General features: G+C 71.4%; 95 protein-coding genes, 2 tRNA genes and 4 pseudogenes (2 of these 101 running past the window's edge). 52 read left to right on the top strand and 49 right to left on the bottom strand.

Translation table 11 applies throughout. The features are described 5' to 3' along the window. The 3 genes in view from OG446_RS34315 to OG446_RS34305 are tightly spaced (at most 52 nt apart) and all read left to right on the top strand, a layout consistent with a single transcriptional unit that may run on beyond the window. Positions 1–263 carry the 3' portion of a LacI family DNA-binding transcriptional regulator gene (locus OG446_RS34315; RefSeq protein ID WP_328897686.1) on the top strand. 781 nt of this gene lie to the left of the window's left edge, so only the last 263 of its 1044 coding nucleotides appear in the window; its start codon lies off the left edge, out of view; the stop codon is at positions 261–263. Positions 264–292: 29 nt separating this feature from the next. Further along, entirely contained in the window at positions 293–514 is a 222-nt protein-coding gene (locus tag OG446_RS34310) for a hypothetical protein (RefSeq protein ID WP_328898544.1), read from the top strand. Positions 515–566: 52 nt separating this feature from the next. Continuing rightward, on the top strand, positions 567–1664 hold the full coding sequence (locus OG446_RS34305) for a MerR family transcriptional regulator (protein ID WP_328898506.1): 1098 nt from the start codon (positions 567–569) through the stop codon (positions 1662–1664). Positions 1665–1708: 44 nt separating this feature from the next. On the opposite strand, the gene OG446_RS34300 is transcribed toward OG446_RS34305, so the two are convergent. Further along, a complete protein-coding gene (locus OG446_RS34300; protein WP_328897685.1) occupies positions 1709–2134 on the bottom strand; it encodes a DUF3592 domain-containing protein in 426 nt (141 codons plus the stop codon). A gap of 342 nt (positions 2135–2476) precedes the next feature. Here OG446_RS34300 and OG446_RS34295 point away from each other — a divergent pair, with 342 nt between their 5' ends. After that, positions 2477–3391: an AurF N-oxygenase family protein gene (locus OG446_RS34295; RefSeq protein ID WP_328897684.1), complete on the top strand. Its 915-nt coding sequence runs from the start codon at positions 2477–2479 to the stop codon at positions 3389–3391. A 92-nt stretch (positions 3392–3483) separates the two neighbouring features. After that, positions 3484–5130 carry an FAD-dependent oxidoreductase gene (locus OG446_RS34290; RefSeq protein WP_328897683.1) on the top strand — a complete coding sequence of 549 codons (1647 nt, stop codon included), beginning with the start codon at positions 3484–3486 and terminating at the stop codon, positions 5128–5130. 34 nt (positions 5131–5164) lie between these two features. On the opposite strand, the gene OG446_RS34285 is transcribed toward OG446_RS34290, so the two are convergent. Then, entirely contained in the window at positions 5165–5689 is a 525-nt protein-coding gene (locus tag OG446_RS34285; protein ID WP_148017109.1) for a DoxX family protein, read from the bottom strand. Positions 5690–5924: 235 nt separating this feature from the next. Between OG446_RS34285 and OG446_RS34280 the strand changes: the two genes are divergently transcribed. Together OG446_RS34280 and OG446_RS34275 are read left to right on the top strand one after the other, a co-directional pair. Next, entirely contained in the window at positions 5925–7940 is a 2016-nt protein-coding gene (locus tag OG446_RS34280; protein WP_328897682.1) for an NADPH-dependent 2,4-dienoyl-CoA reductase, read from the top strand. A 114-nt stretch (positions 7941–8054) separates the two neighbouring features. Then, entirely contained in the window at positions 8055–8606 is a 552-nt protein-coding gene (locus OG446_RS34275; protein WP_328897681.1) for a PadR family transcriptional regulator, read from the top strand. Between the two features lie 19 nt (positions 8607–8625). Here the strand turns inward: OG446_RS34275 and OG446_RS34270 are convergent, their stop codons facing one another. Continuing rightward, the gene (locus OG446_RS34270) at positions 8626–9585 is read right to left on the bottom strand and encodes a hypothetical protein (protein WP_328897680.1); all 960 of its coding nucleotides are present in this window, start codon (positions 9583–9585) and stop codon (positions 8626–8628) included. Next, a complete protein-coding gene (locus tag OG446_RS34265) occupies positions 9582–10421 on the bottom strand; it encodes a phosphatase PAP2 family protein (RefSeq protein ID WP_328897679.1) in 840 nt (279 codons plus the stop codon). The genes OG446_RS34270 and OG446_RS34265 overlap by 4 nt, the downstream gene beginning before the upstream one ends. A gap of 162 nt (positions 10422–10583) precedes the next feature. Between OG446_RS34265 and OG446_RS34260 the strand changes: the two genes are divergently transcribed. From OG446_RS34260 to OG446_RS34240, 5 genes are all read left to right on the top strand, one after another. After that, entirely contained in the window at positions 10584–11213 is a 630-nt protein-coding gene (locus tag OG446_RS34260; protein ID WP_328897678.1) for a TetR/AcrR family transcriptional regulator, read from the top strand. Positions 11214–11428: 215 nt separating this feature from the next. Next, the gene (locus tag OG446_RS34255) at positions 11429–12442 is read left to right on the top strand and encodes an SPFH domain-containing protein (RefSeq protein WP_328897677.1); all 1014 of its coding nucleotides are present in this window, start codon (positions 11429–11431) and stop codon (positions 12440–12442) included. Next, entirely contained in the window at positions 12439–13338 is a 900-nt protein-coding gene (locus tag OG446_RS34250) for a hypothetical protein (protein ID WP_328897676.1), read from the top strand. Before OG446_RS34255 ends, OG446_RS34250 begins: the two co-directional genes overlap by 4 nt. 67 nt (positions 13339–13405) lie before the next feature. Continuing rightward, positions 13406–13903 carry a nucleotide triphosphate diphosphatase NUDT15 gene (locus tag OG446_RS34245; RefSeq protein WP_328897675.1) on the top strand — a complete coding sequence of 166 codons (498 nt, stop codon included), beginning with the start codon at positions 13406–13408 and terminating at the stop codon, positions 13901–13903. Positions 13904–13959: 56 nt separating this feature from the next. Next, a complete protein-coding gene (locus tag OG446_RS34240) occupies positions 13960–14454 on the top strand; it encodes an FBP domain-containing protein (RefSeq protein ID WP_328897674.1) in 495 nt (164 codons plus the stop codon). A gap of 68 nt (positions 14455–14522) precedes the next feature. On the opposite strand, the gene OG446_RS34235 is transcribed toward OG446_RS34240, so the two are convergent. From OG446_RS34235 to OG446_RS34210, 6 genes are all read right to left on the bottom strand, one after another. Next, on the bottom strand, positions 14523–17999 hold the full coding sequence (locus OG446_RS34235) for a beta-galactosidase (RefSeq protein ID WP_328897673.1): 3477 nt from the start codon (positions 17997–17999) through the stop codon (positions 14523–14525). 90 nt (positions 18000–18089) lie between these two features. Then, positions 18090–20342 (bottom strand): DUF4838 domain-containing protein, encoded by a 2253-nt coding sequence (locus tag OG446_RS34230; protein WP_328897672.1) that lies wholly within the window; start codon positions 20340–20342, stop codon positions 18090–18092. Further along, positions 20339–21364, bottom strand: a complete 1026-nt coding sequence (locus OG446_RS34225; protein WP_328897671.1) for an aliphatic sulfonate ABC transporter substrate-binding protein — start codon at positions 21362–21364, stop codon at positions 20339–20341. The genes OG446_RS34230 and OG446_RS34225 overlap by 4 nt, the downstream gene beginning before the upstream one ends. Then, positions 21361–22143 carry an ABC transporter ATP-binding protein gene (locus tag OG446_RS34220; protein WP_328897670.1) on the bottom strand — a complete coding sequence of 261 codons (783 nt, stop codon included), beginning with the start codon at positions 22141–22143 and terminating at the stop codon, positions 21361–21363. The genes OG446_RS34225 and OG446_RS34220 overlap by 4 nt, the downstream gene beginning before the upstream one ends. A 2-nt stretch (positions 22144–22145) precedes the next feature. Further along, the gene (locus tag OG446_RS34215) at positions 22146–23003 is read right to left on the bottom strand and encodes an ABC transporter permease (protein ID WP_328897669.1); all 858 of its coding nucleotides are present in this window, start codon (positions 23001–23003) and stop codon (positions 22146–22148) included. Continuing rightward, complete coding sequence (locus OG446_RS34210; RefSeq protein WP_328897668.1) at positions 23000–24487, bottom strand: sulfatase-like hydrolase/transferase; 1488 nt, start codon at positions 24485–24487, stop codon at positions 23000–23002. Before OG446_RS34210 ends, OG446_RS34215 begins: the two co-directional genes overlap by 4 nt. A 206-nt stretch (positions 24488–24693) precedes the next feature. Here OG446_RS34210 and OG446_RS34205 point away from each other — a divergent pair, with 206 nt between their 5' ends. Both OG446_RS34205 and OG446_RS34200 read left to right on the top strand, forming a co-directional pair. Further along, positions 24694–25893: an ROK family transcriptional regulator gene (locus OG446_RS34205; protein ID WP_328897667.1), complete on the top strand. Its 1200-nt coding sequence runs from the start codon at positions 24694–24696 to the stop codon at positions 25891–25893. Beyond that, entirely contained in the window at positions 25890–26885 is a 996-nt protein-coding gene (locus tag OG446_RS34200) for a formylglycine-generating enzyme family protein (RefSeq protein ID WP_328897666.1), read from the top strand. Before OG446_RS34205 ends, OG446_RS34200 begins: the two co-directional genes overlap by 4 nt. Here the strand turns inward: OG446_RS34200 and OG446_RS34195 are convergent. Then, positions 26854–27558: a CocE/NonD family hydrolase C-terminal non-catalytic domain-containing protein gene (locus OG446_RS34195; RefSeq protein WP_328897665.1), complete on the bottom strand. Its 705-nt coding sequence runs from the start codon at positions 27556–27558 to the stop codon at positions 26854–26856. The genes OG446_RS34200 and OG446_RS34195 overlap by 32 nt on opposite strands. On the opposite strand from OG446_RS34195, the gene OG446_RS34190 reads away from it, so the two are divergent. After that, positions 27557–27733: a hypothetical protein gene (locus tag OG446_RS34190; protein WP_328897664.1), complete on the top strand. Its 177-nt coding sequence runs from the start codon at positions 27557–27559 to the stop codon at positions 27731–27733. The two genes, OG446_RS34195 and OG446_RS34190, sit on opposite strands and share 2 nt — an antisense overlap. Before the next feature lie 39 nt (positions 27734–27772). Here the strand turns inward: OG446_RS34190 and OG446_RS34185 are convergent. Next, positions 27773–27898, bottom strand: a pseudogene (locus OG446_RS34185) (MBL fold metallo-hydrolase); the annotation flags it as partial. A gap of 186 nt (positions 27899–28084) precedes the next feature. Here OG446_RS34185 and OG446_RS34180 point away from each other — a divergent pair. From OG446_RS34180 to OG446_RS34160, 5 genes are all read left to right on the top strand, one after another. After that, positions 28085–28588: an Lrp/AsnC family transcriptional regulator gene (locus OG446_RS34180; RefSeq protein WP_328898505.1), complete on the top strand. Its 504-nt coding sequence runs from the start codon at positions 28085–28087 to the stop codon at positions 28586–28588. A gap of 72 nt (positions 28589–28660) precedes the next feature. Further along, positions 28661–29638 carry a hypothetical protein gene (locus OG446_RS34175; protein ID WP_328897663.1) on the top strand — a complete coding sequence of 326 codons (978 nt, stop codon included), beginning with the start codon at positions 28661–28663 and terminating at the stop codon, positions 29636–29638. Further along, a complete protein-coding gene (locus OG446_RS34170; RefSeq protein WP_328897662.1) occupies positions 29635–31698 on the top strand; it encodes a hypothetical protein in 2064 nt (687 codons plus the stop codon). Before OG446_RS34175 ends, OG446_RS34170 begins: the two co-directional genes overlap by 4 nt. After that, positions 31695–32651 carry an AAA family ATPase gene (locus OG446_RS34165; RefSeq protein WP_328898504.1) on the top strand — a complete coding sequence of 319 codons (957 nt, stop codon included), beginning with the start codon at positions 31695–31697 and terminating at the stop codon, positions 32649–32651. The genes OG446_RS34170 and OG446_RS34165 overlap by 4 nt, the downstream gene beginning before the upstream one ends. Then, positions 32644–37713 (top strand): SAV_2336 N-terminal domain-related protein, encoded by a 5070-nt coding sequence (locus tag OG446_RS34160; RefSeq protein ID WP_328897661.1) that lies wholly within the window; start codon positions 32644–32646, stop codon positions 37711–37713. Before OG446_RS34165 ends, OG446_RS34160 begins: the two co-directional genes overlap by 8 nt. A 96-nt stretch (positions 37714–37809) precedes the next feature. On the opposite strand, the gene OG446_RS34155 is transcribed toward OG446_RS34160, so the two are convergent. Continuing rightward, positions 37810–37883 (bottom strand) — tRNA-Pro (locus OG446_RS34155). Positions 37884–37932: 49 nt separating this feature from the next. Continuing rightward, complete coding sequence (locus tag OG446_RS34150; protein ID WP_328897660.1) at positions 37933–40566, bottom strand: ATP-binding protein; 2634 nt, start codon at positions 40564–40566, stop codon at positions 37933–37935. A 109-nt stretch (positions 40567–40675) separates the two neighbouring features. Between OG446_RS34150 and OG446_RS34145 the strand changes: the two genes are divergently transcribed. Together OG446_RS34145 and OG446_RS34140 are read left to right on the top strand one after the other, a co-directional pair. Further along, positions 40676–41203, top strand: coding sequence for a DUF309 domain-containing protein (locus OG446_RS34145; RefSeq protein ID WP_328897659.1), 528 nt, complete (start codon positions 40676–40678; stop codon positions 41201–41203). Positions 41204–41312: 109 nt separating this feature from the next. Next, positions 41313–41645, top strand: coding sequence for a hypothetical protein (locus OG446_RS34140; RefSeq protein WP_328897658.1), 333 nt, complete (start codon positions 41313–41315; stop codon positions 41643–41645). 78 nt (positions 41646–41723) lie between these two features. On the opposite strand, the gene OG446_RS34135 is transcribed toward OG446_RS34140, so the two are convergent. From OG446_RS34135 to OG446_RS34125, 3 genes are read right to left on the bottom strand one after another with little or no spacing between them, the layout of a single operon-like run. Then, entirely contained in the window at positions 41724–42953 is a 1230-nt protein-coding gene (locus OG446_RS34135) for an FAD-dependent oxidoreductase (RefSeq protein ID WP_328897657.1), read from the bottom strand. Next, entirely contained in the window at positions 42950–44371 is a 1422-nt protein-coding gene (locus OG446_RS34130) for an NAD(P)/FAD-dependent oxidoreductase (RefSeq protein ID WP_328897656.1), read from the bottom strand. Before OG446_RS34130 ends, OG446_RS34135 begins: the two co-directional genes overlap by 4 nt. A 19-nt stretch (positions 44372–44390) precedes the next feature. Continuing rightward, entirely contained in the window at positions 44391–45824 is a 1434-nt protein-coding gene (locus tag OG446_RS34125; protein WP_328897655.1) for an FGGY family carbohydrate kinase, read from the bottom strand. A gap of 319 nt (positions 45825–46143) precedes the next feature. Between OG446_RS34125 and OG446_RS34120 the strand changes: the two genes are divergently transcribed. Both OG446_RS34120 and OG446_RS34115 read left to right on the top strand, forming a co-directional pair. Further along, positions 46144–47151 carry a hypothetical protein gene (locus OG446_RS34120; RefSeq protein WP_328897654.1) on the top strand — a complete coding sequence of 336 codons (1008 nt, stop codon included), beginning with the start codon at positions 46144–46146 and terminating at the stop codon, positions 47149–47151. A 71-nt stretch (positions 47152–47222) separates the two neighbouring features. Continuing rightward, entirely contained in the window at positions 47223–48752 is a 1530-nt protein-coding gene (locus tag OG446_RS34115) for an amino acid permease (RefSeq protein ID WP_328897653.1), read from the top strand. 58 nt (positions 48753–48810) lie between these two features. On the opposite strand, the gene OG446_RS34110 is transcribed toward OG446_RS34115, so the two are convergent. Further along, positions 48811–49581: a sulfite exporter TauE/SafE family protein gene (locus OG446_RS34110; RefSeq protein WP_328897652.1), complete on the bottom strand. Its 771-nt coding sequence runs from the start codon at positions 49579–49581 to the stop codon at positions 48811–48813. A gap of 126 nt (positions 49582–49707) precedes the next feature. Between OG446_RS34110 and OG446_RS34105 the strand changes: the two genes are divergently transcribed. From OG446_RS34105 to OG446_RS34080, 6 genes are all read left to right on the top strand, one after another. Then, on the top strand, positions 49708–50895 hold the full coding sequence (locus OG446_RS34105; protein WP_328897651.1) for a substrate-binding domain-containing protein: 1188 nt from the start codon (positions 49708–49710) through the stop codon (positions 50893–50895). Positions 50896–50997: 102 nt separating this feature from the next. Continuing rightward, positions 50998–52356, top strand: a complete 1359-nt coding sequence (locus OG446_RS34100) for an ABC transporter substrate-binding protein (RefSeq protein ID WP_328897650.1) — start codon at positions 50998–51000, stop codon at positions 52354–52356. Positions 52357–52403: 47 nt separating this feature from the next. Further along, on the top strand, positions 52404–53399 hold the full coding sequence (locus OG446_RS34095) for a carbohydrate ABC transporter permease (RefSeq protein ID WP_328897649.1): 996 nt from the start codon (positions 52404–52406) through the stop codon (positions 53397–53399). Next, on the top strand, positions 53396–54271 hold the full coding sequence (locus tag OG446_RS34090; protein WP_328897648.1) for a carbohydrate ABC transporter permease: 876 nt from the start codon (positions 53396–53398) through the stop codon (positions 54269–54271). Before OG446_RS34095 ends, OG446_RS34090 begins: the two co-directional genes overlap by 4 nt. Positions 54272–54307: 36 nt before the next feature. Further along, a complete protein-coding gene (locus OG446_RS34085) occupies positions 54308–55348 on the top strand; it encodes a hydroxyacid dehydrogenase (protein ID WP_328897647.1) in 1041 nt (346 codons plus the stop codon). Further along, positions 55345–57246, top strand: a complete 1902-nt coding sequence (locus OG446_RS34080) for a DUF2264 domain-containing protein (protein ID WP_328897646.1) — start codon at positions 55345–55347, stop codon at positions 57244–57246. Before OG446_RS34085 ends, OG446_RS34080 begins: the two co-directional genes overlap by 4 nt. A 55-nt stretch (positions 57247–57301) precedes the next feature. On the opposite strand, the gene OG446_RS34075 is transcribed toward OG446_RS34080, so the two are convergent. From OG446_RS34075 to OG446_RS34065, 3 genes are read right to left on the bottom strand one after another with little or no spacing between them, the layout of a single operon-like run. Beyond that, a complete protein-coding gene (locus OG446_RS34075; protein ID WP_328897645.1) occupies positions 57302–57934 on the bottom strand; it encodes a LutC/YkgG family protein in 633 nt (210 codons plus the stop codon). Beyond that, positions 57931–59472, bottom strand: coding sequence for a LutB/LldF family L-lactate oxidation iron-sulfur protein (locus OG446_RS34070; protein WP_328897644.1), 1542 nt, complete (start codon positions 59470–59472; stop codon positions 57931–57933). The genes OG446_RS34075 and OG446_RS34070 overlap by 4 nt, the downstream gene beginning before the upstream one ends. After that, positions 59469–60236 carry a (Fe-S)-binding protein gene (locus OG446_RS34065; protein WP_328897643.1) on the bottom strand — a complete coding sequence of 256 codons (768 nt, stop codon included), beginning with the start codon at positions 60234–60236 and terminating at the stop codon, positions 59469–59471. Before OG446_RS34065 ends, OG446_RS34070 begins: the two co-directional genes overlap by 4 nt. 262 nt (positions 60237–60498) lie before the next feature. Between OG446_RS34065 and OG446_RS34060 the strand changes: the two genes are divergently transcribed. After that, positions 60499–62175, top strand: coding sequence for an L-lactate permease (locus OG446_RS34060; protein WP_328897642.1), 1677 nt, complete (start codon positions 60499–60501; stop codon positions 62173–62175). Positions 62176–62183: 8 nt separating this feature from the next. Here OG446_RS34060 and OG446_RS34055 read toward each other — a convergent pair whose 3' ends face one another. The 10 genes from OG446_RS34055 to OG446_RS34010 form a co-directional block, all read right to left on the bottom strand. Beyond that, positions 62184–62942 carry a FadR/GntR family transcriptional regulator gene (locus OG446_RS34055; protein WP_328897641.1) on the bottom strand — a complete coding sequence of 253 codons (759 nt, stop codon included), beginning with the start codon at positions 62940–62942 and terminating at the stop codon, positions 62184–62186. Between the two features lie 127 nt (positions 62943–63069). Continuing rightward, complete coding sequence (locus OG446_RS34050; protein ID WP_328897640.1) at positions 63070–64113, bottom strand: S66 family peptidase; 1044 nt, start codon at positions 64111–64113, stop codon at positions 63070–63072. Between the two features lie 9 nt (positions 64114–64122). Continuing rightward, on the bottom strand, positions 64123–64545 hold the full coding sequence (locus OG446_RS34045) for a nuclear transport factor 2 family protein (RefSeq protein ID WP_328897639.1): 423 nt from the start codon (positions 64543–64545) through the stop codon (positions 64123–64125). Between the two features lie 99 nt (positions 64546–64644). Beyond that, entirely contained in the window at positions 64645–65424 is a 780-nt protein-coding gene (locus OG446_RS34040; protein WP_328897638.1) for a crotonase/enoyl-CoA hydratase family protein, read from the bottom strand. 206 nt (positions 65425–65630) lie between these two features. Continuing rightward, positions 65631–66737, bottom strand: coding sequence for a cytochrome P450 family protein (locus OG446_RS34035; protein WP_328898503.1), 1107 nt, complete (start codon positions 66735–66737; stop codon positions 65631–65633). After that, positions 66734–68194 (bottom strand): cytochrome P450, encoded by a 1461-nt coding sequence (locus tag OG446_RS34030; protein WP_328897637.1) that lies wholly within the window; start codon positions 68192–68194, stop codon positions 66734–66736. The genes OG446_RS34035 and OG446_RS34030 overlap by 4 nt, the downstream gene beginning before the upstream one ends. Next, complete coding sequence (locus OG446_RS34025; protein ID WP_148017043.1) at positions 68191–68784, bottom strand: GTP-binding protein; 594 nt, start codon at positions 68782–68784, stop codon at positions 68191–68193. The genes OG446_RS34030 and OG446_RS34025 overlap by 4 nt, the downstream gene beginning before the upstream one ends. Then, a complete protein-coding gene (locus tag OG446_RS34020; protein WP_328897636.1) occupies positions 68765–69121 on the bottom strand; it encodes a DUF742 domain-containing protein in 357 nt (118 codons plus the stop codon). The genes OG446_RS34025 and OG446_RS34020 overlap by 20 nt, the downstream gene beginning before the upstream one ends. A gap of 23 nt (positions 69122–69144) precedes the next feature. Next, a complete protein-coding gene (locus tag OG446_RS34015) occupies positions 69145–69549 on the bottom strand; it encodes a roadblock/LC7 domain-containing protein (RefSeq protein ID WP_328897635.1) in 405 nt (134 codons plus the stop codon). Then, a complete protein-coding gene (locus OG446_RS34010; protein ID WP_328897634.1) occupies positions 69546–70925 on the bottom strand; it encodes an ATP-binding protein in 1380 nt (459 codons plus the stop codon). Before OG446_RS34010 ends, OG446_RS34015 begins: the two co-directional genes overlap by 4 nt. A 500-nt stretch (positions 70926–71425) precedes the next feature. Here OG446_RS34010 and OG446_RS34005 point away from each other — a divergent pair, with 500 nt between their 5' ends. Together OG446_RS34005 and OG446_RS34000 are read left to right on the top strand one after the other, a co-directional pair. Next, positions 71426–72319, top strand: a complete 894-nt coding sequence (locus OG446_RS34005) for a DUF2510 domain-containing protein (RefSeq protein WP_328897633.1) — start codon at positions 71426–71428, stop codon at positions 72317–72319. Between the two features lie 105 nt (positions 72320–72424). Next, positions 72425–72727, top strand: a complete 303-nt coding sequence (locus OG446_RS34000) for a hypothetical protein (protein ID WP_328897632.1) — start codon at positions 72425–72427, stop codon at positions 72725–72727. Here OG446_RS34000 and OG446_RS33995 read toward each other — a convergent pair. Then, entirely contained in the window at positions 72712–74352 is a 1641-nt protein-coding gene (locus tag OG446_RS33995) for a hypothetical protein (protein ID WP_328897631.1), read from the bottom strand. The two genes, OG446_RS34000 and OG446_RS33995, sit on opposite strands and share 16 nt — an antisense overlap. A 540-nt stretch (positions 74353–74892) precedes the next feature. Between OG446_RS33995 and fusA the strand changes: the two genes are divergently transcribed. Next, complete coding sequence (fusA, locus tag OG446_RS33990; RefSeq protein WP_328897630.1) at positions 74893–76974, top strand: elongation factor G; 2082 nt, start codon at positions 74893–74895, stop codon at positions 76972–76974. Between the two features lie 72 nt (positions 76975–77046). Here the strand turns inward: fusA and OG446_RS33985 are convergent, their stop codons facing one another. Beyond that, positions 77047–78492, bottom strand: a complete 1446-nt coding sequence (locus tag OG446_RS33985; RefSeq protein WP_328897629.1) for a glyceraldehyde-3-phosphate dehydrogenase — start codon at positions 78490–78492, stop codon at positions 77047–77049. Between the two features lie 206 nt (positions 78493–78698). On the opposite strand from OG446_RS33985, the gene OG446_RS33980 reads away from it, so the two are divergent. After that, entirely contained in the window at positions 78699–79622 is a 924-nt protein-coding gene (locus tag OG446_RS33980) for a TIGR03564 family F420-dependent LLM class oxidoreductase (RefSeq protein WP_328897628.1), read from the top strand. A 174-nt stretch (positions 79623–79796) separates the two neighbouring features. After that, complete coding sequence (locus OG446_RS33975) at positions 79797–81302, top strand: aldehyde dehydrogenase family protein (RefSeq protein ID WP_328897627.1); 1506 nt, start codon at positions 79797–79799, stop codon at positions 81300–81302. Between the two features lie 45 nt (positions 81303–81347). Here OG446_RS33975 and OG446_RS33970 read toward each other — a convergent pair whose 3' ends face one another. Beyond that, complete coding sequence (locus OG446_RS33970) at positions 81348–81974, bottom strand: TetR/AcrR family transcriptional regulator (RefSeq protein WP_328897626.1); 627 nt, start codon at positions 81972–81974, stop codon at positions 81348–81350. Positions 81975–82064: 90 nt separating this feature from the next. Here OG446_RS33970 and OG446_RS33965 point away from each other — a divergent pair, with 90 nt between their 5' ends. Continuing rightward, positions 82065–83204, top strand: a complete 1140-nt coding sequence (locus OG446_RS33965) for an acyl-CoA dehydrogenase family protein (protein ID WP_328897625.1) — start codon at positions 82065–82067, stop codon at positions 83202–83204. Between the two features lie 78 nt (positions 83205–83282). Here the strand turns inward: OG446_RS33965 and OG446_RS33960 are convergent, their stop codons facing one another. The 6 genes from OG446_RS33960 to OG446_RS33935 all read right to left on the bottom strand — a co-directional run bounded on the left by OG446_RS33960 (position 83283) and on the right by OG446_RS33935 (position 92126). After that, the gene (locus OG446_RS33960; RefSeq protein ID WP_328897624.1) at positions 83283–85115 is read right to left on the bottom strand and encodes an AMP-dependent synthetase/ligase; all 1833 of its coding nucleotides are present in this window, start codon (positions 85113–85115) and stop codon (positions 83283–83285) included. 185 nt (positions 85116–85300) lie between these two features. Then, on the bottom strand, positions 85301–87478 hold the full coding sequence (locus OG446_RS33955) for a 3-hydroxyacyl-CoA dehydrogenase NAD-binding domain-containing protein (protein WP_328897623.1): 2178 nt from the start codon (positions 87476–87478) through the stop codon (positions 85301–85303). A gap of 31 nt (positions 87479–87509) precedes the next feature. Next, positions 87510–88724, bottom strand: coding sequence for an acetyl-CoA C-acetyltransferase (locus OG446_RS33950; RefSeq protein ID WP_328897622.1), 1215 nt, complete (start codon positions 88722–88724; stop codon positions 87510–87512). Positions 88725–88801: 77 nt separating this feature from the next. After that, positions 88802–89950, bottom strand: a complete 1149-nt coding sequence (locus tag OG446_RS33945; protein WP_443050248.1) for an acyl-CoA dehydrogenase family protein — start codon at positions 89948–89950, stop codon at positions 88802–88804. Beyond that, positions 89947–90972 (bottom strand): LLM class F420-dependent oxidoreductase, encoded by a 1026-nt coding sequence (locus OG446_RS33940; RefSeq protein ID WP_328897621.1) that lies wholly within the window; start codon positions 90970–90972, stop codon positions 89947–89949. Before OG446_RS33940 ends, OG446_RS33945 begins: the two co-directional genes overlap by 4 nt. After that, entirely contained in the window at positions 90972–92126 is a 1155-nt protein-coding gene (locus OG446_RS33935; protein ID WP_328897620.1) for a CaiB/BaiF CoA transferase family protein, read from the bottom strand. Before OG446_RS33935 ends, OG446_RS33940 begins: the two co-directional genes overlap by 1 nt. A gap of 259 nt (positions 92127–92385) precedes the next feature. Here OG446_RS33935 and OG446_RS33930 point away from each other — a divergent pair, with 259 nt between their 5' ends. From OG446_RS33930 to OG446_RS33915, 4 genes are all read left to right on the top strand, one after another. Beyond that, positions 92386–93105 (top strand): TetR/AcrR family transcriptional regulator, encoded by a 720-nt coding sequence (locus OG446_RS33930; RefSeq protein ID WP_328897619.1) that lies wholly within the window; start codon positions 92386–92388, stop codon positions 93103–93105. Positions 93106–93172: 67 nt separating this feature from the next. Beyond that, positions 93173–93682: a DUF4334 domain-containing protein gene (locus OG446_RS33925; protein WP_328897618.1), complete on the top strand. Its 510-nt coding sequence runs from the start codon at positions 93173–93175 to the stop codon at positions 93680–93682. Next, positions 93679–94767, top strand: a complete 1089-nt coding sequence (locus tag OG446_RS33920; RefSeq protein ID WP_328897617.1) for an NAD(P)-dependent alcohol dehydrogenase — start codon at positions 93679–93681, stop codon at positions 94765–94767. Before OG446_RS33925 ends, OG446_RS33920 begins: the two co-directional genes overlap by 4 nt. A gap of 134 nt (positions 94768–94901) precedes the next feature. Then, complete coding sequence (locus tag OG446_RS33915; RefSeq protein WP_328897616.1) at positions 94902–96098, top strand: TetR/AcrR family transcriptional regulator; 1197 nt, start codon at positions 94902–94904, stop codon at positions 96096–96098. 104 nt (positions 96099–96202) lie between these two features. Here the strand turns inward: OG446_RS33915 and OG446_RS33910 are convergent, their stop codons facing one another. After that, a complete protein-coding gene (locus tag OG446_RS33910) occupies positions 96203–97402 on the bottom strand; it encodes an oxygenase MpaB family protein (RefSeq protein WP_328897615.1) in 1200 nt (399 codons plus the stop codon). 624 nt (positions 97403–98026) lie between these two features. Between OG446_RS33910 and OG446_RS33905 the strand changes: the two genes are divergently transcribed. From OG446_RS33905 to OG446_RS33885, 5 genes are read left to right on the top strand one after another with little or no spacing between them, the layout of a single operon-like run. Then, positions 98027–98203, top strand: a complete 177-nt coding sequence (locus OG446_RS33905) for a hypothetical protein (RefSeq protein ID WP_187285003.1) — start codon at positions 98027–98029, stop codon at positions 98201–98203. 10 nt (positions 98204–98213) lie between these two features. Continuing rightward, positions 98214–98906: a hypothetical protein gene (locus tag OG446_RS33900; RefSeq protein ID WP_328897614.1), complete on the top strand. Its 693-nt coding sequence runs from the start codon at positions 98214–98216 to the stop codon at positions 98904–98906. Further along, on the top strand, positions 98903–99925 hold the full coding sequence (locus OG446_RS33895; RefSeq protein ID WP_328897613.1) for a DUF6895 family protein: 1023 nt from the start codon (positions 98903–98905) through the stop codon (positions 99923–99925). Before OG446_RS33900 ends, OG446_RS33895 begins: the two co-directional genes overlap by 4 nt. Positions 99926–99968: 43 nt before the next feature. Further along, positions 99969–100892, top strand: a complete 924-nt coding sequence (locus tag OG446_RS33890) for a DUF6895 family protein (protein ID WP_328897612.1) — start codon at positions 99969–99971, stop codon at positions 100890–100892. Then, on the top strand, positions 100889–101947 hold the full coding sequence (locus OG446_RS33885; protein ID WP_389260173.1) for a serine hydrolase domain-containing protein: 1059 nt from the start codon (positions 100889–100891) through the stop codon (positions 101945–101947). Before OG446_RS33890 ends, OG446_RS33885 begins: the two co-directional genes overlap by 4 nt. A 72-nt stretch (positions 101948–102019) precedes the next feature. On the opposite strand, the gene OG446_RS33880 is transcribed toward OG446_RS33885, so the two are convergent. The 6 genes from OG446_RS33880 to rsgA all read right to left on the bottom strand — a co-directional run bounded on the left by OG446_RS33880 (position 102020) and on the right by rsgA (position 109893). Further along, complete coding sequence (locus tag OG446_RS33880; protein ID WP_328897611.1) at positions 102020–102496, bottom strand: (2Fe-2S)-binding protein; 477 nt, start codon at positions 102494–102496, stop codon at positions 102020–102022. A 33-nt stretch (positions 102497–102529) separates the two neighbouring features. Then, a complete protein-coding gene (locus OG446_RS33875; protein WP_328897610.1) occupies positions 102530–104860 on the bottom strand; it encodes a molybdopterin cofactor-binding domain-containing protein in 2331 nt (776 codons plus the stop codon). A 224-nt stretch (positions 104861–105084) separates the two neighbouring features. Further along, on the bottom strand, positions 105085–106308 hold the full coding sequence (locus tag OG446_RS33870; RefSeq protein WP_328897609.1) for an oxygenase MpaB family protein: 1224 nt from the start codon (positions 106306–106308) through the stop codon (positions 105085–105087). A 544-nt stretch (positions 106309–106852) separates the two neighbouring features. Continuing rightward, the gene (locus tag OG446_RS33865; RefSeq protein ID WP_328897608.1) at positions 106853–107611 is read right to left on the bottom strand and encodes a MerR family transcriptional regulator; all 759 of its coding nucleotides are present in this window, start codon (positions 107609–107611) and stop codon (positions 106853–106855) included. Between the two features lie 546 nt (positions 107612–108157). Beyond that, the gene (locus tag OG446_RS33860; RefSeq protein WP_328897607.1) at positions 108158–108904 is read right to left on the bottom strand and encodes an SAM-dependent methyltransferase; all 747 of its coding nucleotides are present in this window, start codon (positions 108902–108904) and stop codon (positions 108158–108160) included. Between the two features lie 17 nt (positions 108905–108921). Further along, a complete protein-coding gene (gene rsgA / locus OG446_RS33855; RefSeq protein WP_443050296.1) occupies positions 108922–109893 on the bottom strand; it encodes a ribosome small subunit-dependent GTPase A in 972 nt (323 codons plus the stop codon). Between the two features lie 863 nt (positions 109894–110756). On the opposite strand from rsgA, the gene OG446_RS33850 reads away from it, so the two are divergent. After that, positions 110757–111137: an RNHCP domain-containing protein gene (locus OG446_RS33850; RefSeq protein ID WP_328897606.1), complete on the top strand. Its 381-nt coding sequence runs from the start codon at positions 110757–110759 to the stop codon at positions 111135–111137. Positions 111138–111155: 18 nt separating this feature from the next. After that, positions 111156–111587: an RNHCP domain-containing protein gene (locus OG446_RS33845; RefSeq protein ID WP_328897605.1), complete on the top strand. Its 432-nt coding sequence runs from the start codon at positions 111156–111158 to the stop codon at positions 111585–111587. A 402-nt stretch (positions 111588–111989) separates the two neighbouring features. Here OG446_RS33845 and OG446_RS33840 read toward each other — a convergent pair whose 3' ends face one another. Continuing rightward, a complete protein-coding gene (locus tag OG446_RS33840; protein WP_328897604.1) occupies positions 111990–112817 on the bottom strand; it encodes an alpha/beta fold hydrolase in 828 nt (275 codons plus the stop codon). Positions 112818–113142: 325 nt separating this feature from the next. Here OG446_RS33840 and OG446_RS33835 point away from each other — a divergent pair. From OG446_RS33835 to OG446_RS33830, 3 pseudogenes are all read left to right on the top strand, one after another. Continuing rightward, positions 113143–113616: pseudogene (locus OG446_RS33835) on the top strand (carbon-nitrogen hydrolase family protein); the annotation flags it as partial. A gap of 82 nt (positions 113617–113698) precedes the next feature. Then, a pseudogene (locus OG446_RS37250) lies at positions 113699–113876 on the top strand (IS630 family transposase); the annotation flags it as partial. After that, positions 113842–113994, top strand: a pseudogene (locus tag OG446_RS33830) (site-specific integrase); the annotation flags it as partial. The pseudogenes OG446_RS37250 and OG446_RS33830, both read left to right, overlap by 35 nt. A 108-nt stretch (positions 113995–114102) precedes the next feature. Here the strand turns inward: OG446_RS33830 and OG446_RS33825 are convergent. Next, positions 114103–114176: transfer RNA gene (locus OG446_RS33825), tRNA-Pro, on the bottom strand. A gap of 128 nt (positions 114177–114304) precedes the next feature. Between OG446_RS33825 and OG446_RS33820 the strand changes: the two genes are divergently transcribed. Continuing rightward, positions 114305–114325: the start of a transketolase gene (locus OG446_RS33820; protein ID WP_328897602.1), read on the top strand. 681 nt of this gene lie beyond the right edge of the window; only the first 21 of its 702 coding nucleotides appear in the window; its start codon is at positions 114305–114307; its stop codon lies beyond the right edge, outside the window.

The raw sequence follows: 114325 nt of genomic DNA, 5'->3' as shown, positions 1-114325 counted from the left end.
ACCAGAGGGGTGTACGTGTTCCAGAGGAACTCGTGGTCGTCGGGTTCGACGACATCGAGGACGGCCAGTACGGCCGTCCGACGCTGACCACAGTCGCCCCCGACAAGCGGCAGATCGCTCAGCTCGCCCTGCAATGCCTGGCGGATCGGATCTACAGTCCGGACAATGAGGTCCCTCCCGCTGACCTCACGGCCCCGCACCGCTTGGTGATCCGCGCCAGCACAACGACCCTCGCCTCTCCAGGTGACATGCGTACACCATGAGCCCTGCGCACCATTACCGAGCACTTCAGGTGGCCGCTTCGAATGTCGAAGTCGGTCAAGGACCCCTGCTCTTCGGCGGCTCCGTCATGATGGCGTCTCCGCTGATGGCCGTCCTCATGCTGCGTGACCTCGGTCTGGAGCCGTGGCAGTACGGGCTGGCCCTGGGGCTGCCGTGGCAGGGGGCACGCCCCTCCGCCGGGGCTGTTCCGGCCCCGGCGGCGGAAGCGGCGTCCGAAGCGCATCGCGCTTGACCCTCACGTGGCGTCAGGCCGCATAGTCGGTGCCGTGGAAGATCACTGGACCGTGGGACGCGTGGCCGCGCTGGCCGGCGTGAGCGTCCGCACGCTGCACCACTACGACGCCATCGGGCTCGTCCGGCCGTCGGCACGGACGCCGGCCGGCTACCGGGCCTACGCGGCAGCCGACGTGGAACGTCTGCGCGAGGTACTGGCCTACCGTCGGCTGGGCTTCGGGCTGCGGGAGATCGCGGAACTGGTCGGCGACCCGTCCACCGACGCGGTCGCGCACCTGATCCGGCTGCGCGGCCTGCTGCTGGAGCGGCGTGCTCGCGCCGACGCCATGGTGGCGGCCATCGACGGCGAACTCGAAGCACGGGCGAAGGGACTGAAGGTGACACCGGAGGAACAGCTGGAGATGCTCGGTGCACGGCTCTACGACGCGATCGGCGGCGCCTACACGGCGACGCGGCGTACCGAACCGCGGATCGCCGCACAGATCTGGGACGCGCTCGGGGACGGGCGGACGGTGCTGAACGTCGGGGCCGGCACCGGCTCCTACGAGCCGGCCGACCGTGAGGTGACCGCGGTGGAGCCCTCGGCGGTCATGCGGGAGCAGCGGCCGGCCGGCTCGGCGCCGTGCGTGGCCGGCGCCGCGGAGAGCCTGCCGTTCGAGGACCGGGCCTTCGACGTGGCGATGGCCGTCTCCACGGTTCACCACTGGGTCGACCCGATAGCGGGGTTGCGCGAGATGCGGCGCGTGGCCCGCCGCGTCGTGGTGCTCACGTTCGACACCGACGAGCCCGGATGGCAGGACCGGTTCTGGCTCACGCGCGACTACCTCCCCGAATTCGCCACCGTTCTCGCGGGGTTCCCCTCGCTGGCCGGGATGGCCGGTGCGATCAGCGCCCGCGTGGAGGCCGTGCCCGTCCCGTGGGACTGCGCCGACGGGCTTTTCGAGGCGTACTGGCGCCGGCCGGAGGCGTATCTGGAGGATCACGTGCGGCGTGCGATGTCGGTGTGGACGAGGGTGGGCCCGGAGGCCGAGGAGCGGGCGGTACGCAGCCTCGGCGACGACCTCGACTCCGGACGGTGGGCCGAGCGCAACAGCGGCCTCGCCGGCCTCGACGCGGCGGATCTGGGCCTGCGTCTGCTCGTGGCCTGAGTCCCGGCGCCTCAGCCGAAGCGCCCGGATACGGGCCGGCCGTCTCAGAGCACTCCTGCCAGCACCACGGCCGTCACCAGGGCGATCACGCCCCCCACCGCGGGGGCGAGCACCCTGATGTGGCGCGGCGCGAAGGACGGCGTGCGGGCGGTCGCGGACTCGGGCGCGTCCTCGGCGTAGTACACCGTCACGAACTCGCCCCTCTTCACGTCGAGTCGGGCCTGGCGTTCCTCGAAGGAGACGGTCCGCCCGCCGGTCGTACGGAATTCCAGCATGTGGTGGGACTGGGTCACCGGAACGCCCTCGGGGTCCTGGATCTCCTCCGTACGCACCCCCGTGCACCGCGCCTCGGCGGTGAGGCCGTCCCAGGCGCTCCGCAGTCGCGGGCCCTGGAGCTGCCGGTCCAGGGCCCTGCCGAAGAACACCGCTGCACTCAGGGCGACGAGGAAGTAGACGACAGCGACAGCCATGGCTCTCCAGGGACGGCTCCGGTCCGGCATCCGCCCCTGCGACGGCCGGGCGCCGCGGCGCGATCACGATGATCCCCCGGTGCGGGTACGGCCGACAAGGGCCCGGGCCCCTCTCCGGGCTCCGGAGTACGCCTCGTCGTGGAGAGATCGTACGGATTCCCTACGCGGGGGTAGGCCCGCACGGTCCTCTTGCTATACCTTCCGTCTAACAGCTTGCTAGACGCGACGTCTAACAAGCGAGGGGCGGCGCCCGGCGGCCGTCGCTCTCATCGGGCAGACACGGGATGAGAGACGAGTCCGGGCACCGTCGGGTCGATCTGTCTCGATTCAAGGAGCCGCACCATGGCAAGCAGCACCGTCCGACCGGAGGACCACGACCGGCTCACCGGGGAGGACGTCGCCCGGCGCCTGCTCGACTCGGCCGCGAAGCTCTCGTACGACCCGGCCACCGAGGTGGACTGGGACACCCCCATGGACACCGCGCACCACGGCGCGAGCCCGGAGTGGAGCACCCTCTACGGCACCGCGTACTGGCAGGAGTTGACCGATGAGCAGCGCAAGGCGCTGACGCGCCAGGAGGCGGCTTCCGTCGCCAGCACCGGCATCTGGTTCGAGATGATCCTCCAGCAGATGGTGCTGCGCGACATGTACGCCAAGGACCCCACGGACCCGCGCTTCCAATGGGCGCTCACCGAGGTCGCCGACGAGTGCCGGCACTCCATCATGTTCGCGCGCGGCGCCGCGAAGCTGGGCGCACCCGCCTACCGGCCGCGTCGCCCGGTGGTCGAACTGGGCCGCGCCTTCAAGACACTTGCCTTCGGCGAGGCGGCGTACGCGGCGATCCTCGTGGCGGAGGAGGTGCTCGACGTGATGCAGCGGGACTGGATGCGGGACGAACGGGTCGCACCGTTCGTCCGGACGATCAACAACATCCATGTGGTGGAGGAGTCGCGGCACATGAAGTTCGCCCGCGACGAGACCCGCAGGCGCCTGCGCACCGCGGGACCGCTGCGCCGGCAGATCAACTCGCTCGTGGTCGCCATCGCCTCGTACTACATCGTCACCAGCATGGTGAACGCGGACGTCTACGCGAACGCGGGGCTGGACGGCGCCCGCGCCCGCGCCGAGGCGAAGGCCAACGAGCACCACAAGTCCCTGATGCGTTCCAGCTGTTCGGGCCTGATGGAGTTCCTGGCCTCGGCCCGTCTCCTCACCAGGCCGGCCCTCTTCTTCTACAAGCGCGCCCACCTGATCTGACCCGAGTCCCCCGGGCGCGCCCCTCTCATCCGCCAGGCCCCCGCAAGCGCGCCGCCCCGATCTGATCCGAGCCGAGAGCCCGAGCTGACGCGATGACCTACGCCATCACCCAGACCTGCTGCAGCGACGCCACCTGTGTCGCCGTGTGCCCCGTCAACTGCATCCACCCCACGCCCGAGGAGCAGGCCTTCGGCAGCACGGAGATGCTCTACGTCGACCCGGCGACCTGCATCGACTGCGGCGCCTGCGCGGACGCCTGCCCGGTCGACGCGATCTTCCCGGTGGACAGCCTCTTCGGAGCGCAGAAGGAGTACGCCGGCATCAACGCGGCGTACTACGCGGACCGGACGCCGGAGCCGGCTGCCGGGCCGAACTTCCACGCCTGGGGCAAGCCGTCGTTCCCCCGCAGCCTGCCGTCGGACTTCGCCCCGATCCGGGTGGCCGTCGTCGGCACCGGTCCGGCCGGGATGTACGCCGCCGAGGACCTGCTGCTGCACACCAACGCCGAGGTGACACTGATCGACCGGCTGCCGGTGGCGGGCGGCCTCGTCCGGTACGGCGTGGCGCCGGACCATCCCGCGACGAAGGGTGTCGGCGAGACCTTCGCACGGTTCCACTCCCACCCCCGGGTCCGGATGCACCTGGGGGTCAAGGTCGGCAAGGACCTCACCGTCGAGGAGCTCTCCGCCCATCACGACGCGGTGATCTACGCGGTCGGCGCATCCGACTCCCGCCGGCTCGGCATCCCGGGCGAGGATCTTCCGGCCAGCATCCCGGCCACCTCGTTCGTGTCCTGGTACAACGCCCACCCGGAAGTCCCGCCGGAGGCCTTCGACCTGTCCGCGGAGCGGGTGGTCGTCGCCGGCAACGGCAACGTCGCGCTGGATGTGGCGCGCATCCTCGTCACCGACCCCGCCACGCTGGCGGGCACCGATATCGCCGGGCACGCGCTGGCGGCCCTGCGGGAGTCCCAGGTCCGCGAGGTCGTCCTGCTCGGCAGGCGCGGCCCCGACGACACCGCCTGCACCGCGTCCGAACTGCTCGCCCTCGGGCACCTGCCGGGCGTGGAGCTCGTGGTCGACGACGGGGACCCGCGGACCGCGGCGGCGATCGACGGGGCGGCCACGGTCGACAAGGCGTTCCTGCTGCGGGAGTTGCCCCGGGAGACGGTCGACTGGTCGCAGCCCCCGCCGCCCGGGCGTCGTATCGTCTTCCGCTTCCACTCCTCGCCGGTGGAGGTGCTCGGAGGTGATGGCGTCGAGGCGGTGCGGGTGACGGCCGGCGGCGGTGACCGGGAGATTCCCACCGGCCTGTTCCTGCGGGCGATCGGCTATCGGGGCCTGCCGGTTCCCGGTCTGCCCTTCGACGAGGCGACCGGCACCGTGCCGCACGAGGGCGGCCGGGTGGCGGGCACGCCCGGCAGTTATGTCGTCGGCTGGATCAAGCGCGGGCCCTCGGGCGGCATCGGGGCCAACCGCACCTGCGCCGCCGAGACCGTCGGCACCCTCCTGGCCGACGCCGTCGCGGGCGCGCTGCCCTCGCCCACGTACCCGGCGAAGGCGTTCGGGCGGCTGGCCCGCAACCGTGGACGCCAGGTTGTCGACGCCCGGGGGCTGGCCGCCATCGACCGCGCCGAGCAGGCCCGGGGTCGCGAACAGGGCCGCCCGCGCGTCAAGTTCGAGACGGTCCCCGCGCTGGTCGCCGCGTCGAAGGGCAGCCGCTGGAGGCGGGTGCGCTGAGCTGGACGCCCGGCACCGCCTGCGGGGGCCGGGCTCAGAACTCCTCCGGCTCCGCGACCTGCCCCTTGGCCCGCTTGCCGACGACGGCGACCGCGGCGGCGGCGCTGCCCACGAAGGCCAGGGCCACCATCCAGGGCTGGTTGAACGCATGCCGGGTGGCGTGGTCCACGGAGTAGCGGCCGGGGCCGGTCAGGCCGATCGCGGCAGCGGTGAAGCCGAGGAAGGCGGGGTATTCGTAGCCGCCGCCCTGCGCGAAGAACCCGGCGGGGGCGTGGACGGCCACCGCTCCCGCCATGGCGCCCGCTGCGGCTGCGCCGGCGGCCGGGGTGGCCAGGCCCAGTGCCAGCAGGACGCCGCCGCCGGCCTCGCCGAGGCCTGCGGCGATCGCGCTGTGCTTCGGCGGATGGAAGCCCATGGCCTCCATCGCGGCCGTGGTGCCCTCGATGCCGCCGCCGCCGAACCAGCCGGCGAGTTTCTGGCTGCCGTGCGCGGCCAGCACCGCGCCGGTGCCGACACGAAGGACGAGCAGGCCGAGGTCACGACGGTTGACGCTGCCCATGAGGGCCTCCGGAAGGGTCGGGGGCCCGGCCGGAAGGAGGGGGCCCGGGTGCGGTACGCACTCCACTCTCCGCGCACCGGGCTCCCGACGGGTCACGTTGTTACGCCGTCCGGGCGCTCCCGGAGCGGCGCGTGACCCGTGACACAGTGCGACGTACCTCATTGTGCAACTTGTTGCACAACAGCGATCCGGTGGTCTAGAACTGGCGTAACCACACCGCGCGAGGAGCCCCCGCATGAGCCCGTACCCGCATCTGCTGAGCCCGCTCGACCTCGGGTTCACCACCCTCCCCAACCGGGTGCTGATGGGGTCGATGCACATCGGCCTGGAGGAGGTCGAGAACGGCTTCGAGCGCATGGCCGCCTTCTACGCGGCCCGCGCCCGCGGCGGTGTGGGCCTCATGGTCACCGGTGGCATCGCGCCGAACGAGCGGGCCTGTTCGCTGCCCGGCGGCGCCAAGATGACGACCGAGGCGGAGGCGGCGCAGCATGCAGTGGTCACCTCTGCGGTACACGAGGCGGGCGGCCGGATCGCCATGCAGATCCTGCACTTCGGGCGCTACGCGCACCACCCCGGCCTGGTGGCACCGAGCGCGATCCAGGCGCCGATCAGCGGGTTCGTCCCGCACGCCCTGACCGACGACGAGGTCGAGTCGACCATCGAGGACTTCGTCACGGCCGCGTCGCTGGCCCGGAGCGCGGGGTACGACGGCGTCGAGATCATGGGCTCCGAGGGCTATCTGATCAACGAGTTCATCGCCTCGGCGACCAATCACCGCGAGGACCGCTGGGGCGGCTCGTACGAGAACCGCATCCGCTTCCCCGTCGAGATCGTGCGCCGGGTCCGGGAGCGGGTCGGCAGCGACTTCATCCTGATCTACCGGCTCTCGATGCTGGACCTGGTGCCCGGCGGATCGTCCCTGGAGGAGGTCGTGCAGCTCGCCCGGGAGATCGAGGCGGCCGGGGCGACCATCATCAACACCGGCATCGGCTGGCACGAGGCCCGCATCCCCACCATCGCGACCTCCGTGCCGCGCGGCGCCTTCACCTGGGTCACCGAGAAGGTGCGCGGCGCCGTCTCCGTACCGCTGGTGACGAGCAACCGCATCAACACCCCCGAGGTCGCCGAGGGCATCCTGGCGGCGGGCCGCGCGGACATGGTGTCCATGGCCCGGCCGTTCCTCGCGGACCCGGACTTCGTCGCGAAGGCGAGCGAGGGCCGCGCGGACGCGATCAACACCTGCATCGGCTGCAACCAGGCCTGCCTGGACCACGTCTTCAGCGGCAAGGTCACCTCCTGCCTGGTCAACCCGCGCGCCTGCCACGAGACCGAACTCACCCTGTCGCCGACCCGCACACGTAAGCGCGTCGCGGTCGTCGGAGCCGGTCCGGCCGGGCTCGCCTGCGCCGTGACCGCCGCCGAGCGCGGGCACGCGGTGACGCTCTTCGACGCGGCCGAGGAGATCGGCGGACAGCTCAACGTGGCACGCCGGGTGCCGGGCAAGGAGGAGTTCGACGAGACGCTGCGCTACTTCCGTACCCGGCTGACGGAGGAGAAGGTCGAGCTGCGCCTGGGTGCCGCGGTCGGCGCCGGAGAGCTCGACGGCTTCGACGAGGTCGTCCTGGCGACGGGCGTCACTCCCCGTACGCCGGCGATCCCGGGCGTGGACCACCCGAGCGTGGTCAGCTACCTCGACGTGCTGCGGCACGGGGCGCCGGTAGGCGACCGGGTGGCGCTCGTCGGTGCGGGCGGGATCGGCTTCGACGTGGCCGAGTTCCTGACCGACGGCGGGGACGCCGCGAGCCTGGACCCGGAGGCGTTCTTCCGGCAGTGGGGCGTCGACACCGAATACCGCGAGCGGGGCGGGCTCGGCACCGCCGAGCGCCCGAAGTCCGCGCGCACCGTTCATCTGCTCCAGCGCAAGGCGAGCAAGGTCGGCGCGGGTCTCGGCAAGACGACGGGGTGGATCCACCGCACCGAGCTCCGGCACCGCGGCGTCACCATGATCGCGGGAGTCGGCTACGAGCGGATCGACGACGAGGGGCTGCACGTCACGGTCGACGGCGAACAGCATCTGCTGCCGGTCGACACGATCGTGCTCTGCGCGGGTCAGGAGCCCCGCCGGGACCTGTACGAGGAGCTGCTCGCAGCCGGCCGTCCGGCGCATCTGATCGGCGGCGCCGACGTGGCGGCCGAACTGGACGCCAAGCGGGCGATCCGCCAGGGCACGGAACTCGCCGCCTCGCTCTGATCGCCGCCCCGCGCTCTCATCGCCTCCGTGCTCTGATCGCCGCCCCGCTCTGATCACGGACTCAGGGGGCCGGACCTCCCGTCCGGCCCTCCGCGGCTCCCTAGGATGCACCCCATGTCACTCCCGCACGCGATCCTCACCGCCCTGCTCGAAAAGCCGTCGTCGGGGCTGGAGCTGACCCGCAGGTTCGACCGGTCCATCGGTTACTTCTGGTCGGCCACGCATCAGCAGATCTACCGCGAGCTGGGGAAACTGGAGCAGGCCGGACAGATCAGGGCACTGGCGCCCGCCCAGCCTGCCCGGGGGCAGAAGAAGGAGTACGAGGTGCTGCCCGCGGGCCGCGAGGCGCTGTCCGCCTGGGTGGCCCGTCCGGAGGACCCGAAGCAGATCCGCGATCCCCTGCTGCTGCGGATGCGGGCGGCGGCGGTCGTCGGTGCGCCCGGCCTCGACGCGGAGCTGCGCCGCCACCTCGCACTGCACCGGCTCCGGCTCGCGGAGTATCTGGAGATCGAGGAGCGGGACTTCCCGCCCGGGCGGGACGCCGCTCAGGACCGGCTGCGCCATCTCGTGCTGCGCGGCGGCATCGACCTGGAGAACTTCTGGATCGGCTGGTTGACCCGGGCGCTGGCCGAGGACGCCGGCGCGGCGGCGGCCGACCTCGGGTGACGGTCGCGGGCGGCGGGCCCTACGGGCGGCCGGCCCGGATCCGGCGCAGGTGGCCGTGTTCCTGGTGGAGTGCGGCCCGCGGGCTCTTGATGACCACCCTGGACGGGGTGCCCGGAGGCGGTCCGGCCACGACCGCGTCCGCGGCCGATGCGGTCTGCGCCTGGGCGCGGCTGAGCAGGATCACGCCCCGCACCGCCGCCGCCGAGCCCAGCAGCGCCGGGACCAGGCTGATCGTCCCGCCCTGGAGCCGCTCCCCCAGCAGGGCCAGGCCGATGGCCGCCGCGGCAACCGGATTGGCGAGGGTGACGACGGCGAGGGGCGCGCCGAGACCGCCCCGGTAGGCGGTCTGGGAGAGGAGCAGTCCGCCCATGGCGAAGGCCGACACGAGCACCGCGACGACCACCAGGCGCCAGCTGAACAGCGGACCGGTCGTGTGGTCGGTGACGGCGACGGTCAGCGTCTGCGTCAGTGCGGAGGCGACGCCCGAGGTGATGCCCGAGGCCGCGGCGTGCCGCAGTCCGGGGCGGGTACCGGGGCGGCTGAGCCCGGCGACGACGGCCACGGTTGCCGCGCCGACGGCCAGCGCCTGGACCAGGCTCAGCGTCTCGTGCGGGGCGGAGCCGCCCGCGGTCATCAGCAGGGCGCCCAGGCCCAGCAGGGTCAGGAGGGTGCCGCGCCACTCGGTCGTCGAGACCCTGCGGCCCGCGGCCCGGGCGCCCAGCGGCACGGCGGCGACCAGGGTGAGCGCGCCGAGCGGCTGGACGAGGGTGAGCGGACCGTACTTCAGTGCGGCGACGTGCAGCAGCGCGCCGCCGGCGTTCAGCCCGACGGCCGACCACCATGCGCCGCTGCCGAGCAGCCGGAGCGTCCCCGTGCCCGGCGCGGTGCGTCCCGCGAGTCGCGCCTGCGCCACCGCGGCGGAGGCGTAGGCGGCGGCGGAGACGAGCGACAGCGCGACGGCGGCCAGGGTGGCGTTCATCGAGCGGTTCCGGAGGAAGCGTAGGAGCGGCCGGACACGTCGGGTGCGGCGACGGCGTAGGCCGGCTCGCCGGCCCTGGACGGCCACGGCAGATGCGCCCTGACCGGCTCCGCGCGCGGCAGCCGCAGCGCCGCGAAGGCCACCGAGAGCAGGGCGGCCACCACGATCGAGTCCAGCCAGTAGTGGTTGGCGGTGCCGACTATGACGAGCAGCGTGATCGCCGGGTGCAGAAGCCACAGCCAGCGCCACCGCGAGCGGGTGGCGACGACCAGGCCGACGCCGACCATCACCGCCCAGCCGAAGTGCAGCGAGGGCATCGCGGCGAACTGGTTGGCCATCGAGTCGGTGGCGGGCGTGGACCCGTACACCGTCGGTCCGTAGACCTGGCCGGTGTCGACGAGGCCGGTGGCGGCGAGCAGCCGCGGCGGGGCGAGCGGGAACAGCAGGTGCAGGGCCAGTGCGGCACCGGTGAGTACGGCGAGGATGCGCCGGGACCAGACGTAGTGGCGCGGCCGGCGCCAGTACAGCCAGCCGAGGAAGAGCAGGGTCGCCGGGAAGTGCACGGTCGCGTAGTAGGTGTTCGCGAGGTGGATCAGCGTCTCGTCATGGAGCAGCAGCGTCTGTACGGCACCCTCGCCGGGCAGGTGTACGGCTCGTTCGAGGTCCCAGACGCGTCCCGCGTTGTGGAACGCCTCGTCGACGTGACCGTTGGCCGCCTGGCGGCCGAACTTGTAGATCACGAAAAGTCCTACGACGAGAAGAAGCTCGCGGACGAGGGGTGGTCGGGCAGTAGTGTCCGGCTCCCGATCGGCGGGCCTGCTACCGGCGAACATCATCCGGTGCCCCTTTGCTGACGAAGCGGTGTTTCGGTGGCAGGGACGGGTCCGTGCCGTATCGATACGCCAGTGTACCGATACGGAAGCGTATCGGAACACTCGCGTATCGGTACACTGGCGTATCGATGGACCTCGTCGCAGAGTCGCAGAGAGGGAAAGCGCATGTCGTCGCTGGAATCGGAGCCGGAGCAGGCCACCGCGTCGCGCCGCTCGAAGATCACACCGGAGCGGGCCCAGGAGCTCTACACGGCCGTGCTCGACATGCTGAGGGAGAGCGGCTACGAGTCGCTGACCATGGAGGGCGTCGCCTCCCGGTCCCGCTGCGGCAAGTCCACGCTCTACCGCCAGTGGGGCTCGAAGCCCGAACTGGTCGTCGCCGCACTGCACGGGACCCGGCACGGACTGCTCGGCCGGATCGACACGGGCACGCTGGCCGGGGACCTGCGCGAGGCGGCACGCGCCATCGGCGAGGGATCCGGGCGCGACACCCCGCTGATGCTGGCCCTGAGCCATGCGGCACTGCAGAGCCCCGAGCTGCTGTGCGCACTGCGTGAGTCGCTGATCCTGCCGGAGCTGGCGGCGATCGACGCCATGGTCGCGCGCGGCGTGGAGCGGGGCGAGGTGGCCGCGGACAACCCGGCCGCGGAGTTCGTCTCCACCCAGCTGCTGGGCGTGATGCGCGCCCGCCCGCTGCTGGACTGCGCCTACGCGGACGAGACGTTCCTCATCCGCTTCGTGGAGGGCGCGGTCTTTCCCGCACTCGGCCTGGACGCACAGGCGTCCGGGTCCTGACAGACGTGGGCCGTCGCCCCAGCGGATGACGACGGCCCGCCCGCGCCGCACCGTGGGGACGGGGGCGGCGCACCACCCGGACGGCCGGCGACTTCCACGGAGGTCACCGGCCGTTCGCGTGTACCGCCCGGTCTCCGAAACCCCCCTTCTCGTCCTCTTGACGATATGCGGTGCACCGCGTTATCGTCCCCATGACGAGAACGAGGGGGGCCACCATGGCCGACATCACCCGGCGCTTCGGCTGGCGCCATCTGCGCTCAGCTCCCACCGCCCACATCCGCCACCACAAGCGCGGCCAACTCACCCACGACGGGGCAGGGCTGAGTTTCTGGTACCGGTCACTGAGCGCCGCGCTCTCCGAGGTGCCGGTCAACGACCGCGAGCTGGCCATGGCGTTCCACGCCCGCACCGCCGACTTCCAGGACGTCACCGTGCAGGCCACCGTGACGTACCGGATCAGCGACCCGGCCGAGGCCGCCGCCCGCATCGACTTCTCCATCGATCCCGACACCGGCGCCTGGCGCGGCGCCCCGCTGGAGCAGATCGCGACCCTGCTCACCGAGACGGCCCAGCAGCACACCCTGGACGTCCTGGCCCGCACCCCGCTGGCCTCCGCACTGGTGGACGGCGTCGCCTCGGTACGCGAACGGGCGGCGGCCGGCCTCGCCGACGAGCCCAGGCTGCCCGCCACCGGCATCGACGTAGTGGCCGTACGCGTCGTCGCCATCCGCCCCGAGGCCGAGGTCGAACGTGCGCTGCGCACCCCCGCCCGCGAGCAGATCCAGCAGGAGGCCGACCGGGCCACCTACGAACGCCGGGCCGTGGCCGTAGAGCGCGAGCGGACGATCGCCGAGAACGAGCTGGCCAGCCAGATCGAGCTGGCCCGGCGCGAGGAGCAGCTCGTCGAGCAGCGCGGCACCAACACGCGCCGGGAGGCCGAGGAGCACGCGGCGGCCGACGGGGTGCGCGCCGAGGCCGAAGCCGCACGCACGGTGCGCCTCGCCCGCGCCGAGGCGGAGGCGGCCCGTGAGGTCGGCGCGGCCCGTGCCGAGTCGCAGGCGGCGTGGCTCCGGGTGCACGGAGAGGTGGCCCCCGCGACCCTGCACGCACTGGCCGCGACCCGGCTCGCCGAGAACCTCCCGCACATCGAGAGCCTCACCCTCTCCCCCGACGTCCTCACCGGACTGCTCACCAAGCTCGGCCGGACCGCGCCGGAGAACCGGGCGTGAGCCTGGCCCCGAGGGCGGTCCTGGTCCACCGCACCACCGAGTACGAGGAGTTGCTGGCCCGGCACGGGACCCACGGCCAGGCGGCGTTCTTCCTCTCCAGCCGGGGCCGGTCCATCGACGAGGTGGCCCGCCGTCATCAACGGACCCAGCAGGCGCTGGCCGATGTGGCGGCAGCCGTTCCGCTCCAGTGGCGTCACTCGCGGGTGGAGCGGGCGGATCTGGACCGGTTCCTGTTCGCACCCGAGGACGTGGTGGTCGTCGTCGGCCAGGACGGGCTGGTCGCCAACGCCGCCAAGTACCTCTCCGGCCAGCCGGTCGTGGGCATCGACACCGACCCCGGCCGCAACCCCGGCGTCCTGGTCCGCCACCGGCCGGGCGACGCGGCGGCCCTCCTGCGGGCAGCCGTGTCGCCGGGCGGTGCCGCGGACGAGCTCACGATGGTGGAGGCGGTGGCCGACGACACCCAGCGGCTGCTGGCCCTCAACGAGATCTACCTCGGCCCGTCCGGGCACCAGACGGCGCGCTACCGGCTCGGTGCCGGAGCGGCGGACTCCCCCGCCGAGTCACAGGCCTCGTCCGGCGTCCTGGTCGGCACGGGCACCGGCGCCACCGGGTGGTTGCGCTCCCTGTGGCAGGAACGCCGCAGCCCGCTCCCCCTGCCCGCGCCGACCGACCCCCGGCTGCTCTGGTTCGTCCGGGAGGCCTGGCCGTCGCCGGCGACGGGCACCTCACTCGTCTCGGGTGAGCTGGGCAGCGGTCAGGGGCTGCGGCTGACCGTCGAGTCCGACCGCCTCGTGGTCTTCGGCGACGGCATGGAGGCCGACGCGCTGCAGCTGACCTGGGGCCAGACCGTACGGCTCGGCATCTCGGCCACCTCGCTGAGGCTGACGGTGTGACCGCGCGCACCGCCCCGCCCGTACGCTCTGTGCCTCGTACCGGTCACCGAACCTCATGAGGAGCACCATGGAAACGGTCCCCGCCCGCAACTCCCGACCGCCCCTGGCCCAGGCGGCGCTGGGCGTCGGGGTGCTGGTGCAGGACGGGCAGGGGCGGATCCTGCTCGGGCGGCACCACAGCGGCACCTGGGAGCTGCCCGGCGGCAAGGTCGATCCGACGCACGAGTCGATCGCGGCGGCGGCCGTGCGTGAGCTGCGGGAGGAGACGGGACTGGAGGCCGCCGAGCACGAGGTGCGCGTCTTCGCGATGCTGCACGACGCGGTGCACGGCATCAACCGGGTGACGATGGCCGCGCTGGTGACCGTCGGGGACGGCACCGCCCAGGTGACCGAACCCCATCTCATCAGCACCTGGCGATGGATCCGGCCCGAGGACCTGCCGGCACCACTCTTCGACCCCTCGGCGCAGATCCTCGCGGCCTGGCGCCCCGACCTCGGCATCACGCACCCGCCGGTGCACCGGCTGGACGTCGTGACCGAGAGTACCGATAACTCACAGGCATAGCCCTACATCCATTAATCATTTGCCTAGGGTTCATAGGCAGAGTTAGCGTCGTCGGTATGAAGGCCGTGACCGAGCAGGACATCCGCACATCGTTCGTCAATTGCTCCAAGGGAGAAGCCGGGCGCCTGCCGCTGCCCCGCGATCTCGGCGAGCTGCCGTGGGACGATCTCGACTTCCTGGGCTGGCGAGACCTCTCCGCCCCGGGGCGGAGCTACATCGTGACCGAGCACGAGGGCCGGCTGACCGGCATCTCGCTGCGCTTCCCCTCCCAGCAGCGCGGATTCCTGCACCGCAGCATGTGCTCGCTCTGTCTGACCACGCATCCGGGCAGCGGAGTGTCCCTGCAGACCGCCCGCAAGGCGGGCCCTGCGGGACGCGAGGGCAATTCGGTCGGTCTGTACATGTGCACCGACCTGGCGTGCTCGCTCTACGTACGGGGGAAGAAGGCCGTGGCCTCGGGCGCCCGTTTCAAGGAGTCGCTGACCATGGAGGAGCAGATCGACCGTACGCGGACCAATCTCGCGGCGTTCGTCGCCAAGCTCTTCGGCTGAGCGGGGCGGATACGGCCGTGCCCGCCCCGCCGGTCGACGGGGCGGGCACGGCACGGTGTGCGAGCCGGTTACCGTGCGGCGACGGCCGCGTAGTCGGGCGCCGTGTTCTGCGTACCCCCGACACCCCCCAGCACGGTGCCCTGGTTCACGAGCCCGACCCCGTCGGGTCCGACACCGGCCTGCTCTGCGCTGACCGCCAGCGCGACGGTGTTGTCGCCCTGCGCCTTCAGGAAGCCGGCCGGGATGACGAACTCCTTCTGCGGCCCGACATTGTTGACGTACTGACCGGTGTTCCAGCCGTTGACGAAGATCTGGACGCGGTACTTGTCCGCCTTCGCGCTGTCGTCGTCGATCCGCAGGCCGACCGCTGTGTCCGCGCCCCTGGGCAGGTCCAGGGGGACGGTGGTGCGGTACCACTGCACACCCGGGCGGGCGCTCTTGAGTGCGCCGGTCCGTCCCCAGGACGAGTCCGGCGCGCCCGGCAGGTGCCAGCCCATGCGCTCTCCGTAGAGACCTCCGTTGTTGTAGAGGCCGCGTGCGGTGTCGGCGGGGACCGGGCCGCCGAGGGCGCCCTGGATCCGCCAGTCGACCCGGCCCGCTCCGGCGATGTCGACGTCGGCCAGGCCGCGGCCTCCCTTGGACCTGCCGTCGGAACCCCAGTCCTCGTACTGGCCCATGTTCCGTACGAGGACCGCCAGTACGGCGGGCCTGCCCGGCTCGGTCAGTCCTGCCGGAACCGTGTGGGTGGCGGTGCCGTCGCCCTGGGCGCCCAGGTAGCGGCCGTTCAGCCAGACGAGGGCGTGGCCGGCGGTGCCGGTCTTCACCGTGACCTCGACCGTGCTGCCGGCGGTGGCCGGTGTGTAGTGGCCGCGGTACCAGGTGTCGCCTTCGTGGAATCCGTACTCGTCCGTGTCCAGTACGACGCCGGAGACCGCGCCGGGCCCGTGGCGCGGGTTGGCGGCCGTGGTCCGGTCCGCCTTCGTCCAGCCCGAGTCGTCGAACGCGGTCGTACGTTCCGGGTCGGACCCGGCGGTGCGCCAGGTGCCCAGGGCCGGCAGCGCCACGCCCGCGGGGCCGGGCAGATCGGCGACGAGCGCTCCCGCCTCGTCCCGGCCCGTCCGCAGAAGGCGATTGTTCCAGGTGAGGGTGGTGACGCCGGCGGGGGCGAAGACGCGCAGCCGTCCGGCCTTCCGGGTGTCGCCGGTCAGCTCCAGCCGGGTGCCCGTGACGTGGGCTGTGCGGGCGAGTTCCGGCCCCACGACCAGGACGTCGCTGCCTCCGGCGTCGAGCTGCCAGGTGCCGGCGACGGCTTGCCGGTCGGAGATCACGAGGGTGAGGACCCGGCCGCCGCCCGAGACGCGCAGGGTCCGGGTGCCGTCGTGCACGTAGTTGATCCGCAGGTCCTTGCGCTCCGGGTCCCAGGTGCTCTCCACGGCCGCCCCGTCCAGGGTGGTGACCTCCGGCTTCTCCGCATAGCGCAGCACGGTCTCGCCGTCGGTGCCCCGCGCGCCGTCGAGGACCAGCAGATCGCGCCCGGCGTTCAGCCGGGTGAGCACCTGTGAGGTGGAGTAGACGAGCCGGTGCGGTCCGAAGGCGTAGTCCGCGACAAGAGTCGTGGCATCACGGCCGTCGACGGTGACCGTGGTGCCCGGCTTCTGGGGAACGCGCGGGTAGGCCGCGTCCCCGACGGGCTCGTCACCCGGGCTCGTGTCGATGGCGTCGACGGAGACGAACGTTCCCTGCGAGGCGGCCGTGCCCTTCTCACCGGTGACGACGATCTTGAGCGTGTGCGAGCCTGCGCCGAGGCCGTTCGTCTCGTACAGGACCCGTTGGAAGGCGGGCGAGGCGGCATAGCTGTCGACCGTCGCCCTTTTGACGCCGTCGATGTACACGTCCGCGGTGCCGTGGTTGGAGGAGTCCGGCCCGATCCAGCGCACGGCCGGTCCGTCGAAGGTGACTTCGACGCTGTCACCGGCGACCGAGGAGAACGTCTCGTCGTCCTTGAAGTCCCCGCCGGTCCACGGCTTGCCGGTGGCGTGCTCCCAGGAGCCGGTGAACTTCAGCGTTCCGGTGTCCGAGTCGTTCCAGCGGTACGAGGCGTCCTCGGGCGGCGCGGGAGGATCGGCCAGGTCCAGGGGGAAGGTGACGCCGCTGGTCGTGGTGTCGTTGGAATCGGGGTGGCGCAGCGTGATCAGCCGCATGCCGTTGCCCGAGACGGAGCTGGAGGCCGCGTCCTCGGTGGACAGACGCTGCTGGGCCTTGACGGGGCCGCCGCCCGTGACGGTGACCGGCGGGGCGGTGACGGCGCCTGCGGAGGCGATCGGCTTCACCGCGTGCTGCAGGTAGCCGAACTCCTTCTGGACGGCGAGGTTCGGGGTGATCGTACGGTTCTCGGATATCGCCGCCCCGTAGTCGTAGGAGGTGAATCCGGAGCCGGGGTCGCCGGTCCAGCCCCAGTTGGTACCGCCGTACTCCATATAGGAGTTGAACAGGGTGGCACCGTTGGCGAGATTGTTCACGGCGAACTGGCGGGTGAACGCGGCGTCGGTGAACTTCGCGCAGTCGCTCGTCTGGAAGTCGCGGCCCCAGGCGGTGAACGCGCCGCCCTGCCCCTCGGCGATGAAGACGGGCGTGCCGGGCGAGTAGCCGCGGACCCTGGATTCGTAGTCGCTCAGTTGTCCCCGGCCACCCGCGCAGTCGAAGCCCAGCGGGTACGTGTCGAAGGCGTAGAGGTCCAGCTGGGAACCGCCGGGCCCGCCGGGGACGTTCCAGCCGTGGCCGTTGCCGTAGTCGTTGTGGAACAGGGGCACGGTGATGCCCTGTTCGACGACGGCGCTCTGCAGCTTCTCGATGTATTCGATGTGCTCGGCCGAGTTGTCGATCTGTTCGTTCTCGACCTGGTAGGCGATGACGCTGCCGCCACCGTCGGTGATCTGGTGCCTGCCGATGATGCCGTTGACGGCCTTCAGCCACTCCAGGTCGGCCGCCAGGTTCTGCGGGTCGGCCGTGCGCTGCTCGCCCGCGTACGTACTCATGTAGGGCGGCAGACCGCCCATGCTCACTTCGGCGTTGATGTACGGGCCGGGACGGGCGATGACGTAGAGGCCCTCCTGCTCGGCCATGGTGAGGAGACGGTCGATGTCGCGGACGCCGGTGAAGTCGTAGGAGCCGGGCTTGCTGGAGTGGTAGCCCCAGAAGAAGTACAGCGACACGGCGTTGAAGCCCGATGCCTTGAGCTTCTGCAGGACGTCGCGCCACTGGTCGGGGCTCGGCAGCCGCCAGTAGTGGAACTCTCCGGACCAGACGACCAGCCGCTCGCCGTCGACCTTCAGGGACTTCTCGTCCCGGGCGACGGTGTGGGGACGGTTGTCGTTGCCCGGGAAGCGGTGGGTGGTGGCCGTGGCGGCCGGCGTTCCCTCCGGCGCTCCCGCCGGACGCGCGGACACGGGCAGGGGTGCGGCGAGGGACAGCACAAGGCCGGTGGCCAGGCCGCCGACGACGGCGCGGCGCCGTAAGGCGCGCGGCCGGTGGGGGTGTTTCGTCATGAACGCCCTTTCGCTGTGCGCTGATGGTGCGGTTCGTCCGGCCGGCTCCGGCTGCACGGAGCAGCGGAGCCGGCCGGGTGGCCGTGCGGGTCAGCGAATGTCGGCAGCCACCTCCGAGGGGACCAGCCGGGTGCCGTCGGACAGCCGGAACTCCAGCGTGATCCGCTGCCGGCCGGATTCCGCACCGGCCTCGGCGCGCACGGCCACGCGCTGGATCCCGCCCCGGGTCCCGCGCACCGTCAGCGTGCCGCCGGCCGGCTCCACGAGGACGCCTTCCGGCGCGGTGGCCGACCAGTGGACGGTGTGGCCGGTGAAGTCGACGTCCTGGGCCTCCACGTCGAGGGGCACGGAGCCACCGGCCGGTGCGAGCACGAGGAGGCCCGGGTTGCCGAAGCCCGCCGCCGGGCTCGCATACGTGTCGACGACAGCCTGGCGGATCGCCGCGTCGTCGTACGGCGCCTGGCCCTGGGGGCCGTTCCACCGCCACCAGGCCTGCATGTTGGGCAGGCAGATGCCGGTGAACCGGTTGCGGTGCACGAGCGCCCGGTACTCCTGGCGGGCGGTGTCCAGTTCGGCGCTGCCCGCCGGAGCCAGGCCGATCCTCATGTCGGCGAGGGCGATGTCGAGGTTGCGGGTCAGCCGGTCGAGCAGGGTGTGCGCCGCCGCACCGGCCGCCTGCCCGGCCGCCTCCTGGAGGGCCGCACGGGCCTGCGTGTAGTTCGTGGCGAGTACGGCAGGACCGTGGGTGTCCGGGTCGAAGCGCGTGAGGTCGTAGTAGCGCCCCGTCGCGGCTGCCGCGCCGGCGCCGAAACGCGCCCGGAGGTAGCCGTCGAGGAAGCCTCCGGCGTCCAGGGTGCTGTCCCAGGCCAGCGCGGCGAACAGGTTCTGGACGTGCTCGTACGTGATCCAGTCGCCCGGCTCGCTGTACATCCCGTAGCCGTTGATCCCGAGACCGGCCTCGAAGCCGACGTCGCCCGCGATGGTGGCGAGCGGGTGCACCGGCAGGCTGCGCCAGCGGTAGCGCCGGTAGTACTCGTACATCGCGAGCGGGCCCCGGTGTGTGGTGCGCCAGGCGCGCAAGTTGTTCGCGAAGGAGACGTTCGCGCCGATCGCGGGGTCGCCGAGGTGGCCGTCGTAGTTCCGGGAGTACGGGGCGAAGTCCACGATGACCTCGGGGTCGCTCGCGTACTCCGGGTCGGGCGGCTGGACGGTGGAGGCGTACGCGATCCGTTCGACGCGGACCCCGGGCAGTTCCTGGCGCAGCACCCGGACGAGTTCGTTGACGACCACCGACTCCGCGTTGGCCGGGCTGCCGTAGCGGTCGAGGATCGGCTTCTGGAAGGCGCCGACATCCGGCGGCCAGCAGTCGAAGACCGTGATCTCCGGACGCTCCCGCAGGAAGTCCAGGACCTTGGCGACGTACGCGTCCAGTGCCTCGGGGTTGTAGATGTCGAAGAGCGGCCCGCCGGACGCGTAGTACTCGGGGTAGTCGGCCTTCGGCAGGAAGCTGTCGTAGCCGTGGCCGCCGGTCTCGACGCGCAGCGCGCGTTTGCCGGCCTCGCGGACCAGTACGTCCCGTACACCGTCGTACGTGGTGACGCCGAGGCCCAGGTAGTCGGTCGGGTGGACGAAGGTGTTGAGGCGGTTCTTCGCCATCCAGTCGAGCAGCGGCGGCAGGCTCCTCGCGGTGTGGCTGAAGCCCTCCTCGGCGTACTGCCGACGTAGTTGTGAGCCCGGACGGTCGGTGTGGCGTACGGCGGGGAGGGTGAGGGTGCGCGTTCTCGGCACGTACTCGTGGTGCCCCTCGTACGCGGGGAAGGCCGGGGCGAAGAAGCGCACGCCGGTCCGTTCCAGGAGGGCGTAGACGGCGTAGAGCGGCGCCCGGTCGCCCTGGCCGGTCAGCAGGAGGCAGGTGTCGTCGCCCAGGAGCGTGAAGGAGTCCTCCGGCGCGCCGGCGAGTTCCCGGCCGGCGTCCGCGAGCCCTGCCTCGGGAATGCCGGCCCGTCCGCCGGTTCCGGAGCGCAGGGCCACCAGGCCGGTGACGCCCTCGGGCCGGGCGGCGCCGGGGTCGGGGGCTGCGCGCAGCGGGAGCCGGGCGCCGGTGATCCGGTGGAGGTAGTCACGGAGTTCGGTGGCGGCGAACTCCGCGCTGCCCCCGCCCCACCAGAGCACCGTGGCACCGGCCCGGCCGCCGGAGGCCACCTTGAGCGGGGCGCCGGCTGCCGCGGCGTCGGTGGCGGTGAACCCCGGCAGGAGGGCGGCGCCGGCCAGGCCCGCGGTTCCCACGAGGAACCCGCGGCGTCTGAGGGCGCCGGCCCGGTCTTCGTACGGGGCGTCGTTCATGAGCGGTCCGCCTTTCCGGCTGCGGTGTACAGGTCACCGAGGTAGTAGTCCGAGGCCTTGCCCGCCTTGGGCAGCTTGCCCATCCGGTTGAAGACGCCGGCCAGTTCGTCGAACCAGCCGTCGACGGTGCCGTCCTGGGTGAGCTTCGACAGCTCGTCGGAGGGCAGGATCTTCACGTACTTCGTGGAGCCCTTGAGCTGGTCGGACGGCAGCTTCAGGAAGTCGGCGGCGACGGTCTCCGACTCCTCGGGATGCGCGGCGATCCAGTCACCGGCCTCCTTGAGCACTCCGGTCACCTTCTTGACGAGCTCCGGGTTGCCGGAGGCCAGCTTGGGCTGGGTGACGAAGACGTTGGGGAAGGTCAGCTTGGGGTAGTAGTCCTGGGTCCGGCTGACCTCTCTGAGGTCGGGGACCTTCTTCTTCATCGTGTCGATCAGCGGGTACCAGGTGGCGGCCGCGTCGACCTGGCCCGACGAGAACGCCGTGACGACGGTCGAGGCGTCCATGGCGACCTTCGTGATGTCGTCCGGCTTCAGACCGGCCTCGTTCAGCGCGAGGTTCAGGATCATGTCGCCCGAGGTGCCTTCGGCGACGGCCACCTTCTTGCCCTTGAGGTCGGCCGGCTTCTCGATGCCGGAACCGGGCCGGGCGATGACCCGGTCGGCGAGGCCCAGCATGTTGACGGAGACGATGGAGGCGCGGCCGGAGGCGGGCAGCCACAGGGCGCCGGGGCCGAGGTAGCCGAAGTCGAGGTCACCGGTGCCCAGGGCGGTCACCTGGAGTGGTCCGTTGGTGAAGACCCTGAGGTCGGGGGTGACGCCCGCCTTCTTCCACAGCCCCTGCTTCTGGGCCACGGCCAGGGCGACGGAGCCGCTGTAGTCGGCGATGTAGCCGAACTTCACCTTCTGCGCTCCGCCGGCGGCGTCCGCGGAGTCGTCCCCGCAGGCCGTGGCGGTGGAGACGAGCGCCAGGGCCAGGAGCAGGCCGGCGGTTCGGCGGCGGACGGCAGGGATCGACTTCATGACACCATTCCTTCGAGCGGGGCGGGCTGGTGGTGGACGGCGTGCCACACCTGGGCCCGCAGTTCGGCGAACTCGGGCGACAGACGCTGTTCCTCGGTACGCGGGTAGGGCAGCGTGACCGGGATGACGGTGTGGATGCGGCCGGGGCGGGCCGCCATGACGACGACGCGGTTGGCGAGGAAGACCGCCTCGTCGACGTCGTGGGTGATGAACATGACGGTGCGCCGGTCGCGGCCCCAGGTGTCGAGGAGCGACTCCTGCATCCGGACCCGGGTGAGGGAGTCGAGCGCGCCGAAGGGCTCGTCCATGAGCAGGACCTTGGGGTCCACGGCGTAGGCGCGGGCGATGGCGCAGCGCTGTTTCATGCCGCCGGACAGGGTCTTGGGCAGCGAGTCGGCGAAGTCGGTGAGGCCGACGAGCTCGATGACCTCGCGGGCCCGGCGCCGGCGCTCCGCCTTCTTGACGCCTGCGACCTTGAGGCCGTACTCGACGTTGGCGGTGACGGTCATCCAGGGGAAGAGCGCGTACTGCTGGAAGATGACACCCCGTTCGGGGGCGGGGCCGTGGACGGGGACGCCGTCCACGGTGACTTCGCCGTCGGTGGCGTCGAGAAGTCCGGCGGCGATGTTCATCAGGGTGCTCTTGCCGCAGCCGGACGGGCCGACGACGGTGACGAACTCGCCGTCCTCGATGTCGAGGTTCACCCGGTCCAGGGCCAGGAAGTCGCCGTCCTTGACCGCGAAGTCCCGTGTCACGTCGTGGAATTGGATGGTGGGCATGGTTACCGCCGTTCCTGCCAGTGGGTGAGCCTGCGCTCGGCGACGAGCAGCAGCCGGTCCATGGCGAGTCCGATCGCACCGATCGCGATGAGCTGGACGAAGATGGTCGGCAGGTCGTAGTAGAGCTGTGCCTGCTGCATCCGGAAGCCCAGTCCGCCCTGGGCCGCGATGAGTTCGGCGGCGACGACGGTCGCCCAGGAGGCGCCGAGCCCGATCCGCATGCCGACCAGGATGAAGGGGGTGGAGGCCGGCACGACGACGCCGAGGAAGACCTGCGGGTCGCGGGCGCCGAGCACCCGGGCCGCGTTGACGAGGGTGACGTCGACGGCGACGACGCCCTGGAAGGTGGAGACGACCGAGGAAAGGAACGAGGCCAGGAAGATCACGAAGATCTTCGGGGTCTCGTCGATGCCCATGAGGACGATGGCGAGCGGGATGATCGCGAGCGGCGGCACCATGCGGAAGAACTGCAGCCACGGCTCGATCAGCCTGCGGACGACGGGGTACCAGCCCATGACGAAGCCGACGGGGACGGCCAGAACGACACCGAGGACATAGCCGATGAGGACGCGCTTCAGGCTGGCGCCCGCGTCCTCGAAGAGCGTGCCGTCGGCGATGAGTTCACCCGCGCGACGGGCCACGACGACCGGACCGGGGAAGCCCTCGATGCCGCTGTTGGCGAGCACCACCCAGACGAGCAGTCCCAGCGCGGCGGAAGCGAGGCCGAGCAGGACGGCGGCGAGCCGGCCCGTCTTCCGCGCCTTCTTCCTGGCACTGCCCGTGCGCTTCGGGCCTTTCGCGTCTTCCGGGTCCGCGCGCTCGGACCGGTGCTCCGCCGGAGCGTCGACGGGTGCCTTCATGCCACTTCCTCCGCGACGCCGTCGACGTCCGCGGCCCGGTCGCCGCCGATGTCGGCCATGTAGCTCATCCACGTGTAGGCCGGGTCACCGCGGCGCAGCAGTTCGCGGTAGAGCCGGACGGTGAGGTCGCGCCGGACCTCGGCGTAGGCGGGCGCGTCGTACACGTTGTGCAGTTCGTGCGGGTCGGTCTCCAGGTCGTACAGCTCGTGGACGCTCTCCGGGTTGTGCACCAGCTTGTGGCGCCGGTCGCGGAGCATGCGCTGGGAGTACGGGAAGTGGTGGCCGTGGAACTCGGCGACGATCTCGTCGCGGGTGCTCCCGGAGTCGGCCCCGTGCAGCAGGGGCAGCAGACTGGTGCCGTCGCACAGCTCGGGCACGGGCGCCCCGGCCATTTCGAGGATGGTCGGATTGAGGTCGATGAGTGAGGCGAAGTCGTCGCTGACCTGGGCGGGGGCGCCGGGGATGCGGGCGATGCCGGGGATGTTGTAGATGTCCTCGTACATGGCCGGGCCCTTGTCGTTCAGCCGGTGGGCGCCGGTGAACTCGCCGTGGTCGGCGGTGAAGAAGACCGCCGTGTCGTCCCACAGCCCGTGGCCCTTGAGCGCTTCGATCAGCCGGCCGGCCTGGTGGTCGATCATCGTGACGTAGCCCCAGTAGACGGCGATGAGCTTGCGCCAGGCGGCGGCGTCGAAGTCGTCCGAGGACCAGTAGGCGCTGTACTGGCGCTGCACCTCGGGCTTCCCGGCGAAGGTCTCGGCCATCGAGGCGGGCAGGGGTACGTCGTCGGGGTCGTACAGGTCGTAGTAGCTGTCGGGGATCAGGTAGGGCAGGTGGGGGCCGTACCAGTGGCAGGAGAGCATGAACGGGGTGCCGTTCGCCTTCCACTCGGCGGCGTAGCGGTCGAGAAGGCCGAGTGTGCGGTCGGTGAGGAAGGCCTCGATGGTGGCTTCGGCGGGCTGCTGGAGCCGTCCGGCGATGAGGTGGCCGCGGCCGGTGTCGTTGGCCGCGGTTCCGAAGACGGGTTCGCTCACCGAGAAGGGCGGGAAGCCGTTCTCCTCCAGCCACTTCTCGTACGAGGGGTGGTGGACGGGGTTGAGGGCGCCGGGCAGGTGCTCGCCGTCCAGGCCGTAGAACTCGGGTCCGCGTTCGCGGCCGATGTGCCACTTGCCGACATGGCCGACCGAGTAGCCCCGGTCCGTCAACTGGCTCCAGAGCATGGGGTCGTCGTCGGAGAGTTCGTCCTTGCTCCCGCCGTTGCGCTCGGGGTTGTTCAGCATGCCGTGGCGGAAGGGGTGGAGTCCGGTGGCGAGCGAGGCGCGGGCCGGGGTGCAGATCGCGGTCGGGGTGTAGAAGCGGTCGAAGCGGGTCCCCTCGGCCGCCAGGGCGTCCAGGGCGGGGGTGTCGACGAGCGGGTTGCCGTAACAGCCCAGGGTGTCGACCCGGTGCTGGTCGGTCATCAGGAACAGGACGTTGCGCGGAGCCACTCGGGCCGCCCTTTCGGTGGTCGCTCACGGTGCTGCCGTGGAGCCGGCCGGCACGCGGTCCGGCGATGCCTCGACGCGTGCCGGTGCTGGCAATTGACCGGAACTGTAGGGACGGCTCCTTTTTTACGTCAACCCTTGGGAATAAACATTGTGTGAATTCGTCCGATGCGTTGACAGAAACCCCTTGACCGATCGACCATGCGTCCATGACGGAACGCACCGATGCCCTCCAGCGCCTGCGCAGGGCCAACGAAGCCGCCGTACTCGGTGAACTGCGCAGGTCGGGCGCGCTGAGCCGCGGCGAGCTGAAGGCGCGGGTCGGTCTCTCCCGCACCACGCTGTTCGCGATCGTGTCCGATCTGCTGGAACGCAAGGCCGTCGTCGAGCAGCCGGCCCCCGACTCCGAGCAGCCGCGCGGGCGCGGCAGGCCGGCCCTGGAGATCTCGCTCAACTCCCGCGGCGCCGAACTGATCGGCATCGACCTCCAGCGCCACCACATCCATGTGGTGGTGGCCAACTGCGCCCACGAGATCGTCGGCCGCCACAGCGCCCCCGTCCCGGCGGACAGCGGCGCGGCCGAACGGGCCTCACAGGCGATCCGCGCCGTCGAGGACCTGGTGCGGCGCGAGAACATCAGCCTCGCCCCCGTCGCGGGCATCGGTCTCGGCCTTCCCGGCTTCGTGCAGAACCCGGCCTCCGGCGACCCGCACACCATGACGCCGTTCGCGGGCCACGTCGCCGAGGAGCTGGGCCGGCACTTCGACGCCCCGGTGCTCACGGACAACAACTCCCGGCTCGCGGCCCTCGCCGAGGTGACCTGGGGAGCGGCACGCGGAATCGACAACGCGGTCTATCTGCGCTGGTCCGAAGGGGTCGGCGGCGGACTCGTCGTCAACGGCGCACTGGTGCACGGCGCCCACGGCACCGCCGGGGAGATCGGCCACACCAGCTGCGACCCCGACGGAAAGCCCTGCCACTGCGGGGGCCGGGGCTGTCTGGAGGGGCTCATCTCCATCCCGGCCCTGCTCGCCGCCTGCGCCGATCGCGGGGTGACGGCCTCGGACGCCGCGGAACTCGTCGCGCTCGCGGCCGAGGGCAGTCCGGAGACGGCGGAGGTGATCCGCGACGCAGCCGTCATCGCGGGCCGGGTGCTCGCCGCACTGGCCGCACAGGTCGACCCCGAGTGCATCGTCGTCTACGGAGAACCGGCGGCCCTCGACGCGCTCGTCCTCGCACCGATCCGCGAACAACTGGCCGCGCTCTCCCTGCCGTCGGCCCCCCGCACGATCGAGGTGCGCGGCTCGACGCTGGGCGGCGACGCCGCCGCGCTCGGCGGGGTCGCCCTGCTGCTGCGCACCACCGGACAGGACCTGGCGGAGCTGCTGGACCCGGGGGTCTCACGGTGAGCGCCTGCTGCGGACCCGCCCGCGAAAACGCCGCGCCCCCCACGACCGTCACGGCCGCTCCCCCGGCGGACTTCGCCGTCCCGGAGCGCCACCCCGCCGAGCTGCTGCGCGGCATGGTGGCGGTGCCCGGCGGTCCTTTCCTGATGGGCGGCGAGGACGAGGACGCCTTCCCGGCCGACGGTGAGGGGCCCGTACGGGAGGTGACGCTCGCCCCGTTCCACATCGACGCGGCCTGTGTCACCAACGCCCGGTTCGCCGTCTTCGTCAAGGCCACCGGCTATCGCACCGAGGCCGAACTCATCGGCTGGTCCTATGTGTTCGGCTCCTTCGTACCGCCCGAGGCCCGCCACGCCGTACTGCCGGGCACCGTGCCCGGCACCCCCTGGTGGCGTGCGGTGGCCGGCGCGCACTGGCGTGCCCCCGAGGGGCCGGGCACCTCGGTCGGAGACCGCCGCGACCATCCGGTGGTCCACATGTCGTGGAACGACGCGACGGCCTACGCCCGCTGGGCGGGCAAGCGGCTGCCGACCGAGGCGGAGTGGGAGAAGGCGGCCCGCGGCGGACTCGTCCGGGCGCGCTTCCCCTGGGGCGACGAACTGACGCCGAACGGCCGGCACCGCTGCAACATCTGGCAGGGCGACTTCCCCGTACGCAACACGCGCGAGGACGGCTTCACGGGCACCGCACCCGCCAAGGCGTACGCCCCCAACGGCTTCGGCCTCCACAACACCTCGGGCAACGTGTGGGAGTGGTGCGCCGACCGGTTCAGCGCCGACTGGCACGCCGAAGCCCGGCCGGAGACCCGCTCGGACCCGGCCGGGCCGCCGCACGGCGAGAGCCGTGTGCTGCGCGGCGGCTCGTACCTGTGCCACCGCTCGTACTGCAACCGCTACCGGGTCGCCGCGCGGACCTCCAACACGCCCGACAGCACGACCGGGCACGGGGGCTTCCGCTGCGCGGTCACCGTCGGGAGGGCGCGGGGCCATTCGTGAAGGGAAGCACCGGCCGCGACGGGTGCGCGGCGTCACGGTAGATCTTGTGCGTGACAGGGCGTCCCACCGGCAGGTGGAAGGCGTCCGACGGCAGCAGGGCGTTGTGCTCGTCGGCCGGCGGCTCGTCGTTGGACAGCTCCACGACCAGTTTGTGCTCGGGCAGGAACGTCGCCGCGAACGGATAGACGCGCAGGACGTACTCCTCAATCTTCCCCGGCTCGACCGGCACCGCGCGGGTGTGCGGGTGGTGGGGGTCGCCCTCCGTGGTGCGCTCCTCGTCCAGCTCGCGGTGCGAGGCCTTGAGGTAGGCGGTCGTGATGAGCTGACGCCTGCCGGACGGGGACTCGTCCCACATGCGCAGGATAAAGTTGGTGTCCGGCTGGTCGATCTCCGCGAAGATATGCGCCGCGCCCTGGCCGATCATCTCGGTGGGCTCGGTGAAGGGTTCGGTGCTCCGGTTGAGGATCTCCACCTTGTCCGTCACCGTCAGCGGCACCTCGTAGAAGCCGTCGGGTGCGGCGTGCTCGGAGCCCATGAGCTCCGGTTCGAAGGAGCGCTTGCGGAGCGGACGCAGATAGAGCGACGCGTACGTCACGTCCTTCGGCGGCCACTGCGCGCCGGTGACGGTCTCGCGCGAGCCCTCGATGTGGACGGTGACGGAAGGCTCGTCCATGATCCCGTTGTCGATGCCCTTGAGCGGGCGCGGCTGCGGCGGAGTGGTGAGCGCGAGTGCCTGGCGCTCCTTGCCGTACGGGCTGCGTGGCCGCCGCGGCCTTCGCCTCGCCCTCGGGATCGCCGAGGTACCGGCCCCGCCCGGCGAGGTACTCGTCGACGTGCGCCCGCCGTGAGCGGAGCATCGGTGCGTCGGCCTCGTGGATGACCACCTTCGCGCGGCGGCCGGTGAGCTCCCACAGGGCGTGCGCCCCGCCGATGTGGTCGATGTGACCGCGGGTCAGCAGGATCCAGCGCACGTCCTCGACGGGCCGGCCGATGGCCTCCAGGGCGGGGGCCAACCCCTCGACGGGAGAGAAGGCTATTCCCGTACCGACGATAGCGGCTTCGGGTGCGTCGCCTCCTCTCAATGGGCTCCGGCTGCTTCCTCTGCACCCGGCTCGACGTCACCGACCTCGACCTGAGCGCCTTCGTGGTGCCCGACCTGTTCATCGGCATCGGCGCTCGATCCCGACGAAGCGAACGCCCTGCGCGCCCCGGCCGCCGCGCCGCTCCCGGCACCCGCCGCTCCGGACCCCGCCGATCTGGCCATGCTGAACGTACTGCGGCGCGACGGCAGGGCATCGCTCGCCCAGCTGCAGGCCGCCGGCGGCCTGCACGAGACCGCGGCCAAACGCCGCCTGGAACGTCTGCGCGCCTCCGGTGTGCTGAATCTGGCCGTCGGATACGACCACGAGCCGCTCGGGCAAGGCATCGAGGCCCTGTGCTGGCTGACCGTCCCTCCTCATGCGCTGGAGCGCACCGGCCGGGGCGTCGCGGACCACCCCGAGGTGCGGTTCGCCGCAGCCGTGACCGGGCGGACCAACCTCGTCGTGTCCGTGCTCTGCCGTACGACCGACGACCTCTACGGCTTCCTCACCGGGAGGATCGGCGCGCCGGGCGACGTGTCCACGGCAGAGACCGTGCTCACCCTGCGCCGGGTGAAGTCGCTCACGAACGAGCAACCGTCCCTGCACCCGTCAGCTGACTGATTCACGCCCCGGGCCCGCGAGTTGTCGCTAGGGTTCATCCGAAGGTCGGCGCAAAGGACTTCGGGGGCACGAGTGAGCGTTTCGGGCACTCCTCAACTGGTGTTCGTCCACGGGATCGGCGGTCTGCGGGACGCCGCGAACGAACGACGTGAGTGGCTCGTGGCTCTCGCCGAGGGAGCACGCGCAGCCGGGCACGCCGACGCGGTCTCCGGGCTGACGCAGGGCTGGCTGGCGGAGGTGCGCTTCGCCGACTACAGCGACCTCTTCACGGACTCCGAGGCCCAGGGCGACGGACCCTGGACGCTCGAGGAGCAGGAGGACGCCGCCTTCATGACCGCGTTCGTCGCGTCTCTGGTCGACGAGCTCGCCCGGCAGGCCGCGGAGCGGGGGGACCGGCGGACGGCGGCCGTGGCCGAGGACGCCCGTGCGCAACTGCCAGGCGCCGACGACAGCGAGGAGCAGGGCGCCGGGGAGCCGTTCCGGGTCCTCGGGCAGGTTCTGACGACCTTGTTGCAGATGCCGGGGCTGCGGGGATGCGCACAGTGGGCGAGCGGCACGCCGCTGCTGTGGCACCTGGCCCAGGTCGGACGCTACCTCCGCAGGCGGGAGGCCGACGACAGGGGGCGCACCCTGGACGTCCGGATCCGCGAACAGGTGCTGAAGGGGACGGATCCCGGCCGGCCGCTGATCGTGGTGAGCCACTCGCTGGGCACCGTGGTCGCGTTCGAGGCGCTGCGCCGGCACAAGGGGCCGGTTCCGCTGCTGATGACGCTGGGGTCCCCGCTGGCCACCGGGGCGGCGGTCCTGCAGCGGCTGGTTCCGCAGCCGCCCCGTACCCCCAACCGCGTCGAGCGGTGGCTGAACTTCTGGGACCGCGACGACGTGGTGGTGGGCCGGCCGCGCCTCGACAAGTGGATGCTGCCCAACGCGGCGGGGGTCGTGCCGGTGACCAGCCGGGTGGACTCCGACGGACTGTGGGTCCACACCGCGACGAAGTACCTCCGGCAGGCGGAGGTCGCCGGTCCCTTGGTCGAAGCGCTGAAGAGGTGACCGACGGGCAACGCCGGCATGTGCTGGTCGTCGGTGCGCAGTGCACGGCCATGCGCAAGCTGTCCCGGCTGGAGGAGGCCGCCCGTGCTCTGCACGGCGTGCTGACGAACCCGGCGCTCGGGGCGTGCACCCCCCGCAACGGCGCCCATGGCTCCCTCCTGCTCGGTTCGGCGCTCACCACCGAGGATGTCCGCGCCGCTGTGCGCGAGGCGGTCCGGTGCGCGCGGGAGGACAACGCGGTGCTGGTCCTGGCACTGCTCGGCCACGGCTTCACCCCTCCGCTCCAGGCCGACCTGTATTTCATGGTCGCCGGTTCCACGACCGGAAGCACCATCTCGGCATTGAACGTGGGCCAGTTGCTCACGGACGCCGTGGACGAGCCCGGGGTCGAGGGCGTGATCGCCCTCGTCGACACCTGCCATGCCACCGGCGGGATGCCGGACATGCGCCGGATCACGGGCGGGGTCCGGGCCGGCCGTACGAGGATGTCCGTCGTCACCGCCGCGGCCGCCGGCCAGGAAGCCCGTGACATGCGCCTGAGCTTCGCTCTGGTCGCGGCGTTGCGGGAGGGCCTCGCCGGGGCGCACACCACGGTGTACGCGGACGCACTGCTCATCGAGAACCTGCGCGGCCGGGTCAAGGGGCAGGCCATCGGGAGATTCGAGTACGACAACGACCCCTTCGTCGCCGAGGGGCTCTGGCTGGCCCGCAACGTGCGCTCCGCTCCCGGCGCCGGAGGCGGCGTGGTCGGGCCGGCAGGCATGGGGGACCTCGAACAAGCCGTGTCCATGTGGCGAGCCGATATGCGGCTGCCGACCCCCCGCACCCGCGGGGACCTCGATGAGCTGTACACGTTCGCCCGGGAGGGCCAGGTCGACGACTCGGCCGACCCGCACTGGCGCGACCGGGTCATCCAGGTGGTGGAAACGCTCCTCACGTGCGCCGATACGGTGTCGCTCCTCAACACGGTGCTGGCCGACGTCCTCACCAGTGATCTGCTGCGTGAGGCACGCCAGTTGGCGGGGCTGCCCCCCGAGGCGGAGGGTTCCGAGCTGCTGCGTGGCCTGGTCGAGTACGCGGCACTGCGTGCGTCGGGCGTCGATGATCCACGCTGGAAGGCGCCCGCGCGTTTCGTCGCGGCGCTGGCCGAACTGTCCGGCAGTGCCGACGTCGTTGCGCAGCTGCGGGGTTGGGCGGGTGACCTCGGCGCCGTCACCGAATTCAACGACGCCCGGACGGAACTGACGCGGAAGCGGCAGCAGGGGGAGCTCCGACTCGTCGTCAGCCTGGCCGGTGCGCTGACCGACTGGCCGGAGGAGGTGGACGCCTGGCTGGTCGGTACCGGGGAGCGGCTGCCCGTACACCACCGCTTCCGCTGCGAGTCCGCGGACCGCCTGGGCACGGGCCGGGCGATCGGCGCCGTGCTCGCGTGGGCGCGTGGCCGGCTCCCGTCGCCGGAACAGCTGGTCAACGTGGATGTCGCTGCCCCCGCTCACCTGCTGGCACGCTGGCAGCCCGAGGAGGAGCAGGTCGGTCGCCGGCTGCTCGGGGTCAACCATGACGTCGTGGTCCGGTGGAGCGGCCGGATGGACCCGGCCGAGGAGAACGCCGAAATGAACGACGCCGCCCGCAAGGCGCTGCGCACCATGGCCTCCTGCGGCGCCGTGTCGGTGGAGTGGATCGGAGTGTCCGTCCTGGACGACCGAAAAGGCCTCGAACGGGGGCTCATGACCGGCCGGTACGACACCGCCGTCGGACTCGACCACCATCCCGACACCCTGCAGGACGCCCTGGAGCAGCTGCTGCCCTACGCTCCGATCATCCTGTGGCCGCGCCCGGGCACCCGGGCGGCCGGAGCGCTGCCGTCCCTGGTGCGGCAGCACTGGCACAGCCTTCCGGACGGCCTGCCCGCCGCCTACCGGCAGCGGTGGTCCCCGGAGCACGAGGGCTGCGGGACATGTCTGGGCGACGTACGCGCCGTCTGGCACGACGAGGCCTGGCTGGAGTTCTGCCGACCCTTCGAACAACGCATCGTGGTCGGCCCCGAGGAGGAATGGTGAGCTGGAAGCCCTATTACCGTGGTGACGGCGAGCAGCGGGACACTCCGCTGGCCGATCCGCCCCCGTGGCGCACGTTCCCCCGTACGCCGCAGCACCGGCAGTATCAGCCACCGCCCGGTCTGACCGACGCGGTCAACACCGCCCTGCACCTGCGCCGGCCGCTCCTCGTCAGCGGGCCTGCGGGATCGGGCAAGTCCACCGTGATCGAGCAGGTGGCTCACGAGCTGGACCTCGGCCCCGTGCTGCGCTGGCACATCACGTCCCGCAGCTCGCTGACCGAAGCCCTGTACCGTTACGACGCGTTGGGGCGCATCCACGCCCAGAGCCTGCGCGCGGCGATGCCGCAGGGCCGCGCGGGCCGGGCGGGGCACGCCCGTAGCAGGGACGACATCTCCCCCTTCCTCCAACTGGGCCCGCTGGGCACCGCTCTGCTGCCCGGGGACCGGCCGCGCGCGCTGCTCATCGACGAGATCGACAAGAGCGACCTGGATCTCCCCAGCGACCTGCTGGAAGTGCTGGAGCGCGGAGAGTTCGAGATCCCCGAACTCGTGCGGTACCGCCGCCCCCGGGTCCGGGTCCGGCAGTGGCACAGCGACGAGGAGCACTCCGTCGAGCGTGGTCGGGTGCGGTGCACACAGTTCCCGTTCATCCTTCTGACCAGCAACAACGAGCGGGACTTCTCACCGGCCTTTCTGCGGCGGTGCATCCGCTTCACCATGCGTCCGCTGGACGACGACCTGCTCGAAGGCATCGTCAGGGCTCACTTCGCCGAGTTGCCGAGCGGTTCCGAAGAGGTCATCACCCTGTTCGCCGATCGTGTCAGGTCCGGCGAGCACCTGGCCATCGACCAGTTGCTCAACGCCGTGGCCCTGCTCACCGGCAGCCACGCGCCCGGGCCGGACCAGTACAAGGAGCTGCGCAAGCTGGTCCTGCGTGAACTCTCCCGTGTCTGACTCCCTGGCCCGCCTTCTCCGGGCGCTGAGCCGGGTGCCGCTGCCGGACGGGGCCGACGCGAGCACGCTCGCCGACGCGGTGTGGCTGGCGGCCTCCGGTGTCGTCGGAGAAAACACCGAACCGTCGACCGCCTCGGTGGCCGACGAGACAGCACCGGACCCGGCACCCGGAGAGGCGGTGGCTGCTGACGGGGACACTCCGCAGGACGTGCGGACGGCCGGTGCACCGAGCACGGGGAGGACGGAGTTGTCCCTGCGCCGGTCCGGGTCGGACACCACGGTGCGGGGTGTGCCGCTGTCCCTGGCACGTGCCGATCCGCTGCCGGACGCCCTCGCTGTCGGTCGTGCGATCCAGCCGTTCCGCCGGCCATGGCGGCGTGGCGGGCGGAACAGGCTGGATATCGAGGCCACCGTGGAGCATTACGCGCGCGGCGGTCCCCTGGTGCCGCTGTTCCGCCCTGCTCCGGAGCCCTGGTTCGAGGCAGTCGTCGTCGTGGACTCCTCCCTGAGCATGAGCGTGTGGGAGGAGACCTCACACGCGGTGATCCGGCTCCTGAACACTCTGGGAGGCTTCCGCGCCGTCCACACCTGGCGTCTGGAGTGGCAGGGCACCGAGCCTCGCGTGCTCGACCACCACGGCCGCGAGGTCCTGGGTACGCGCGTCCCCCACCACGGCAGCGGCACCCAGGGCAGGAGACTCGTCCTGGTGCTCTCCGACTGCGCGGCCCGCGGCTGGCACACCCCGGCGCCGTGGCTGCTCCTGCGCGAGTGGGGCCGGCAGGTCCCGGTGGCCCTGCTCGACCCGCTGCCCCCGCGTCTGTGGCGCCGCTCCGCCCTGAACCTTCCCGCTGTACGCGTGGCCGGTGGCCGGGCCGGCGGTCACAACGGCTCCCTCCGCTTCACGGTGCCGCCCCGGCTGAGACCCCGCGAGGACGAGGAGCAGTCGTCCGGGCCCTGGTCCGCTCTGCCCGTCGTGTCGTGCACCCCGCACTCCTTGGGCGCCTGGGCGAACACGCTCATGCGCGCCGACCCCGCCGGCTGCGGCGCCGTCCTCGTCCCCGCCACCGGCCGCCTCCCCCGGGGGCGGACCGGCCCGGCTCCGGCCCGGCCGTCCGATCCCGCCCTGCTGGCGGAGGCGTTCGTCCGTACGGCACCGGCGCCCGCCGTACGCCTGGTCGTCCTCTGCTCCGTGGTGCGGCAACTGCCCCTTCCCCTGTTGCACGTACTGCGCGACCAGGCGGTGCCCGAGGCCGCGTACGCCGATCTCGCCGAGGTCCTGACCAGCGGCCTGTTCGCGGTACGACGCGTCCCGGACGGTGATCCGGTGCTGGCCCTGCACACGCCCGCCCGGACGTATCTGCGGACGCATCTGACGACCCACGACGCATGGCAGGCCCGGGCCGCCTTCGGCCGGCATGCCGCAGCGCAGCCGTATGCCCCGCAGGGCATCGCGGCCGTCCTGCACGACGTGTGGTCGACGACCGAACTCCCGGTGGAGGAATCGCCGTTGGCGGACTCCGTCGCGGTTCCCGCACGCCCGGCCGGGGGCGGGAGGGCGGCAGCGCGCCCGGTCACCGACGAGGACCGTGCGACTGTTCCGGCAGGTCCGGCGGACGACTGGTCGGCCGTCGTGCAGAACGTCCGGGAGAACGTACGGGCTGTGCTGGGCCCTGCGGCCGACGGCACGCTCCAGGACGCCGAAACCGTGCTGCGGGAGCTTCTCGACCACGCGCGCGCGTATCTGCCGGTTCCCCTGGGACTCCGGCCGCGACAGGAAACGGTCTTTGACCACCTCCGTGAGCTGCACGGCGGCCCTCTCACGCCCGCCGATGTATTCGGAACCCTCGCCCTGGAGTACAACCCCACCGGGCGCATCAACATGGAAATCCTCCCGGCGGACGACGTGACCGGGAGGGACATGCGGTGGCACTCCCCCGGCGGGCCTCTGTACGTCACGGCCGCCCTGGCCGCGGCGCCGTCGGATGCGCGCGCCGTGGAAGTGGCGCTGGCGGACAGGCCCGCGGTCCCCTCTGCCGTCGAGTTCGTGGTGGTGCTCGACGAGTCGGACAAGCCCGACGGTCTCGCGCCTCTGGACAGGTGCGTCACGGTGGTCGAGCGGGAGGGTCCTCAGCCGGGTGTGGTCATCGTGATCCGTCTCCAGACCCTGTACGGAGCCGCTCCGCCCGACAGCCCGGCCGAGCTCGCCGACGCCCTGCGGGCACTGCACAGGCGGGCCGGCAGTCCGACACACTCGGAGCTGATCGGGCAGGCCGCCCGGGAATCGCCTCCCGTGATCCTTCGGTCCACCACCCTGTACGAGTGGTTCACCGGGCAGAGCGTTCCGAAGGACACAGAGGCGTTCGACTGGCTGACTCGCCATCTCGTCGGACGGGCGGATCCGGAGGTCGACGCCGGCCGCTCACTGTTCCGGCTCGCCGCGCTGCGGCATCACGCCGCCGCGGCGGAGAAGCGGCGAGGCAGCGGGGCGTCGGGCGGACGCTCACGGCTCGGCCGCCCGGTCGCCGAACTCGTCGCGGGCGCCGAGCGACTGAGCCTCGCCCCGTTCCACGTCCGCGACACCGATCTGCGGTTCCGGGACGTCGTGCGGGACTGCGCCGCCGGGGCGAGCATGATGGCGCTCCTCGTGGGACCGCCCGGCTCCGGCAAGAGCCGGTCGAGCGTGGAGGCCGCGCGCCTGCTGCCGGGCGACTGGTGGCTGTGGGAACCGGACTCCGTCGCCGAGTTGGAAGCGGCCTTGGACAGCCCGTCCACGATCCGCCCGCGCACGGTGGTCTGGCTGGACAATGCGGACCGCTACCTCCTGGACCGGTCGGACGGCGGCCGGGGCGAGCGCGTCGCGGCCGGACTGAGAACACTTCTGCACGCGGCCGACCGCGGACCCGTCCTCGTGCTGGGATCGCTGAGGACCGAGGAATGGACCGATCTGACGACCGTCCCCCTGGCCGCCGCCGACGATGCCCACGCCCAGGCGCGCACCCTGTGCGAGGAGAACCTGATCCTCGAAGTGCAGGCGCCGCAGGCCAGTGACGTGATCGAGAGGTATCTGTCCGGGACGGGTGCCGTTCGCGCCGTCGTGGACGCCGCGCTCGATGCCGGCCGCTGCGGACACGGCCCGCTGATGTCCGGCACGTTCCTCTCCGAGGCGGCCAGGGACTACCTCGGCACCGGATCGGTCCTGTCCATTCCGGGGGATGTCCCGGTCGCCGCCCTGGCGGGCCTGGGCCTGTCCCTCGTGTCACCGGGGTCCGGCTCCCAGCTGTACTTCCGGCTCTCGGAGGACATCGTGCGGTTCGGACGTGAGCGCCGCAGCCGTCTCGCCCCACCCGAAAGCCTGTGGAACGCCCTGGCCGGCCACGCGTCCGCGCCGGACCTGGAGGCCATCGCCCGGGCCGCGCACGAACGCGGCGACTTGGAGCATGCCGAGCGCTTCCGCGCTCTCGCCGATTCCGCGCAGGCGGGCCACGGAGGGCCCACCGGCCAGGAGAGGTCGGCTCCCGCTCTGCGCAAGCTGCTCCAGCGCACCGACCTGTCACCGGTGGAGGCGCGGGCCGCCGCCGACGAGGCCCTGGCCTGGCTGCGCGCCGACAGCGGTACCGAGAGCGCCCAGTACGTTCTCAACGGTCTGCTGCCGCGCACCGGCCTGTCCGGGGAGCAGACGGCAGAGGCCGTGCACCACGCGCTGAACTGGCTCTCCGTGTATGGAGAAATCCAGGACGCTACGTTCGTCGTGGCTCCCCTTCTCCCGCTTGCCGCCTTGGACGAGCGCGAGGCGCGCCGGGTCGTGGAGCGCGCCGTACGGTGGCTCGACATCCACGGTGAGGACACGTCGGCACAGTTCGTGCTTCGCCCCCTCCTCCAGCGCCCCGAACTGTCGGATGGCCAGGTCCACAGCGTGGCGGACCACGCGTTGAACTGGCTGGACCTGCACGGCGGCGACCACGCGAACCAGTTCGTGCTGAGTGCCGCGCTGCGCAGGAACGACCTGCCGCCGGAGCTGACGCCCCGGTTCGTCGCCCTGGGCCTCGCATGGCTCCGGTCGGTCGGCACGGACGCGTCGGCCAAGTTCGTCCTGCGCCCCTTGCTGCAACGCCCCGACCTCAGCCCCGAGGAGGTGCGGGCGGCCGTGGAGCGGACGATGCGGTGGCTGCGGCGCCACGGCACCACGAGCGACGCCCAGTTCGTCCTCAATGCCCTGCTGTACAGGCAGGACCTCACCCGGGAAGAGACAGGAGAGGCCGGAAAGGTGGCGCTCGACTGGTTGCTGGCCCACGGCCGCGACAGCTCCGCCCGCTATGTACTCCGCCCCCTGCTGGAACGCACCGACCTGAGCCGGGAACTGCCGCCGTGGGCCGTGGAGGTCGCGGCGGAGTGGAGCCGCGCCCGTTTCGACCGTGGGGAATCGGACGGAGGTGTCCAGCAGCTGCTGAGTCAGCGCGCCGGCGATCCGGGCCCCGTGCGGAGCTGTGTCGTTCTCGCCGCCGAGATCGCGGGCTACTCCGACGCCGAGGCGGCCGTCCAGGCCGACCGCCAGCACGCCCTGCACGGCGTCCTCGTCACCGTGCTGACCGGCGTGTCCGACGTGCACTGCGAAAGCCGCCGCGCAGGGGACGGCGAGATGCTCCTCTTCTTCCCCCACGAGACCCGTCGCGCCGGGCTCGTCCGGGATCTGCTCCGGACCATGGAAAGCGCTCTGCACGAACACGCCGTGACCGGAGGGCTGAGGCTGCGTGTCGCCCTGCACGCTGCCGAGGTCGGCAGCGACGAGCAGGGCTGGCGCGGCCGGGCGCTCGCGACAGCTGCCCGCCTGGTGGACTCCCCGGCGCTGCGTGCCGCTCTCGACGCGGGGGGCCGCTCGCCGGTGGCCGCGGTGATGTCGGCGGAGCTGTTCGGTGTCGCCTTCCCCGACGGCGGGCCCCTGGCCAGTACGTTTCGCCCGGTCTACGTCACGACGAAGGAGGACGTCGTACAAGCCTGGATCTCGGTCGCCGGATTCCAGGAACCGCCCGGCATCGAGCCGTGGACCGGGCGGGCTCAGACGTAGGTCACAGCCCGGCGTCAGAGGTGGCTCACGCCCCAACGGTCGAGGGCCGGTACCGGATTTCTCCGGTACCGGCCCTCGATCTACGACTCCCTCGAGTCGGGACGACAGGATTTGAACCTGCGACCCCTTGACCCCCAGTCAAGTGCGCTACCAAGCTGCGCCACGTCCCGCTGCCAGTCCCCCGGTCCTGCCGGGCGGCTGCGCAGGACAAACATTACCTCACTCCGTGGACCGCATCGACGCCCGTGCCTGCTGGGCGCGGGCTGCCAGTCCCTCGGCGCCGCAGGCCGTGGCCAGCTTGTGCGCCCGGGCGAGCTCGCGCGGTGAGCGGGTGGCGACGCCGTGGTCGAACAGGGCGAGCGCGCGTTCGTAGCCGGACGGCGAAGCCTCCAGGTGGCGGACCGCCTCGCCCAGGAGATGAGCGGCCTCGTCCGGGCGGGCGAAGAGGGCGACACAGCGCAGCGCCTCACCGATCGCCGTTTCCGTACCGAATCGCTCGGCATGCACCCGGGCGGAGTTGGCGAGCTGGGCGGCGCGGCCCGGGTCGTCGTCGATCAGGGCCCGGGCCAGGTCGCCGGCCCACGGGCCCCAGATGCCGTTGAACCTGCCACGGGGTTCGAGGGCGTGGCCGGCGGCCTCCAGCTCCGTGACGGCTTCCTTCGTACGGCCTTCGGCGAGCAGCAGGCGGCCACGGACGCACGGGGCGTCGGGCAGCACCATGGCGCTGGGGTAGGGCAGCCCGAAGTCGTACTGGTCGGCGATCTTGCGGGCCTCGGTGACCCGGCCACGGGCCAGCAGCGTGTCGATGAGCAGACAGGCGGCGTCCCAGTGGACGGGCAGACCGCTGCCCACCCGGTCGGCGAGCCGGAGCCCCTCGCGCAGGAAGCCCTCCGCCTCGGCCAGACGGCCGCGACGGCGGTGGACCAGGCCCAGCAGGGTGTGGGCGAAGGCCAGGTGTGCACCGCTCCAGCCGGAGATCTCGAAGGCACGCACGGCCTCGCCGAAGAGTTCCTCGGCCCGGTCGAGTTGGTCGGTGAAGGCGTAGGTGATGCCGAGCAGGGTCGGGAGTTCGAAGCCCCATTCGGTGTCGGTCCAGCCGAGGCCGCGGGCGGGGTGGCCGTTGACCAGGGCGCGTTCGCACAGGTCGACGATCAGCTGGGCGTTCTCGCCGCGCAGCATCGCGTCGAAGGCGCGCAGCGTGAGCAGCGCCCGTTCGGCGTTGTCCCGGCCGGTGAGGTGGTCGGCGTTGGCGGCGAGCCGGCGGGAGCGGCCGTGGCCGTCCTGCTCGGTGGCCTGCATGCCCTCCCAGAGGAAGTGGGCGGCCTGCAGACGCATCAGGCCCGGGCCGGGCGCCGTGCGTTCGGCCTCGGCGGCCAGGGCGAGCGCCGCTTCCTTCAGCTGGTTGTTGTGCGACAGCGCGGCCGCGAGCCGGAAGGTGGCGTCGACCCGCAGTTCGTCGGCCAGGCCCGGCAGGTCGAGGGCGGCCCTCAGATGCTGCACGGTGGTGGGCGGCGAGCTGAGGAGCGTGGCGCAGCCCAGTTCGTAGAGCAGGGTGGCGCGCACGTCGTGGCGCGGAGGTTCCTGGAGGGCCCGCTCCAGGCAGCGGCGGGCAGCCTCGGGGGCGCCGACCGCGAGGTGCTGGTTGGCCGCCGCCCGCAGCTGTTCGACCAGCTCCTGGTCGTCGTCGGGGTGGACTTCGAGCAGGTGGCGGGAGGCGGCGGCCGGGCCTAGCCCGGCCCGGGTGATCGCCCAGGCGGCCCTGCCGTGCATGGCGGTGCGGGTGGCAGGCGGGATGGAGCGGTACACGGCGGTGGCGATCAGGGGGTGCACGAACTCCAGCGGGTCGAAGCCGCTGACGATGCGGGCCTCGCGCAGCCGGGCCGTGCAGTCCGCCGCTTCGGCGGGGCTCATTCCTGCCAGGGTGGCGGCGAGGTCCTGGGAGATGTCCGTACCGAGGACGGCCGCGGCCCAGGCGAACCGGTTGGCGTTGGTGCCGAGCCGTTCGAGCCGGGCGACGAGGCCGCTGCCCCGGGCGGATGCGCCGAGTTCGCGCAGCAGTCCGGCGGACTCCTCCAGTGGGGGCAGCTCGCGGTCCTGGACCTTGGCGACGAGTTCGACCGCCTCGTAGGGGTTGCCACCCGTGACGGCCCACACCTCGCGGCAGAACGGGTCGTCCGCGTGGTCCCCGAGGGTGGCCCGGACCAGTTCGGCGGTGGCGTCGGGGGTGAGCGCGCGCAGGGCGACCCGGACCTGCGCCGGGTGACTGCCGGCGGGCGTGCGCTCGGCCTCGCGGGCCGCGAGCTCCTCGGGGCGGTGTGCCTGGACGACGAGGACCTTCACTTCGCCGAGCCGGGCGGTGAACGAGGCGAGCCAGGCGAGGGATTCGCCGTCCGCCCAGTGCGCGTCGTCGATGATGAGCAGCAGCGGGCGGTGGCTCAGCCGGGACGCGAGCCGGGAGACGACCCAGTCGAGGCCGTCGCGCACACCCTGCGGGTCGGGCTGCGGTCCGGTCGGCTCGGAGAGGCCGAGGGCGGGTGCGGCGATCTCGTACCAGGACCCGAACAGCGCCTTCACGTCGTCGGCGGGGAACTGGTCCAGTGCGGGCTGGAGCAGTTGGCGTACGACGTGGAACGGCACCGAGGTGACCGTCTCGCCACCGCGTGCGGACCAGACCGTGCAACGGTCCTCCGCCATGGCCCGGATCTCGCCCAGTAGCGCGGTCTTGCCGATGCCTGCTTCGCCACTGAAGACCAGCAGCCCGCCGGTCGCCTGCGCGCCGCACAGCGCGTCAACGGCGTCTGCGGCAGCGGCGAGTTCCGGTTCGCGCTCGTACAGCGGCCGGGACGGCTTCATGCCTACCCTCCCCCAAAGTCGATTGGATGACAGTCGAGACTAGTCGTGCGCGGGGGCCCACCGACAGTGGTTCGGGCAGTTCGTCGCAGGTGCGAGGCACAATCGAGGAGTGGACGAGACTCGCAGGGACCGTGACATCGAGGGCCGGGCGCACAATGCGCGCCCCCGGGACGGGCTGGGGCGCCCCCTGCCGTACGGCACGGTGGGGGTCGAGCGGCAGCCCGAGGGGGTGGTCCGCACCCCGGAGGAGACCGTACGGGAGGCGCAGCGGCTGCTGGACGCGGGCATGCCGTTCCATGCGCACGAGGTCTTCGAGGACGCGTGGAAATCGGGCCCCGACGCGGAGCGGGAGTTGTGGCGGGGGCTGGCCCAGCTGGCCGTCGGGCTGACGCACGCGGCCCGGGGGAACGCGACGGGCGGGGCGCGGCTGCTGCGGCGCGGGGCGGCGGCGCTGACGGAGTTCGCCGCGTCCGGCGGAGCCGGGGCAAGCGCCGGGACGCCGGTGGTCACGGCGTACGGGATCGGCATCGGGCCGCTGAGCGGCTGGGCCCTGGCACTCGCGGCACGGGTCGAGGACGCGGGCGCCCCTGTCGTGGACGCGGCAGCCGAGGCGCCGCGGCTGCGGGCGGACAGCTGACGGCGGGCCGCCGCCCCGGGCGGCCCGGGGCGGCGAACTCGGCTTACTTTCCCTCCCCTTGACCGAGAGCGGTGAACAGTGCCGTGCGAAACCATTACCATCCGGCGTCATGAGCACTTCTGACCAGGACCAGGCCGTGGACGCACCGATAGCCGTACCCGGGGAGACGGCGGAGGCCGAGGACCGGCGGCTGACGCCGCGGCAGGCGAGACGGCTGCGGATCGTCCTCTCCTCGGTCGGGATGGCCGCGATGGCTGTCGTGCTCGGGCTGCGGATCGCGAGCCGGTCCTCGGTCCTGGTGGTCGGGGTGTACGGGCTCGCGCTGATCCTGTGCGGGATCGTCATCGAGCTCAGCAGGAACGGCCGGACCCGGCTGGGCAGCTGGCTGCTGGGGGTCGGGCTGGTGGCGGCGATCGGTGCGGACTGGCTGCTGATCCCCTGAGAACCCGGCCGGTCCCGCGCCGGGCCGGTCGGCCGACGCACGCAGACGCCTACCGTGCCACCGTGCGGATCGGCCCGGTCAGCCGACACAGACGCACACCGTGCCACCGTGCGGATCGGCCCGGTCGAGCCAGTCGGCGGGCAGGTGGAAGGGGCGTCCCGGCCGGGCGGTGCGCAGCAGGCGCCGGCGGTACAGTTCGCGCCCGTCCTGACGGGCCACGAGCAGCGGGGCCGTCAACGGACGGGCGGTGCGCAGGGTGAAGCGGTTGTTCAGCGGCCGGTGGCCTTCGGGGCAGAGCAGGTTGGGGGCGATCCACTCCAGTGGTGCCGCGACGGCCAGCACGGGCCGCCCGGTCGGCCAGCCGCCGGTGGTCAGGTGGCGTCGTACGGGGGCGGCGAGGGCCCGGCCCTCCGCCGCGGCGGTGCCGGCGCTCTCCACCGCGTGGAGCAGATTGCCCGCGGCGAAGACCCCGGGGGCGTGGGTGCGGTACACGGAGTCGTACGCGGGGCCGCCGGTACCGGCGTCCAGGGGCACGTCGCCGCGGCGCGCCAGTTCGTGTTCGGGGATCCAGTCGCCGGTGAACACCACGGTGTCGCACGGCAGGGTCGTCGCACGGCCGTCCTGGTGGCGCACCGTGACCCCGGTGAGCCGGCCCCGGCCTGTCAGAGCGGTGACGGTGGTGCGGGTGAGCAGCGGGGCCGCGTGGCGCGGTGCCAGGGCGGCGGGGAGGGCCGGCGGGCGGTCGGTGACCCGGGCGACGACCTCGACTCCGGCGGTGCGCAGGGTGGCGGCCGCGGCAATGCTGACCGGTTCGTCGCCGATGATCACGGCACGGGTGCCTATGTGCTGGTGGTGGAGGTGGACGGCCTGCTGGAGTTCTCCGGTGGTGTAGACGCCCGCGGGGCGGGTGCCGGGGACGAGCCGGGCGCTGCGCGGGCGTTCGCGGGCTCCGGTGGCGAGGACGACGGCGCGTGCGGTGATCCGTTCGAGCCCGCCGGGTCCGGTGGCGTCGAGGGTGAGGGGGCCGGCCCAGCCGGTGACGGTGATGCCGGTGCGCAGGGTGGCGCCGGCCCGGGTGGCCGCGGCCGTGCAGCGGCGGGCGTACTCGGGGCCGTCCGTTCCGCCGCCGAGGCGGCCGCTGCCGAATCCGGTGTGGTGGCAGTGGCGCGGGATTCCGCCTGCGGTCTGCTCGCGTTCCAGGACCTCGACGCGTCGTACGCCGGATGCGGCGAGTTCGGCGGCGGCGCCCAGTCCGGCGGGTCCCGCTCCGACGACCAGCACGTCGACGGTCCGTTCGCGTCGGGTCATGGCCGGCTCCCCTCGATCAGTGCGCGGAGCGCGGCTCCGCAGTGGAAGCCCTGGCAGCGTCCGTTGCCGGCCCTGGTCCTGCGGGCCAGACCCGCCACGGAGCGCGGCGGGAGGGTGGAGGCGAGTGCGTCGCGGAGCTCGCCCGCGGTGACGCGTTCGCAGTGGCAGACCAGGGTGCCGTACGCCGCGTCCCGGCCGATGAGTTCCGCGTCCAGGTACGGGCGCCGGCCCGCCTCGCCGAGGCCGGGCATGGTGAGGGGGGCCGGTTCGACGGGCTCGCCCAGGTCGAGTCCGGTCCGGGCCAGGAGGGTGGTGACGTGGTCGGCGATGGCCATGGAGGCGGTCAGCCCGGTGGAGCGGATTCCGCCGACGGCGACGTAGCGGAGGCCGGGGTACTCCTGGATCCGGTAGTCCTCCTGGCCGGTGGCTGCCCGCAGCCCCGCGTAGACGGCGGTGACCTCCTCGTCGAGGAGCCGGGGCAGGATCCTGCGGCCCTTCTCCCTCAGCCGGTCGATGCCCTCCTGTGTCGACCCGGTGGCGGTCTTGTCGTCGAGTTCCTCGGCGGTGGGGCCGAGGAGGACGTTGCCGAAGACCGTCGGTGCGACCAGGACGCCCTTGCCCGCCGCCGTGGGGACGGGGAGCAGGATGTGGCGGACGAGGTCCCGGGCGAGTTTGTCGAACACGATCAGCTGGCCGCGGCGCGGGGTGACGGTGAAGACGTCGTGGCCGAGCAGGCGGTCGATCACGTCGGCGTGCAGTCCCGCGGCGTTGATCAAAAAGCGGGTGCGCAGCGGCCCGCGGCCGGTGGTCAGGGTGTGGACCGCGTCCCCGGTCTCGATGCCGAGGACCGGGCAGTCCAGGTGCAGGTGGACGCCCGCACGGACGGCCTCGGTGGCGAAGGCGAGGGGGGTGGTCCAGGGGCAGATGACGGCTTCGTCGGGGACCTCGAGACCGCCGAGTGCTCCCGGGCCGAGATGGGGTTCCCGTTCGGCGACCTCGTCGGCGTCCAGCAGCCGGGCAGCGTGGTAGCCGTTGGCTTCCGCCTTGGCCAGCAGGGCGGGCAGCGCGGCGAGTTGTTCCGCGTCCCAGGCGACGAGGAGGGCGCCGACGCGTTCGACGGGGATCCCGGTCCGTGCGGCGTACGCGGAGAGCCTGCGCTGCCCTTCGCGTACGAGACGGGCCTCCAGTGAGCCGGGTACGGCGTCGAAACCGGTGTGCAGGATCGCGGTGTTGGCCTTGGACGTGCCGTCGCCGATGTCGTCCGAGGCCTCGACGAGGGCGGTGCGCAGGGGGTGGCGGGACAGTTCGCGGGCGATGGCGGTGCCGACCACGCCCGCTCCGATGACCGTGACGTCGTACGGGGCTCCGCCGGGCGGCGTGGAAAGCGGATCACCGGCAGTCGTGACGGTGGGCGTCATCGGGCCGCTCCGGCAGGGCTCATGACCGTTCCAGGAGGGTCCCGACGGCCGCGCGGAATCCGGCGAGGCGCTCGGCCGCCTCCGCGGGGCCGATCCGTGGTTCGTACACCGCCGCCGGCTGCCAGGCGGGGACGGCCTCGGCGAGGGAGAGCCCGGGGTCGATGCCCAGCCGGGCCACGGCGCCGACGCCGAGTGCGGTCACGTCGGGCAGCGCGGAGACCTCGACGGGCCGTTGCAGCAGGTCGGCCTGGGTCTGCATGAGAAGTGCGGAGCGGGTGAGACCGCCGTCGACGCGCAGCGTGGTCAGGGGCGAGCCGAGGTCGGCCGCCACCGCGTCGGCGAGCTCCACGACCTGTGCGGCGATGCCTTCGCACAGCGCCCGCACCAGATGGCCGGCGGTCGTGTCCAGGCTCAGACCGGTCACCGAGCCGCGCAGGTCGCCGCGCCACCAGGGGGCGGCGAGTCCGGCGAGCGCCGGTACGAAGGTGACGCCACCGGAGTCGGGGACACTGCCGCCGACGGGGTCGAGGTCGGCGGCGCCGGAGATCACGTTGAGGTCGGTCAGCCAGCGGACCGCGGAGGCGGCTGTGTAGACCTGTCCGTCCAGGCAGTAGCTGGTACGTCCGCCGAGCCGCCAGGCCACGCAGCTGACGAGTCCGGAGGGGCCCCGGCGCGGTACGGCACCGGTCTGGGCGAGGAGGAACGCACCGGTGCCGTAGGTGCACTTGGCGGCTCCCGGCTCCAGGGCGCCCTGGGCCAGGAGCGCGGCCTGCTGGTCGACGAGGAGGCCGGTGAGCGGGAGTTCGCCGCCGAACGCGCGGGTGGTGCCGAACGGGCCGGCGGCGTCGACCACGGCCGGCAGCCGTTCACCGCCCAGTCCGAAGACGTCCAGGGCGGCGGGTGACCAGCCGACGTCGTCGAGATCGAGCAGCTGGGTCCGGCCGGCCGTGGCCGCGTCCGTCACGAACGCGCCGGTGAGTCGGTGGACGAGCCAGGCGTCGCTGGTCGTGACGACGCCCTCCCTGGTCAGTTCGCGGCGGATCCAGGCCATCTTGGGAGCGGCGAAGTACGGATCCAGCGGCAGCCCGGTGATCCGCTTCAACTCTTCTTCTTGTGCCGCGAGTTCACCGCAGATCCGTTCGGCCCGGCGGTCCTGCCAGACGATCGCGTCGGTGAGCGGTCTCCCCGTGTCCGGATCCCAGGCGAGCACGGTCTCACCCTGGTTGGCGAGGCCGACGGCGACCACGGGTTCGGCGGCGGCAGCCAGGGCCTGCGCCCCGGCGTCGAGGACCGAGCCGAGGAGCTCGGCGGGGTCCGCCTCGACCGCTCCCCCGGGTCCGTAGCGCGGACGCACCGGAGCAGAACCGGAACCGATCACACCCCGCTCGGGACAGATCACCAACGCCTTCGTCCCGGAGGTGCCCTGGTCCACGGCGAGTACCGGGCCTGTCATCGGGTCTCCAGCAGTACGCAAGCACGGGGCTTGAACGGAATCGTGATCTTCGGTCGCGGAATCTCAGGGTGGTGCAGCCCGGCGGCTACGTCAAGCGCCCGCAAGGCGTGCGCCCGGAACCCGGACCCGGAGTTCAACCTCCTGTTTGCACACGCGACTTGAGGAAGATCCACGATTCGTCCAGGAGAGAGGCGCGCAGGGCTCTACACTCACCGCCGAGCAACAACCGGACGCTTCACAGCAGTTCATGTTTCAACTGCTGCTTCACCCCCCACGCACCGAGGACCGATGAGACCGACACCATGCGCCGAGCACATCCATGGCCAACAGTGACTTCCGGCCGGTCTACCATCCGGCCGGCCACGACAACGAACTGCGCAGCGCGTTACAGGACTTGCGCACCGGGCGCTGGCTCTCCATGCGCGACCTGCTGGAGAGCACCCCTGACTGGCCCCTGTGGACCCAGCGGACCCAGGTACTCGGTGCGGTCGCCGCGGGATCGGACGCGGTACAGGCCTGGCTGACCGAGGAGCCCCGCAGTGTCGCGGCCGCCGTGATGCACGCCCGGGTCGCCGTGGAGCGGGCGGTCCGCGCCCGCCGTTCGGACCATCCCAGCGGGCAGGAACTGTGGCAGGAGGCCTGGGAGGCGTGCCGCTCGGCCGCCCACGCCTCGCCCGCCGACCCGGTGCCCTGGGTGTGTCTGCTGGCCCTCGCCCAACTGGACGAGCGCCAGCGGCTGGAGGAACACCGGCTGCACCCCCCTGGGCCCATGCTCTTCCCCGGGCCGTGGGGTCTGCTGGCGGAGGCGGACAAACGCGATCCGTACAACCGCGAGGCCTACCACCGCATGCTGCAGTTCGTCTACGCGCGCCGGGCCGGTGGTTCTCTCTCCGAGGCGGTCAACTTCGTCCAGTGGGCGGCGTCCTCGGCGCCCGACGGATCGGCGCTCCATGTGCTGCCGCTGTACGTGAGGGTGGAGCGCTACCGCCGCGAGCGCGGCCATGAGAAGGCGCTCGACCTGCACTGGGTCACCGAGGACGCGGAGCGCGAGGCCCTGCGCGCCCTGGAGATCTGGTTCCACCGGACCCCGCCGGCCGCGCACACCCTGCTCGATCTCAACCATCTGGCCCACGCGCTGTGGGGGTCACTCCAGTTCGTCGAGGCGGCTCCCGTGTTCCAGGAGCTCGGCCCTTACTTCACCTCGCTGCCCTGGGCGTACCGCACCCGCACGCCCAAGGACCCCGGCGGCGCCGAGGAGGTCTTCCTGCGGGCCCGCAGCCGCGCCCTCGCCGCCGCCCGCGATCCCGGCCGGGGGCCGCACGGCTGAGCGTGAAACCGCCCCCCTTCCCTGTCCTTGTGTCCCGTTTCCCCCTTGTTTCCGCTCACGGAGGTCTCCCCATGTCCCTATCCACCTCGAACCGGAAGGGCGCCGCCGCCACCCCGCCCAAGGACGAGGAGCAGCGGCTGCGCGAACTCGGCTACCAGCCGGTGCTGGCCCGCCGTATGGGCGGCTTCGGCAACTTCGCCATCAGCTTCTCCGTCATCTCGATCCTGTCCGGCTGCATGACCCTGTACGGATTCGGCATGTCCACCGGCGGGCCGTCGGTGATGCTGTGGGGCTGGGCCGGCGTCGGTCTGTTCGTACTCTGCGTCGGCATGGCGCTCGCCGAGGTCACCAGCGCCTACCCGACCTCCGGGGCCCTGTACTACATGGCGGACCGGCTCGGCGGCCGCAAGTGGGGCTGGTACACCGGCTGGCTGAACCTGCTCGGGCTGCTCGGTGCGATCGCCGGCATCGACTACGGCGCCGCGCTGTTCACCGGTGCGCTGATGAACCTGCAGTGGGGGTTCACCCCCACGCCCGGCAAGACAATGATCATATTCGTCTGCATCCTGCTGCTGCACGCCGTGCTGAACCTCTTCGGTGTCCGTCTCGTCAGCGTGCTCAACTCGATCAGTGTGTGGTGGCATCTGGCCGGTGTCGCGGTGATCGTGTCCGTGCTGGCGATCGTGCCCGACCACCACCAGTCGCCGTCGTTCGTCTTCACCGAGTTCGTCAATGACACCGGCTGGGAGAATCCGCTCTACGTGGCGGCGATCGGCCTGCTGCTGGCGCAGTACACGTTCTGCGGCTACGACGCCTCCGCTCACCTTTCGGAGGAGACCTCGGACGCCTCGGTCTCGGCGCCACGTGGCATCGTCCGTTCGATCTGGGTCTCGTGGCTGGCCGGATTCGTGCTGCTCGCGGGGCTGACCTTCGCGATCCAGGACTACGCGGGCACCCAGGGGAGCGCGACCGGAGTACCGCCGGCCCAGATCCTGATCGACGCGCTCGGGACCTCGGGCGCCACGGCGATGCTGCTGATCGTGATCGCCGCGCAGCTGTTCTGCGGCAACGCCGAGGTCGCCGCCACCAGCCGGATGGTGTTCGCCTTCAGCCGGGACAACGCACTGCCGGGGTCCTCGGTGTGGCGCAAGGTGAGCGCCCGCACACAGACACCGGTCAACGCGGTGTGGCTGTCGGTCGTCGTCGCCGGAGTGCTCGCCCTGCCGTCGCTGTACTCGGCGACCGCGTACGGGGCGGTGACCGCCATCAACGTCATCGGCATCACGCCCGCCTACGCGATCCCGATCTACTTGAAGCTGCGTGCGGGCGGCCGCTTCGAGCGCGGGCCCTGGCACCTGGGCCGCTGGTCGAAGCCGGTCGGCTGGATCGCCGTGGTGTGGGTCGTCTTCGTGACCGTGCTGTTCCTGCTGCCGCAGAGGTCCCCGGTGACGATCGACTCGATGAACTACGCCTCCGTCGCCCTGGTCGCCGTGCTGGTCCTGGCCACCGTGTGGTGGTTCGTCGCCCGTGGTTCGTACGGCACGCCGTCGGCGTACGGAAACGCGCGCGAGCAGGCGGAGATCGAGGAGGGCATCGTCTGACGGACGGTGTCCCGCTCATCCCCCGGCCCTTCCGGATCACCGCGATCCGGAAGGGCCGCTACGGATTCAGGAGCAGTTGCAGACCGCCGAGCACGGTGGCGGCGATGACCAGGCGTTCGAAGAGCCGCTGGTTGATGCGGTCCACGCACTTCCGGCCGATCCAGGCGCCCGGGAGGACGAACAGGAGCAGGCAGGCGTCCAGCAGCAGCGACTGCGCGTCGATCAGTCCGAGGCCCACGCTGAACGGCACCTTGGACGAGTTGACGATGAGGAAGAACCACGCGGACGTGCCGAGGAAGCCGAGCTTGCGGAACCCCGCGGAGAGCAGGTAGAGCGACATGACCGGGCCGCCCGCGTTGGCGACCATGGTGGTGAAGCCGCCGAGCACCCCGTACGAACGCGCCTTGAGCCGCTCGGCGGGCGTGGGAGCACCTGCCTCGGCGGCCGGTTCCCCGGCCGCGTTCGCGGTGCGGCGCCGCCAGACCGTGACGCCCGCCATGAAGATCAGGATCGCGCCGATGGACGTCCGTACGGCGGCGTCGCCGGCCCACATCATGAACAGCGTGCCCGCCACCACGCCCACGGCGACGGCGGGGAAGAGCCGGAGCAGGGTCGGCCAGTGCGCGTGGCGCCGGTAGGTGAGCACGGCGAGCACATCACCGGCGATGAGGATCGGGAGCAGCACTCCGGTCGACTCACGGGCGGGCAGGACCGCCGCGAAGACCGCGAGGCTGATCGTGTTGGCACCGCTGACGGCCGTCTTGGAGAAGCCGACGAGTGCGGTTGCCGCGGCCAGCGCCGCCAGTTGCCAGAGTGTGAGGGTGTCCATGCCAGGGACAGATCGTAATCCCCCTGATGTTCGACCTTGAACCAGCCCTCAGTGCCGCATGGCTATGCTGCGCTCCAAGCGCTCACGCAAAGCGCTCAAACGCACAACGCACAGGGGGCGAGCAGCATGCGGGAGCCGGTTGAACTCAGGCGTCAGCGAATCCTGGCGGTGGTGGAGTCGCGCGGTGCGGTCAAGGTCAGCGCGCTCGCGGACGAACTGGCCGTCTCCGTGGTCACGGTGCGGCGGGACGTCGAGGAGCTGGCGCGGGCGGGGCGGCTGCGGCGCGGGCACGGCGTGGCCCGGCCGGTGCGCGATCCGGCGGGGCCGCCGGCGGTGCCCGCCCCTCGGGGCGCCGATCCCGCCGGCGACGGGGGTGCGGTCGCCCTGGTCGTACCGGAGCGGCATTCGTATCTGTACGAGACACTGCACGGCGCCCGGACCGTGCTGGAGGAGGCCGGGATCCGCATCGCGCTGTACCTCGCGCCGCAGTCGGCCGACGCCGAACGGCCCCTGGTGGAGCGGGCGCTGGCGGACGGGGCGCGCGGACTGCTGATCGCCCCCCGGTGGCGCAGCGTGCTCTCCGAGGAGCTGGACTACGACTGGCTGGCGGAGACGGGGGTGCCGACCGTGCTGATGGAGCGGCGGCCCCGGCCGGGCAGCACCCTGCACGCCCTGGACTCCGTCTGTTCCGACCACTGGTACGGGACGCATCTCGCCGTGGAGCACCTGGTGTCACTGGGCCACCGCCGGATCGTGCTGGCCGCCCGGGACGACAGCCCGACGGCACGCACCGTACGCGCCGCGTTCGCCGAGATCGCGGCCGCCCACCCCGACGTCGACGACTGGACGGTGGTGCTGAGTTCGCCGGACGCGGTGCCCGGCCCCGGCCCGTCCGGGGCGGGACCGCTGCCCGGCGCCCCGTCCGGGGACAGGCATGGGAAAGGGGACGGGACCAGGGACGACGCCCCCGATCTCGATCTGACGGAGCTGCTGCGCGAACGCGGGGCCACGGCCGCGGTACTCCATGGGGACGTGGACGCGCTGATGCTGGTCCAGCGCCTGGCCGAGAGCGGGGTGCAGGTGCCCCGGGACTGCTCCGTGGTGGCGTACGACGATGTGGTCGCGGCCCTGGGCAGCACCCCGCTGACAGCGGTGGCGCCGCCCAGGGCGGAGATCGGCAGGGCGGCCGCCGAGCTTCTGCTCCACCGGCTGTCCGGAGCGGCCGGAGCGCTCGGCCCCGTGCGCCGGACGCAGGTGCTGCCCGAGTTGAAGGTGCGGGGATCGGCACAGAGGATCGCCCTCACCACGACCTGATCGTTTGACCGCTTCACTCTTCTTCTGATCGATCTATTGACCGGTACCGATCAGCCGATCAGTATTCCCCGTGTCTTCATTCAGGAGCCGCGGGAGGCGCCCATGCCCGGTCGACACAGCCGTCGATCCGTGCTCGCCACGATGACCGCACTACCGCTGGCGGGCGCGCTGAGCGCCTGCAGCGGTGGCACATCGGGGGCGGACAGCACGAGCAGGACCAGCACCGTCAGCAACAAGGGCCGGAACACGACGCACATCACCTTCTGGTCCGCCCTGCGCGGGAGCCAGGAAGTCGTGGACGCGTTCAACCGGACGCACGAGACGATCCAGGTCGACTTCCAGCAGATCCCGTCGGGACCTCAGGGCGGCTATGCGAAACTCAGCAACGCCTCCCGGGCCGGCAACGGCCCGGACATCGCGACGATCGAGTACCCCCAGCTCCCCGGGTTCGCCATCGACGGCGTCGCCCGGGACCTCACGGACCTGGTGAGCGACTCGCTGCGGTCCAAACTGCTGCCGCAGGCACTGGACCTGACCACCTTCGACAAGCGCGTCTTCAGCCTTCCGCTGGACGTGGAGCCGATGGTGATGCACTACCGCACCGACCTCTTCGAGCAGTACGGGATCGAAGTCCCGGGTACCTGGGACGAGTTCGAGAAGGCGTCCCGCACCGTGCGCCGCAGGGCCCCCGACCGCAGGTTGTCGGCCTTCGCCACGGACGGCGGGTTCCAGTTCGCCGCGTTCGCCTGGCAGGCCGGTGCCCAGTGGTTCGACACCCGCGGCGGCGCCTGGAACGTGTCGCTGGCCGACGAGCCGAGCCGGCGCGTCGCGGCGTACTGGCAACGGATGATCGACCAGGACCTGGTCTCCATGACCCCCGTGGACAGCAGGGGTTACGACGCCCTGCTCAGCGCCGGCAAGATCCTGGTCCGGCTCAGCGGCGCCTGGGACGCCGGCGCGCAGATGAAGGCCCGCCCCGGCCAGAAGGGCCAGTGGGCCGTCGCACCGCTCCCCCAGTGGAGCGCGGGGGACGCCTCGGTCGGCACCCATGGCGGCTCGACCTTCGCGGTCACGAAGGACAGCGAACACCCCGAGGCAGCACTTGAGTTCATCGAGTGGCAGGTCTCGCATCCCGACGCGCTGAGGGCCCGGCTCTCCAGCGGCGCCAGCAGCCAGTACCCGGCCGCCCCCGGTCTCGTCGCCGTCGGCCGCAAGGCTTTCGACCGCGCCTACTACAACGGCCAGGACATCTACACCCTGTTCGAGCAGGAGGCGGACAAGATCCGGGAGGGCTGGACCTGGGGGCCGCGGATGACCGCCACGCAGAAGGTGATGCAGGACGGTTTCGCCCGGGTGGGCGGCGGCCAGGGCTCGTTGCTCGAATCCGTGCGCGCGGCCCAGCGGGGCACCATGCCCGACCTCAAGGCGCTGGGCCTGTCCACCACCGAGCACAGCAGCTGAACCGTGATCCGCCCCCCTTCCCTGCAGCAGAGAGGCAGGTGACACCGATGACCAGCCCGGTCACCACGCCGGCTTCCGCCCCCGTGAGCGTCTCCGCGGCGGCGCCGGCACCCACCACGTCCCCGCGCACCGCCCGAAAGTCGGCCCGCCGCCGTGAACTCGGCGCGGCCGGCGCCCTGATGACCCCCTTCTTCATCCTTCTGGTGACGGTCTTCCTGATCCCGGTCGGCACCGCCGTCTGGCTCAGCTTCTTCAGCGACGACCAGCCGGGGCTCGGCTTCGGCCCGGAGCGCACGGTCTTCGTCGGCCTGCGCAGCTACACCGCCGTCCTGACCGACCCGACGTTCCTCAGCGGTCTGGGCACCGTCGTCCTGTACTGCGTGATCTACATCCCGCTGATGGTCGTCGGCGCGCTGGCACTGGCGCTGCTGCTGGACTCCGGCGTGGTACGGCTACGCTCCTGGGCGCAGCTCGGACTCTTCCTGCCGCACGCCGTGCCCGGCATCATCGCCGCCGTCATCTGGCTCTACCTCTACACACCGGGGCTGAGCCCGGTGATCGACCTGCTCGGCAAGGCCGACATCACGATCGACTTCCTCGGGGTGCACACGGTGGTGCCCTCGATCGTGAACATCGCTCTGTGGAGCAACCTGGGCTACAACATGGTGGTCTTCTACGCCGCCCTGCAGGCGGTGCCGCGCGAGGTCATCGAGGCGTCCGTCGTCGACGGCGCCGGACCCGTCCGCACCGCGCTCCAGATCAAGACGCCCCTGGTGCGTTCCTCCGTCGTGATGGTCGCGATGTTCACCCTGATCTTCGCGCTCCAGCTCTTCACCGAGCCGATGCTGCTGAGCCAGTCGACCCCGATGATCAGCTCGCGCTTCTCGCCCAGCATGTACATCTACGACGCCGCGTTCACCCGTAACAACTACGGTCTGGCGGCGGCCGCCTCGGTGGTACTGCTGGTGTGCACGATCGCGCTCTCGTACGGCGTGACCCGCTGGACCAACCGCTCCAACGCCGCCGAGGAGGACGCCCGATGAGCCAGGCCGCTCCCACCCGCACCGCCGCCGTCCTGCGGCCCCGGCTTCTCGGGCGCTCCGTCGTCAACCTGGTCGTCGGCATCTCCGTGCTGTACACGCTGCTGCCGGTGCTGTGGCTGGTGCTCGCCGCGTCGAAGGACCGGGACGCCCTGTTCGGCAGCGATGTGCTGTCGCTCGACCACTTCTCCTTCGCGCAGAACCTCAAGGACCTGTTCGCGACGGACGGCGGTCTGTACACCCGGTGGTACGGCAACAGCCTGCTGTACGCGGTCCTCGGCGCCGGACTCGGGGCGCTGATCAGCATCGCCTGCGGGTACGCCTTCGACAAGTACCGCTTCGCGCACAAGGAGAAGCTGTTCGGCCTCGTGCTCGCCGCGGTGATGGTGCCGCAGACCGTGCTGGCGCTGCCGCTGTATCTGATGGCGTCGGGCACCGGTCTGGTGAACACGTTCTGGTCGGTCTTCATACCGGTGCTCTTCAATCCGTTCGGTGTGTACCTCGGCCGGATCTTCAGCCAGGGCTACGTACCGAACGAGGTACTGGAAGCAGCCCGGGTCGACGGGGCCGGCGAACTGACCACGTACTTCCGGGTCGCCATGCGGATGCTGGGCCCCGGTCTCGTCACCGTGTTCCTCTTCCAGCTCACCGCGATCTGGAACAACTTCTTCCTGCCCATGGTCATGCTCTCCGACCAGGACCTCTATCCCGTCAGCCTCGGCCTGTACACGTGGAACAGCGCCGCCACCGTGTCGCCCGAGTACTACCCCGTGGTGATCATGGGTTCGCTGCTCGCGGTCCTGCCGTTGATCCTCGCCTTCGCGTTGCTCCAGCGCTTCTGGAAGTCGGGGCTCACCGCGGGCGCCGTGAAGTAGCCGTACCCCGCACCCCGTCCCGGAATCAGGAGAAGAATGACCGGCACCATCCCCCTCACGCCCACCGGACGACGACGGCCGCGCGCCGCCGTCGCCATGCAGCCGGGCACCGCGGCCGCGCTGCTGAACACCCGGTCGATGGCCGCACTCTCCCAGGTGTGCGACCTCGCGCCACCGCCCGTACTCGACGACTTCACCACCGACCGGGCCCGTGCCGTGCTCGCGGACACGGAACTCCTGGTCACCGGCTGGGGCTGTCCGCCCCTCGACGCGGCGGCGCTCGCCTCCGCGCCCCGGCTGCGGGCGGTGGTGCACACCGCGGGCAGCGTCCGCGGGCACATCACGGACGCCTGCTGGGAGCGCGGCATCGAGGTGTCGTCGGCCGCGGCCGCCAACGCGCTCCCGGTCGCGGAGTACACCGTCGCGATGATCCTGCTCTCCGGCAAACGAGTCCTGGAGCGGGCGCACGCCTACCGCTCGGAGCGAGGCCGCGAGGACTCGCTGACCACCTCGCCGGCCCTGGGCAACTACGGCCGGACCGTGGGCATCCTGTCCGCCTCGCTCATCGGCCGCCGGGTCATCGAGCTCCTGCGCCCCTACGACCTGCGGGTGCTGCTGCACGATCCGTACGTCTCCGACGAGGAGGCGGCCGAGCTCGGCGTCCGGCCCGTCGGGCTCGGCGAACTGTTCGCGCGGAGCGATGTGGTGAGCGTCCACACCCCGCTGCTGCCCGCGACGCGCGGACTCGTCAGCCGGGACCTGCTCATGTCGATGCGCCCGGACGGCGTGCTCCTCAACACCGCGCGGGGCGCCGTCGTCGACCAGGACGCGCTCGTCGACGTCCTGCGTCTCGGTCGCATCCGGGCGGTCCTCGACGTCACCGACCCCGACCGGCTGCCGCCCGGCCACCCGCTGTGGGAGTGCGAGAACGCCCTGATCACCCCTCATCTGGCGGGCTCGCAGGGCAATGAGTGGCAACGGCTCGTCGACCTGGCGGTGGGCGAGGCGGAGCGCTGGGCCGCGGGCGACGGATTCGCCCATCCCGTACGACGCGAAAGGCTGGCCTTCCTCGCATGAACCGTCCGCACCCGAACTCCCCGCTGGAGCTTCCCGCCGACGACCGGGCGGCGAGCCCGTACACCGGCTACACCCGCGCGCACTGGGAGGCGGCGGCCGACGGTCTGCTGCGGGCCGCCTGGCAGTGGGCCACCCCCGGCAGCGCGCTCCTCGACCTGCCCGGACGCCCGTCCGCGTCCGGTGTCCGGTCCGACGGTCTGGAGGGCTACGCGCGCACGTTCCTCGCCGCGGCGTTCCGGGTCGCCGGCGCGGACGGCAAGGACCCGCACGGCTGGCTCGACCGGTACGCGGACGGGCTCGCGGCCGGTACCCGTACGCCGGGCCGGGACGACGCCGAGTCCTGGCCGCTGATCCTGGACCACACCGTCTTCGGCCAGCCCATGGTGGAGTCCGCCTCGGTCGCCATCGGGCTGCGGCTCACCCGGCCGTGGCTCTGGGACCGGCTGGACCCGGCCGTGCAGGACCGCGCGGAGGAGTGGCTGCGCGGCGCGCTTCGCCACATCCCCGCACCGAACAACTGGTACCTGTTCCCCTACTCGGTGGCCGGATTCCTCGAATCGGTGGGCCGCGGGGACGCGGAGACCGCGCGGGCACGCGAGCGGGCACAGGACCTCATGGAGAGCTGGTACCGCGGTCAGGGCTGGTACGCGGACGGTGACGGCCGCGCCTTCGACCACTACAACGGCTGGGCCCTGCACCTCTACCCCGTGCTCGACGCCCGCCTCTCCGGTGACGCCGAACTCTCCGCGCACTACGGGGCGCGGCTGCGCGAGCACCTGGAGAGCTTCGCCCTGCTGTTCGGCGGGGACGGGGCGCCGATCCACTTCGGCCGTTCGCTGACCTACCGGTTCGCCGCCGGTGCGGCGGTCGGGCTGGGCGCGCTCACCGGAGACACCCCGCTCACACCGGGCGCGTCCCGCCGGGTGATCAGCGGGTCGCTGCGCTACTTCCTGGACCGTGGCGCGACGGGCACCGACGGCCTGCTGAGCCTGGGCTGGCACGGTCCGCACGACGCGACCCTCCAGCCCTACTCGGGTCCGGCCTCCCCCTACTGGGCGTCCAAGGCCTTCGTCTCCCTGCTGGCCCCCGCCGACCACCCGCTGTGGACGGCGGCCGAGGAGCCGGCACCGAGCGAGGGGCCGGACCGGGTGCTCGCGCTGCCCGCCCCCGGGCTGCTCGTCCAGTCGACGCGGGCGGACGGGATCGTCCGGCTGCACAACCACGGCAGCGACCATGTCCGGCCGCACGAGGGCGAATCGTCCGTGGCCGACGACCCGCTGTACAACCGTCAGGCGTACTCGACGGTCACCGGACCCACCGCGCGGGCGAACACGGCCGACAACCACCTTTCCGTGGTCGTCGCCGGAACCCGCAGCGGCCGCCGCGCCATCCGCCCACTGGGCGCCGGGGGCGGCGACGGCTGGGGCTGGGCCGCCTCCTGGCACCTGCCGGTCTTCGCGGGTGGGGCGCCGATGGTGCCGGGTCTCCGGGTGGAGAGCGTGACGGTGGTCCGTGGCCGGTACGAGCTCCGGGTGCACCGGGTGCTCGGCGCCCCGCACGGGGCCCGGGTGGAGCAGACCGGCTGGGCGACCGGTCCCGAGTCACCGGTCACTTCCGCGCTGCACGGTCTGCACGGCTGGGAGTCGCGGGACGAGGTACGCGCCCCGCAGGGCACGGCGTACACCCCGTGGGCGGTGCTGCCCCGGCTGGGCGCGGACGCCGAGGGCACGGTGGTCCTGGTGGCGCTCGCCTCGCTGAGCGCGGAGCCGGGAGCGGACGCACTGGACGGAGTGGTGAGCGGGGTCAACGTCGACGGGGACAGCGTCGAGGTGTGCTGGGCCGAGGACTCGGCGACGACCCGGATCGCCTTCGGCCCGGTGACGGTCACCCACGGGTGAGCCGGTAGCGGACGGGGGTGCGCGCCTTCCGGCGGCGCCCCCGCCCCGCTTCCCGTTACACGTCGGTGCGGATCACGACCGCGAGGGTGCGCGGTCCGTGCACGCCCTCGACCCGTTCCAGTTCGATGTCGGACGTGGCCGAGGGACCGCTGATCAGCGTCGTCGGCCGCTCCGGCACCAGACGGGCCACCGCCTCGGGTACGCCCACCTCCACGGTCGACAGATCGACGACGCAGACGTGCAGGTCGGGCACCAGGGACAACGCCCGCCGCCCCTGGTCGGGCGATCCGTCCAGGAAGATCGTGCCCGTCTCGGCGCAGCTGACGGCCGATGCCGTGACGACCCCGTCCAGCGAGTCCAGCCGCGGTGCGGGGATATCGGCGGAGTCCTGCCGGATCTCACCGTCGTAGGCGCTGAGCCACTGCGGGTCGAGGCCCTCGGGTACGCCGATCCGGCCGGCTCCGCGCTCCCGCAGCACCTCGGCGACGACCTCGGCCGTGCGGTCGGCGGTGCAGAGGTGGACCCGGGCCTTGTAGTCGACGAGCCGGTCGGTGAACAGCGCCAGGCGTTCCTCGTCGGGGAGGGAGCGCCCGGTGCGGTAGGCGCGCGGGATCGGGGTGTCGGCTGCGGGTGCCAGGGCCAGGGCGTCCCGGACGCGGCCGAGCACCGTTTCGCGAGCGGTCGTCACTTCTCCTCCTCCTGCTGCTGGTTCTGCGTGTACGTGTCGGCGGCGGCCCGCATGGTCGCGGCTCCCTCGGCCGATGCCAGCCAGGAGCGGAAGGTCTCCTTGGGCGGGGCGGGCGTGTCGCGGCTGTCGCTCCAGCCGTTGAAGGGCGGGGGCAGATGCGAGATCCTCCCGTCCCGTCCGGCGATGACGCGGCCGAGCCCGGATGCCTTCTGCGCGGCCGTGAACAGCTTCGGGTTCTTCATCACTCCGGCCGCCGCCTTCATGGCGAGCTTCTCGGCCGTGGTGCCCGACTGCTCGGTGTGCTGGTGGCGCAGCTCGACCAGCAACGAAGGAATGTCGATCTTCACCGGGCAGGCGTCGAAGCAGGCGCCGCACAGGCTGGAGGCGAAGGGCAGTGAGCTGTTGGGATCGTCCTTGGCCGCGTGCATGCCGGCGAGCTGCGGGGTGAGCACGGCGCCGATAGGTCCGGGGTACGTCGATCCGTAGGCGTGGCCGCCCGCGCGTTCGTACACCGGGCAGACGTTGAGACATGCCGAGCAGCGGATGCAGTTGAGTGCCTCGCGGCCGATCCTGTCGGCGAGAGCAGCGGTCCGGCCATTGTCGAGCAGGACCAGGTGGAAGGTCTGCGGTCCGTCGCCGGGGGTGACCCCGGTCCACATCGAGGTGTACGGATTCATCCGCTCGCCGGTGGAGGAGCGCGGCAGCAGCTGGAGGAAGACCTCCAGGTCCTGGTAGCGCGGGAGCACCTTCTCGATGCCCATGACCGTGATCAGGGTGTCGGGCAGCGTCAGGCACATGCGGCCGTTGCCCTCCGACTCGACGACGGACAGGGTGCCGGTCTCGGCGATGCCGAAGTTGGCTCCGGACACGGCGACCTTCGTCGTCATGAACTTCTCGCGCAGATAGGCGCGGGCCGCGGCGGCCAGGTGCGCGGGGACGTTGTCCAGGGACGGGTCCACGCCCGGGATCTCCTTGAGGAAGATCTCCCGGATCTCGTCGCGGTTGCGGTGGATGGCGGGCACCAGGATGTGCGAGGGCTTGTCGTGGGCGAGCTGCACGATGAGCTCGGCGAGGTCCGTCTCGTACGGGGTGATGCCGATCGATTCGAGGTGTTCGTTGAGGCCGATCTCCTGGGTGGCCATCGACTTGACCTTGATGACCTCCTTGCTGCCGGTCTCCTTGATCAGCCGCGCGACGATCTCGTTGGCCTCGCCGCCGTCCCGCGCCCAGTGGACGGTGCCGCCGCGTTCGGTGACCCTGCGCTCCAGCTCCTCCAGCAGTTCGGGGAGCCGGTTCATGGTGTCGGTCTTGATGGCCGATCCCGCGTCGCGCAGCTCCTCCCAGTCGGGCAGCTCGCCGGTGACGTGGAGGCGTTTGGCGCGGATGGTGTGGGTGGCCCTGCCGAGGTTGCGGCGCAGCTGTTCGTTGCCCAGGTCGTCGTGCGCGGCCGCGGGGAACTTCCGGTCGCCGCGCAGATTGCCGGTCCCGTACGGGGAGCGGGGCGGGGTCGCGGGCATGCCGAGAAAGGTGCTGCTCATCGGGCGGCCTCCGTCAGGACGTGCGGCGCGGTGCGGGTGGAGGAGAGGATCTGGGCCAGGTGCAGGGTGCGGGTGCCGGACCTGATCCGGGAGAGCCCGCCGCCGATGTGCATCAGACAGGACGAGTCGCCGGCGGTGCACACGGCGGCGCCGGTGGTGGCGACGTTGCGCATCTTGTCCTGGAGCATCGCGGTCGACGTGTCGGCGTTCTTCACGGCGAAGGTGCCGCCGAATCCGCAGCAGGCGTCGGCCTCGGGCAGCTCGACCAGGTCGATCGAGTCGACGGCCCGCAGCAGCCGCAGCGGCTTGTCACCGACGCGCAGCATCCGCAGGGAGTGACAGGTGGGGTGGTACGTGACGCGGTGCGGGAAGTACGCGCCGACGTCGGTGGCGTCCAGCACGTCGACCAGGAACTCGGAGAGCTCGTACGTCTTGGCCTTCACCGTGGCGACGCCCGAACGCAGCGCCGCGTCGCCGTAGCGCTCGGCGATGATCTCGTGCTGGTGGCGGACGGAACCGGCGCACGATCCGGACGGCATGACGACCGCGTCGATCGAGGCGTCGCCGAACTGCTCGGCGAAGTTCCGTACCAGCGGGACGGGTTCACGCTGGTAGCCGGTGTTGACGTGCATCTGACCGCAGCAGGTCTGCCCCGGCGGGAACACCACGTCGTGCCCCAGGCGCGCCAGCAGCACCGCCGTGGATTTCACCGCCCCCGGGAAGAGCGTGTCTCCCAGACAGGTGGCGAAGAGTCCGATACGCATGGGGCCTCCCCGATCGATTTTGTGGTCCGACCATACTACCCTCGGTCCGATTCGAGGAGAGGCTCGCACACGAAGACCCTTTCGGGCGACGCGAGAAAGCGCTTTCTCGTACACATCCACCCTTACCGCCCCGGGAAGTGACCTACCCAGCACTTGGTCCGACCTTATTGACATACGACATATGCGGTGTCCTACTGATCGCCGAACCAGCTGTCGGCACGCGGTTCGATCTGCCCCGCACCACTCGACGAGGAGTACTTTCGTGGCCTCCGCACCATCCGCCACCACGCTCGCTTCGTACACACCGGACGTGCATGCCGTCGGCGACAGCCTTCTGGCCACCGCCCTGGTGAGCCTCATCCCGCTCGCCGTGTTCTTCCTGCTCCTGATGGTGGCGAAGCGCTCGGCGCTGGTGTCCGCGCTGGGCTCGGTCCTCACAGCCCTGCTCGTGGCGGTGATCGGGTTCCGGATGCCCGTCGAGCTCGGTCTGCTCTCGGCGTCCCAGGGCCTGGTGTTCGGCCTGTTCCCGGTGATGCTGATCGTCGTGGCGGCCATCTGGTTCTACGAACTCACGGTCGTCAGTGGCAGGTTCGAGGACCTGCGCCGCTCGTTCAGTGCCGTCGGCCGGGGTGACCTGCGCGTCCAGGCGATGCTCATCGCGTTCTGCTTCGGCGGTCTGCTGGAGGCGCTCGCGGGCTTCGGCGCACCCGTCGCCATCACGGCCGTGATGCTGATGGCCCTCGGCCTGCCGCCGGTCAAGGCGGCCGTGACGGTCCTGCTGGCCAACACCGCACCCGTCGCGTTCGGCGCCATGGCCATCCCGGTCACCACGGCGGGCAACCTGACCGGCATCCCGGCCGAGGACATCGCCGCGGTCATCGGCCGCCAGTCCCCGCTGCTCGCGCTCTTCGTGCCGCTGCTGCTGCTCTTCGTCGTGGACGGCACCCGTGGCATCCGCCAGCTGTGGCCGATCGCGCTGGTCACCGGAGGCGTCTTCGCCGTGGCCCAGTACTGGTGTTCCAGCCACTTCGCGTACGAACTCACCGATGTGGTCGCCTCGCTCGCCGGCTTCGGCGCCGCCGTGCTGATGCTGCGCCTCTGGAAGCCGCGCACGCCCGAGGACCAGCACTCCCAGGTGGAGAACGAGGCCCTCACGCCGCGCCGGGTCACCTACGCCGTACTCCCGTACATCCTGGTGATCGCCATCTTCGCCCTCGCCAAACTGAACATCGGAGCGCTCGACGTACCCGAACTCCTCGGGCACCTGAACCTCACCATCGAGTGGCCGGGCCTGTACGGCGAGCTGCTCACACCGAGTGGCGAACCCTCGTCCAGCGCGATCTACAAGCTGGAGGTGCTGGGCAACCCGGGCACCCTGCTGATCATCTCGGGCATCCTGGTCACGCTGATCTACCGCTACGCCAAGGACCGCGACGCCTACCCGATGACCGGGTCCATGGCGCTGTCCGCGGCAGGGCGCACCCTGAAGAACATGCGGGTCGCCATCATGACGGTGGCCACCGTGCTCGCGCTGAGCTACGTGATGAACCAGTCGGGCCAGACCGTGGCCATCGGCACCTGGCTGGCGACGGCAGGCGGGCTGTTCGCCCTGCTCTCGCCGATCCTCGGCTGGCTGGGCACCGCGGTGACGGGTTCCGACACCTCGGCCAACGCGCTCTTCGCCAACCTCCAGCAGACGGCCGGCCAGACCGCCGGCATCGACCCGACGCTGCTGGTCGCCGCGAACACCTCCGGCGGCGTGGTGGCCAAGCTGGTGAGTCCGCAGAACCTGACCATCGCCGCCACCGCCGTACGGATGCCGGGCGCGGAACGCATCCTGCTGCGCAAGGTGGCCGGGTACAGCATCGGCATGCTGGCCGTCCTGTGTGTCCTGGTCTACCTCCAGTCCACGTCGGCGCTCTCCTGGATGCTGCCCTGAGGCCTCTCCTACGCGGTGGCGCCGTCCACGTCGTTCCCGCCGGTCCGGTCCTCGTCGACCAGCGTTCCGTGGAACCCGCGGATGTGGAGCTCGGCGAGGTCGGCCGCCTCGTCACCCTGGTCGACGCGCACCAGCCTCAGCATCTCGGCGTGCTGACGGTTGAGGTGCGCCTGGGTGGCCGGCCAGTCGTCCACCTCTTCGAGGGCTCGCAGGATGAGGGGTCGCACCGACTCCCGGACCGCCGCGGTCAGCGTCGAGGTGAGCGCGTTGCCGGAACTGCTGGCCACCTTGACGTGGAACTGGGTGTCGAGTTCGTTGAACTCCTCCGGCAGGATGCCCGGCTGCGACATCCGGTGGACCACCGCACCCGCCTCGTCCAGGTCCTCCTCGGAAGCGTGCGTCGCGGCGGCGGCGAAACTGGCGCGCTCCAGGGCGACCCGGGCCTCCATCACGTCGTGCAGGCTGTAGCTGCCGAGGGCGAAATGCAGGCGCAGCAGCCGCCCGAGCGCGTCGTCCGGGTTGCGCACGATCCGGGCCCCCGAGTCGGGCCCCCGGCCGGGCTGCGCGACCAGTACGCCGATGGTCTCCAGGACGCGGAGCGCCTCGCGCAGGGCCGAGCGGCTCACCCCGAAGACCGGGGCGAGTTCACGCTCGGGCGGCAGCCGGTCGCCGGCCCTGAGCTTTCCGGCGAAGACCTGCTCCTCGATGCTCTGAAGCACCAGTTCATGCGTCCGCGACTGCCGTACGGGTTGCCATTCGACGGGCATCCGCCACCCCCTGCCCCGGGCCGGAGCCGTTCCGTTTCCGGCCTCGTCTTCTTCCGAATCTCCCACTATGTCACACATGGCATGTGGTCGGACCAGAAAAAGGGCGGACGGTTCCGGGCGAAGCCCTCTAGTACGTCACCACGATCCGGCGGGCCACGCCGTCCACCCGTATCCGTCCGCCGTACGGGATGATCATCTGCGGGTCCGTGTGGCCGAGGTCGACGTCGAGGACGGCCATCGTGTCAGGGGCGTACTCGTTCAGGGCCCTCAGCACGGCCGCGCGCTGCTGTTCGCGATACAGCTCCCCGCCGGCGGCGTCGAGGGGCTGCTCGAAGGACCAGTTCTTGGCGCGGGCCATCAGGAGTGCGGGGAAGCGGCGCAGAAGCCCGCGCTCCCCCATGTTCCGCAGGATCCGGTACACCTCGTCGGCACTGATCATCTCCTCCGAGGTTTCGAGGAACAGCACCCTCCCCTCGTACTCGGCCGCCGGGTGGATCTCCCGGTCGGCCATGAGCATCCAGGACAGGATCTCCAGGTTGCCGCCCCAGCTCGCCCCCTCGACCACCCTGTCGGCCCGGTGCCAGATCCACGCGTCGGCGGGCAGCATGCCGGGTTCGTGGTCGAAGGTGTGCGGGTCCTCCCACCGGCCGTTGATGCTGCCGGTGTCCTTCGCGGGGGTCAGTTCGTGGTCGTCATGGGTGAACAGCGCCGCCCGCAGGGACGCGGCCGTCTGGGGGTGCATGGCACCGGGGCGTCCGAGCTCGACCATCACGGATCCGCCGTGGTAGCCGATGATGCCGAGGCGGTCGAGGAACACCAGCAGGTTGGTGTTGTCGCTGTAGCCGAAGAACGGCTTCGGATGGGCACGCAGCAGCTCACGGTCCAGGTGCGGCAGCACGGTGATCTGGTCGTCCCCGCCGATGCTGGCGATGACCGCCTTGATCGTCGGGTCGGCGAAGGCCGCGTGGATGTCGGCGGCGCGTTCCTGCGGTGTGGACCCCATCTTCCGGGTCGCCGGGTACTCCACGGGTTCCAGCCCGAAGTCGTCGCGGAGCCTGCGCAGCCCCAGTTCGTACGGCAGCGGAAGGATGCCAGGGAGACCGGACGAGGGGGACAGCACGGCGACGCGGTCGCCGGGCCGGGGCTTGGAGGGGTAGCGGGATTCCGTCATTCGTTGAGCCTAATCAGCCGCCTGCGGAGTGTCTGCCGGATATTCGGCGCCGGGCTGCGGCGGGCCGGCCGGGGTGCCCTGATGGAAGTACATCCGCCAGCCGGAATCCGACCGGCGCCACAGCGAACTGCGCCTGACCCGCCTGCCGTTGCTCTCCGAGATGTACGTCAGGTGGACCAGGCCCGGCGCCAGCAGCACACCGGACATCCCGGTGACGGCACTCGGCTCGGGGGTGCTCTCGTCGAGGGCGGACGTGACGGCCAGGACCGACGTCCTGTCGTAGCGCCGCCCCGAGGCGCCGAACTCGGTGAACTCGGGGTCGAGGAGTGCGGTGACCTCGTCGGGCGAGGCGCGCACGCCCGGATCGAGCAGCCTCATTTCACCCTCGACGGCGGCTCGCACGGACCGTTCCTCCTCAGCGCATCCGTTCATGCGTGGACCCTAGGGGAAGACCGTCGGCCGCGCACGGACCCCGCCCCCGCGGTACGGACGCGGGACCGGCAGCAACCTCTCACCCGCCGTCGTGAGGTGTCAGTTGCCGAAGGCACCGTGCCGGCCGGCTCCCCCGCTGAACCGGTCGGCGCCCGCCCGCGTCTCCCCCGCCGTCAGCGGCACCAGACCGTGGCGGTACTCCGCGGCAAGTGCGTCGGACTCGCCCAGACCGTGCTGCTCTCGCACGGAGAGCCGGTCGTGGCGCAGGCAGAGCTGCGGGAACGCGGCGATCTCCCGGGCGAGTTGCTCGGCGGCCCGTCGTGATTCACCCGTGGGGACGAGCCGGTTGACGAGCCCCATCGCGTACGCTTCCTCAGCCGGTACGGGCCGTCCGGTCAGGATCATGTCCATGGCCCGGCTCTCGCCGATGAGGCGCGGCAGTCTCACCGTGCCGCCGTCCACCAGCGGCACACCCCATCGGCGGCAGAAGACCCCGAAGACCGCGTCCTTTTCGGCGACGCGCAGGTCGCACCAGGCGGCCAGTTCCAGGCCGCCGGCCACGGCGTGCCCGGCGACCGCGGCGATGACGGGCTTGCCGAGCCGCATCCGGGTGGGACCCATCGGACCGTCCCCGTCGGCGGCAACGGTGTTGCCACGCTCGGTGCCGATCCCCTTGAGGTCGGCGCCCGAGCAGAACGTCCCGCCCTCACCCCACAGCACCGCTACCGCCGCGTCGGGTTCGTGGTCGAACGCGCGGAAGGCTTCGGCGAGTTGGCGTGCGGTCGGGCCGTCGACCGCGTTGCGGACCCCGGGCCGGGACAGGACCACCGTGAACACGGGGCCGTCGCGCTCGATCCGTACGGCGGGGCTCTCGCTCATCGTTCGCCTTCCCACGGGTTTCGGTCGGGCACGGCGAAGGGCCATGCCTCCGCTGTGCCCCGCTCCCGCGAACCGTACGGGAAGGGGCACAGTGGGCTCCGGGCGTACCGCTCCCGGGCACAGCGAGCGCCGTCGTGCCGCCTCCCGGACCGGCCTGGCGACGCCCGGCCGCACCCCTCCCTCGTACGGTCTGCGCCGCGCGTGAATCAGACGGCCGCGACCTCTGCGGGCCGCAGGATCACCGGCAGCTGCTGGTAGCCGTGGGCGATGAAGGAGGCCTGCGGGACGAGTTCGCTCTCGGGCACGGCGAGGGCGAGGTCCGGGAAGGCGCCGAACAGTGCCCGGAGCGCGATGTCGGCCTCCATCCGGCCCAGCGGCGCGCCCAGGCAGAAGTGGACGCCGTGGCCGAAGGCCAGGTGGTCCATGGACTCGCGGGTGGCGTCGAACTCGCAGGCACCATCCCCGTGGACGGCGGGGTCACGGCCCGCGGCGCCGAAGGCGAGGAGGATCGCATCACCCTTCTTGATCACGACGTCACCGAGGTCGATGTCCTCGACCGCGTAGCGCAGGGGCATGTGCATGATCGGCGCATCGCGGCGGAGGGTCTCCTCGATCACGGCGTCCCAGCCGATCTCGCCGGCCCGCACGAGTGCCAGCTGCTCCGGGTGGGTGACCAGGGCGATGGCGGCGTGGGAGATGAGGTTCACTGCGGTCTCGGACCCGGCGCCGATCATGAGGATCAGCGTGGAGACGAGCTGTTCCTCGTCCAGCTTGGCCTCGCCGTCACGGGCCGCGATGAGGTCACTGGTCATGTCCTCGCCGGGCTCGGCGCGCTTGGCCGCGATCAGGGCCGCCATGCAGCCGAACAGGTCCCCGTAGTCGGCCGCCGCCTGCTCGGGGCTGGCCCCCGTGTTCAGCGCCGCGTCGATGACCCGCCTCATCCAGGACCGCATGTCCGCCGGCACACCGAACAGGTCGCAGATGACCTCGGTGGGGATGACGTAGGCGAACCGCGCGCGCAGGTCGACGCTCTCGCCGGGGGCGGCCTCCTTCAGCTCCGCGATCAGCCGGTCGACGAGCGCCTGGACCAGCGGGCGCAGCGCCTCGGTGCGGCGCGGGGTGAACGCCGTGGAGATCAGGTTGCGCAGCCGGCGGTGGTCGGCACCGTAGGAGGTGAAGGCGCTCACCACCCGGACCCAGACGTTCAGCGACCAGTCCTGCGGAACGGATTCGAGGGCGGGCCAGTGCTGCCGGGGGTCGCGGGAGACGCGACGGTCGGCAGCGAGTTCCCTGATGACGTCGTGCCGGGTCACCGACCAGGCCGTGACCTCACCAGGAAGCTCCACCAGCGTCGCGGAGCCTTCGGCGCGGAGCCGGGCGGCCTCGGCGTGGAGATCGGCGCCGGACGAGTCGAGGACGGGGCATCGGCTGGATTCCATGATTCTCCTACGGAGGCGTCGGACGGTTCGGTGGACGACGTACGAGCGGGGGCGAACGTCACCGGGAGGGCGGTGAGCGCGCGGTGGAACGGGCCCGGGCGCCACGCCAGTTCCGTGGCATTGACGGCGAGCGCCATGTCGGGGAGGCGGTCGAGCAGCATCTCGATGGCGACCTCTGCGATGACACCGGCGGTGTCCCGGGCGGGGCAGGCGTGCGGGCCCGCCCCGAAGGCCAGGTGCGAGGTGTTCGCCGCGCGCTGCCCGGAGTCCACGTCCAGCGTCGGGTCGGTGTTCGCCGCCGCGTGGCTGATCAGGACCGGCACGCCTGCCGGGATGTGGGTCTCGGCGCCGGTGCGCTGGTCGCGCAGGGTGTGGTCGTGGACCGCGTAGACGAACGAGAAGTTCGACAACGGCGAGTGCAGCCACAGCACTTCGTTGAGTGCGTCGGCCACCGTGAGGCTGCCGCCGGTCAGGTCGCTGGCGAAGCGCTCGTCGGCGAGCAGCATCATCGTGCCGGTGGAGATCCAGGCGGTCTGCGGCACCGTCCCGGCACCGATCAGCACGACCAGCTGGTGGATCATCTCCTCGTCGGTCAGCGCGGACGGGTGGTTCAGCAGCCAGGTGGTGAGGTCCGCACCCGGCTTCTGCCGCTTCACTCCGATCAACTCACCCAGAAACATGGCGAGTTCACCGCCACCGGCATGGGCGACGGCCGGTTCGGCGTCCATCATCCGGCTGCAGGCCGAGGCCATCCGCGCGGTGAGTCCGTCCGGGCAGCCGAAGAGCTGGGCGAAGACGAGGGCCGGGATCGGGTCGGCGTACTGGGCGACCAGGTCGGCCTCGCCGTCACCGGCGAACCTGTCGATGAGCTGGGCGGCGCTGCGCTGCACGTAGGTGCGCAGCTGGTGCGGGTTGACGCGGCCGAGCGCGTCGTCGACCGAGGCCCGCAGCCGCAGGTGGCGCTCGCCGTCGGCGAACCAGAGGCTGGGCCGCCAGCCCATCATGGGGACGACCTGGTTGTCGGCCGGGACCTTGCCCTCGGCCAGCGCGGTCCAGCGCCGGGCGTCCTTGCTGAAGTACGGGCTGCGCAGCACCTCGAGGGCCGCGTCGTAGCCGGTGACGAGCACGGCCTCGACGCCGGGGGCCAGCTCGACCCGGTGGGCGACGCCGTCGGCCCGCAGCCGGTCGTAGGTGGCGTGCGGGTCCGCGGCGAACTCCGCCCCGTACAGAACGGGAAGACCCGATGCCGTCGCCTCCCGGGTGGGCTGGTGGGCGGGGCAGCCCGGCGGTGGGGCCGAGCCGGTACCGGTATCGGTGGGCAGCGAGGTCACGACATCTCCTGGTGGCGGGCGAACAGATACCTGACGAGCTCGATCAGCGCGTTCTTCGCGGACTCGCGGTCCCGGGCGTCGCACATGATCAGCGGCGTACCGGGGTCGAGGTCCAGGGCTTCGCGCAGCTCGGCCTCCGGATACTGCGGGGTGTCGGGGAAGCGGTTGAGGGCGACGATGTACGGCAGCCCGTAGCTCTCGACCATGGCGAGCGCCTCGAAGGACTGGTCGAGGCTGCGGGAGTCACCGATGACGAGGGCTCCGTAGGCCCCGCGGGCCAGGTCCTGCCAGATCTGGGCGAACCGCTGCTGGCCGGGGGTGCCGAAGAGGTACAGGGCCAGGTCGTCGGCGAGCGTGACCCGGCCGAAGTCCATGGCGACCGTGGTGGTGGTCTTGCCGGGTACGCCGCTGATGTCGTCGACCGCCGCGCCGGCCTGGGTCATGACCTCCTCGGTCCGCAGCGGCTCGATCTCGCTGACGGCGCCGATCAGAGTGGTCTTGCCCACGCCGAACGGTCCGACCACCATGAGTTTGGCGGTCAGCTGCACCGTGTCGCGGACGTAGATACCGTCAAAGAGCCTGGAGGCCATGCAGCAACTTCTCCAAGATGTGTGCGGTGGCGGCCCGCTCTCCCGCCGCGGAGTTCGCGGCGGGCACGGCGGGCGCGGGGACCCGGGTGACGATGTGGCCGGTGTCGAGCAGGTCGCCGAGCAGGACGCGGGTGACGGTGAGGGGCTGGCCGAGATGGCCCGCGACCTCGATGACCGACAGATAGCCGCCGCGGCACAGTTCGACCACGGCCAGCTGTTCGGGCAGCAGTCCGGCCACGGACCGGTCCGGGACGCTGGTCACCATCGTGATCACGTCCAGGACATGGGTGTTGCGGGTGGGCCGCGCCCGTCCGCCGGTGAGGACGAACGAGCGCACCAGGTCGCGCCTGCGCCGCGGGGTCACCTCGGACTGCCGACGTCCTGGCGGGGCTCGCTGCCCATCTCCCGGCCGAGCTGGTCGACCACCTCGTGCATGCGGAACGCGACCTGGCCGACGTCGGCGGCCCCCGAGGTGGCCACGGACAGATAGGTCGAGTCGCCGGCGTGGATGGTGATCACGAAGCCGCCGTCGAACTCGACCAGGCTCTGACGCCAGGAGTCGGCGGGGGCCCGGCAGAACATCGCGGTGGCGCTGCTGGTGGCCTGCACCCCGGACAGGGCAGCCGCGATGCGGTCGGCCTGGTCGCGGTCGAGCCCTGGCGAGAAGGCCATCACCAGACCGTCCGCCGCGACCAGGATCGCGTCGTAGACCTCGGGCTGGTCGATCACCTGATTGAGCATCCAGGCGTCGCGGTTCTGGGTCATGCCTCGGGGTTCCCCTCGGTGGTCGGTCGATGGTGCGCGGCGGCCTGGCTGCCGCGCAGGAAGGCGTCGAGCGGGGCGGCGGCCTCGCGCGGGGTGCGGCGTGCGGCGCCGGGCGCCGGGGCGCCGGCCGTCGCCGCCGGGGCGGCGGGCGGGGCGGCGGCCCTCTGCCGTACCCGCTTGGGCAGTCCGCCGACGGTGGTCGGCCTGGCCTGCTCTGCCTCGGCTGCCGCGGCAGCGGGGGCGGCAGGCGCGGGAGCCACCGCGGGCGCGGCCGGGGCGGCGGTGATCCCGGAGGGCTCGGCGGCGACCGCCTGTGCCGCGGGTGCGTCCACCGGAGCCACCGCGGCGGGAACCATGGTCACGGCGGGCGTCCTCGGGGCCCTGGTCGCGTCGGTGAGCAGCGCGGTGGGGATGTTGACGACGGCCCGCATGCCGCCGAAGGCGGAGGCGGAGTCCACCGAGACCTTGAAGCCGTAGCGCCGGGCGAGCGCGCCGCAGGCGGCGAGTCCGAACCTCGGCGGGCTGCCGAGGCCGGCGACGCCGAGCGCCTCGTCGTGCAGCAGCCGGGACGCCTTCTCGCGCTCGGCGGCGTTCAGCCCCACACCGGCGTCCTCGATCACCACGGCCACGCCGCCGTGCGTGAGCTGGACGTGCACCTGGACGGGGGTGCTCGGGCTGGACGAACGAGTGGCGTTCTCCAGGAGTTCGGCGAGGGTCACCACGAGGGCTTCCACCGCACGGCCCGACACGGCCCGGGAGTCCTCGATGCGGACGATCTGCACCCGTTTGTAGTCGAGGATCCGGCCGACGGCGCCGCGTACGACGTCGTACAGCGGGGTGTCGTTGTGCTGGCGTCCGGGCCACGCCTTGCAGATGACGGCCATGCCGACGGCCCGGCGCAGGATCTGGGCGTTGGTGTGGTCGATGTCCATCAGATCCTGGAGGAACTCCGGCGCGTCATGGCGCTGGTTCATCTCGGTGATCTTCATCTGCTGGTTGTTCGCCAGCCCCTGGAGCTTGCGGGCCACGGCCAACAACAGTCCCTGGGAGGCCTGTTCGGCGTCCTCGGCGACCTGCCGGAAGAGGTCGAGCACGCCGTCCTGGGCCTGCACGAAAGGTGTCCCGGTCAGGTCCGGGTGCAGCGGCCCGGGGATGTCGCCGGGCCTGCCCTGGGAGAGCACGTCCTGGAGGGCCGGTAGCCGCCGCTCAAGCAGGTGCCGGGCCTCCTCGTCCTGTGCGCGCAGGGCCTGTTCGAGGGAGGCGACACGTTCGGCGCGACGGGCGGCGGCAGCGCGGTAACGGAGCGCCAGGGCTCCGACGGCTACGAGGGCCGCGAACAGCAGCCAAGCGGCCACGTCCGGCAGATATGGGGTCATCGGTTCCTCGAACGGGAGCAGAGGGAGGGGGTAACAGGGCGTCCACGAGGACGTGTTCGGCCGCGCATCGGCGGCAGCACCGACCACCCACCCGGCGGAACGCCGAAACGGCGTACGGGTACGGGAGTTCGCTGGAGCGAAGAGCGGCGCCTCGCGGCCGGGAGAGGAGTCCCGTCGGGTTGTTCACCGGGTCCCCGGCAGGGACGGTCGGCACAACTCGGGGCGGGACATCGCGACATCTTCCTGGGCAGCACGCGGGGCGGGCGGATCGGTGGATCGGCGCTTCGGGGGTCGCCGGCCACGCTGAGCAATGTGCGCACACGCGTGGTGACTATGTACAAGCATGCTCATGACCAGGCATTGATAGCAATATGAACGAGCAAAATGCTGAAGATATCGATCACAGGAAGCGCCCCAAGCCCGCCCATGCCCCCTATGTCGGACGGCGTGACTCCATCCGGTTCATAGGATTCTCACGCAGTCCGACTACGGTGGCTGCCGTGACGCAGACGAGCCCGCCCGGCTGGCATCCAGACCCCGGGTACACAGGATTTGGCCCCATCCAGGAACGCTGGTGGGACGGCACTCAGTGGACCGATCAGCTCCGGGTCCCGCCCGCAGCCCTCCGCAGCCGGCGCATACGCATCGGCGCCGGTGTCACGGCCGCCGTGGTGGTCCTCGCCGCCATCGGCGGCGGCGTGTACCTGCTGAACGACGACTCCGGTTCGACCGGCAACTCCGCGACGGCACCGTCCGCCTCGCCGTCCCCGGCCCCCAGCCGTCAACCCGGCGCACCGGGCGGCAGCGGAGGCAACGGCGGCGGTGAACCGTCCCCCGAGCAGCAGCAGCCTCAGACCGAGGACGGCTACGCGACGGACATGGCCAGCGGGATCAGCATCCCGGTCCCCGACGGCTGGACGGGCGAGTCGGGCATGGGGGCCGGCGTGACCACCGGTACGTACGCCTGCCCCGGCGCCACCGGGGAGAAGTGCGTGCGCGGCGGAGTGTTCTCCGTACCGGCCGGCGCACTGAAGCTGACCACGAAGACCGCGAAGGCCACGGCCGAGAAGGACATCGCGGCCAACGCCGAGGAATCGTACGGCGAGAAGATCTACGGCGGCATCACTTCGCACGAGCAGCTGAAGTCCGAGGCGGTCACGGTGGCCGGTCAGCAGGGCTACCGGGTGCGCTGGAAGGTCGTCACGAAGACCGGCGACGACGGCTACGTCGAATCCCTCGCGTTCCCCTCTCCCCATTCCCCGGACCTGCTGATCGTCGTCCGCTCCGGCTTCGACATCAATCCCAAGGCCCCCGGCCTCTCCGTGCTGGACACCATCACCAAGGGCATCAAGGCCGCCTCGGGCACGGGTTCCGGCCCGGGCACCAACGCGTAGAGCGCGCCGCGCGGGCTGCCCGCACGGCCCGGGTGAGTACCCGGGCCGTGCGCTCTGAGTACGTCACCCGATCCCGCACCGCTCGGCCGTTGCTGGAATGGGGTCATGGCTCCCGACGCACCGCGCCCCCGCATCCAGCAGGTGACCAGCACCGGCACCACACTGGCCGTCACCTTCGCCCCTCTGGTGATCGGCGTCCTGCTGGCCCGCACCATGGCGCTGGACCCGATGGGCCCCGTGAACGCGCTGCTCACCCGCACCGGTCACGGCCCGGGCGTCTCGCCCGCCGAGTGGCGCGGCTGCGGCAGGAGCGCGCTGCGCCGGTGCAGGACGTTGCCGCCCCGGGCCCGGAGCGGCGTGCACCGGACAGCGGGCGCGGTCCGCGGTCTCGCTCAGCCCGGCCGGTAGACGAAGGACGGCCACGGCTCCCCCGTCATCCGCCGCCAGGCCGCCGCCGCCCCTTCGGCATCCCGGTCGCGCGACCGCGCGAAGGCGCTGACACATCCCGCGTGCACGTCGGTCAGCGCGGTGCGCCCGGTGAGTTCCTTGAGCCGGCGCAGGGCAGCCACCGCCTCGTCGGTACGGCCGGCGTCGAGGTGGCCGGCGGCCGCCGCGCCCAGTGCCTCGCAGAGCGCGGACTGTGCGGCGGCGAGCCCGGCCTCGTGCGCTCTCGGGTCTCCGGCCCCCATGAGTTCCCGCAGCACCGTCTCGGCCTCCTCGAAGCAGGCCGCGGCCCCTTCGTCGTCCTCCGCCCGGTAGCGGGCCCGGCCGAGGATCCGCAGCCGGTCGGCGAGCAGCGGGCGGACCCCTTCCCCGCCGGACTCGGCAAGGCGACGGGTGATCGCCAGCCCCTCCTCCCCAGCGGCCGTCGCGCCGGTGACATCGTCCGTCATACGTCGCCGGACACTGAGGTTGGACAGCATCCGGGCCAGCTCTCCCTCGTACCGGAGGGGATCGCGCCCGACGGCACGACGACAGAGCTCCACACCTCGTTCGGTGGCGGCAACGGACTCGGAGCCCTCGCCGTCGCGTGCGCGGCACCGTGCGAGCGAGTCGAGGGCGGCGGCGAGCCCGGGCCCGTGCGCGGCCGGGTCCGTCACGGCCAACTTCTCATGTATTCGCACCAGTTCCTCACTCACCGACCTCTCCTCGACGTGGTCGTCCAGTCGGTCGAGGTGGTGGGCGAGACAGTCCAAGGCGAGCACGAGGACCGACTCGCCCACTGCCGGGTCGCTGACGCACAGTGCCCGGCCACATGCCACGGCCTCTTCGGCAGTGGCACGCCCGCCCGGAAGGTCGCCGCCCGCACCGAGGCACCATGCCAGGTCGATGAGCAACGCGGCACGCAGCAGCCGGGCTTCCGGGTAGAGCCACGGAACGAAGGGAGGGACGCGCTCCCTGAAGTCGTCGCCCACTGCCACCGCGTCCCCGAAACGGCCGAGCTCGCGCAGTCCGCCGATCAGTTCGGCCAGCACCCTGGTCTGGAGCACGACCAGCCGTGCCTGCCGCCACACGGACAGCGCCCGCAGCAGTTCGGCACACTCGAAGTAGACCGTGACGGACTCTGCTGTGCGGCCGGCCCGGCCCAGGACCCATGCCTGCGCACGCAGAGCGGCGGCTGTGGTGCCCAGGGACAGGCCGGCTCGCCGGGGCCCGGCGAGCCGGTAGGCGGCCACGCTGTGGCGGGCGGCCACGAGCGCCTCGTCGGCCCGGTCCAGCCGGGCCAGTGCGTGGGTCTTCATGAGGTGGCCGAACGCGGTCCGCTGCGAGTGAACGCGGGCGTCCGGGACCGTCAGAGAATCCTCGGCCGCGGCGAGCGCCTCCTCGTACCTGCCTGCCTCGAGCAGCAGTTGGGCTTTCAGGGCAAGCGAACGGGCGAGCAGGCCAGGAGCACCGGACCGCGCATGGAACACGGCGGTCCGGGACAGGGCAACGGCCTCTGCGCCCCAGGCCAGCCGTCGCTCCAGCGGCTGCGGCCGGCGCGGCGCGCCATGCGGCGAGGAGCACCGGAGCAGCGCGGCCGCGAGCAGCATCCCACCTCGCCGGTGTCCGTCCCGTCCGGCCACCGGCCGAAGCACCGGCAGAAGCATCCGGACAGCTCTCACGGCACTCCCCTCCTCCCGCACGCGGTGTGTCAGGGGTGACGGCCGACGATGCCGGATGGTTGCACGCGATGCGTCACGGGTCCGTCCCCGATCCGCCACGGCGTCGCACCGGCCCGAAAACCGGTTCCCCCACCCGCGCCCCGTTCCCTAGACTCGCACCGCAATCGCGCCCCGGCACTCCGCCGCGGCACGCGCCGTGACCGTCGAGGGGAGACCTGCCGTGCGCTACCGCACCGCTGTCGTCGTTCCCCTGTCGCGGTACGAGGTGATCCTGGTGTCTACCTCCGCCCGGCGCCGGCTGCGCGGCCGGCCCCGGACTCCCTGACGAACTCCTGAGCCCTGTCCGCTTCTTGACGGACCGTCCCTGCGCGTCGCGCCGTGGGCGGGAAGGGTTCCGCGGCCCTGTGCGGGCCGCTTCGTCCGGGCATCGCGCCGTCTTCTTCCGGATCACCCGAAAGGCCACGGACCGTGCGTACCGAACTGCACCGTCAACACACCAGCGCACTCGCCGACGTTCGCAATCTGGGCATCCTCGCCCACGTCGACGCCGGCAAGACCACCGTCACCGAGCGGATCCTCTATGCGACGGGAACCACCCACAAGCGCGGCGAGGTTCACGACGGCACGACCATCACCGACTTCGACTCCCAGGAACGCGACCGCGGCATCACCATCTTCGCCGCCGCCGTGAGCTGCACCTGGGCGGGGCACCGGATCAATCTGATCGACACTCCGGGGCACGTCGACTTCGCCGACGAGGTCGAGCGTTCGCTCCGGGTACTGGACGGTGCGATCGCCGTGTTCGACGCGGTCGCGGGAGTGGAACCGCAGAGCGAGTCCGTGTGGCGCCAGGCCGACCGATACGCCGTGCCGCGCATCGCGTTCGTCAACAAGCTCGACCGGGCCGGTGCGGACCTCGACACGGCGGTCGCGTCGATCCGGGAGCGGCTGCACGTGATTCCGCTCGTGGTGCAGCTGCCGATCGGGCACGAGGACGGGTTCACGGGAGTGGTGGATCTGCTCCGCATGCGGGCGCTCACCTGGGCGGACGGCAGTGGCACGTACGAGGAAGGGGACGTACCCGATGAGCTGCGGGACGATGCGCAGCGTCGCCGGCGGCTCCTTGAGGAGACGGTGGCGGAGCTCCACCCGGGCGCACTGGAGGAGTTCTGCGCCCGGTCGGAGCTCTCCGGGCGGACACTGGCCGGCGCGCTGCGTGAGCTGACCCGTACCGGTGAGGGTGTCGTGGTGCTGTGCGGTTCGGCCTACCGCAACCGCGGTGTCGAACCGCTGTTGGAGGCCGTCGTGGCGTATCTCCCCTCCCCGCTGGACGTGCCGCCGGTACGGGGCACGCTCGGCGAGGCGGTGCAGGAGCGGGCCGCCGATCCGGCGGCACCGTTCGCCGCGCTCGCCTTCAAGGTCAACGCGACCGCGACGGGCCGGCTGACCTATCTGCGGGTGTACTCGGGAACGATCAGGAAGGGGGAGACGGTGCTGGACGTCGGGGCGCGGCGCAACGAACGCATCGGCCGGATCCTGCGGGTCCGGGCGGACCGGCACGTCGACGTCGACACGGCAGTGGCCGGGGACATCGTCGCGGTCATCGGCCCCAAGGCGGCCCGGGCCGGTGCCACCCTGTGCGCACCGGACGCCCCGCTCGTCCTGGAACCGCCGACGGTGGCCGATCCGGTCGTGTCGGTGGCCGTGGAGGCGAGTCGGAGCACCGACACGGAACGGCTGATGGCGGCGCTCGTCCGGCTGGTGGAGGAGGATCCGTCGCTTGCCGTACGGACGGACTCCGAGACGGGTCAAACGGTGCTCTCGGGCATGGGCGAACTGCATCTGGAGGTGGCGGCGGAGAAGATCCGCCGCGCCCACGGCCTGGAGGTCCGGGTCGGCCGGCCGCAGGTCGCCTACCGGGAGACGGTCACCCGTGGCGTCTCCGGTCTGGTCTACCGGCACGTCAAACAGGACGGCGGAGCCGGACAGTTCGCCCATGTGGTCATCGACGTCGAGCCGTGGGAGGACGAGACCGGCGGCGCCGCCGGCGCGGTGGAGTTCGCGTTCCGTTCGGCTGTCGTCGGGGGACGGGTTCCGCAGGAGTACGTGCGGGCGGTCGAGGCCGGCTGCCGGGACGCCCTGCTGGAGGGGCCCGTCGGCGGGCATCCGGTGACCGGGGTGCGTGTGACGCTGACCGATGGCGCCACCCATCCGAAGGACTCCTCGGAGATGGCCTTCCGTACCGCCGGACGGTTCGCGCTGCGCGAGGCGCTGCGCTCCAGTGCGATGGTGCTGCTGGAGCCGGTGGTCGAACTCACGGCGACGGTGCCCGACGAGGCCGTCGGCGGGGTGCTCGGCGATCTGGCCGCGCGGCGCGGCCGGGTGTCCGGCTCCACGGCACGCGCAGGTGCGGCGGTGATCACGGCGACCGTGCCCCTGGCCGAGCTGTTCGGCTACGCGACGCGGCTGCGCAGCCGGACGCAGGGCCGGGGCACGTTCACCACACGGGCCACCGGCTACGCCCCGGCACCGGCCCCGGTGTCCGGCTGACGCACACGAGGGCCGGTCCCATCCGTCGATGCGGGTGGGGCCGGTCCTCGTGGTGTCGGCGAAGCGCCGGGATCAGTGGACCGGTTCGGGGTACGTGGGGTACTCCACGCCGGAGACGTACTGCACGACCCGGATGACCTGGCAGGAGTAGCCGAACTCGTTGTCGTACCAGAGGTAGAGGATCGCGTTGTCGCCGTCGACCTGGGTGGGGCCCGCGTCGACGATGGAGGCGTGGCGTGAGCCGATGAAGTCGCTCGACACCGCGTCGGGAGCGGTCGTGAAGTCGATCTGACGCTTGAGCGGCGAGGTGAGCGACACGTCGCGGAGGTAGTCCAGGACCTCTTCGCGGTTCGTCTCGCGGCCGAGCTTCAGGCTCAGGATGGCGATCGAGACGTCCGGCACCGGCACCCGGATGGAGCTGCCCGTGATCGTCGCTTCGAGGTCGGGAAGGGCCTTGGCGACGGCGGAGGCGGCACCGGTCTCGGTGATCACCATGTTGAGCGGCGCGGAGCGGCCGCGGCGGTCGGAGTTGTGGTAGTTGTCCAGCAGGTTCTGGTCGTTGGTGAACGAGTGGATCGTCTCCACGTGCCCGCGCAGGACGCCGTACTCGTCCGCCATCGCCTTGAGCGGCGGGACGATCGCGTTGGTGGTGCACGAGGCGCACGAGATGATCTGCTCGTCCGGCTTGATCATGTCGTGGTTGACGCCGTGCACGACGTTGAGGACGTCGCCCTTGCCCGGCGCGGTCAGGACGACCTTGTCGATGCCCGGGCGCAGGTGGTTCGAGAGGCCCTCGCGGTCACGCCACTTGCCGGTGTTGTCGATCAGGATGGCGTCGTTGATGCCGTACGCCGTGTAGTCCACCGACGTCGGGTCGTCGGAGTAGATCACCTGGATCTCGTTGCCATTGGCGATGATCTTGTTGTTCGCCTCGTCGACGGTGATCGTGCCCTGGAACTGACCGTGGATGGAGTCACGGCGCAGCAGCGAGGCGCGCTTCACGATGTCCTGGCCCGCACCCTTGCGGACGACGATGGCGCGCAGCCGCAGACCGTTGCCGGAACCGGCCTTCTCGATGAGCAGCCGGGCCAGCAGACGGCCGATGCGGCCGAAGCCGTACAGCACGACGTCACGGGACTCGCGGCGCTCGATCTTGTTGGCACCCGTGGCGCCCGCGACCGCACCGGCGGTGAACTCCGCCTCGGAAAGGCCGCGGTCATCGGCCTTGTACGTCGCGGCGAGCATGCCGATGTCGATCTGGGAGGGGCCGAGATCGAGGGTGGTGAGGGCCTGGAGGAACGGCAGGGTCTCGGTGACCGAGAGCTCCTCGCCGTCGATCTGCCGGGCGAATCGGTGGGTCTTGAGGATGCTCACCACCGACTTGTTCACCAGGGAGCGGCTGTGCAGAAGGACGGTGACGTCCCTCTCGCGGTGCAGCTTCCCGATGATCGGGATCATCGACTCCGCGATCTCTTCGCGGTGCATCCAATTGGTGAACGAGTCGTCATTGACAGTCACAGGTTTATCTTTCGAGCTAGGCGGCGCTCATATGGTAACCCGTCGGTCTTTTGATCTTCCAAACGGTGCCGCCCGACGGTCACGGAGTGCGCGGAGCCAGGCGATGCGGGCGGGCCGGCCGGAGCTCGACCGGGTTCACGCAGCGGACATGAAGTCGTCATACGGGAACCGGAATGTGCCGCCAACACCCCTGGTTCTCCACTGACATGACTGTGGGAGTAGCGCTCAGCGCGACCGGATCCGCCAACCAGATCGACGCCACCGTGCAGCTCGCCGGGGAGGCCGCCGCCGCGGGGCTGCGGTCCGCCTGGTTCGGGCAGACCTTCGGCGCGGATTCCCCCCAGCTCGCGGCGATCGTCGGGCGCGAGGTGCCCGGACTCCAGGTGGGCACGTCCGCGATCCCGGTCTTCGGACGCCATCCGCTGCTGGTCTCCAGCCAGGCCCAGACCGCGCAGGCGGCCACGCACGGCCGTTACCACCTCGGGCTCGCGCTCGGCACGAAGCCGCTGACCGAGGCCGGCTTCGGCATCCCCTACGAGCGCCCCATCGCCCGCCTGCGCGAGTTCCTCACCGCGCTGCGGCAGCTCACCGAGACCGGCAGCGCCGACTTCCACGGCGAGCTGCTCACGGCGACGACCCCGCTCCCCGCGCGCGTGCCCGGGGCGGAGGGCGGCGTCCCCCTGCTCGTGGCCGCGATGGGCCCGCAGGCGCTGCGGGCCAGCGGCGAGCTGGCGGACGGGATCCTGCCCTACCTCGCGGGTCCCCGGGCCCTCGCCGAGCACATCGTCCCGGCGGTCACCGCCGCCGCCGAGGCCGCGGGCCGCCCCGCGCCCCGGATCGTGGCACTGGTGCACGGCGTGGTCACGGGCGACACCGAAGCCGCCCGCCGGACTGCCACGGAGCAGCTCGCGTTCTACGAACAGTTCCCGTCGTACGCGCGGGTCGTCGAGCTCTCGGGCGCCGCACGGGCCGGTGACGTGGCCGTGATCGGCGACGAGAAGGCGGTGGCCGCCGAGGTCCGGCGTTACCGGGACGCCGGGGCGACCGAGGTGGTGTTCTCGGGGACGGACCTGGCCGGAGAGGACGACCGGCGGCGGACCTGGGAACTGCTCGGGGAACTGGCGGGCTGAGCGGGGACGGGCGCGAAGGCGCCGCCGGGGCGCCTTCCGCGCCTCCATCACGTCGGGAGTATTGACGGCCGATGAAACAACTCAATAGTTTCAGTATCTTCGACTCACGAGATACTCCCCGCGAGATCAGGAACAGCGGTCGTCCGCCCTTCGCGTTCCCCGTCAGGAGACCCGATGCCCGACACCACCCCGGTCGCAGCGCCGTCCGTCGCGACCTTCACCACGCACTCCCCCGCCACCGGCGAGCCGATCGCCGAACACCCGCTGAACGGGCCGGAAGAGGTCTCCCGCGCCACGGCCCGGGCCCGGGCCGCCCAGGCCGGCTGGGCGGCACTGCCCGCGTCCCGGCGCCGTGACCACCTGTTGCGCTGGAAGAAGGCCATCGCCACCGACCTGGACGCGGTGGCCCGCACCATCGCCGAGGAGACCGGCAAGCCGGCCGGCGACGCCGCACTGGAGGTCGTCCTCACGCTGGAGCACCTGGCCTGGGCCGCGCGCAACGCCGGACGCGTGCTGCGCCGGAGGAAGGCGGGCACCGGACTGTTCACCGTCCACCAGCGGGCCTCGCTGGTGCACCGGCCGCTGGGCGTGATCGGCGTGATCGGCCCCTGGAACTACCCCCTGTACACCCCGATGGGCTCCATCGGCTACGCGCTGGCCGCAGGAAACGCCGTGGTCTTCAAGCCGTCCGAGCTGACCCCGGGCACCGGCGTCCTGCTGGCCGGGCTCTTCGACGCCGCCGTGCCCGAGCACGCCGGGCTGCTCACCACCGTCACCGGAGCGGCGTCCACCGGGGATGCTCTGGCCCGGTCCGGGGTCGACAAGCTGGCGTTCACCGGTTCGCCGGGGACCGCTCGCAAGGTGATGGCGGTCTGCGCCGAGACGCTGACGCCGTTCCTCGCCGAGTGCGGCGGGAAGGACGCGGTGATCGTCACCGCGGACGCGGACCTCGACGCGGCGGCGGATGCGATCGTGTGGGGTGCGCTGAGCAACGCGGGCCAGACCTGCGCGGGGGTCGAGCGCGTCTATGCGGTGCGTGAGATCCACGCGGCGCTGTGCGAACGGGTGGTCAAGCGGGCCGAGGCGCTGCGGCCGGGCGCCGAGGCGGACGCCGCGTACGGCCCGATGACGCTGCCGGGCCAGGTCGCGATCGTCGAACGTCATGTGACCGGTGCGGTCTCGGCGGGTGCGCGTGCCCTGCTGGGCGGGCCCGAGTCGATTCGCGCCCCGTACGTCGCGCCGGTCGTGCTGACCGGCGTTCCGGAGGACGCGGCGGCGATGACGGAGGAGACCTTCGGGCCGGTCGTGGTGGTCAACGCGGTGGCCGACGTGGACGAGGCGGTGGAGCGGGCGAACGCCTCGCGTTACGCCCTGGGAGCCGCGGTGTTCTGCCGCAGCGGACGCGCCGGTGCGGCGATCGCGGCGCGGCTGCGCGCGGGGGCGGTGTCGGTGAACTCGGTGCTGGGCTTCGCGGCGGTGCCGGCGCTGCCGTTCGGCGGTTCGCAGGACTCCGGCTTCGGGCGGCTCCACGGCGAGGAAGGACTGCGTTCCTTCACCTCCGTGCAGTCGACCACGGTGCAGCGGTTCACCCCGCCGATCGCGCTGACCTCCTTCGACGTTCCGGCCGCCACGCGGGAGCGCGCGGTGCGGCTGGCCCGGGCACTGCACCGACGCCGTTGAACGGCTGCGCCCCGCCGGCCGGACCCTCCGCGCGGGTCCGGCCGGTCAGGCGTCCAGCAGCGGTGCCAGGTAGCGGCGGGCGAAGGCCCGGGCCTGGTCCTCGTCGTCCATCTCGATGCAGCTTGCGGGGTTGAGGAGGAACGAGACGGCGACGCGCACCATGAGCTCGGCGACCGGCTGCGGGTCCTCGTCACGGCGACCCTCGGCCTGCTGGGCGCGGCGCAGGTGGCCCGTCAGGTAGGTGACCGTGGCGGAGAGCGAGAAACCGCCCTGCACGGTCAGATAGGGCAGCACGACCTCGGGTTCGAGACGCAGCAGGCCACCGAAGAGCGGATGGGCCCTGGTGTGGCGCAGGGCCACCACGAAGCCCTCGACGACCCGCTCCTCCATGGTCGGCAGCGCCGCCACCGCCGCGTCCAGCCGCTGGAAGAACCGGTCGAGCTCGCGCAGCAGGGTCGCCTCGACCAGGTTGTCCTTCGTCTGGAACCGCCTGAAGACGGTGACGCGGGAGACCCCGGCGCGCTTGGCGACATCGTCCACGGAGGAGCGGCGCAGGCCCAGAAGGGTGAACTGCTCCAGTGCGGCGTCGAGGATCCGCAGCGCCGTACGGTCCTCCGTCTCCGGCTGGGCGATGGCCCGGGTGAGCCCCGGGTCGTTCGTGTCAGTTCTCATGACCCTCACGATACCGGCGAACCCTTCCCGTAGAGATAATGAAACGCTTACCATAACTTCGTATCACGCATACGGACCACGGAGGACCTGATGGGCAGTCGCCTCACCGAAGAGCAGGCCGATTTCGTCGCGGCCGTCCGAGATTTCGCCAAGCGGGAGTGCGGCACCAGGGAGCAGCGGGACGCGCTGACCTCGCACGGCCGTGAAGCCCACAACCCCGAGCTGTACGGCAGGCTCGCCGAGCTGGGCTGGCTCGGGGTGTGTCTGCCCGAGGAGTACGGAGGATCCGGCGGCGGGCTGGCCGACTCCTGCCTCTTCCTGGAGGAGACCTCGTACGGGATGGTCCCGGCCGGGGGTTTCATCACCACCGTCATCGCCGCGAAGGCGTACGAGAAGTTCGGCACCGAGCAGCAGCGGCAGGAGGTGCTGACCGGCGCCGTGAGCGGTGAGGTGCTGGCCATCGCCATGTCGGAGCCGGGGGCCGGGTCCGACGTCGGCGCGCTGCGCTGCCAGGCCCGGCAGGAGGCGGACGGCACGTGGGTGATCGACGGCCAGAAGACCTGGATCTCCAACGCGCACTGCGCGAAGCACATCCTGCTGGTGGCCCGCACCGGCGAGGACAAGCACGGCGGCCTGACCATGTTCCATCTGCCGGCCGGCACCGCGGGAGTGGAGGTGCGGCGCATCGACACCATGGGCGGCCGGGAGGTCAACGACGTCTTCCTCACCGGCGTGCGGCTGCCCGCCGCCGCGGTCGTCGGCCAGGTGGACAACGGCTGGCGGCAGTTGATGGCCGGGCTGAACCACGAGCGGCTCTTCCTGGCCGCGAACATGCTGGGCCTCGCGCGACGCGCCTTCGACGACGCGGTCACCTACGTCCGCGAGCGCGAGCAGTTCGGCCGGCCCGTCGGCTCCTTCCAGGCGCTGCGGCACCGGATCGCCGACCTCGCCACCGAGCTCGAGTGCACCAGGCTGCTGGTGCGTGAGGTGGCTCTGGACTGCGACGCCCAGCCGGACAAGCTGTTCCCGCGCGAGGCGTCGATGGCCAAGCTGAAGGCGACCGAGATCGCCAAGCGAGCCGCGCTGGAGGGCATGCAGATGATGGGTGGTTACGGCTACACCACGGAGTTCGACATGGAACGCCATCTGCGGGCCGCGGTGGTCTCTACGGTCTACGGCGGGACCAGCGAGATCCAGCGGGACGTCATCGGCAAGAGCTACGGCCTCTGAGGAGGCCGTGTGCGACAGGGCGGTCACCCCGGTGGGTGACCGCCCTGTCGCATGCGGGAAGGAAGCAGGCGCCCCGGCTCAGTCCTCGTAGAGCCCGGTCAGTTCGTCGGCGTACTTGTCCCGGATGACCCGGCGCCGCATCTTCAGCGACGGCGTCAGCTCGCCGGTCGCCGGGCCCCACTCCTGCGACAGCACCTCGTACCGTTTGATCTGCTCGGTGCGGTTGAGCCGGGAGTTGGCCGCGGCGACCGCCCGCTCCACCTCTGCCCGGACGGCGGGGTGCTCCGCCAGCCCGGCCGGTCCCCCCGTCGTGTCGACGCCGTTGGCCGCGGCCCAGGCGGGGGCGGCCTCCGCGTCGAGCACCAGCAGGGCGACCAGGTAGGAGCGGTTGTCGCCGTGCACCATCGCCTGGCCGATCAGCGGGTGTTCCTTGAGCGCGTTCTCCACCAGGGCCGGCGAGACGTTCTTGCCGGTGGAGGTAATGATCATCTCCTTCTTCCGGTCGGTGAGCCAGAGGTAGCCGTCCTCGTCCATCCGGCCGATGTCGCCGGTGGCCAGCCAGCCGTCGGCGTCCACGGGGGACAGCACCGAGCCGTCCGCCTGGAGGTAGCCGGAGAAGACGGACGAGCCCCGCACCAGGATCTCGCCGTCCTCGGCGAGGCGGACCTCCACGGAGTCCACCGGGCGCCCCACCGAACCGAGCCGGAATCCGGCCCGCGGGCTGTTGCTGGTGGCCACGCCCGTGGTCTCCGTCAGCCCCCAGGCGTCCATGATGACGATGCCGAAGCCGGCCCAGAACTTCACCACGTCGACCGACATCGGCGCGGAGGCGCTGGCCGACCAGGTCACCCGGTCCAGACCGCCCGCGGCCAGCATGGGCAACAGCACGTCCTCACGGACACGCGCGTAGCGCTCTTCGAGTTCGGCGGGCGGCGTCTTGCCCTGCTCGCGGTACCCGACGTGCTCCCGGGCGATCTCGAAGGCCTGGTCGATGACCGCCCTCTGCTCGGCCGGCATCAGGGAGAGGATGCCCCGCACGGTGGCCGACAGCTTCTCCCAGATCCTCGGCACCCCGAAGAACTGTGCGGGGCGCACCTTGCGCACGACCGCTGCGACGCCCGTCGGGTCCGCGCAGAGGTAGACGTGCGAGGCCCGGTGGCAGGGCAGATAGATGCCCAGCATCCGCTCCGCGATGTGCGCGAAGGGCAGGTAGCAGATGTGCTCGACGTGCGGGGGCAGTTCCACCACGGCATCCAGCGCCAGGGCGTTGGCCATCACCTGCCGGTGGGTCAGGACGACGCCCTTGGGTTCGCCGCTGGTGCCGGAGGTGTAGACGACGGTCAGCGTGTCCTCGGGGCGGGCATCGTCCAGTTGCCCGGACAGTTCGTCCGGCACCGACTCGGGGAGCAGTGCGGCGTACGGGAAGTGGCTGCCCTCCTCGCCTGGTTCGGCCACCACCAGGCGCTCCAGCGGGGTGTCGGGGTCGGCCAGCAGCGCCTCCCACACCGGCACCTGGGCCGCTCCCTCCACCACGGCGACGCGGGCCCGGCAGTTGCGGGCGATGTGGGTGATCTGCTCGGGGGCCGCGGTGCCGTAGACGCTCACCGGGACCGCGCCGAGCCGGACCAGAGCCAGGTCGGACAGCCAGTGCTCGGGCCGGTTGGACATCAACAGCAGCACGCGGTCCCCCCGGCCCACACCGAGGGCCAGGTAGCCGGCGGCGAGCCTCCGGGTCCGCTCGTGGATCTCCGACCAGGTGAGTGTCGACCAGCCGTCGTCCGCCTCTGCCGACTGCCAGGAGAGGCCGGGGAGTTGGGGGTACTCATGTGCGTTACGAGCCAGGAGTTGCGGCAGGGTCCGGTCGGCAGGGTCGTCGGGCAGGTCGCCGGTGGTGCGGGGCGCTGATGTCATCGGGGCCTCCTTGCGGGTCGGAAGAGAACGTCTGAGGAAAGGAGACCGGGGCGGTGGGGAGCCCCGGCGGGCGTGCCGGCGGAGCGCTTCGGAAGGCCCTGATGGCCTCCCGCGGTCCGGGCCGCGGGGCCCGGCCGGTGCTCGGAAGCTGCGGATTCGGGGTGGGCCCCGTGGGCCCGGGGGGATCAGGCGTCGGTGAAGGTCTCGCCCTGCTCGGCCTTGCGCAGCAGCAGTCCGGGCGGGGCGAAGCGCTCACCGTGCTTCCCGGCCAGCTCGCGCGCGCGGGCGACGAAACCGGGCAGGCCGCCCTCGTAGCCGTTGATGTACTGCAGCACGCCACCGGTCCACGGCGGGAAGCCGATGCCGAGGAGCGAGCCGATGTTGGCGTCCACCACCGAGACCAGCACACCCTCCTCCAGGCAGCGCACCGCGTCCAGCGCCTCGACGAAGAGCATCCGCTCCGCCATCTCGGTCAGGTCGGCAGGCTGCTGAGAGGGATCCGTGAAGTGTTCGCGCAGTCCCGGCCAGAGGCGGGTGCGCCTGCCGTTCTCGTCGTACTCGTAGAAGCCGGCGCCGGCGCTGCGCCCGGGGCGGCCGAAGTCGTCGATCATCCGGTCCACCACGGCGTCCGCCGGATGCGGCTTCCAGGTCCCGCCCGCCGCCTCGACCGCACGGCGGCTCTCCTCGCGGATCCTGCGAGGGAGCGTCAGGGTGAGCTCGTCCATCAGGTTGAGGACCTTGGCCGGGTAGCCGGCCTGGGCTGCGGCCTGCTCGACTGAGGCCGGGGCGATGCCCTCGCCGACCATGGCGACGCCCTCGTCGATGAAGCGGCCGATGACCCGGGAGGTGAAGAAGCCGCGCGAGTCGTTGACCACGATCGGCGTCTTGCGGATCTGCCGCACCAGGTCGAAGGCGCGCGCCAGGGTTGCCTCCGCCGTCTTCCCGCCCTTGATGATCTCCACCAGCGGCATCTTGTCGACCGGCGAGAAGAAGTGCAGGCCGATGAAGTCCTGCGGCCGCTCGACCCCTTCGGCGAGGACGGTGATGGGCAGGGTGGAGGTGTTCGAGCACAGCAGTGCGTCCGGGGCGAGCACCTCCTGGACCTCCTGGAACACCTTGTGCTTGAGGCCGGTGTCCTCGAAGACGGCCTCGATCACCGCGTCGCAGCCGGCCAGGTCCTGGACATCGGCGGTCGGGGTGATACGGGCCAGCAGTGCGTCCGCCTCCTCCTGCGTCGACCTGCCGCGCGAGACCGCCTTGGCACACAGCCTCTCGGAGTGGGCCTTGCCCTTCGCCGCCGCCTGGGCGGAGACGTCCTTCAGCACGACGTCGATGCCCGCCCTGGCGCAGGAGTAGGCGACACCGGCGCCCATCATGCCCGCGCCGAGCACGGCCACCCTGGTCACGCTGCGCGCCTCGACGCCCTTCGGGCGTCCGGCGCCGGAGTTGACCGCCTGCAGGTCGAAGAAGAACGCCTGGATCATGTTCTTGGTGACCTGCCCGGTGACCAGTTCCGTCAGGTACCCGGCTTCCACGACGAAGGCCGTGTCCACGTCGACCTGGGAACTCTCCACGGCCGCCGCGATGATGTTGCGGGGCGCCGGGCTGGGGGCGCCCCCGGTCCTCTTCTTCAGCAGGGCGGGGAAGGCCGGGAGTTGCGCGGCAAGCCCGGGGCTCGCAGGAGTGCCGCCGGGGATGCGGTACCCGGGGGCGTCCCAGGGCTGCGCGGACTGCGGATGGGCGTCGATGAACGCCCGCGCCCTGGCCAGGAGTTCGTCCGGCCCGTCGGCGATCTCGTCGACCAGGCCTGCCTCCAGGGCGCGTGCCGGTCCGTACTGGGCGCCCTCCAGGAGGACCTTCCGCAGGGCGTCCGCCACACCGAACATGCGGACCGTGCGGGTCACTCCCCCGCCCCCGGGGAGCAGGCCCAGGGTGACTTCGGGAAGTCCGACGCGGGCGGCCGGGCTGTCCAGCACCACGCGGTGGTGGCAGGCCAGCGCGATCTCGTAACCGCCCCCGAGTGCCGCGCCGTTGATGGCGGCGACGACCGGCTTTCCCAGCGTCTCCAGGACGCGCAGCGAGCGCTTGACGCGCATCCCGGCCTCGAAGGAGGCCCCTGCGGTCTCGGGGGTGACGGAGATCAGGTCACGCAGGTCACCGCCGGCGAAGAAGCTCTTCTTGGCGGAGGCCACGATGACGCCCCGGATGTCGTCGCGGCGTTCCGTCAGCTGCGCCGCGACGGCGTCCAGCGAGTCGATGAACGCGGCGTTCATGGTGTTGGCGGACTGGTTGGGGTCGTCGAGTACGAGGGTGACGACGCCGGTCTCGTCCTGTTCCCAGCGGATGGTCGTGCTCTCGGTCATGTGTCTGTCTTCTCCGTAGGAAGGGGGACGCTCAGAGACGCTCGATGACGGTGGCGATGCCCATGCCGCCGCCCACGCACAGGGTCGCGAGGCCGTAGCGCTTGTCGCGCCGCTCCAGTTCGTCGACGAGGGTGCCGAGGATCATCGCGCCGGTCGCACCGAGCGGGTGCCCCATGGCGATGGCGCCGCCGTTGACGTTGATCTTGTCGAGCGAGAGCCCCATGTCCTTGACGTAGCGCAGGACGACGGCCGCGAACGCCTCGTTGATCTCGACGAGGTCGATGTCGTCGATGGTCAGTCCGGCCCTGGCGAGCGCCTTGCGGGTGGCGGGCGCGGGCCCGGTCAGCATGATCGTGGGATCGGCACCGGACACGGCGGCGGACACGATCCGGGCGCGCGGGGTCAGTCCGTGGCGCTCACCGGCCTCTTTCGAGCCGATCGCGACGAGGGCGGCTCCGTCGACGATGCCGGAGGAGTTGCCCGCGTGGTGGACGTGGTCGATCTTCTCCACCCAGTGGTACTTCTGCAGCGCCACCGCGTCGAAGCCGCCCATCTCACCGGGCACGGCGAACGACGGCTTGAGCCCGGCCAGGGAGTCGGCCGTAGTGCCGGGACGCATGTGCTCGTCCCGGTCGAGGACCAGCAGCCCGTTGCGGTCCCGCACGGGGACGACGGAGCGGTCGAAGCGCCCGTCCTTCCAGGCTGCGGCGGCCCGCTCCTGGGAGAGCGCCGCGTAGGAGTCCACATCGTGCCTGGAAAGGCCCTCCAGGGTGGCGATCAGGTCGGCGCCGATGCCCTGCGGGACGAAACCGGTGTCGTGGTTGGTACGCGGATCCAGCGCCCAGGCACCGCCGTCACTGCCCATGGGGACACGCGACATCGACTCCACGCCACCCGCGAGGACCAGATCCTCCCAGCCCGAACGGACCTTCATCGCGGCCATGTTGACGGCTTCGAGTCCGGACGCGCAGAAGCGGTTCTCCTGCACTCCGGCCACCGTCTCCGGCAGCCCCGCGAGGATGGCGGCGGTCCGGGCGATGTCCGCTCCCTGGTCGCCGAGCGGGCTGACCACACCGAGGACGATGTCGTCGATCGCCGCCGGGTCGAGGTCCGGGAAGCGGCGGAGGGTCTCGTGGATCAGCCCGACGACCAGGTCGATCGGCTTGGTGGCGTGCAGGGCGCCGTTGGCCTTGCCGCGACCGCGCGGGGTGCGGATCGCGTCATACACATACGCTTCGGTGCTCACCTTGGGTGCCTTCCATGTCGGATCCGGAGGAAGCCGCGAACGCAGCACGGGTGTTGCCGTGGGGAGTCGGCCCGCGCTCAACGGAGCAGGGAGCGGCCGATGATCTCCTTCATGATTTCGGTGGTGCCGCCGTAGATGGTCTGGATGCGGCTGTCCAGGAACGCCCGGGCGACTTTGAACTCGCTCATGTAGCCGTAGCCGCCGTGGAGTTGCAGACAGCGGTCGACGATCCGCTTCTGCAGTTCGGTGGCCCACCACTTGGCCATCGCGGCGTCCACGGCCTCCAGCCGGCCCTCACCGTGCTCGGCGACGCAGCGGTCGAGGAAGCTGCGGGTGACCGCGGCCTCGGTGGCCATCTCGGCGATCTCGAACCGGATGTGCTGGAGTGCGGCCAGCGGTCGCCCGAACGCTTCGCGCTCCTTCACGTACCTCTTGGTGACGTCCAGGATCTCCTCGGCTGCTGCCCCGGCGCCGACCGCGATGGCCAGACGCTCCTGCGCGAGGTTTCCCATCAGGTAACCGAAGGCCTCGTTCTCCTCCCCCAGCAGGTTCTCCTTGGGGACGCGCACGTCGTCGAAGAACAACTCGGCGGTGTCCTGGGCCTTCTGGCCGATCTTGTCGAGGTTGCGGCCCCGCTCGAAGCCCTCCGCACCGCGCTCGACGACGAGCAGGCTCAGCCCGCCGCTTCCGCCGTCGGGGGTCGTCCGGGCGACCACGACGACGAGGTCGGCGAGGATGCCGTTGGAGATGAAGGTCTTCGTGCCGTTGAGCAGGTAGTGGTCGCCCTTGTCCTCGGCGGTGGCACGGATGCCCTGCAGGTCGGATCCGGCGCCGGGTTCCGTCATGGCAATGGCCGTGACGAGGTCACCGGAGACGAACCCGGGCAGCCAGCGGCGCTTCTGCTCCATGTCGGCGAGCCGGGTCAGGTAGGGGCCGACGATGTCGTTGTGCAGGCTCAGGGCCAGTCCGGAGGCGCCGGCGCGGGCGAACTCCTCGATGAGGACCGCGCTGTACCGGAAGTCGTCGGTCCCGCCGCCGCCGTACTCCTCGCCCACCGCCATACCCAGCAGTCCCTGCCGGCCCGCCGAGCGCCAGGTCTCGCGGTCGACGACACCGTCCTTCTCCCAGCGTGCGTGATGCGGGGCCACCTCCTTGGCGAGGAAGGTCCGCACCGTCTCACGGAAGGCCTCGTGGTCGGGACCGTAGAGGTCTCGTTGCAGTGTCACAGCCAGTTCCTCACTTGCTCGATCAGCCGGGCGGGGTCGGGGCCGACGGGAGTGACGTTGAGCATGGTCACGCCCGCCTCGCGGAACACCTCGACACGGTCGCGGACATAGCCCTCGGGACCGGCCAGGCAGAGCTGCTCCAGCAGCTCTGCCGGTACGGCGGCCTCCGCCTCCTTCTTGCGGCCCGCGAGGTAGTGCTCCTGGACGGCGGCCGCGGCGGCCTCGTAGCCGTAGGAGCAGACGAGGTCGTGGTAGAAGTTGCGGCCGGGCGCTCCCATGCCGCCGACGTACAGGGCGACGGTGGGGCGCATCAGGTCACGGACCGCCTCGGCGTCGTCGCCGATGGCCAGCAGGCCGCCCGCCACGACGGAGAGCGGGCCGAGCGCGGGGTCACGCTTGGCGGCGCCCTCGGCCAGGGGCCCGCCCCAGACCTCGGAGGCGTGCTCGGGGACGTACAGGAACGGCAGCCAGCCGTCGGCGATCTCGGCGGCCATCCTGACGTTGGCCGGGCCCAGCGCCGCGACGTGGACCGGGATGGAGTCGCGGACCGGGTGGTTCAGCAGCTTCAGCGGCTTGCCGAGGGTGCCGCCCTTCTCGGGCGGCAGCGGCATGTCCGTGATGCCGTGGTGCTCGATCACCTCGCGCCGCCAGATCCGCCGGGAGAGTTCGATCACCTCACGGGTGCGGCCCAGTGGGCGGTCGTATCGGCGGCCGTGCCAGCCTTCGACGACCTGGGGCCCGGAGGCACCGAGGCCGAGGATGGCGCGGCCGCCGCTGAGGGCGTCCAGTCCGGCCGCGGTCTGGGCGATCAGCGCGGGGGTGCGTGAGTAGACGTTGAGGATGGCCGAACCGATCCGCATCCGCTCGGTCCTCGCGGCGAGGTATCCCATGATCGTCGGCGAGTCGAAGCCGTAGGCCTCGGCCACCCACACGGCGTCGAGGCCCACCGACTCCAGGGCAGCCGCCCGGTCCGCGGTGGCGCGCGGATCCCCGGCGTACGTCAGGGGTGAGGACAGTTCCATCAGCAGTGGTCCTTCAGCAGTTCGGGCACGTCCCAGTCACGCGCGACATCGGGGGTGTGCGCGCCGGGGACGGCGGGCGGCAGCCGGAGCGTGCCGGGGGTGTCGGAGAAGCGGGGGGCGGGGGCGGGCTGGGTGATGCCGTACGCCTCGGTGTAGGTGTCCCGGCCGGCCAGATGCCGGTGACCGGCCGCCTCGTGCAGCGAGAGCACGGGCGCGACGCAGGCGTCGGAGCCCTCGAAGACGGCCGTCCACTCCTCGCGGGTGGCGCTCTTGAACCGGATGGTGAACCGGGCCCGGAGGTCGGGCCAGTTGCTCGGGTCGGCGCGGTCCGGCAGCTCGTCCCCGTCCAGGCCCAGCAGGGAGACGAACACCGCGTAGAACTGCGGCTCCAGCGCGCCGACCGCCATCCAGCCGCCGTCGGCCGTCTCGTACACGCCGTAGTAGGGGCAGCCGCCGTCGAGCAGGTTGCGGCCGCGGGCGTCCTGCCAGGTGCCTTCGGCGAGCATGCCCCAGAACATGGTGGTGAGGTGTGCGGTGCCGTCCACGATCGCGGCGTCCACCACCTGGCCGCGGCCGGTGACGCGGGCGGTGAGCAGTGCGGCGAGTACTCCGGTGGTCAGGTAGAGGGAGCCGCCCGCGTAGTCGCCGAGCAGATTGGCGGGAAGGGCGGGAGGTCCGTCCGGCGCGCCGATCATGGACAGGGCACCGGCGGTGGCGATGTAGCCGATGTCGTGTCCGGCCAGCGGCGCGAGGGGCCCGCTCTGCCCCCAGCCGGTCATCCTGCCGTACACCAGCGCGGGGTTGACGGCCATGCACTCCTCCGGGCCGACACCGAGCCGCTCCGCGACGCCTGGCCGGTAGCCCTCGACGAGGATCTCGGCACGCGCCGCCAGCGCTCGTACGGTTCCCGGACCCTCCGGCGACTTGAGGTCGACCAGGACGGAGCGCTTGTTGCGGTTGGTCACGTCATGGGCAGGATCGCCGCCGAGGGGCGAGGTGACGGGGCGGTCCACGCGCACCACGTCCGCACCCAGGTCGGCGAGCAGCATCGCGGCGAACGGGCCGGGGCCGATCCCCGCCAGTTCGACCACGCGCACGCCGTCCAGGGGTCCCGCCACGGCGCGGCCGGGAGGGCCGGTGGAGTGATGGCTCATGGGTTCCTCTCTCGGTTCTCGGCGCGATCGCCGATTGACCGGGCCTTACTGAGCGTTCGCTAAGAACGTAGAAGTGCAACGGTGCCGGGTCAACTCCTCGCACGACAAGAGTTTTTGTGGTCCCATACTGGGAAGCGAGATCGGACCGGGTATGGATCACCCGGCCCTCCTGATCGATCGCTAAGCAGAAGAATGGAGCAGGCTTCGGACTCACGGCCGTACGATGTCGCCGATCGCCGCCCGTCCCGAGGAGAGCCCGTTGAGCACCGAACCCGGCCAGAACACCACGCCTCCGGCGGAGCACTGGCGCTCCTACGAGCCACTCGACCTGCACCCGATCCTGACGCACGCCATGGAGGCCTTCAACGAGCACGGTTACCACGGCACTTCGGTCCGCGACATCGCCGGGCGGGTCGGCGTCACCGTTCCCGCGTTGTACTACCACTACGAGAACAAGCAGGCGCTGCTGGCCACGCTGCTGGAGACGTCCATCAAGGACGTCCTGGACCGGTGCCGGGCCGCGGCCGGGGAGGCCGGGGAGGATCCGCTGGCGCGGCTCTGCGGCATGGTCGAATCAATCGTTCTCTACATGGCGCACCGACAGCAACTGGCCTTCCTGGACACCGAGATCCGCAGCCTGGAACCTCAGAACAGGGCCCGCTACGTCGCCCTGCGCGACTACCTCGAACACATGCTGCTCGACACGGTCGAGGCGGGCCGCGCCCGGGGCGTGTTCACCACACCGATCCCGGCCGACGCGACGCGTTCGGTGCTCGTCATGTGCCAGGGGGTCGCCAACTGGTTCCGCGCGGACGGCCCGCTCACCGCGGAGGAAGTCGCCGAACGCCATGTACTGCTGAGCCTCGGCACCGTGGGCCACCCCGGAGCGGTCAACGGCGACCTCACGTTCCCGTTCTCACAGCGTTCCTCATTCGCGCAGAGCTCCGCCTCCCGGGGTTCCGCCTCGCACACTTCCTGACGATTCACTCCGTGGTCCAGCACCCCCGACGATCCGTGGTTCAACACTCCGACGAGAGGACACCCTCATGAACGAGCACGAGGCCGGCGCCCGGTTCCAGGAGCTCCGGAAGCAGGACGGCCCGGTCGACCCCGCCGAACTCGACGAGATCTGGGCGGCGTTGGCCACCGTCCGTCCCGAGGAGATACTCGGCGAGTGGAAGGGCGGCGAGTTCCGCACCGGTCACCCCCTCGACGGCATGCTGGACGAGGCCGGCTGGTACGGCAAGACGTTCACCTCCGTGCACGACGCCAAACCGCTGATGTGCCGGAACGAGGCGGGTGAGCTGTACTCCAACCGCGAGCTCGGCCAGGGCGAGGCCAGCCTGTGGACCGTCGAGTTCCGCGGCGAGCAGACGGCCACCATGGTGTACGACGGCCGGCCGGTCTTCGACCACTTCAAGCAGGTGGACGACACGACGCTGATGGGGATCATGAACGCCAAGGGGGTCCCCGCCGAGGGCCCCTTCTACTACTTCTTCCTCGAGCTCGCCCCCGAGGCCCCGCAAGGGAGCGCCCGTACCGAAGAGGACGCGTGAGGCGCGTCCGCGCCGCGGTCACCGAGGCGCCGGGGGCGCCGTTCACGGTCCGTGACGCGGACCTGGAGGAGCCTCGGCCGCGCGAGGTGCTGGTGAGGATGGCCGCGGTGGGCGTCTGCCACACCGATCTGGGGATGCGGGACTCCTGGCCCCGCCACCTCACCCCGATGGTCTTCGGCCACGAGGGCGCCGGCCGGGTCGAGGCGGTGGGTGCGGAGGTCACCGGCGTCGCGCCCGGGGACCATGTCTGCCTCACCTTCGCCAGTTGCGGCGCCTGCGAGCAGTGCACCGCGGGCCACCCGGCGTACTGCCACGCGGCGCAGGCCCTGAACTTCTCCGGCGGCCGCGACGACGGCACCACTCCGCTCTCGCTCGACGGCACACCACTGCGCGCCGGCTTCTTCGGCCAGTCCAGCTTCGCCACGCACGCCGTCGTGAACGAACGCGGCGTGGTCAAGGTGCCGTCCGACCTGCCGGCCGCAGTCGCGGCACCGCTGGGCTGCGGCGGGCAGACGGGCGCGGGCACCGTACTCAACCGGCTGCGCCCCGAACCGGGTTCCTCGCTGGTCGTCGTGGGTGCGGGCGGGGTCGGTCTGAGCGCTCTGATGGCCGCGGTGGCCGTGGGCTGCGGCCCGGTGGTGGCCGTCGACCCGGTCGCCTCCCGCCGCGCCCTGGCCGTCGAACTCGGCGCCGCGGCGGCCCTGGCCCCCGGGGACGGGCTGGCGGCGGCGCTCCGCGACCTCACCGGGGGCGGTGCGCACCACGTCGTCGAGACCACCGGCCGCCCGGAGATGGTCCGCCGGGCCGTCGGCGCCCTGCGCCCGCGCGGCGAACTCGCCCTCCTCGGCATGGGCGGTGAGGTGACGTTCGACGTGATGGGCCTGCTCGCCAAGGGCGTCCGGGTCCACGGAGTGATCGAGGGCGACTCCGATCCCGGCCGCTTCATCCCCGAGCTGGCCGGCCTCCACAGGCGCGGCCTCTTCCCGATCGACCGGCTGGTCACCACGTTCCCGTTCGAGGACATCGGAGCGGCCGTGGCCGCCATGCGGGACGGCAGTGCGGTGAAGCCGGTCCTCACCTTCTGACCGGCCGCGCGGCGGCAGGGCAGCGGCGCACGGCGGCTGCTTCGCAGCACCACCAAGTGATGCCGGAGTCACATCGCGTCCGGTCCGGGTCGAGGCAGCCCGGCCTTCTGGGGGCGTGTGATTGACTGATCCGCATGGCTTCCGCCTCCCGATCCCCCCGTTCGGCCGCGCCCGCCGACCGGACCGCGGCCACCCGGCCCCGCAACCGCAGGCAACTCATCATCGAGGCGGCCGGGCGGGTGTTCAGCGAGCGCGGCTACCACACGACATCCATGGAGGAGGTCGCCGCAGGCGTGGGCATCACCGCCGCCGCCCTGTACCGGCACTTCCCGAACAAGTACGCACTGTTCGCCGAGTGCGCCGACGTCATGGTGGACGGACTGGTCGCCGCGCTGGACGAGGTGCCGTCCGATGCGGCCCTGACGGAGGTGCTCACCGCGATCACCCGGATCACCGTCGCGCACCGCGCGTCGGGCGGCGTGTACCGGTGGGAGGCCCGCTACCTCAGTCACGAGGACCGCCGGCGCCTCGCGGCGAAGTTCGGTCACCTCGTCGAGCGCGTCGACGAGGCGGTGCAGCGCGAGCACCCGCTGCCGGACGAGCGCCTGCGCGCCGTCGCGGCCCTCGGTGCGATCGCGTCCATCACCATGCATCACACCTCCATCGCCCAACGCCGGGCCGAGGAACTGCTGCTGGCGTCCGCGCTGCGCGTGGTGGCGAGCGATCCCGCGGCGGGCCGGCCGGGTACGCACCCCGTCGAACTGCCCGCCCAGCCGGTGCCGCGCACACGGCGCGCGGAGATCCTCGCGGCATCCATCCCCTTGTTCGCCCGGGACGGATTCGCCAGCGTCACGAACGGACAGATCGCGGAGGCGGTGGGACTGACCCCGTCCGCGCTCTACCGCCACTACCCCGGCAAGATCGACATCCTGGCGGCGGCATGCCTCCAGGCAGCGGGACTTCTGGCCCAGGGTGTGGAACAGAGTCTGCGCGAGGTGCGCGACCCCTCCGCCGCCATCGTCGCGCTGGCGGCGACGTACGTGGCCTACAGCTTTGAGTACACCGAGCTCAACAGCGTCGCCGAGGCCGAGGTCGCCGGCTTGCCGGCCGGCCTGCGACGGCCCCTGGTGCTCGCACAGCGCGAACACATCGCCGTCTGGGAGCAGCAACTGCGATTGGCCTGCCCGGAGTTGGATCCACGCCAGGCCCGGGTGCTGGTGCATGCGGGGTTCGGCGTGGTGGTCGAGGCGGGACGCGGACTGCGGTGGCAGGACAGCGCCGGCAACCGTGAGGCCGTGACCGCACTGGTCGTGGGGGCCCTGGGGCTCTGAACGGGCATCGCGACCGCGCACGCGGCCAAGGCGCACGGCACCTCGGTGCCCGCACCTTGACGCAATCCGTCGCGGGGCGGGCACCAGGGGATCGGATCGGCGGCTCAGTCCTTCCTGTTCCCGGTGGGGATCGTGATGGGGGTAGTGGTTCCGGAGTCGCCCTTGTTGAGGAACAGCATGCCCAGGGCGCGCACCATCTGGTCGATCGCGTAGAAGGTCCCGGGCATGACGGGCGACAGCCCCTCACGGAACAGGATGTACGCCGGCCATGCGGTGCGGACCAGGCCCGCCGCCACATAGTCGCGCTTCAGGCCCAGCCAGTCCCCGACCTGGTCGCTGAGGACGTAGCGTACGAACTCGTTCAGGAACCCGCGCGTGACGCCGAGGTCGATCTGCGCGGTCAGGCCGAGCAGTTCCTCGGCCAGCGCGATGCCCTCGGTCGTCGGGGTGAGGATCGGCGTGAGCACCTTCGCCGACTGCGCTTCCGCGGCCGCCCAGGTCTGCGGAATGTACTGGTCCGGCACACCGAGCAGATGGACGGCGACCTGCCACGAGTGCAGGAACGCCTCCTGGTCCGCGACCGGGTACTTGATCTTCCAGTCGAGCAGTTTCCTGTGTACGTAGGTGCCGAGGCTGTGGAAGGTGACCAGGATGTCGGCGGCGCTGATCGGGATGGTCTCGTCGGCGACCGCCTTCCAGTGCGGTGACTGCGGCAGCAGGTGACGCACCGCGGCGTGCACCACGCGCGTCTTGTTGGCCGTGACGATGAACTGCCCCTCCGGCTCGAACGCCTTCAGCTGGGACAGGTCGTAGCCGAACGTGAACGTCTTGGCCGCGCGGTCCTGCATGTCGGAGCCGCCCGCGGCCCAGTAGACGCTCTTGGCCTCACGCGGGATCACGGTGCTCATGATTCCGCTGCCGAGGCCGTACAGCATGAAGAGGTAGAGGTCCCTGCGACGATTGAAGTCGGCGGCGCGGGTCAGCTTGGCGGGGTCGGCCCAGGAGGGCAGCTTGTTGACCTGCCGCAGGTACGCGGTGAAGTCGGCCGGCATGCCGGCGGGCAGCGGGTCGTTGTTGTTCACCCACGACCCCCACGCGGTGTTGATCGCGGGTACATGACCGTTCTCGAGCATCGAAACCATCAGAGGGTCCGCTGCCTCGTCCCAGATCCACTCCGGGCCGGTCCCCGCGGCGGCCCCGGCGTCCGAGCCCATCGACGCCCATGCCTGGACGGGGCTCGTGACGCCCACGAGGCCGAGTGCGACGCCGAGGGAGAGAACCCCTCGCCTGCTGAGATTGTCCATTGACTTACCTGCTTCCCTGAGGGGTCAGTCGGCCCTAGTTTTCTTCGCAGACTTGCCAGTTGTGCGACCGATGCGTGGCGAACACCCGTCGCACAGATGTGATTTTCGATTAACATAGCGAGCTACGTTGCTGTCGGCAATGGCGGTGACCGAAGGACCGGCGCCCGCAGGCAGCGCGGCGCCCCGGCCGGACCGGGAGCGGCGACAGCCGGAGCGCCGGTCAGCCGGAGCAGCTCGCCGCCACAGGGCCACAGGGCCGCCCATCGGGCCGCCGCGGGGCGACGGAGGGCGTCGCCCCGCCGCACACCCGGCCGACAGACCCGGCCCCGCACAAACACCAGCGGATCCTCTTTGACGCTTCCACCGGAGGTAACCCCAATAGCGCGGCGCCCGACCGTCCGGGCGCACGCCCTGACACGCTGAATGCGCCCCGCGCACCACCCCACACCCTGCGCAGGAAATACAGATAACACCAGGTCAGAGCTGCACAACGATCCAGTGAATTCATCATTCAATTAAATACAGAAATTCCCTGAGAGCTCCGTCTGATTTGCGGGTTCGCATTCCGTGCATTCCACTCGGAACGTACGGCAACCCCATTTCCCACAGGACGGGGCAACACCCATGTACACCACAGAATCCACTGCCACCGACATCGAGCTCGACCTCGACGAGGCGCTCAACCCGGGCGAGGCCGAAGGCTTCTACCGCGACTCCCGCGAGTGCGCGTATCTCGCCCTCCTCGGAGGCGGCTCGGCACTGCTGCTCTCGCCGCCGACCCCCCGCCCGAAGAAGGGCTAGTCGGCAGCAAATGGACCAGTCACATGCTTCGTCCCCCCTCGCGGGTGCCGTGCATGACCTGGCAACAGAGGTGGTCCTCGCTCTTCGGAGCGGGGACCACCTCGCCACGGTTTGCGGCGCGGCCGGAATCGACGAGGACAACCGGACGGGAATCGCCGCGGTACGCGTCATCGGTGCCGATCTGCTTCTGCCCAGCGTGCTGCACGGGCGCAATCCGCATCCCGGAGACATCGCCGTTCTCCAGCGCGCCGTGCGGGAGTTCCCGCCCCGGCCCGACGCCTCCGACGCTGCCGTCTGGAGCCACTGGGGCATGATGTCGGCCCTGCACCGGACCGCGTCGGCCGGCGCCCCCGGCACCGACGAGCCGAATGCCGCATGGCTCGAACGGACACCCTGGCAAGCCTTCACCCATCAACTCTCCGTACTGGCCCCGCTCGCCGTCCCCGCCGCCTCGTCGGCGGTGCACCGGGCCGCCGCCCACCGGGTCGTGGACCTGTCCCGGGGGTTCGTCCGCGCGGTGCGGCGGCGCAACTGGCTCCAGGCGGCGGGCGCCGGCCGCTGGCTGGCCGGGCTCGACGGCAGGCCCGACAGCCTGGGCCTGGACCGCGGGCTCGACTTCGTCGAGCTCATGGGCGGCGCGGACCCCCGGGTCGCGTTGCACGTACGGGCGGCCCGGCTGACGGCCGAGGGGCGGGCGCGGTGACGGCGTCGGTGGCCACCGCCCCCGGCGGTACGACGGGCACGGCGCTGTCCGTCCTGCCCGCCGTACTGCACGGGGCGCTCGGCTGGGCCGACGCCCACCGGGCGGGCTTCGTGCTCCCCCCGGACGTACTGGAGCCGCACACCCAGGTCAACCGCACCCTCAAACCCCTCGGCGAACTGGCCCAGCTCTGCACCACGATCCGCCGCAGCACCGCCCCGGACACTCCCGAACACCGGACGGCCGGGGCCCTCATCACGTTCGCGTGGGACCAGGTGCACGCGGGCGACCTGCTGCTGGAACTGCTGCGCGGTGAGCCCTTCGCCGCGTATCCGTACGAGATCTACGCCGCCTTCGCCGGATACGGACTGCGCAACGAGGGCTTCGAGCGTCTGGCCGGGACGCTCTCCGCGACCAGGGGCTGGGCCCACACCGAGCAGCAGTCCAACCGGGAGCTGGGGCTGATCAACTCGGAGCGGCGGGTCGGCACCGCCCCGCACGCCGACGCCGGTGAGGTCCTCGCGCGCACCTGGCTGGGCGGGCTGTCCGAACCGTGGATGTTCGAGGGGCCTTCCGGCTACGCGCTGACCCACACCGTCTTCCACATCACGGACTGGTGCTGTCTTCCCGAGCGGATGCCCGCCCACATCGACACCTATCTGCGGGCCTGGCTGCCGCCCTGGATCGACGGCTGTCTGGAGAGCCTGCAGTGGGACCTGACCGGCGAACTGCTCGCGGTCGCCGCGGCCCTGCCCGGGCCGCCGCCCACCGAGCTGCTGGACGCGGCCTGGCCCGCGCTCGCCGCGGCGCAGGCCCCGAGCGGTGCCGTACCGGAGACGGGCCCCACTGTCGCCCCGGCGCAGGCGCCGCAGGAAGCGGCCTCAGCGGGCAACGCCGGCCAGGAGCCGGACCCGTACCCCTTCCTCGCCTGCTACCACTCCACCCTGGTGACCGCGTTCGCCGCCGCGCTGTCCCTGAAGCGGCTCACCACTCACCAGGCGGAGAACGGGGCCGGCCAATGAGACACACAGGCCTTCGCACCAGGCGCACGAAGGGAATTGCCGCATGAACGGCATCCAGCAGGTCCATGACGTGGGCGCGCGGGCCCTGGGATGGCTGTACGAGCACCGGGCAGGATTCAGGCTGGACGACGACCCGCCGCCCGAGGTGGGTGTCCTGGACCGGTTCAAGCCGCTCGGCGAACTGGCGCTCATCAGCAAGGTCATCTTCCGGGAAGGGGTGGCGGGCTCCCGGCAGGCCGCCCTGGCACGCAAGCTCCTCGACCACGCCTGGCACGAACTGCTGGGCTCGGGAAGCCGACTGGTGGACGGCCAGCGGCGCGAACCGCTCTGTCCCGTACCGATGGAGGTCTACGTACCCTTCCGGGAGCTGGGCTTCCGGGAGCCGTCCCTGGAGGCGGCCGTCCGGCTGAACCACCGGTTGAGCAGCTGGGGCGCGCTGGAGGTCGTACCGGTACGCCGACTCGGACTCAGCGCCATGGAGCGTCGCTTCGGACTGGAGCCGAGCATGCCGGTCGACGAGGCGTACCGGCGCACCTGGCTGTCCCGGCGGCCCGAGCCCTGGACGGTCGAGGGCAATATCGGCTACGACATCACCCACACGGTCTTCCATCTGACCGACTGGGGCGCGAATCCGGCCGGGCTGCCCGCCGACGTGGCGGACTACCTCGCCCAGTGGCTGCCGGTGTGGCTGGACGACTGGCTCGACCTGGGCCGCTGGGACCTGCTGGGCGAACTGCTCGTCGTGGACGCCTGCCTCCCGGAGCCGACTCTCGATCCGGCGGCCTGGGAGGGATTCGCCGGCGCCCAGCAGGCGGACGGGGCGATGCCGGTGATGGGCGGCATGCCGGAAGGTGACGAGGAGTCCGTCTTCGACCTCGTCTACCACCCCACGCTGGTGGCGGCGTTCGCTTCGGCACTGGCCCTGTCCCGCGCCCTGTCGGACCTCGCCGCCCCGGCCCCCGCGTGACGGCCCCGCAGGAGGCCCGCCGGCCCTCCGCCGAGCGTCCCTCCCGGGGCGACGACGAGAGGGCCGGCCTGCTGGCCGATGCGGCCAGGACCATCGACGCACCCGACCTCGTGATCGCGCTCAGCCACCGGGCCCGGCGCACCTACCGGCTCGACGCAGGCATGCGGCCGGGCGAAGCACCCCGTTACGAGCTCGGTTCCGCGTCCAAGCCCTTCACCGGGCTGCTCCTGGCCGCACTCGTCGCGGCGGGCCGCCTGCGGTACGAGGACTCGGCGGCCGAACTGCTGGCCCCCGGCCACCCGGTGCACCCCTCGGTGCGCGCCATCACCCTGCGCCATCTGATCACCCACACCTCGGGGCTCCCCGCGCTGCCGGCCGATTTCTACCCGCAGGCGCTGCCCCGGTGGTCAACCGCGCCCTACAGCCGCTACCCGGCCGACCGCGTCGTCCGGGCCTTTCTCCGTGCCCGCCCGCGCCACCGGCCGGGCACGCGCTGGCACTACTCGAACTTCGCGGTCTCCGTACTCGGCCACACCCTTGCCGCCGCCACCGGTACGCCCTGGGAGACGCTGCTCCGGCAGGAGGTACTGGACCCGCTCGGCCTCCACGGCACGCGGCTGCGCCCGAGCCCCGGGGCCGGCGACGCCGTGGGGCACCGGCGCGACGGCAGACCGCTGCCCGCGCTGGACACCGGCGGCTTCAACGCCGCCGGAGCGGTCCGGTCGACGCCCCAGGACCTGCTCACGTTCCTGGAGGCGCACCTCCCGGAAACGGCCGCGCCCACGCACCCGCCGGCCGCCGCGTTCTCGGACGTACGCCGCCCGCTGCTGCGGCGCGGAGTGCGGCACGCCCACACGCACACGCTCACCTGGTTCCGCCACCCGTCACCGCGCGGCCCGGTCCTCTTCCACGCGGGAGCCACGCTCGGACAGCAGATGTTCCTCGGCTTCCGCCCGGACACGGGTACGGCGGTGGCGGCGATGTGCACCCGGCGGGTGCACAGGGCGGACCCGTTCATCGCGACGGTCCACGAGCTGCTGACGGAGAAGCTCTGACGGCACGGGCGCGATCCGTACGGACCGGCCCGGTGACCTCCGGGAGTGGAGGTCGTGGCACTCCGATGCCCTTCACATCATCGCGGCACCTGCCTTGATCGCTTCCCGGATACGGAAGTAGGTCCCGCAGCGGCAGATGTTGCGGATGCCGTCCAGGTCGGTGTCGGTGATCTCGCGGCCCTCCGCCGCCGCACGACGGACGACAGCGACTGCGGCCATGATCTGGCCGGGCTGGCAGTAGCCGCACTGGGCCACGTCCTGGTCCAGCCAGGCCTGCTGCATCGGGTGCAGGTCCGCACCCGCCGTGGCCGCCAGCCCTTCGATCGTGGTGACCTCGTCCGTCGGTTCCAGGTTCCCCACCGGGATCGCGCAGGGGTTGACCGCCTTGCCGTTCAGGTGGCTGGTGCACGCCTTGCAGACGTTGATGCCGCATCCGTACTTGGGGCCGGTGACGCCCAGGAGGTCACGCAGGACCCACAGCAGGCGTTCATGATCGGCGGCGTCGACGGTGACCTGCTCGCCGTTGAGCCGGAATGTGTGTTCGGGCATGGGGTTCCTTCCCGCCGGTTGGCACGTGGCGGATCAGTAGGCGTGGTCCAGACCGTCGGTCGGGGACTGTGGGACGGGCGGCACCGTCGGTTTGGGCTCGAAGGAGAGCGTGCCGTGGTTGATGGGGAACGTGGTCGGCATCGTGCCGGTGGCCCGGCCGTAGGCGCAGGCGACCGCGGCCATGGAAGCGGCGACGCCCAACTCCCCCGCACCACCCGGCTTTCCGCCGGTGTCCGGCATGATGATGATGTCGAGCTCGGGTGGCGTGTTCCACTGCCGGGTGTAGAAGTAGTTGTCCCAGCTGGCCTCCAGGAAGTACCCGTCACGTACGTGCAGGCCGGCGGTCAGGGTCTGGGCGATGCCGTCCATCAGACAGCCCATCATCTGGGCTTCGAGGCCCCGGGGATTGATCGCCAGGCCTACGTCGACGGCACAGACGGCCTTGGTGACGCGGGGCCCTGTGACGCCGTCGCGGACGGGACGGTTGATCGTCCCGGGCCGGCAGTCGATCTCCACCAGTACGGCGCTGACGCCGTGGTACTCGGTCTGCAGCGCGATTCCCTGCGCGGTACCGGCGGGCATCGCACGCCCCCAGTTCCCCGCCGCTGCGACCCGCTCAAGTGCCGCCCGGGCACGGGCGTCGCCGAGGAATGCGCGACGGAAGGCGTAGGGGTCCTTCCCCATCTTCCCCGCGAGCCGGTCGACGATGAGTTCCCTGGCGCAGGTGACGTCGGGGCCGTAGACGTTGCGCATGCTGCCGGTGTTGAAGCTCTTGTCGGTTTCGTTGAGCAGTTGGCTGTCGACGCCGAAGTTGTACGGCATCGAGCGGGAGAGCTGGAAGTACGTCTCGGAGAAGGTGAGATCGCCCACCGGCAGCTTGGCCGCCATGGCGGTGACGATCTCGCCGAACCCGTGGCCGAAGTCCGTGGCGACGCTGGTGTGCCGTTGTGTGTAGCCGAGCACGGTGTTGCCGACGTAGGCGACGCGCACGCGCGAGGTCGACATCGGGTGGGTGCGACCCTGGCGTGAGTCGTCTGCCCGGTGCCACATGAGCCGTACGGGCTTGCCGATCTTCTTCGACACCTCGACGGCCTCCAGCGTGGCGTCGAAGAACAGCTTGCGCCCGAAGGAGCCTCCGCCCTCCGCGACATGCACGGTCACCGCGCTGAGGGGAAGCGCCAGCTTGGCCGCGATCGTCTGCTGGGCGACGATCGGCGACTTCAGGCTCGCCCAGACCTCCGCGCGGCCGGGGCGTACGTCTGCGATCGCGCAGTTGGGCTCCAGCGCACTGTTGCTGCGGAAGTGGAAGACGAATTCGTTCTCCAGGGTCTGCGCCGGCAGTGGGCGCGGACCGAGCGGCAGTTCGGCGGCACGCAGCTCCTTGAGCACGGTGTCGTCGGACTTGCCCTGGGCGGTTCCGGGTTTCCAGGCCACTCGCAGGGCCCGTACCGCATCGATGCACTGCCCGAAGGTCCGTGCCCGCACCGCCACTCCGGTCGAGATCACCACGGCGTCGGTGACACCCGGCATGCCGAGGATCTCGTCGAGATTGGCCACCGAGCCGACCTTGCCGTTGATGGTCGGCGGCCGGCACACCATCGTCGGCAGGGCATCGGGCACTGCGAGGTCCAGTGTGAACTTCTTACGGCCGGTGACTGCGGCGAGCGCGTCGATCCGGCCGCGCGGCGTGCCGATGACGGTGAACTCATCACGCGCCTTCAACTCCACCGATACCTGCCGGGTACTGCCCCCGGCGGCCTTGCCGGCCAGGGCGCCGATACCGATGCTGCGGCCCGCGCCGTCGGTGACGACTCCGGCCCTCCACGTGAGCTCGCCGACGGATGAGCGGAGTTCGGTGGCTGCTGCCTGCATCAGGCGGCCCCGGGCGACGGCCGCGGCGACCCGGACCGGGGTGTAGGTGGCCATGGTGGTGTTCGAGCCGCCGGTGAGCTGGTTGAAGACCAGTTCCGGCCGGGCGTCGGCCAGGGTCACTCGTACCCGGTCCAGGGGAACATCCATCTCCTCGGCGATCAGCATGGCTGTCGACGTGGTGATGCCCTGTCCCACCTCGGCACGTGGCAGTGCCAGGGCCACGGTGCCGTCCGTCTCCACCGTGACCGTGATCAGGCCCGAGGTCGGCAGCGCCGCCGCGGTCATCAGGTCGTTGAGGTCGACCAGCGCCGTGAGCTCCGCCGAGGGAATTCCGTCCGCCGCGGCTTTCGGCGCCGTACCGATCTCGGCCGCGGTCATGAGAGTCGGGGCCGCGAGAACGTACCCGAGGAACCGGCGCCGGCCCACCGAGCCTGCTCCGGACTGCGGAGGTTCCCCCGGCCCAGGTCCGGCCCGGCGGTCAGTGCTCTTCATCGGCAGCGCCCCTCCCCCTACCTCCATGAGCCCGATACGGGCCTCGCGTGTCGTTCTGCCTGCTGCACGTTCTCGTCGATATGCCCATGGGCGCGGCTCGGCTCCGTGGTGGGTGCTGACGGGTGACGGGTCGAAGGCTGCCGGCAGCGGTGCGGGTACCGCACCGCTGCCGGCAGCAGTACCGGTTCAACGGCGCGGGCCGGTGCCGCGCGGAAGCGGTTGGGTCACGACGGACGGTTCATGTCCGGGATGTCGATGGCGATCGGGCTGGCCTCGGAGAGGAAGAGCAGGACGAACCGGCGGATGGCCTCCTCCAGAGTCCAGGCGATCCCCGGGATGACGGGGAAGGAGATGAGTCCTTCCCTGAAGGCCACCAACAACGGCCAGGCCGTGGCGATGAGCGGTTGCAGGAGGGGCTCCCTGGACAGACCGATCATGTCGCCGACCCGGTCGCTGAGCGTGTACCTGGAGAACGCGCTGATCAGAGGGCGCGTCAGACCTGCGTCGATCTCCGCCACGATGTCCAGGAGGACCTCGGTCAGTGCCTCCCCTTCGTCGGTGCGGGCCAGGATCGGGTCTAGGACCTGCTTGGACTGGGCGTTGGCCGCGTCCCAGCTGACGGGGATGTACTCGTCCCGTACGCCGAGCATGTGCGCGGTCACCTGCCACACGTGCAGGTAGGCATCCGCGTCGGCGGTGCTGACCTTGACGCCCCAGTCCTTCAGCTTGCGCATGACGAACGTGGCCAGGCTGTGCCAGGTGACCAGGATGTCCGCCTGACTGATCGGGATCGTCTGGCCACCGCTGGTCTGCGGCCAGGACGGGGACTGCGGAAGCAGATGCCGCACGGCGGCGTGCACCATCCGCGTCTTCACGGTCGTCACGATCATCGAGCCCTGCGGCAGGTACGCGTACAGGTCCCCGACGTCGTAACCGAGTTTCGCGGTCTTGGCGATGCGGTCCTTCATGTCCGCGCCGCCCTTGGAGTAGTAGACCGCCCGCGCCTCACGGGGAATGGCGGTGCTCAGCATGCCGCTGCCGAGCCCGTACAGGGCACCGACGTAGATCCCCTTGGTCTTGCTGAACTTGGAGGCGCGGTCGAGCTTGGTCCTGTCCGCCCAGGACGGCATCCGGCGGGCGTACTCCATGAACTCCCGCACATCACCGGGGAGCCCGTCGGGCAGCGGCTGGTCGTTGCGGGTCCACTGCTTCAGCAGCCTGTTGACGTTGGGCACATCACCACGTTCGATCACAGCGGCGAGGACCGGGTCCGCCTCGTCGTCCCATACCCATTCCGGATCGACACCCGCTCCCGCGCCCGCCACTGAACCCGCGGGTGACCAGGTCCACAGGGACCGGGCACTGGCCGGCGAGGCCGCACTCAGCGCCCCCATGGCTCCCAGGGCCCCGCCCGCCAACAACATCTTTCGTCTGCTCGGATTGTCCATTGCGTCGAACTCCTCCGTGAGACCTGTAGCTCTGCTGTCACGCAGTCGCTTTGATACGGTGAAACTGTTCGAGCACCTATGACTCACCAGGGGAGCACAAGCACAGCGCGAACGCCAGGGTCCGAACGGAATCAGGAAGACTGCCGAGGAACCTGTCCAGTCGGGCCCGCGGGGCCTGCGGGGCGCCGTCCGGTCCTGCGGCGTCGCGCAGCTTCGGCTCCTGAGCTGCGCAGGGGCGCCTCGGCGATCACCCGCCCACGGCCAGCCGCAGACACCGCCGAGGCGATCCGGCCGGACTCCTCGCGACACCGGAGGCGCCGACTGCTGCCGGGACTTGCCGGCGCCGAACTCCGACCAGCACCCGGGAATGACCAAGGGCCGGTTTCGGATTGCTCCGAATCCGGCCCTGATCTACCCCGTTGGACCGGAAGCCGAGGACGGGCAGCACCTCACTCGGCAGTGAAATGCCGGGCAAGGTGCTACCTGCCGGTTCGGCGGGTCGACTGTTTCCGCGGGCTGGTCCGTGCGGCGGCCCGGCCCTGGGTCAGCTGAGCCGGGTGGTGGCGTACGCCTCGATGGCGTCGCGCTGGTACGCGGCCAGGCCGGGTGCGATCGCCTCGTACGCGGCGCGCCAGGCGTCGTTGTCCACGCAGGAGCGTCCGATGGCGCGGTATTCCTCGGCGGAGACGGTTCGCAGCTGGGCCAGGGCCCGGTACTGCGCGTCGATCTCGGCCTGTACCGGCTCGGCGTCGGCCGGTTGCTCGGCGGCCATCAGCTCCGCCAGCCGGATCATCTGCGCGGTGCGCTCGCGCTGCCCGGCCTCGATGTCCTGCGGGGTCATCACGGCGACCCTGCGGGCGACTTCCTCAGCGTGCTCGGGGAAGCCGTGCAGACTCTCCTGGTACTGGGAGGGCTGGATACCCTCGAACAGGTTCTCCGGTCGGTTGACAGTCATGGGGTTGCCGTCCTTTCTGGACTGTTCCAGATCGGCGATCGTGCGGGAGACGGTGCCTGCCAGGGCATCGAGCCGGTCCCGCTCGGCCAGCAGCCGCCGGTGGTGGCCGCGCAGAGCGTCCACCTCGTCGACCTGTTCAGCCAGGATCCGGCCGACCTCGGGAAGCCCTACGCCCAGCGCCCTCAGCACGAGGATCTGCTGCAGCCGCAGCAGCTGGTGCTCCTCGTAGTAGCGGTGGCCGTTGGACCCGATCCGGGCAGGCGGCAGCAGGCCGACCTCGTCGTAGTGCCGCAGGGTCCGGGCGGTCACGCCCGACATCCGAGCGACCTCCGCGATAGGCCAGTCCATCGCTGTCTCCCTCACGATCGCGTCACCGGGCCGGTTTCTCCGGCCCTGCTCAGGACGGTAGAAGCTGCCGCAGCGGCAACCGCAACCCCGCACCCAGACTCACCCGGATCAAGAACGGATGCTGCCGAAACTCGTGAACACTGCGCTGCGGCCCTTGCTGCCCGGTGCCTCCCGGACCGCGGTCAAAGCGCTGCCCTCTCCCGTGGACAGAGCCAGCTGAGAAGCGAAGACCCCAGCGGACATGTCGAAGGGGGCCAACCACATGGTTGGACCCCTTCGACATGTCGTTCACCGCATCAGCACCCTGCTCCGCCACTCCCGTAGGCGCGGGCAATCCTGCGTCTCCAGAAGGGCAGCCCGTTGTGGCCGCCAGCCTCTGGCGCGAGATCCCGGGCAGCGAGCTCTTTCAGAGTGGCCACCGATCGGGTGACAGGCCGGCCTTCCGCTCGGAGGCGGAAGATACCGGTCCGCCGTTGCCGGGACGATGACGTGTCCCGTGCGGTGCCCGGACGGTGTGACGTCCGGGCACCGCACGGGACGGGAGGGTCAGCGCTTCATGAGGGCGAAGACTCCCCAGCCGAGGTACTCACGCCCGTAGCGCGCGTAGTGGGCGGGCTCGGTGGTGAGCTCCTCCCGTACCTCGGGGGCCATGTCGTCGTCCGGGTTCCCGTCGAGCCAGCGGCGCATGCTGAGCCACTGGGCGGCGGCGTAGCGGTCCCAGCTGTCCTGATCGGCCAGCATCATTTCCACGACGTCGTATCCGAGGTCCTGGAACTGCCCGATCAGGCCGTGGAGTTCCAGGAAGTCAGCGATGGAGGTGGCGTGGCACGCCTTGGCGGTCTCCTCGTCCGGAGGGGTCCGCCGCCAGAACGGCTCGCCGATCAGCATCATCCCTCCGGGGCGGAGGCTGCGCTCCAACAGTTCGACCGTTCCGGCGACGCCGTTGCCGATCCAGGTAGCGCCGACGCAGGCGGCCAGGTCGACCGGCCGGTCCGCGACGTGGCCGGCGGCGTCGCCGTGCACGAACTCGACCCGGTCGGCGACGTCGAGTTCGGCGGCGCGGGCCCGGGCCTGCTCGGTGAAGAGGCTGCTGATGTCCACGCCCGTGCCCGAGAAGCCCAGGCCGCGTGCCCAGGTGCACAGCATCTCGCCCGAGCCGCTCGCCAGATCGAGCACCTGGGTCCCGGCGGGGAGGCGGAGCGATGCGCCCAGGGTGGCGAACTTGTCCGCGGTCAGCGGGTTGTGGATGCGGTGGCCGCTCTCGCGGATGGTGAAAATGCGGGGAAGGTCCACGTCCGGATTCCTTTGCGTCATGCCTTGAAGTTCGGAGATTGCTTGAGGGCGCGAATGTTGCGCGAGATCTGCTTCCTCGGCCGTTCCAGCTCGGCGCGCAGCCGCGCGTCGGTGCGGGAGGCGGCATGGGTGTTCTCGCGCTGCAACCGGTGGTAGCTGTCGAGGCGCCGCTCGTTGAGGCGGCCGTCGTCGACGGCGGCCAGCACGGCGCAGCCCGGTTCAGTGGTGTGGGCGCAGTTGCCGAAGCGGCAGTCCGTCGCCAGTTCGGTGATCTCGGCGAAAGTCTGGTCGAGGCCCTTGTCCGCGTCGTGCAGGCCGACGCCGCGCAGGCCCGGCGTGTCCAGCAGGACCCCGCCGTGGGGCAGTGGCAGCAGCTCCCGCCAGGCGGTGGTGTGCCGGCCCTTGCCGTCGCTGTCGCGCACGGCACCGGTGGCCAGGAGGTCCTCGCCCAGCAGACGGTTGCCGAGGGTGGACTTGCCCGCGCCCGATGGCCCGAGAAGGACGACCGTGCCCGCCAGTACGGCGGTGAGGACGTCCAGGCCCTCGCCGGTGGAGGCACTGGTGACCAGCACTTCCACGCCCGGCGCGACCTCGGCCACCTCGGCCGCCGCCCGCTGGGTGTCCACGCATCGGTCGGCCTTGGTGAGCACCACCACGGGTGTGGCGCCGCTGTCCCAGGCCAGGGCGAGCATCCGCTCGATCCGCCCGTGCCTGAGCGGGTCGGCGAGCGAGACGGCAACCGCCACGGTGTCGACGTTCGCGGCCAGTACCTGGGCGTGGGAGGTGCGCGAGGAGGTGGCGCGGACCACGGCGGTCCGGCGCTCCAGCACCTCCACGACGGTGGCGGTGCCGGCCGGCCGGACGGCCACCCAGTCACCGGTACACGGCGTCAGCCGGTCACTGATGCCTGAGCCTGCGGAGGGCAGGGCCATCGCGCGGACGGGGCCGGTCTCGGCGACGACGTCGCACAGACCGCGCTCGGCCCGCACCACACGGCCCGGGATCAGTCCCTCGTCCCTCGACGGACCGAAGGACCGCTCACGCTCCGTGTCCCAGCCGTAGTCGACCAGAGTCAGGACGCGCGAAGGAGATGGATGTGATGGGAGTGAGCAATGGTGTGGGTGAAACACTTGAAGAGACCCTTGAGAGGGGGTCCCGCCGGACGTCAGACGTGCCGGAACCACTCCCGCGGAGGGAAGGCTGGCAGCGGAAAGGTCAGGCCGAGACCCGAGAGATGCGAACGAGTCGGGCACCGCACACAGCGGTGGTCACCACGACCGTCATCGCGCATCTCCTCCGATCTCCAAATTGAGTGGCTCGGTCGCCACTTCCGCGAAAACCGTAGCATCGTTTGTCAACCTCTGCGTCGGCCCGGGCAATGCCGGGGCTGTCTCATGAGCAGCGCTTCAGCCTTCTGGGACCTTGCGCATGTCGATCCCGACGACTGCCACGATCTCGCGAAGGGACGAGAACTCGGGCAGACATCGCCGGCTTGGGTTCCACACGACGTCTGCGTGCTTCACCGCAGTGGCGGGTCCGATAATCCGTTGACGCCCGCTGATGGGCCATTGCTACTGTCGGGCGTTCCGTCGGAACTACTCGGGCCTGCTGGCCCCGGAAGGGAGTGAGTTTTGTGCCCCGGCCCCTGCCGCGCGCGCCTCGCTGCACGGCTCCAGCCGTCCCGTCCTCCTGACCCGTCCCACGCGGACGGCTACCGGACGCGGCTTTCCGATGCTGTGACCTGCCCACACACCCCGTAGTCCCGCGCGCTGCGGTGTACGGGTCGTCTTTGGCGAGGCCGCTCGGCCTGCTCTTGCTGTCATGACCGACTTCTCAGCAAGGAGCCCTCCGGGTGTCCAGTACCAGCAAAACTCCCTCCACCTCTCCGAACACCGTTCTGGCCGGCACCTTCACCTGTGCCTGGTGCGGCCTGACGGTATCCGCCGCCACCGGCGACGGCACCCAGCGAAACCACTGCCCGTCGTGCCTGCACTCGCAGCACGTTCTCGACCATGTCGAGGGCGGCACCAGCGAATGCCGGGGGCGGATGTCGCCGATCTCCGTCGCCGTGCTGCGTACCGGTGACTGGATGGTCATCCATCGTTGCGTGCGCTGCGACGAGCTGACCTCCAGCCCCATCTGCGCCGACGACAACCAGCTCATCCTGATGCGCATGGCCGTGCGCCCTCTGGCGCAACCACCGTTCCCGCTCGAAGCATTCGGCGACCTGTAAACCGAGAGGGGAAGACCCGTGCCGAGACGAGCGAACAACTCCAGCACACGTACGCGGGGAACACGGCGGCCACAGCGGCGCAAGGACGTCCTGCACCACCAAGGAGGTCACCGGCGACACGACTTCAAGTGCGTGGGCTGCCGACTGATCGTGTCCCTGGACGCGCCGGGCACCACCCACCGAAATCACTGCCCGAACTGCCTGGTCAGCCTGCACGTCGACCGCCGGATCCCGGGTGACCGGGCAGCAGCCTGCCGTGGACGGATGGAAGCGCTGAGCATGTCCGTGCGACCCGACGGTGAGTGGATGATCATTCACCACTGCCAGTCCTGCGGTGAGCTCAGCGCCAACCGGATCGCCGGTGACGACAACGCACTGGCCCTGGTGCGCCTCGCACTGAGACCGCTGCGGGACAGCAGCATCGCCCACCGAACGCTGCTCCAGCTGTGACCTGAGCCGAACGCGCGGCGTGGTGCCGCAGGAAGCGGGGCGAGCGCCGCCCTTTCCGTGCGGCGTTCTGAACCCTGCTCGCGCCGGTGTGGCATCCAGGCCGCACGAAGGGGCGGAGCGTACGAGTGCGGACGTGTTCGTACGCTCCGCCCCTTCTCCGGGTCACGGGGCACCCTTCGTAAGTCGGGGCACCGTCACCCGGCCGAGAGCACGGGAAACGACTCCGTGGGGTACTGCCCCGGCGGCAGCCGGCCCTCGAAGCCCCTCGAAGCGGTGCGTACGGCCGTGGAAGCCTGGGGAGAAGTTGCTCATACCGGTGCGTCCGTCCTTGTGTGCGGTTCGACCGGGGCCCGGTGGCCCGGCCGGGAGCCGGGGGCGCGCCGCCGGGCACGGGGCGGGGTGTCAGCTCTTGAGGAAGTCCAGCAGGTCCTGGTTGAACTTCTCCTTGTCGCCGGGCACCAGGGCGATGCCGTGGGAGCCGCCTTCGTACACCTTGAGCGTGGCGTTCGCGATGAGCTTCGCGGACTTGCGGCCGGTCGCGTCGATCGGGACGATCTGGTCGTCGTCACCGTGCACCACCAGGGTCGGCACGTCGAACTTCTTGAGGTCCTCGTGGAAGTCCGTCGACGCGAAGGCGTCCACACAGTCCACGCCGCCCTCGATGGTCTGGGCCATGGCCATGTACCAGAAGGCGTCCTTGTTGCCCTGGGTGACCTTGTTGCCGTCCCGGTTGGCACCGAAGAAGCCGACCGCGGTGTCCTTCCAGAACTGTGAGCGTTCGGTGAGGATGCCGTCCTTGATGCCGTCGAAGACGGACTGCGGCACGCCCTCGGGGTTGTCGGGCCCCTGGAGCATCAGCGGGGGGACCGCGGAGAGCAGAACGGCGGACTTGATGCGGTCGGTGCCGTGACGGCCGATGTAGCGGGCCAGTTCGCCACCGCCCATCGAGTGTGCCACCAGGGTCACGTCCCGCAGGTCCAGCTGGGTGATCAGGTCGTTGAGGTCGTCCGCGAAGGTGTCGAAGTCGTACCCGTCGTACACCGGCGTGGAGCGGCCGTGCCCCCGGCGGTCGTGCGCGATGCCGCGGAACCCGGCGTCCGCGACCGCCTTCAGCTGGTCCTGCCAGGCGTCGCCGTTGAGCGGCCAGCCGTGGATGAACACCACGGGGCGGCCCCGGCCCCAGTCCTTGTAGAAGATGTCGAGACCGTCACGGGTGGTGATGACCGGCATGTGGATCCCTTTCGTTCCGCGAACAGCCGCCCGCCAGGGAGCGGTCGGGGCGAGGGGTGAAGTCGTCCCAGGCGGCGGGCAGACCTCGGATCGAGAGGGCTAAATCGCGGCACGAACGACCTTTCTCGCTCCCGTCCCATCTTCCATAATCTGGGACTTCTCGCACGTCAGGAGCTTGCGCCCGAGAGTGCTACCTCGGTCTCCGGCTGCCGGTGGGCCGCTGATCACGCCCGCGGACGGAAGCGCGCGCGGGTCCTCTGACCGAGTGCGGCCGGGTGGTGGTCCTCGGCGCAGGGTTCACAGGTGCGGATGGCGAGAGACGGGGATGGATGTGCGGCGGAAGCGCCCGTGCGGGGCGGCCCAATGCGGGTACGCCCGCCACCCGCGTCGGCCGGTGGCCGGATGGCGCTTCATGAAGATCGCAGCAGGTCAGTTCACCTGCGTTCCGGCCGATGTCTCCGCCAACGTGCACACGATGGCCGCCTTGACCGAGAGAGCCAGGGCGAGCGGCGCCGAACTGGTGGTGTTTCCGGAGCCGGCTGTGACCGGATACGAACTCGATGCGGTCCGTGCCGATCCGAGCCTGTGGGCGAGGACCGACGACCCGCGCCTGGACGCGATCCGCGAGAGCGGGATCGCCACCGTCGTCAATTGCGTGGCGGCGACCGAGGGCCCGCTTCCTGCCATCGGGACAAGGGTCTTCGGGGCGCAGGGCGAGCTGCTCACGACCTATCGGAAGCAGCACCTGTCCGAGCACGAGAAGGACGTCTTCACGGCAGGCCGTCGCGATGGGCGGTTCGATTTCGCGGGAGTTCGCTTCGCGCTCGCCACGTTCAACGACAACCACTTCCCCGACCTGACGTCCCGCGGGCCGGCCAACCTCGGTGACGCCGCCACGTGCCAGGATCTGGGGCCGCAGGGGCAGCACTTCGGTCGTCCACGTGCGCGGGCGGGGATCGGGCCCGAGTCTCCATGGAGGGGATGACCTGCTACAAGCCGGGTAAGCGGTTCCGTACGTTCTGCGCGATCCGCGAGTACCGGGGCACTGACTACCACCCAGCGCTACCTGCACCCCGATGTCCACAAGATCACAGCGGCCGGGGCGGCACTCTCGGCCCACTTCACCGCGTTGCGCGCACCGCGCTCGCTACCGAGCCCCCTCGTCATGACCCGCTGACCCGGTCAAGGATGCCGGACCCCGGCTGGTTCCCAACCGGTTCCCAAAAATGATCAAGGGCCGGTTTCGGATTGCTCCGAAACCGGCCCTGACCTCGACTCTTGCAAGTCGGGACGACAGGATTTGAACCTGCGACCCCTTGACCCCCAGTCAAGTGCGCTACCAAGCTGCGCCACGTCCCGCTGACCGTCTGACCTGGGGTTTCCCCCTGGCCGAACGCGCATGAGAACAATACCGCACTTCAACCGGTGGTCACGAACGCCTTTCGCCGCTTGACCTCAACCGCGCTTGATGTTGAACGCTGAGCGGCATGACGAACACGACCGCCGCA

This window comes from Streptomyces sp. NBC_00236 (genome assembly GCF_036195045.1).
GTDB lineage: Bacteria > Actinomycetota > Actinomycetes > Streptomycetales > Streptomycetaceae > Streptomyces.
The sequence above is the reverse complement of the archived record's forward strand: the minus strand, read 5'-3'. Positions and strand labels throughout refer to the sequence as shown.

What these genes read in the sequence shown, in the direction of transcription:
- OG446_RS33960 (WP_328897624.1), bottom strand. Translation starts at nt 85,115, where the DNA reads ATGACATCAGCGCCCCGCACCACCGGCGACCTGCCCGACGACCCTGCC.
- OG446_RS34065 (WP_328897643.1), bottom strand. Translation starts at nt 60,236, where the DNA reads ATGCGTATCGGACTCTTCGCCACCTGTCTGGGAGACACGCTCTTCCCG.
- OG446_RS33940 (WP_328897621.1), bottom strand. Translation starts at nt 90,972, where the DNA reads ATGGAACTGTCCTCACCCCTGACGTACGCCGGGGATCCGCGCGCCACC.
- OG446_RS34295 (WP_328897684.1), top strand. Translation starts at nt 2,477, where the DNA reads ATGGCAAGCAGCACCGTCCGACCGGAGGACCACGACCGGCTCACCGGG.
- OG446_RS34285 (WP_148017109.1), bottom strand. Translation starts at nt 5,689, where the DNA reads ATGGGCAGCGTCAACCGTCGTGACCTCGGCCTGCTCGTCCTTCGTGTC.
- OG446_RS34120 (WP_328897654.1), top strand. Translation starts at nt 46,144, where the DNA reads ATGGCCAACAGTGACTTCCGGCCGGTCTACCATCCGGCCGGCCACGAC.
- OG446_RS34270 (WP_328897680.1), bottom strand. Translation starts at nt 9,585, where the DNA reads ATGAACGCCACCCTGGCCGCCGTCGCGCTGTCGCTCGTCTCCGCCGCC.
- OG446_RS34090 (WP_328897648.1), top strand. Translation starts at nt 53,396, where the DNA reads ATGAGCCAGGCCGCTCCCACCCGCACCGCCGCCGTCCTGCGGCCCCGG.
- OG446_RS33870 (WP_328897609.1), bottom strand. Translation starts at nt 106,308, where the DNA reads ATGGACAATCCGAGCAGACGAAAGATGTTGTTGGCGGGCGGGGCCCTG.
- OG446_RS34300 (WP_328897685.1), bottom strand. Translation starts at nt 2,134, where the DNA reads ATGGCTGTCGCTGTCGTCTACTTCCTCGTCGCCCTGAGTGCAGCGGTG.
- OG446_RS33910 (WP_328897615.1), bottom strand. Translation starts at nt 97,402, where the DNA reads ATGGACAATCTCAGCAGGCGAGGGGTTCTCTCCCTCGGCGTCGCACTC.
- OG446_RS34205 (WP_328897667.1), top strand. Translation starts at nt 24,694, where the DNA reads ATGACGGAACGCACCGATGCCCTCCAGCGCCTGCGCAGGGCCAACGAA.
- OG446_RS34045 (WP_328897639.1), bottom strand. Translation starts at nt 64,545, where the DNA reads ATGAACGGATGCGCTGAGGAGGAACGGTCCGTGCGAGCCGCCGTCGAG.
- OG446_RS33975 (WP_328897627.1), top strand. Translation starts at nt 79,797, where the DNA reads ATGCCCGACACCACCCCGGTCGCAGCGCCGTCCGTCGCGACCTTCACC.
- OG446_RS34095 (WP_328897649.1), top strand. Translation starts at nt 52,404, where the DNA reads ATGACCAGCCCGGTCACCACGCCGGCTTCCGCCCCCGTGAGCGTCTCC.
- OG446_RS33865 (WP_328897608.1), bottom strand. Translation starts at nt 107,611, where the DNA reads ATGGACTGGCCTATCGCGGAGGTCGCTCGGATGTCGGGCGTGACCGCC.
- OG446_RS34140 (WP_328897658.1), top strand. Translation starts at nt 41,313, where the DNA reads ATGAGCACTTCTGACCAGGACCAGGCCGTGGACGCACCGATAGCCGTA.
- OG446_RS34080 (WP_328897646.1), top strand. Translation starts at nt 55,345, where the DNA reads ATGAACCGTCCGCACCCGAACTCCCCGCTGGAGCTTCCCGCCGACGAC.
- OG446_RS33935 (WP_328897620.1), bottom strand. Translation starts at nt 92,126, where the DNA reads ATGAGCCATCACTCCACCGGCCCTCCCGGCCGCGCCGTGGCGGGACCC.
- OG446_RS34265 (WP_328897679.1), bottom strand. Translation starts at nt 10,421, where the DNA reads ATGATGTTCGCCGGTAGCAGGCCCGCCGATCGGGAGCCGGACACTACT.
- OG446_RS33915 (WP_328897616.1), top strand. Translation starts at nt 94,902, where the DNA reads ATGGCTTCCGCCTCCCGATCCCCCCGTTCGGCCGCGCCCGCCGACCGG.
- OG446_RS33970 (WP_328897626.1), bottom strand. Translation starts at nt 81,974, where the DNA reads ATGAGAACTGACACGAACGACCCGGGGCTCACCCGGGCCATCGCCCAG.
- OG446_RS33900 (WP_328897614.1), top strand. Translation starts at nt 98,214, where the DNA reads ATGGACCAGTCACATGCTTCGTCCCCCCTCGCGGGTGCCGTGCATGAC.
- OG446_RS33840 (WP_328897604.1), bottom strand. Translation starts at nt 112,817, where the DNA reads ATGCCGGTCATCACCACCCGTGACGGTCTCGACATCTTCTACAAGGAC.
- OG446_RS34235 (WP_328897673.1), bottom strand. Translation starts at nt 17,999, where the DNA reads ATGACGAAACACCCCCACCGGCCGCGCGCCTTACGGCGCCGCGCCGTC.
- OG446_RS34025 (WP_148017043.1), bottom strand. Translation starts at nt 68,784, where the DNA reads ATGGCCTCCAGGCTCTTTGACGGTATCTACGTCCGCGACACGGTGCAG.
- OG446_RS34115 (WP_328897653.1), top strand. Translation starts at nt 47,223, where the DNA reads ATGTCCCTATCCACCTCGAACCGGAAGGGCGCCGCCGCCACCCCGCCC.
- OG446_RS34255 (WP_328897677.1), top strand. Translation starts at nt 11,429, where the DNA reads ATGGCCGACATCACCCGGCGCTTCGGCTGGCGCCATCTGCGCTCAGCT.
- OG446_RS34010 (WP_328897634.1), bottom strand. Translation starts at nt 70,925, where the DNA reads ATGACCCCATATCTGCCGGACGTGGCCGCTTGGCTGCTGTTCGCGGCC.
- OG446_RS33965 (WP_328897625.1), top strand. Translation starts at nt 82,065, where the DNA reads ATGGGCAGTCGCCTCACCGAAGAGCAGGCCGATTTCGTCGCGGCCGTC.
- OG446_RS34000 (WP_328897632.1), top strand. Translation starts at nt 72,425, where the DNA reads ATGGCTCCCGACGCACCGCGCCCCCGCATCCAGCAGGTGACCAGCACC.
- OG446_RS33955 (WP_328897623.1), bottom strand. Translation starts at nt 87,478, where the DNA reads ATGACCGAGAGCACGACCATCCGCTGGGAACAGGACGAGACCGGCGTC.
- OG446_RS34245 (WP_328897675.1), top strand. Translation starts at nt 13,406, where the DNA reads ATGGAAACGGTCCCCGCCCGCAACTCCCGACCGCCCCTGGCCCAGGCG.
- OG446_RS34225 (WP_328897671.1), bottom strand. Translation starts at nt 21,364, where the DNA reads ATGAAGTCGATCCCTGCCGTCCGCCGCCGAACCGCCGGCCTGCTCCTG.
- OG446_RS34150 (WP_328897660.1), bottom strand. Translation starts at nt 40,566, where the DNA reads ATGAAGCCGTCCCGGCCGCTGTACGAGCGCGAACCGGAACTCGCCGCT.
- OG446_RS34260 (WP_328897678.1), top strand. Translation starts at nt 10,584, where the DNA reads ATGTCGTCGCTGGAATCGGAGCCGGAGCAGGCCACCGCGTCGCGCCGC.
- OG446_RS33905 (WP_187285003.1), top strand. Translation starts at nt 98,027, where the DNA reads ATGTACACCACAGAATCCACTGCCACCGACATCGAGCTCGACCTCGAC.
- OG446_RS34195 (WP_328897665.1), bottom strand. Translation starts at nt 27,558, where the DNA reads ATGGACGAGCCTTCCGTCACCGTCCACATCGAGGGCTCGCGCGAGACC.
- OG446_RS34215 (WP_328897669.1), bottom strand. Translation starts at nt 23,003, where the DNA reads ATGAAGGCACCCGTCGACGCTCCGGCGGAGCACCGGTCCGAGCGCGCG.
- OG446_RS33925 (WP_328897618.1), top strand. Translation starts at nt 93,173, where the DNA reads ATGAACGAGCACGAGGCCGGCGCCCGGTTCCAGGAGCTCCGGAAGCAG.
- OG446_RS34220 (WP_328897670.1), bottom strand. Translation starts at nt 22,143, where the DNA reads ATGCCCACCATCCAATTCCACGACGTGACACGGGACTTCGCGGTCAAG.
- OG446_RS34050 (WP_328897640.1), bottom strand. Translation starts at nt 64,113, where the DNA reads ATGACGGAATCCCGCTACCCCTCCAAGCCCCGGCCCGGCGACCGCGTC.
- OG446_RS34130 (WP_328897656.1), bottom strand. Translation starts at nt 44,371, where the DNA reads ATGACGCCCACCGTCACGACTGCCGGTGATCCGCTTTCCACGCCGCCC.
- OG446_RS34290 (WP_328897683.1), top strand. Translation starts at nt 3,484, where the DNA reads ATGACCTACGCCATCACCCAGACCTGCTGCAGCGACGCCACCTGTGTC.
- OG446_RS34230 (WP_328897672.1), bottom strand. Translation starts at nt 20,342, where the DNA reads ATGAACGACGCCCCGTACGAAGACCGGGCCGGCGCCCTCAGACGCCGC.
- OG446_RS34280 (WP_328897682.1), top strand. Translation starts at nt 5,925, where the DNA reads ATGAGCCCGTACCCGCATCTGCTGAGCCCGCTCGACCTCGGGTTCACC.
- OG446_RS34275 (WP_328897681.1), top strand. Translation starts at nt 8,055, where the DNA reads ATGTCACTCCCGCACGCGATCCTCACCGCCCTGCTCGAAAAGCCGTCG.
- OG446_RS34100 (WP_328897650.1), top strand. Translation starts at nt 50,998, where the DNA reads ATGCCCGGTCGACACAGCCGTCGATCCGTGCTCGCCACGATGACCGCA.
- OG446_RS34070 (WP_328897644.1), bottom strand. Translation starts at nt 59,472, where the DNA reads ATGAGCAGCACCTTTCTCGGCATGCCCGCGACCCCGCCCCGCTCCCCG.
- OG446_RS34055 (WP_328897641.1), bottom strand. Translation starts at nt 62,942, where the DNA reads ATGCCCGTCGAATGGCAACCCGTACGGCAGTCGCGGACGCATGAACTG.
- OG446_RS34135 (WP_328897657.1), bottom strand. Translation starts at nt 42,953, where the DNA reads ATGACCCGACGCGAACGGACCGTCGACGTGCTGGTCGTCGGAGCGGGA.
- OG446_RS34105 (WP_328897651.1), top strand. Translation starts at nt 49,708, where the DNA reads ATGCGGGAGCCGGTTGAACTCAGGCGTCAGCGAATCCTGGCGGTGGTG.
- OG446_RS34040 (WP_328897638.1), bottom strand. Translation starts at nt 65,424, where the DNA reads ATGAGCGAGAGCCCCGCCGTACGGATCGAGCGCGACGGCCCCGTGTTC.
- OG446_RS34015 (WP_328897635.1), bottom strand. Translation starts at nt 69,549, where the DNA reads ATGACCCAGAACCGCGACGCCTGGATGCTCAATCAGGTGATCGACCAG.
- OG446_RS34190 (WP_328897664.1), top strand. Translation starts at nt 27,557, where the DNA reads ATGATCCCGTTGTCGATGCCCTTGAGCGGGCGCGGCTGCGGCGGAGTG.
- OG446_RS33890 (WP_328897612.1), top strand. Translation starts at nt 99,969, where the DNA reads ATGAACGGCATCCAGCAGGTCCATGACGTGGGCGCGCGGGCCCTGGGA.
- OG446_RS33880 (WP_328897611.1), bottom strand. Translation starts at nt 102,496, where the DNA reads ATGCCCGAACACACATTCCGGCTCAACGGCGAGCAGGTCACCGTCGAC.
- OG446_RS33980 (WP_328897628.1), top strand. Translation starts at nt 78,699, where the DNA reads ATGACTGTGGGAGTAGCGCTCAGCGCGACCGGATCCGCCAACCAGATC.
- OG446_RS34085 (WP_328897647.1), top strand. Translation starts at nt 54,308, where the DNA reads ATGACCGGCACCATCCCCCTCACGCCCACCGGACGACGACGGCCGCGC.
- OG446_RS34110 (WP_328897652.1), bottom strand. Translation starts at nt 49,581, where the DNA reads ATGGACACCCTCACACTCTGGCAACTGGCGGCGCTGGCCGCGGCAACC.
- OG446_RS34240 (WP_328897674.1), top strand. Translation starts at nt 13,960, where the DNA reads ATGAAGGCCGTGACCGAGCAGGACATCCGCACATCGTTCGTCAATTGC.
- OG446_RS34125 (WP_328897655.1), bottom strand. Translation starts at nt 45,824, where the DNA reads ATGACAGGCCCGGTACTCGCCGTGGACCAGGGCACCTCCGGGACGAAG.
- OG446_RS33995 (WP_328897631.1), bottom strand. Translation starts at nt 74,352, where the DNA reads ATGCTGCTCGCGGCCGCGCTGCTCCGGTGCTCCTCGCCGCATGGCGCG.
- OG446_RS33875 (WP_328897610.1), bottom strand. Translation starts at nt 104,860, where the DNA reads ATGAAGAGCACTGACCGCCGGGCCGGACCTGGGCCGGGGGAACCTCCG.